The sequence below is a fragment of the Leucobacter sp. WKLB1 genome, from assembly GCF_059696215.1.
Genome location: NZ_AP046115.1, coordinates 676651 through 791993, shown reverse-complemented (window position 1 = coordinate 791993; position 115343 = coordinate 676651). Strand labels below are relative to the sequence as shown.

Here is a 115343-nt window from a genome sequence, read left to right as displayed (position 1 = left end):
TCCGCAGATCACCTCGGCCGACGAGTGGAAGCGCACGTTCGAAGGACGTTGAACTTCAAGCAGTGACGACGCCCGCTGAAACGCAGATGCCCCGGTGCTCCGAAAGGAGCACCGGGGCATCTGCGTTCCCGCAGCGGCGCCTGCGAACGGCTCAGTTGCCCAAGAGCTCTTCGAGCTTGTTGCTGTACATCGACAGCGCCGATCCGATCGCCATGTGCATGTCGAGGTACTGGTAGGTACCGAGGCGACCGCCGAAGAGCACGCGATCTTCCCCCTCGGTCAATCCGCGATATGCGAGCAGCCGCTCACGGTCTTCCGGGGTGTTGACCGGATAGTAGGGCTCGTCTTCGCGGGTAGCGAAGCGTGAGAACTCGCGCATAATGACGGTCTTGTCGTTCGGGTATTCGCGCTCCGGGTGGAAGTGGCGGAACTCATGGATGCGCGTGTAGGGCACATCGGAGCCGGCGTAGTTCATGACGCTCGTGCCCTGGAAGTCGCCGGTGGGCAGTACCTCCTGCTCGAAATCGAGCGTGCGCCAGGCGAGCTCACCCTTTGCATAATCGAAGTAGCGGTCGACCGGTCCGGTGTAGACGACGGGCACGGTGCCGACGACGGCGTTCTTGTTGAGCGGCTGGTTTTCGTCGAAGAAGTCGGTGTTGAGCCGCACCTCAATGTTCGGGTGGTCGGCCATGCGCTCAAGCCACGCCGTGTAGCCGTCAGTCGGCAGGCCCTCGTGCGTGTCATTGAAGTATCGGTTGTCATAGGTGTAGCGCACAGGCAGGCGGCTGATGATCTCGGCGGGCAGCTCCGTCGTGGGCGTCTGCCACTGCTTCGCGGTGTAATCACGAATGAACGCTTCGTAGAGCGGGCGCCCGATCAACGAGATGCCCTTTTCCTCGAGGTTCTGCGCCGACTTCGTATCAAACTCGCCAGCCTGCTCGGCGATGAGATCCCGAGCCGCTTGCGGTCCGTGTGCTGCGCGGAAGAACTGGTTGATGGTGCCGAGATTGATGGGCAGCGGGTATACCTCGCCCTTGAAGTTCGAGTACACCTTGTGCACGTAGTTCGTGAAGGTGGTGAATCGGTTCACGTACTCCCACACGGTCTCGTTCGACGTGTGGAAAAGGTGCGCCCCGTAGCGATGCACTTCGATGCCCGTCTCGGGCTCCGCCTCGGAGTAGGCGTTGCCGCCGATGTGAGCACGGCGATCGATCACGACGACGCGCTTGCCCGCTGATGCGGCGCGCTCGGCAATGGTCAATCCGAAGAAACCTGACCCGACGACAAGAAGATCCATGGCTTCTAGCTTAGATGCTGGGGCGACGAGCCGACGCTAGACTGGTCACACCCGTTCACCCGGTTGCCTATGAAATTAAAGACCACGTCGCAATACCTCGTCATCGAGAAGCTCCCAGAGAGCACCGAATCCGTCGACGTGAGATTTGATGACCAACGCATTTGGTCCATCGATGTTCGAGGCCTCTCTGCGCCGATCGAGATCGGATGGCCGAAACTGCTGCGCTCACGCCTGACCGGGAGAACGCGACTCAGCTTGCACGATTCCGTGAGCGGTGAGCAGCTCAGTTGCCACGAAATCGTGTTCTCAACGGCGGATCACCGCACAGCGGTGCGTGATGACTCGGGCACCGCGCTCGTGGTGAACAAGTGGGGCCGTCTCGGCGTCGCCCTTGACGCCATGGGCGCCGAAGTGCGATCGCGCATCGTCGAGCGTACGGCGGAGCTCATCGCGCTGCTAAATTCGCTCGACCTCCGGCCCTTCATCGTGGGTGGCACCCTGCTTGGCGCGGTCCGCGACGGTGCGTTGCTGCCCCATGATGACGACGCCGACGTCGCGTACCTGTCTCGGCACACGAACCCGGTCGATGTTGCCATAGAGTCCTTCGCGCTCGGTCGCACCCTCGTCGAGCTGGGCTACGAGGTGAAACGACACAGTGCCACGCACGCCCAGCTCATCTTCCGAGCCGATGCAGACGCCGACCACCCCGGCGCGGTCGTGCACTACATCGATGTCTTCTCGGCGTTCTTCACCGCGGACGGGCTCATCAATCAGCCGTTCCACGTGCGCGGCGAGATGCGCGAGGAGCAAATGCTTCCATTCAGTGAGGTGCGCATCGGCGACACCGTGCTCCCGGCACCGGCTGATACCGATCACTGGCTCACCATCAATTACGACGCGAACTGGCGCACCCCGATTCCGGGGTTCGTACTCGAGACCCCGCCTGCGACGAGTCGCCGCTTCGACAGCTGGTTCGGCTCGTTCAATTTTCAGCGCGAGTTCTGGGACGCGCTGTTTTCAATCGAGGCGGAGCAGGATCGCGCATCCGCCGAAGCTGCCTGGAGTGCGGCGCGCTCCTGGCTCGCCGATGCAGCCGCCGCCTTCGACGCCCCGACCCTCATCGACCTCGGTTGCGGCAGCGGCGCACTCACGCGAGCATTGAGTCGCGACGGCCGTCGCGTCATCGGAGTCGACTATTCGACTGACGCGCTGCACCGCGCTACAGCGAGCGGGCCGCCCGCTGGTGCTGCGCCGCCCGAGTACCGGCACCTCAATCTGTACCGGGCGCGATCCCTCGCTCTCACTCGGGAATTCGACATCGGCAGCCCGTTCGACGTGGTGGCCAATCACGTGCTCGACCAGGTCGGGCACCACGGCCGTGCATACGCGTGGCGCCTGATGCGCATGGCGTTGCGCAGCGGCGGCGAGGCGGCTTTCACGTTCCACGCGCGGCACGCGCGCGGCGTGCGATTCGACGATCCGACCAGCTGGCACCTCGACCTCGCCGTTGTCCAAGCCGAGGCCGCCGAGTACGGCCTCCGCGTCGAGTTCGCGAGCGTGCCCGAGCCGCTCCCCGAACTCCCCGAGGGGGTCGCCGACACTCTGCCGCTGGCACGAGCTGAGACCTTCCGCCGAAACTCGCGCCTCCCGACCGGCGCCGTGGTGACCCTAGCCGAAGACACCCATCATGTGTTACCGCACCAGAGCGTTTGCCCCGTACCCGATACCGCCACAGGAGGCCCCGCATGACCGAACGCAATATCGTCCGTCGGGCCGCGGGCCGCGCGCGGCGGACGCTCAACCCGAGCCTCGAACGCATTGCGCACCTGCAAACCGAACTGCAGGTGGAGCGTGAGCGCATTAGTCGCCTTGAGGCCGAGCTCGACGAATTGCGTCGCGACAGTCTGCGCGTCGCCGAGCTCATCGACCTTGCGGAGCAGTCGTTCACTCCGAAGCCATGAGCGGTCCTGCGGGCGCGAACGCTGATACGTATTCCGTTATTGTCAGCGCCCGACCGTGGGCGCTGGGGTTTCTGTGGTTCCTGCCCGTACTCGGGGTGATCATTGCACCCATTGTGCTCTCCGTATTGGCCGTCCGGTTCCGCAATGAGGTCGATCCGCGCATCCGCGAGAATACGCGGTGGGCCGCAAACTGGATGCTGACGGTCACGATGCTGACCTTCTCGGGCGTGTGCTTCGTGGCAATCAATACGACGATTAACCGTGCTTCCTTTGCCCCGGTCTTGCTGCTGTTTGCACTGTGCCAGGCGATCGTGTGGTGCACCCACCTCGGGGTCTCGATCCGCGGGGTGGTCGTCGCTCGACGCCGTGTCTATCGACCCCGAGCCGCGATTCCACTGATCAATTCGACGCACCCATAGAATCGAAGCATCTTCGCACGAGGGAGTGGCCATGTCAGAGACGATCAAGCACGCGCTCGGAATGCTCTTCGCCGGTGTCATTGCCTTCGGCGGCATGGGCGCGGCCGTTGCCCTCAGCCCTGCCTCGGCCACCGATTCCCGTCACGAAGCTTCCGCGAGCGAGCCGGCGACCGCCGCCACACTCGTCGGCCGCTGGCAGGCTCCGGAGCCAGCGAATCAGGATGCCTTCGTCGAGTTCACGCAGTACGGCCTGTGGTTCGCGTCAGACGGCTGCAACGGGCTCGATGGCACCTGGGCGATCGACGGTGCAGGCAAGCTCGAGATTCACGGCTCAAAAGCGATGACGCTCATGTGGTGCGATAACGTCAACATTCCAATGACGGTCGCCGACGCCGCGTCGGCCGAAATCGCGGGCGGCCGCCTCACGCTCACCACCGAAGCAGGCGACGCGATGACGCTGGATCACACACGCTCCGACAGCATCTCGCTCGTCGGGTCGTGGCAGCCGATCGACGCCGTCGCCGGGCCTCAGATTGAATTCACCTCCGACACCGAGCTGATCGCGACCGACGGGTGCAATGGTGCTCCCGGAAGTTGGACGCTTGTTCCGGCCCTCGAATACGGCGAGCCCACATCGGCACCCGATTCGTTGCCCGGCCTTTTCAACGCAGGGTTGCAGGGCTACACGCAGGTAGGCTGCGCCGGGAATGCTGAACGCGATTACATGCGGCTATTCTCCGAAGCCACGCACCTGGCCTTCATGGATGCGGATCGCATCGCAATCGCCAGATCGACCGAATATTCCGATCAAGATGCCGACACCTCGGTGACTCTCGAACGCGTGCCATAACCGCGAGCGGCGGGGTCTGAGACCGTAACGACCGACCCTTCCCGCGCCACTCAGCCCTGCTGCAGCGCCGAGGCGATGATGCGGTGAGCCGGCAGAATGCTGCGTCGCTCCTCGTCGGCATCGATCTTGCCCTCGACGAGATCGACGAAATGATCGAACTGCGCAGCGAGCGGCTCGAGGCCGGAGACTTCGGGGACCTCCATCTCGGTCATCTGTTTGAATCCAGCGCGCCCGTCGGTGCCCTCGATGTTCGCGTGGCGATACTTCGTCACTCCGCGCAGCAGCAGGTCCACCTCGACCATGGATTCGAGCGACTGGATCGTGAGACGGCGCACCTTGCGCTGACCGATGCGGCTGGCCGAAGCCGAGGCGATCCCGTTACCCGGGAACCGCAGGGTGAGATCGATGACATCTTCCGCACCCTCGAGCGACTCGGGGTGGAAGTAGCCGAGTTCGGCGTTGACACGCTCGGGCGTCTGCGATCCGAACATGCGCGAGATGAGGTCGGCGTCGTGCACGAGCACGTCCCAGGCCACACCGGTCTTGATGCGCGACCAGTACGGCGAGTGGCGCTCGGCACGCACGTACACGGGCTCTTCGATGAGCGACTGCGCGGCGATGACACCGGCGTTGAAGCGCTCGAGGAAGCCGCACTGCACGGGCGCGCCGCGCTGCTCGGCCGTCGCCAGAATCTCTTCGGTCTGCTCCAGTGAGGGGCAGATCGGCTTCTCGATGAGCACCGGAAGCCCCGCATCGAGAATCTCGCGCGCGATGTCGTAGTGGTATTCCGTCGAGGCTGCCACGACGACCGCGTCCGCGTGCTTCAGCGCGTCTTCGGCCGCGGCGTACCATTCACCGCCATACTGATCGGTCGCCGCGCGCCCGTTCGCTTCAAACGGGTCAACGATGCCGACAAGGTTCGCACGCGCTGAAGTCGAGATGATGCGCGCGTGATTGCGCCCCATCGTGCCAGCACCGAACAGGACCACATTGGGTTGCGCCACGGAATCATCCTCCAAATCGACTGCGTATTGCGTCGCCTGTGACAAGCGAACCCTCACAGTTTACGTGGACGGCCTCAACATCCTGGGTTTTGGATCCATCGTGAGTCCGAACCATGCATCGCCAATCCCTGGCGGTATGCGCGGGGATCCCGCGCATACCGCCATTTATGATGGAGGACATGCAGTTGCGGCGCGATCGGGATGACGAGTGGTGAACCGCAACCGGTTGCCGCACTGGGTGAACCGGGCGATCGATCGTCTCGCAGATGCGCCGATGAGTCCGCTCGGCCGGATCGCCGCTCGCCGACTCGGTCGGCCCGCGGCACGCGGCAGCGTTCTCGCGACCGAATTCGATCAGAAGCCGATTCGGGTGCTCATCGCCCCGGTGAACTATTCAGCCCAGGGCATCGCATGGGCTCGGGCGCTTGAGCAGGCGAACTCCGACGTTTCAGCGCGAAACATGGCGATCGATGTGCCCGGCGGCTTCTCGTTCGATGCGGATCTCGTCGTGCCGCAGGGCACGTATCACAACGACCCCGACTGGCAGCGGCGCCAATTCGCGGCTGCTACGCAGGCAACCCACGTGCTCATCGAAGCCGAGGAGCCGCCCTTCGGTCGGCTGATGCGTCGCTCGGTGGGCGCGCAGGCGCGCGCGCTCGAGGAGGCCGGGGTGAACGTCGCCTATCTGGCGCACGGTACCGATGCCCGCCTCCCGTCTCGGCACATCGAGCACAATCCCCTGTCGTATTACGCGGACGATGCCGTGTATCTGCCTCGAGCGGAGCAGCTGGCCGCGCGCAACATCGCGCTTGTCGAGTCGAGTGGGTGCCCAGCCTTCGTATCGACCCCTGATCTGCTGGTGGATTTACCGAACGCCGTGTGGTGCCCGGTGACCGTTGACCCGGAGCGTTGGGCCGCTCGGTCCCGAAACGAGCGACGCCCCGGCACCCCTCTCCATGTCGTGCACGCGCCCTCGGTCGCCGCGTACAAGGGCACGCCCCTGATCGTGCCGGTGCTCGAACGACTGCGCGATGCCGGCCTCATCACGTTCGAGCTAATACAGGGCGTCCCGTCGAGTGAGATGCCGGCGAAGTTTGTTGCAGCCGATGTGATGCTCGACCAGTTCCGCGCGGGCTCTTACGGTGTCGCGGCGTGCGAGGCGCTCGCGGCCGGATGCGTCGTCATCGGCCAGGTCTCCGAGCAAGTGCGATCGGCTGTCCGCGACGCGTCCGGAGATGAGCTCCCAATTACCGAGGCGACACCGGCTACCCTTGAGGCGGCGCTTCGGAGCCTCGCCCAAGACCCAGATCTCCGAGCCGCTCGAGCCCGTGGCATCGCATTCGTGCGGCACGTGCACGACGGCGCGTTTGCAGCACGTGCGCTTTTGGACCACTGGATTTCGCTGCCCGACCGAAAGGATGGCCGAGGTGCACCCCGTCGCTGAGCGTCTCTGGAAGTTCACCCCGAAGTTCGCGCAAGACGCCATCGCATCGGCAGTCGATCGCGCGCAGGGCATTATTCCTCCGGAACCCCCGGTGCCCGATATTACTCGGCCCGCCCGGCTGCTCGTAGGTCCAGTCAACTACGCGGGCCAGGGGTATCAGTGGTCGCGCGCTGTCGAGACTACTGGCCGGGTCTCGGCGCGCAATTACGTACACGAAGCAAACAACCCGCTGGGATATGCGGCTGATTACACCGTCTCCTGGCGCACGGCAGAGCACTCGCGCGCCTGGCAGCGAGCGATGATCGAAGCGCTGCGCAAGAATTACACACACGTGCTGATCGAGGCCTGCTTTCCGGTACTCGGCGGGCTGTACGCCGGCGACATGCGCAAGCAGATCTCGCTCATGCACGACGCCGGCCTGAAGGTCGCGTTCGTGGGCCACGGCACCGATGTGCGTCTGCCGTCTCGGCACGCCGAGCTGGAGCAGTGGTCGTTCTTCCGCGACGACGAATGGGTCGCGCCCGAACTCGTGGAAAAGGTCGTCGCTGAGAACCTGCAGCTCATCGACGAACTCTCACTTCCTACTTTCGTGTCGACGGCTGGGCTGCTGCTCGACCTGCCCGCTGCGCACTTCCTCGGTGTCATCATCGACCCTGACAAATGGGCGAATACGTCACCGCTGCTCGAACGCCCGCGCCTCAAGGTGGTGCACGCACCGACGAACCCGATCGTCAAGGGAACGCGATTCATCGAGCCGATCGCGCGCAAACTGCACGACGAGGGCGTCATCGAGTACGTCGAGCTGCGGGGCATTCCGAACGATCAGATGCCGAGCGTGTTCGCCGACGCCGACATCGTGCTCGACCAGTTCCGGGTTGGAGACTACGGGGTCGCTGCCTGCGAGACGATGGCGTCCGGACGCATCGTGCTCGCGCACGTGAGCGATCAGGTCAGGTCCACGGTCGAGGCCGCCGCCGGCATGCCGTTGCCGATTCCCGAGGCCACGATCGAAAACCTGGAGTCGGTCATCCGCGACATCGCCGCTCGTCGCGACCACTACCGCGAGGTCGCAGCCCGAGGCCCGGAGTTCGTACGCCGCTTGCACACCGCAAATTTCTCGCGCGATGTGCTGATGCGCGAGTTCTTGGATCGCGACTGATGCGCTTTACCATCACGAGCCGCATCTACCGCCCCGAGCCCTCTGCAGCGTCGCTGTTTCTGGGCGGGGTCGCAGACTCGCTCACGGCGCAGGGGCACGAAGTCGAAGTATTGACGGCGCGGCCGCTTCCGGGGCAGGGAAGTGGCTCCCGCGGAGAACACGTGCGCACGTTTCCCGTGCTGCGCGATCGCACCGGCTACGTTCGCGGGTATCTGCAGTATCTGAGCTTCGACGCGCCCCTCGCGTTCCGGCTCTTGTTCTCCAGGCGATCCGACGCCGTCTTCGTCGAGCCCCCGCCCACCACGGGAGCGGTCGTCCGCGTCATCTGCGCGCTGCGCCGTATGCCCTACGTGTACGACGCGGCCGACGTGTGGTCTGATGCGGCGTCCGGTGCGACGGGCTCGAGCGCGGTGGTGACGGTGCTGCGCGCGTTCGAGCGATTCACGATGCGCGGTGCCGCGCGCATGGTCACGATCTCCGAAGGAGTCGTGGAACGCGCGCGAGCGCTCGGCGTGCAGACGCCGATGGCGGTGACCGGCTTCGGGGCCGATACCGACTCGTTCGTGTACGAGGAGCGGCCGATCCAGCCGACCTTCGTCTATGCCGGTACGTTCAGCAACTTGCACGGTGCGGTCGTGCTCGTCGACGCGTTCGCGGAGTTCTCGCGCACGCACCCCGGATTCACACTGCGGTTCATCGGCAACGGCACCGAGCGGCAGGCAATTGAGGATCGCGCGCGCGATCTTGGAGTCAGCGTGCAAGTTGAGATGCGCGATTCCGTGCTGCCGGAAGCGCTTCGACCCGAGCTCGCGGCGGCCACCGTCAGCCTGGCGACGCTGCTGCCCGGTGGAGGGTACGAGTACGCGTTCACGTCGAAGATCTACTCGTCCATGGCGACCGGGTGCCCGGTGATCTTCGCCGGCCCAGGCCCCACCGCAGCGTTCCTCGAACGCGCCTCCGACGACGTGGCGGTGGGTCAGGCCGTCGAGTATGACTCCTCGGCGATTGCCGAGGCGATGCGTCGGGCGGCTGATCACCCGGCGACCGCGCTGCAGCGGCGAGATCTCGCCGCGTGGACGGCGGCGCACCACTCGATGCAGGCGGTGACCGATCGCGTGGCGCACGAGATCGTCGCCGTCGCCGCCGAACGGAACGCCTCGTGAGCGGCTGGTTCGCGCGAGCCGCGGGCTGGGCGGTGTCGCACCGCTCGAAGCTCCCCCGCTGGATGCAACGACTCATGGAGTCAGCGGCCCGCAACCCCGACGGCTTCGTGGGCCGTATCGCGGGTCGGCTGCTCGGCGGGGACGGCCCGGCACCCACGACAAGCGTGCCTGACGTGGGCACCCGCGTGTACATTGCACCGACCAACTACGCCGGCCAGGGCTTCCGCTGGGCCCGAGCATTAGAAGAATTCGGCACCGATATTGCCGCGCGCAACGCGGCGATCGAATTGCCGGGCGGGTTCGCGTTCCCGGCCGACACCCTGGTGCCCATCGCCTCGGTCAATGCGTCGGGCGAGTGGGCCGCAGCCGAGTGGGAGGCCGCACGGCAGTTCACGCACGTGCTGGTCGAGGCCGAGCGGCCGATGTTCGGCAAGCGCTTTCAACGCGATCTCGCCGCCGAGATCACGGCACTGGGCGACGCCGGCGTGAGCGTCGCATTCCTGTGCCACGGCACCGACATACGGGACCCCGAGCGGCACGCGGAGCTCACCCCGTGGTCGATGTATCCCGAAGATCCGCGCACCGCGCAGCTCCAAGCCGACGCCCGCGCGAACGCCGCACTCATTGCCGGTTTCGACTTGCCGGTCTTCATCTCGACTCCGGATCTCGTCGCCGACGTGCCAGATGCGTTCTGGTGCCCGGTTGTCGTCGATGTCGAACGATTCCGCGCCCCCGCGTCCCCGAGCTTCTCCGGTCGACCGTTGCGGATCGCCCATGCGCCGAGTGACCCGCTCGTCAAGGGCAGCAACTACATCGAGCCCGCCCTCGCCCCGCTGATCGCCTCGGGCGCGGTCGAGTACTCGCTCATTACCGGCACCCCGTCGGCACTCATGCCTGCGGCGTTCGCGGCCGCCGACGTCGTCATCGACCAGTTCCGTGCTGGGTCGTACGGCGTCGCCGCCTGTGAGGCGATGGCGGCCGGTCGCGTGGTGATCGGGCACGTCATGCCGTTCGCGCGCGAGTACGTGCGCGCGCAGTCCGGGCTGAACCTCCCCATCGTGGAAGCCACCCCCGATACGCTCCTCGCCGTGGTCGAGGAGCTCATCGCCGACCCGGAGCGCGCGCAGCGGATCGCCGCCGATGGACCCGAATTCGTAGAGGCCGTGCATTCGGGGCGTTTGAGCGCCGGAACCCTGATCGAGCACTGGATCACGGGCACCAGCACAGCCAAGTGACGACCGGCTACCAGGTCAGTATGAGCCCGCCCCACGAGAGGCCGACGCCGAACCCGAGCAGCATGACCCGCATGCCCGGGCGCAGCTCCCCCGCTGACACGGCGTGAGCGAGCGCGATGGGGATCGATGACGACACGGTATTGCCGGTCTCCGCGAGCGACACGAAGAATTTCTCCTGAGGCACTTTCAGCTTCTTGCGCAGGTGCTCGAGCATGAACGCGTTGGCCTGGTGGAAGACGAAGAGGTCGATATCGTCGACGCCGGCTTGCGCCTTTGCGAGGACGGCGTCCACGGATTCGGGAACGACGCGCAGGGTGAAGTTGAAGATCTCCGGGCCGTCCATGTAGAGGTCGTACCCGTTACTCTCCAGGCCACGCGCTGCGGCGGTCGACCGGGGCTCGAGATCTGTGCCGCCGCGCAGCCCGCCGTGGGGTACGGTGAGACGCCCAGCGCCGCTGCCGTCCGTGCCGTAGGTAATCGCGGTGATGCGCTCCACGGCCTCGTCGTCCGTGTCAGCCTCGACGAGGGTCGCTGCGGCACCGTCGCCAAAGATCGTGCGCACGCTCTTGTCACGCGGGTTGACGAGCTTTGTGTAGGTGTCGGTAGTGACGAGCAGTACGCGTTCAGCCTGTCCCGACTCGATCAGACCTTTGGCCTGACCCAGACCGTAAATGTAGCCCGAGCAGCCGAGGTTGATGTCGGCAGCGCCCGCCGAGGCGCGGAGCCCGAGCCCCTCGTGCACGATGCAGGCCGTCGTCGGCAGCAGATAGTCGGGCGTCTGCGTGACCACGAGCACGTAGTCGATCGATTCAGGGTCGATGCCGTCGCGTTCGATCAGGCGGCGACCAGCAGCAATCGCGAGATCCGAAGAATACTCGTCGGGCCCGGCAATATGCCGCCGATGAATGCCGGTCTTGGCCGCGATCTTGTCGACGCTCCACTCCGGAAACTCCTCGGCGAGGTCTGCATTGGTGATCACCCGCTCGGGCAGGTGATAGTCAACGGCGGTGATGCGCGCGTGCACTCCAGACTCCGGCCGCAGATCGGGGATTATGCGCGCTGAACGAGGGCGAACAGATCCTCCACCGTCTGAGCGTCTGCCAGCTCATCGGCATTGATCTCGATACCCGCGCGCATGTCGGCTTCCGCGATGAACGACAGGTTCGCCAGCGAGTCCCAGCCCTGATGCTCCAGGTTCTCCGTCTCAGAAACGGCGTCGACCTCGAGGATCTCGGCGACGAGCTGCAGCAGGCTTTCTTTTTCCATGAGAATGAGACTAGCAAGCCGAAAGCGGCCGCCGAACCAGAGCGGATCGCCCCGCGAATCGCCGCTACCATCGACGCATGAGCCACGCCCTCGTCGACGTCATCGTTCCCGTGCACACGCCGACGCGCCCCATCGCGCGCGCGGTCGCCTCGGTGCTCGACCGCACGGCGGTCGAGGTGCGCGTGCTCGTGATCGCGCACAACACCCCGGTCGCGGGCATTCGCGAGGCGCTCGGGGGCGCGGCAGACGACCCTCGCGTCGAACTGCACGAACTCGGTGACGGCGTCGCCTCGCCGTCGGGGCCCCGCAATCACGGTCTCGGTCTGGTGTCGGCTCCGTGGTTCAGCCTGCTCGATTCCGATGACTGGCTCGCACCCGGCGCTCTCGATTCGTGGCTGCGTCTCGCGTCGTCGAGCAGCTCCGACGCGGTACTCGCACGCATCGAGCGCCAGGGCTCAGACACGCCCGACCCGCTGCCGCCGACACGCCCCGGCCGCACCCAACGACTTGATGCAGTGCGGGATCGCTTGCCCTATCGGTCCGAACCCGTAGGGCTGCTCTCCCGCAACCGCTTCGGCGATCTGCGATACACCCCGTCGCTGCGCTCTGGCGAAGACCTCGAGGTATCGGCGCGCATCGCCTACAGCGGGGCATCGCTCGCCTACGATCGCACCGGCCCGGCGTATGTCTTCGGAGCCGACGCCGAAGACCGCGTCACTGCGGAACGGCGCCCGCTCGCCGACGACTTCGCGTTTCTCGAGGCCATTGTCGCGAGCGATTGGTTCCGCGCGCTCTCGCGGCGCCAGCGACTGGTATTCGGGGCGAAGGTGTTTCGCCTGCACCTCTTCGATGCGGTGCTCGCGCGCCTCGACACCGATGGCGGGCTCGCGGCGCACCGCGACGAGTTCGCCGCGCTGGTGACGCGCATCCGACGTATCGCGCCGGGCGCGATCTCGGTGCTCTCGCGCCGCGACCGTGCGGCCATCGATGCCGTGCTCGATCCCTCCGTCGAGGCCTCGACGGTGCGGCACTTGCTGGATCTGCGCTGGGCCGGCGGCCTCGACTCCCAGTTGACCCGCAATCCACTGCTCTCGCTGCACCGTCAGGGCCCGCGGCGCACGCTGCGCGATATGACGGTCTAGCATCGAAGCATGACCGAGCCGCTCGTCGACCTCACCATCGCCGTCCATTCAGCCTCGCGGCCGATCGCCCGGGCTGCGGCCTCGGTACTCGATCACACGCGGGCGGCCGTGCGTGTGAACGTGGTCGCGCACAACATCGATCCCGAGACCATCCGGGCGAACCTAGGCGCGCACGCCGACGATCCTCGACTCCGTCTGCTCGAGCTGCGCGACGGCATCAAGTCGCCCGCTGGGCCGATGAACCACGGCTTCGCGAGTTCAACCGCGCCCTACATCTCGGTGATGGGGTCTGATGACGAACTCGCACCGGGCGCCATCGATTCGTGGCTCGCGATCGCGCAGCGCACGGGCGCCGAAGCGGTGCTCGCCAAGATCCAACTCGACACCGGTCGCACCGATCCGTACCCGCCCGTGCGACTCGGCCGGCGCACCGAGCACCTGCACCCCCGCAAAGATCGCCTCGCCTACCGCAGCGCTCCCCTGGGTCTGATCAGTCGCGCACGGTTCGGCGAGCTGCGTCTCACCGACGGCCTGCCATCGGGTGAGGATCTCACGTACTCGCTCACCGTCTGGTACACCGCCCAGGCCCTCGCGTACGATCTGCACGGCCCGGCCTACGTGATCAATGCCGATGCCGGCGATCGTGTCACCTTCGCACCGCGGCCAGTCGCCCAGGATTTCGCGTTCCTCGACGAACTCGAGTCGCTCCCCTGGTTCGTGAATGCCGCAGCCGCAGATCGGCTCGCGATCGTCGTGAAGCTCGTGCGCATCCACGTGTTCGACGCGATTCTCGCCCGAGCACGCACGATCGAAGATGTGCGGGCCAACCGCGCGCCGCTGCTGTCGCTCATCGATCGACTTCTGGGGCTCGCTCCGGGCGCGTCTGACTACCTGTCATTGGCGGATCGCGCGGTCTTCGACGGCCTCCGCGACCCGGGCGCCACGCCTGAATCGATCGCCGCGCTGCTCGAGGTGCGTCACCGATACCTGTCGGTGCCGACTCTGCTCACGCGCAACCCCCTCCGCGCGCTCCACGCACAGGCGCCGTTCCGCACGCTCTTCGCGGGCTACCGCATCATGCGGGGCTGAGCCCGCTCACGACCGCCTCGGCATCGCCCGCGCCCGCGCCCGCGCCGGGCGAGCGTAGCCCTTCTAGCGAGTGGGCAGCGTCAGTATCTCAGCGCCGTTCTCCGTAATCGCAACGGTGTGCTCGGTGTGCGCGGTGCGACTTCCGGTCGCGCTGCGCAGCGTCCACCCGTCGGCGTCGAACACGAGTTTGTCGGTGTCGGCCATCACCCACGGCTCGATGGCGAGCAGCAGGCCGGGTCGCAGGCGGTACCCGCGACCGGCGCGACCACTGTTCGCGATATGCGGATCCTGGTGCATGGTCGACCCGATGCCGTGACCGCCGAACTCCATGTTCACGGAGTACCCGGCACCCTTCAGCACCTTGCCGATCGCGTTCGAGATGTCGCCGATGCGGGCGTCGGCCTTCGCAGCTGCGATGCCCGCGCGCAGGGCTTCCTCGGTCGCGGCGATCAGGGCCTCGTCAGCAGGGTCGCGTCGCTCGCCGACGATGAAGCTGATCGCCGCATCGGCCGCGATCCCGTCCACGGTCACCGCGAGATCGAAGGTCAGCAGGTCGCCGTCGGCAAGTGCGTAGTCGTGCGGCATGCCGTGCAGCACTGCGTCGTTCACCGCGGTGCACACGTAGTGCCCGAACGGGCCGTTGCCGAACGACGGTGCGTAGTCGAGGTAGCACGAGACTCCGCCGCCCTCACGAATGAGCTCACCGGTGAGCCGGTCGAGCTCGAGCAGGTTTACCCCGACGGAGGCGCGCTCGCGCAGCGCCTGGAGGATGTTGCCGACGAGCGCCCCCGCGCGTCGGGCTCGGCTCAATTGGTCGTCGTTCAGGATCTCAATCATCGGGGTCCATCGTACTCGCCGCCACGCGGCCCACGATCCTGTGATTCGTCCGATGTCGCTAGAGATGCAGCCGTCGCCAGCGATACGGTGAGGGAGTGAATGAATCCGCTCCCCGCCGTCGCGGCGGCCCCGCTCGTGTTCTGACCGTCGACCACACCGAGCGCATCAGCCCGCACCTGGTGCGCGTGCACCTCGGTGGCGACAACTTCGCGGCGTTTCTGGGTGAGGCCGACCCCGAGCGGCTGGCGCAGACCGACAAGTACGTGAAGCTGCTCTTCGCGAAGCCCGAGCTCGGCCTTGAGCCGCCCTACGACCTCGAAGAGCTGCGCGAACGACTCCCGCTCGAGGATCTGCCGGTGCGCCGCACCTACACGATCCGTTCGATCGACGCCGCGACCGACACCCTCGCGATCGACTTCGTCGTGCACGGTGACGAAGGCATCGCCGGCCCATGGGCCGCCTCCGCGCAGCCAGGCGATTTGGTCACCTTCTCAGGCCCGGGCGGGCAATTCGCGCCGTCAATCGACGCCCAGGTGCCGCGCCTCTATCTCGGTGACGAATCCGCTATCCCCGCGATCGCCGCGGCGTTGGAAGAGACCCCGGCGAGCGCCCAGGGACTCGTACTGATCGAGGTCGGAAACACTGACGATGAGATCGAACTCCGCCACCCGTACGGGGTGGAGGTGCGTTGGCTGCACCGCGAGCAGCCTGACGGAACGCACGCGACGCACGGCACTGTGCTCGTCGCGGCCGCACAGGCGTTGCCGGTACCCGAGGTGCTCCCCGAGGTCTTCGCGCACGGCGAGCGCGGGGCAATGAAAGAGCTCCGCGTGCTGCTGCACAACAGTTGGGGTATCGATCGCCGCGCGCTCTCGCTCTCCGCCTACTGGGCGCTGGGCCGCGCGGAAGATGGATTCCAAGCGGAGAAGCGCGAAGCGGTCGGCCAGATCTTCGAGGCTGCCGAGTAGAACACTCGAAGCGTCGAGAGCCGCCCCGAGCTTCACGGGACGGCTCTCGACGCGCACAGCTCAGACGCCGGCGCCTGCGGGTGGTTCTGCGTCGCGCAGCAGCGAGCCGAGCCCCGCGAGCGCGACCTGCTCGCCGAACGGCGGATGGGCTCTCGCAACCTCGGCGAACGTGCCCTGCGCGACAATGATGCCCTCGTCGAGATAGCAGATGCGGTCGTAATCCTTGATCGTTGACAGGCGGTGCGCGACCGAGATCAGCGTCACTTCACCCTGCAGGCTGCGAATCGACTTCGTCACCTCGTCTTCGGTCTTCGTGTCGAGCGAGCTGGTCGCTTCGTCGAGCACGAGCACGAGCGGATCGGTGTACAGCGCGCGGGCGATGCCGAGGCGCTGCTGCTGGCCGCCCGAGAGCGACATACCGCGCTCGCCGATGCGCTCGTCGATACCGCCGGCGCGGTCGGCGATGAGCGACCCGAGCTGCGCGCGCTCCAGCGCGTGGATCACCCGGTCGCGATCGATCTCTTCGCCCCAGGTGAGCGCCACGTTCTGCGCGATGGTGCCATCGAACAGCGCCACGCGCTGCGGCACGTACCCGACCCGGCCGCGCCACTGCCGCAGCACGGACTGCATGGGGTCGCCGTCGATCTCGATCGCACCCTGCGAGGGTTGGCTGAGCCCGAGCAGCAGGTCGATGAGCGTCGATTTGCCGGCACCCGACGGGCCGACGATGCCGACGGAACTGCCGAGCGGCACATCGAGCGACATGCCGCGGATCACATCGGCGTCTGCCGAGGGGTAGCGGAACTGCACGTCGTCGAGGCGCAGCAGGCGCGGGTTCTCGGCGAGCTCGGCGGTGTCGGCCGGAGTCTGCGAGGTCTGCACGTCGCGTTCCGAAGCGATCAGGTCGCCGACCACGTCTCGGGCACCCGGCAGGCTCGCGGTCGCCTGGACGATGCCGCCCTGCAACGCGGTGAGCGCCGGAATCAGTCGGAAGCCCGTCGTGGCGAAGAGCGCGACCGACGAGAGCGCACCCTGCACGCCGCCCTGGAAGAAGTACGCGCTGACGCCGATGAGCGCGATGCCGCCGAGCAGCGCCATCTCGAACGCGAAGCCCGGCAGCACGCCGAGGAACGAGCCGTTTGCACGGGCGCGAGTGCCGTGACGTCGGTTGTCGGTCACGAGGTCGGCGACCTCGTTCAGTCGGTTACGCAGGCTGAGCTCTTTGAGCGCGTCGATCATCTCGGTCATGAGGTTCGCGACGCGGTAGCTGTAGTCGCGGTTCACCTGGCCGGCCTCGAGTGAGCGGTTCGTGACGACGAAGTGCACGAGCAGCATTACGAGCGAGAGGTAGACGAACGCGATGACGGAGGTCGCCGGGTCAGAGACCACGAGCACGCCGAGCACCAGGATGAAGGTGAAGAAGGCGCTCGGCACCCGCATCAGCGGCAGCACGAAGCCGGCCATCGCGTTCGCGATGCCGGCGTCGGCGATACGCGTGATCTCGGCGACCGTGCGCTTCGAACGCTCCTCCCAGCTCGCGCCGATGTAGGCGCGGAACAGGCGGTCGCCCACTTCGAGCTCGTACTTCGCGAAGCGGCGGGTGGCGAACCACTGCAGAATGACGTTGAGCAGCGATTTCAGCATCATGAGCGCGAGCGCGATGAGCACCAGCAGAGGCGCCGACTCGACGCCGATCCTGCCGAGCACGGGCACGGTGATCGCGTTGCCGGCGAGCATCGGGCCGATGGTCACCGCCAGGATCGCCATGCCGATGGCATCGAGCGCCGTGATGAGGCTTGTCGCGACGATGTAGCCGACGAAGTAGCGCTGCGCGCCATCCGGCAGCAGCGGCAGCAGCTGACGGAGAGTAGTCCAGATGTGTTTCATGATGCTGTCGGGCGACCCGCGAACGCGGGCGTACCCGGCTTAGGCTCCGGCTCGCAGTACCGCGGTGACGCCGGCGATGATGCGTTCGAGGTCGCCCTCGGTCAGCGAGGGGTGCACGGGCAGCGAGAGCACCTCGGTGGCGGCGCGCTCGGTCTCGGGCAAGTCGAGCCCCGGGGCGAAGTGCGCGAGCGAGGGCAGGCGGTGGTTCGGAATCGGGTAGTAGACGCCCGATCCCACCTGGTGCTCCTCTTTCAGCGCGTCGCGCAGACGGTCGCGTTCGTCGGCATCGACCCGGATCGTGTACTGGTGGTAGACGTGCACTGCATCGTCGGCGACGATCGGCGTGGTGACGCCGTCGAGGCCCGCAAGACCGGCGTTGAGCGCCGCGGCGTTGGCCTGACGCTGCGCCGTCCAGGCGTCGACCTTGGTCAACTGCACGCGGCCGATCGCGGCGTGCACATCGGTCATGCGCGCGTTGAAGCCGATGACCTCGTTCGCATACTGGGTCTCCATGCCCTGGTTGCGCAGCAGGCGAACGCCGCGGGCGAGCTCCTCGGTGGCGCACGTGACCATGCCACCCTCACCCGAGGTCATGTTCTTCGTCGGGTACAGACTGAACATGGCGAAGTCGCCGATGGTGCCGACCGGGCGCCCCTTCCAGGAGGCGCCGTGGGCTTGCGCGGCGTCTTCGTAGATAGCGAGGCCGTGCTCCTGCGCGATCGCTTCGATCTGATCGACCAGGAACGGGTGACCGTAGAGATGCACCGGCATGATGCCCTTGGTGCGCGGCGAGATCGCGGCTCGCACCGACTCCGGATCGAGCGTGAACGAGTCGGGCTCGATATCGGCGAAGACCGGGGTGGCCCCGGTCAGCGCGACAGAGTTGCCGGTCGCGGCGAAGGTGAATGACGGCACGATGACTTCATCACCCGCACCGACGCCTGCAGCAAGCAGGCCGAGGTGCTGACCGCTCGTGCCAGAATTCACGGCCACTGTGGGACGGCCCTCGGCGAAGTGTGCACCGAATTCCTGCTCGAACGTCGCAACTTCGGGCCCCTGCGCGATCATTCCGGAACGCAGCACCCGATCAACCGCCTCGCGCTCCTCGTCGCCGATGAGAGGCTTGGCAGCAGGAATAAAATCAGACATAGAAGAATCACCTTTCGCGCACGGTTATGCGGATCGTCAGCTGCCAGGATACCGGCACCGCCGCGCTGCGCCCTGTTAGCCTGGTCCGATCGACTCCCAGCACGCACCTCTGCAGACCACCCCGCGACACGATCCCGCCCCGGCAGCGGCCTCGTCGTCGCGGGGAAAACGGCGCGACATCCAGGGTCTCCGCGCACTTGCGGTCGCACTCGTCGTCGCGTTCCATCTCTTTCCAGAACGACTGCCCGGCGGATACATCGGCGTCGACGTCTTCTTCGTGATCAGCGGCTTTCTCATCACGGGGCACCTGCTGCGCGAAGCGGAGCGCACCGGCCGCGTGCGGGTCGTGGAGTTCTGGGCCAGACGAGTGCGGCGGCTGCTGCCCGCGGCGCTCCTAGTGCTCGCGGTCTCAGCGATCCTGACCCTGACCGTGATGCCCTCGATCAGCCGTGCGCAGAACCTGGGCGACATCGGGTTCGCGGCCGGCTACATCGTGAACTGGCACCTCGCGGCCGACGCGGTCGACTACTTGAACGCTGCAAACCCGCCGTCGCTTGCGCAGCACTACTGGTCGCTCTCGGTCGAAGAGCAGTTCTACCTGGTGATGCCGATCCTCATCGCCGTGGCCGCGAGTCTCGCGCTGATCGCGGCGAAGCGCGGCGGCCCGGGCCTGCGCATCATCGTGCTCGCACTCCTGCTCGTCGTATTCATCGCATCGCTCACGTACTCGTTTCTCGAAACCGCACGTTCGCAACAGACGGCCTACTTCTTCACGACAACCCGCGCTTGGGAATTCGTGCTCGGGGGGTTGATCTCAATGGTTCCGGCGTCGCGCTGGGCTCCGGGAATGAAGCTCGCCGGCAGCTGGATCGCGCTCGTCGTCATCGTCGGGTCGGCCGTCGCGTTCGACGCGGCGACCGCCTTTCCCGGATGGATCGCGCTGCTTCCGGTCGGCGCGACGGCCGCGCTGATCTGGCTCGGTGATCGCTCCCCCGGAGACGCGGCGTTCGCCGGGAGCCCGCAGCGCTTCATGCATCTGCGACCCGTGCAGTTCATCGGCGACACGTCGTACGCCATCTACCTCTGGCATTGGCCGTTGATCGTCGCCGTGCCGGCGCTGCTCGGCGACAGCACGGGCGCGATGGCGCACTGGCGCCTCGCCGCCATCGTGCTGCCGATCACCGTCGTGCTCGCGTGGCTCACGCAGCGATTTGTCGAAGAACCGATTCGCCGCGCACCCGGGGTGCTGCGCACGCGCTGGGCGACATTCGGCGGCATGGCAGTCGCGATGCTCGCCATCATCGGGTTCGTGGTCGGGCAGACCGCGGCCATCAATGCTGACGTGGACCACCGGCGCGCGCAGATCCAGGCGCTCATCGAAGGTGAGCCGCTCGGCGGCTCGAGCGCAAGATCATCCAGCTGCGTCGGGGCCTCCGCGTTTCTCGATGACTGCGCGAACCCGCACGAGTACACCGCAGCGATCGACCCGGCATTTGCGGAGCAGGATCGCCCCTGGTTCTGGTTCGGCTCAGGCGTCGGGGCAGAGCACTGCACTGCGACCACCGTCGGCTCCTGGAAGGAGCGCTCATGCGACTTTCCGGCGTCGGATGGCGCATCGAGTGCTCCCGGTGTCGTCATGATCGGCGACTCCCACGCCGAGCACATCTTCGCTCCGATCCAGCGCGTCGCTGCGGCCAATGACTGGTCGTTGCGTCTCGAGAGTCGGGCATCGTGCGGGCTGTTCACCGAACCGAGTGCAGCCGACGACGAGAATGCGGCCCGCTGCGCCGAGTGGGGCGCGGCACTGCGATCCGACATCGCGAATGACCCGACTGTGGACACCGTGCTGGTCAGCCTGCGCACGAACCTCTACGATCTCGGGGACGCGGCTCGGGTCGGGCTGCAGCAACTCGTCGACGCCGGCAAGCAGGTCATCGTGATTCGCGACGTGCCGTCGGTCGGCGCGCGCGACGCGAACGGCGACGCCTTCACCGGCCCGGGCTGCGTGCTCGCGATCCCCGCGGCCGACGACGTCTGTGCGTGGATCGACCCGCAGTTCGCCGACTGGCTCGTCGCCGACGCGAACGACTTGAACGTGCCCGTGGTCGATACGTATACGGTGACCTGCCCCGATGGCACCTGCCACATGATCACTGGCGACCTGATCATGTATACCGACAACAACCACCTCACGGGCATGTATTCGCTCTCGCTGGCCCGCTGGTTCAACGCGCAACTCACCACGCTCATCCCGCCGCCCACCGCGTGAACACGGCGCCGGTCTGTCAGAATGGTCGCATGACGCTCGACCCCGCGCTTTCAGGCGCGACCGCCAACACCGACACGTGGGTCGTCATCCCGCTCTTCAATGAGGCGACGGTGATCGGCGGTGTGGTCTCCGAGCTCATCCCCGTCTTCCCGAACGTCGTCTGCATCGACGACGGCTCGCGCGACGGCTCAGCCGATGTCGCGAGAGCTGCGGGCGCCCGCATCGTCACCCACCCCATCAATCTCGGTCAGGGCGCGGCGCTGCAAACCGGCTTCCGCTATGCCCTTGAACGCGGTGCGCAGTACATCGTGACGTTCGATGCCGACGGCCAGCACCGCGTGGTCGACGCTTCCGCGATGCTGCAGGTGTCGCGCGACGAAGACATGGCGATCGTGTTCGGTTCGCGGTTTCTCGACGACCGCACCAACCCGGGCATTCTCAAGAAGATCGTGCTCAAGACGGCGGTGTGGGTGACGAATGTCACGACCCGCACGCGCCTCACCGACGCCCACAATGGGCTGCGCGTCATTCGCGCCGATGCGGCATCGCGCATCAAGCTGCGGCAGGATCGCATGGCGCACGGCACCGAGATCGTCGTGCAGCTCGGCAAGACCGGATTGCCTTACACCGAGTTTCCCGTCGAGGTCATCTACACCGATTATTCGAAGGCCAAGGGGCAGTCGCTGCTCAACTCCGTGAACATCCTCGTGGACCTCATCATTCGTTAGGCGCCCATGTCTATCTTTCAAGTTCTCCTCATCGCGGTCGTCGTGGTCGCCGCGTCGCTCGCGGTACGGTTTCTGCCGGGCGAACGTTCGCTCGCGCTCAAGCGCATCTTCGCCATCCTCTTCGTGCTGGCCGCCGCCGCCGCGATCCTCTTCCCCGGCGTGCTCACCACCGTCGCAATCTTCTTCGGCATCGGCCGCGGCACCGACCTGCTGCTCTACCTCTTCATCGTCGCCATGCTCATCTTCGCGGCGACCGTCGTGCGCGCAAAGGCGCGCAGCGACGCCCGGGTCACGGAGCTTGCGCGGTCGGTCGCGCTGATGGAGGCGCGGATTCTCGAGGATCAGGCGGCCCGTGACGCCTCTGCTTCGGCATCACCGCGGCCCGGAACGACCGGCACGGACGGGGCACCGCGCGCATGACCGCATGGCTTGCGTTCGCGCTGCCCGTGATCGTCACGATCGCGATCATCGCGGTGCTCGGCCTGCCGTCGGCGTTCGCGCTGAGACTGCGCGGGTTCGCACTCGTGACGGTGGCCGTGCCGGCCGGCTTCGCGGTACTCGCAATCACCAGCATCGTCGCACCGTTCGCGCAACTTCGTTGGGGGCTACTGCCCCCGGTGGTGCTCGCCGTAGCACTCGGCGTGATCCTGTTCCTGCTGCGTCGCTGGTTCGCTATCCCCGCAGATGCACAAGGGACGGGCGGCAACCGTAGCTGGTCAGACCTGTGGGTCGGCCTCGCGGCCGCGGCGGTCGGCGGTCTCGTGCTCGCGATCGCGCTCTTCTCCGCCATAAAGCAGCCTGAGGCTATCTCGCAGACGTTCGATGCGAACTTCCACCTCAACGCGGTGCGATACATCTTGGACGGTGGCTCAGCCTCCCCGTTCTCGATGGATCTGACCTCGCCGGGGTCGCCGGTCTTCTACCCGACGCTCTGGCACGCGTTCGTGGCCTTGGTCGTGCAGCTCAGCGGCGCGAGCATCCCCGTCGCCACCAATGCCGTGCTCTTCACCACCGCATGCGTTGTCTGGCCCATCGGCATCGTCGCGCTCGGTCGCGCGATCGCCGGGCACAGCAGAGCCGTGCTCTGGATATCTGGTGCCGCCGCAGCAGCGTTCCCGAACTTTCCGCTCTTCCTCGCCGGGTACGGGGTGCTCTACCCCAACATCCTCGCGCTGATTCTGCTGCCCTTCGTGCTCGTCGCCGGCCTGCAATTGCTCAATCTCGGGCCCGCCCGCCGCGCGCAACCGATCACCCCCGCAACTCGCTGGCTGCTCTTCGTCGGCGCGCTGGGAGCCGCATCGCTCGCGCACCCGAGCGTGGTGCACGTGCTGCTCGTCTGGGGCGCATTCCCGGTGCTGTTTGCGGCCATTCGCGCGCTTCGCGGTCGGCCGGTGCCGACGGCGGCAGGCATCTCGGTGCTTCCGCGATACGCGCGAGAGGTACGCGGTGTCGGGGCCGTGATCGGTCTCGGCGTCTTCGCAGCGGCGGTCGTCGTCGCCTGGGTCGGGGGCCGCACCACCGACAATGCGTGGCAGGGGTTCTTCGGGCCTCGCAGCGCACTCTTCCAGTTGATCGGCGGCACCCCGCATATTCAAGGACATGCATGGGCTGTCTCTGCCGTCGTGGTACTCGGCGCACTGCTGGCGTGGCGATCGCGCTCGATGCGCTGGGTGATTGGCAGCGCAGCGGCGCTCGCTCTGCTGTACGTCATCGCTGACGGCTTTCCCACATCGGAGTGGCGCACGCTCTTCGTCAGTCCCTGGTATAACGATCCGCGACGTCTCGCGGCGCTGGTGCCGTTCGGCGCGCTCCCGCTCATGGTGCTCGGAGGCCGTGCGATCTGGGCGTGGCTGCGGCCCGGGTTGCGGCGTTCCACCCTCGTTTTCGCATCGCATCCGCGTCGCGCCTTCAGAATCCTCGCCGTGCTCGCGATCGCCGCGCTCGTGGCCATCGGCCAGTCGGGCACGTTCCGCATTCAGCAGATCGTCACCGAGAGCTACGATGCGAAGCAATCACTGCTCGTGAGCGACGACGAACTGCAGTTGCTCGATCGCCTCGATGACGAGGTGCCCGAGGGCGAGGTCATCGCGAACAACCCGCTGAACGGCAGCGCACTCACGTACGCGCTCGCCGACCGGGCTGTCACGTTTCCGCATTCCGGCGGCATCTACGACCCGCGCGACTACGAGTTCGTGAATGCACTCGTACCCGACCCGAAACGCGCGTGCACGCTCTCTCGTGAGCTCGATATCACCTACGTCATCGACTTCGGTCAGAAATTCGTGATCCCCGACCCCGGCCCTCGAGGCATCCCCTTCAAGAACATGCAGCATCTCGATCGTTCTCCCGTGCTCACCGAGGTGGACCGACAGGGTTACGCAGTGCTGTATCGCATTTCGGGCTGTTGACGCCCGCGCAATCAACAGGAGAAGCATGAACGACATCAGTCCACTGGCATTCATCGGCGACGGCGTCACGCTCGGCGCCGACGTGAAGATCGGCCCCGGCGCAGTGCTCCTCGGGCCGTGCACCGTCGAAGATGGAGTGTGGATCGGGCCGGGCGCGCAGATCGGCGCACCACCAGAGATGTCGAGCCTGCCCCAGAACACTGCGTGGAACGGCGACCTGCAGCACGCTGGCGTACGCATCGGCACCGGCGCGGTGATTCGTGAGGGCGCGGTGATTCACCAGGGCACTTATCGAGAGACCACCGTCGGCGCACGGAGCTGGGTGCTCAACCGCGCCTACCTCGCGCACGATGTGCTGCTCGGCGCGGACTCGACGGTGTCGGCCGGGGTCTCCATCGGGGGCCACTGCGTGATCGGCGACCGCGTCAATATCGGCATGAACGCGGTCGTTCATCAGCGCCGCGTCATCGCCCCCGGCGCGATGGTCGGCATGGGCACCCCGGTCACCCGCGATGTGCCCCCGTTCGCCAAGGTGTACGGCACCCCGCCGAGGCTCACCGGCGTCAATGCGATGGGCGTCGAACGTGCCGGGCACGACGCCGCACTCGCCGAGGTGTTGACACGGCACTACAAAGCGGGCGACTTCTTTGTCGGGAGCGAATGGCTGCCCGAAGACCTCGCGACGCTGCGCGGTGCAGTGAATTGGTGGCGCGAGCAGGGGGACCTCGCACCGGTCACCCCGGCCAGCTGAAGCGGCATCTCCACAGACACAGGAAGTAGACTGCACGGTTGTGACTTACCAAGCTGCGCTCACTGACCCGGAGTTCGATACTCCAGGGAAAAGCAAGGGACTCTGGGATGTCTTCGGACATCGATACCTGTTGTCCCTCCTGCTGAAGAAGAGTGTCACGACCCGCTACTACGGTTCGGCGCTCGGATGGATCTGGTCGTACGTGCAGACCGTCGCCCACTTTCTGCTGTATTACATCGTCATCGGCGTTATTTTCGGTCTGCATAAGGATGTCGAGTATTTCCCGGTCTACCTTTTCTGCGGCCTCATCGTGGTCGGACTCTTCAGTGAGGTGCTCCGCAACACCACGAGTGCAATCACCGACAATGCCTCACTCGTCAAGAAGATTTACCTGCCGCGTGAACTCTTTCCCGTTGCGGCAGTCGGCGCAGCTCTGACCCACTTTCTGCCGCAGGTTGCAGTGCTGCTCGCAATATGTCTCGTACTGGGATGGACAGTTACATGGATGCAGATCGTCGCGTTCGTGCTGGCTATCGTGGTAGTGCTCGTCTTCGCTCTCGGTTTGGGGCTCCTCTTCGGCGCCATCAATGTCGCGTACCGCGACGCACACAATGTGGTGTCGCTCATTCTCATGTTTGCAACGTGGGCATCCCCGGTGCTCTATTCAGCGCTCATGATCAAAGAAATCGCGCCCGACTGGGTTTATCAGGTGTACATGCTGAACCCGGTCACTGCGGCTGTAGAGCTCGTGCACAACGTTTTCTGGCTCCCCATCGCGCCTGGCTCCGAACGTCCCACGGGGCTCATGCTGAATGCTTTGATTGCGCTCTTCATCGCGATCGCGACGCTTTGCATCGGCCAAATAACCTTTAGAAAGCTGGAGGGCACCTTTGCGCAGTACCTCTGAATCGGCGAGCCCCAAGCCTTCAATCGTGATCCACGACGTCACGAAAACGTTCAAGTTGCGTCATGCTACCTCCGCGAAAGAGGTCGTTGTGGCAGCATTTCAGGGGAAGAAACTCAGTTCTCGTTTCACGGCGGTGCGTGGCGTCTCCTTCGACGTACCCCAGGGCCAGTCGGTCGCCATCATGGGAAAGAACGGCTCAGGTAAGTCAACGACGCTCAAGATGGTTTCGGGCGTTCTGCGCCCGGATTCCGGCTGGATCCGCACCCGCGGACGCGTTGCGGGTCTGCTCGAAGTCGGAGCAGGCTTCAATCCGAACCTCACCGGCAGAGATAATGTCTTTCTGAATGCGGCCATTCTCGGCATGAGTCGAGCTGAAACTGAAGCAAAGTTTGACGAGATTCTTGAATTCTCGGAGATCGGGGAGTTCATAGATACCGAGGTGAAGTTTTACTCCTCGGGAATGTATGCTCGCTTGGGTTTCTCGGTAGCGGTGCACACTCAGGTGGATGTGCTTCTCGTCGATGAGATCCTTTCTGTCGGCGATGCTGCTTTTCGGGAGAAGTGCAACAGGAAGATGTTGGAGCTTCGCGAATCGGGAACCACCCTATTTGTCGTAAGCCACAGCGTCGGACACGTGCAGAGACTCTGCGATCGCGGGATCGTACTGAGCCAGGGCGAAATCGTCTTCGACGGTGCCATCGACGAAGCTGTCGAGTTCCTGCATCCAAGTTCGACCGATTCCGGCCTTCCTTTTCCCGTCTCTGGGCCCATTCGGGAGAACTACGAGCGCCGCTCGGCGAAGTACGGTCGCCCCCTGGGCCCTGAGACACGAGTCGATACCCCAGGCGGCGGCGGCGTCTTCCAAGAGTTCGAGAAGGGGTACATCACCTCGCTCGACAATGCGCAGGCTTCGGGAGCCACGTTCGGCCTCACGGGCGGGCCGTTTCTAGCCGCATATCGACGCGCTGGTGGACCCCAGGGACCCTGGGGTCTCATTGCAAGCACTATTCATGGTGGAACCGCAACTTTCGACGAAAAACGACTGGAATTCGAGAACGGTGTCGCGACGTACTCATTCGACAACGGTTTCGAGTTTGAGCGCACGACGGCAGTGGGGCGATGACGATGGTCGTTCGAGTTGTAAACTGATTTGATGCGTGTTCAGCATGTCGAGGAGGTCGGCGATGGTATGCGGATCACCCTCGATTCGCAACCACCCCGCCTGCTGGCAAAATCTTCGACGACGGGGGGCATCTTTTCACTGCCCTTCACGTTGAAGGATGGCGGCTGGTACTCTTCCTACGAGCAGCTGCGTGACTCCCTTCCGAGCGTGTCAGACACGTTCTCGGTGGTGTCCGACGATGGTGAACAGCTCACGACCGAGGTGGCACTACTCGAGCAATTGCCCAGGTGGCGAAGGACGTTTCGATCGGAAGACACCGAGTCCGCCATCCAGCCGCACGTCACTCTGACTGAGGATCGGATCCTCATATCGATGGCCAACGCGGCGCTGTTCGACCACGAACTGCGCGGATTCAAGTATTCACACTCGCTCTCCCGCGTCGATATGACTCGAACCGGAATATCTCTCAACTGCCGCCTCGTTCTCAGCGAGGAGGGTTCTTTCGCGATTTCTGGGGTGACGCTTCGCCTACATTCGTCGCACCACTCATCTGTGGTTCGCGCTGAGCGAGTTGTCACCGTTGCTACAGAGAATGGCCTACAACTCAGCTTCCACTTTCCACGCGCGCACCTTTCCGAAATGGTTCCCCTGCGTTATTCCATCTGCGCGACGCTGCAGAATCAAGACTCCGACAACTCCATCGAATTGCGGCTCGATCACCTCGATGAGAGCCTGTACAACCGGCTGCACCAGCAGGTTGTGTCGCCGACGATACGCATCGGCGCTCAGCGCGTCGTCGCACTCGCAGCCACACCAACGACGACATTCTTGGACTTCGTAGTGCGCCCTCGCTCAGCCTACGATCTCCACCCTCGCATTCAAAAGATGTTCGCGCGGATCGCCAGAGCAGAAAACCTCATCCGCCGCGTCCTGCATCGCCAGCTCCCCCCGACGGCCCTCATTTTCGAGAAGAATGCTGATACTGCCCAGGACAACGGACACGCGCTGTTCACAGCGCTCAATGCGCGGAAGCTCTCACCAAGGTTCGACTGGTACTTCGTCATTTCTCATGACAGTGCCCAGCGCGCTCGTGTCGCGCAAAGTTCGCGAACCATTCGGAAGTTCAGCCTCAAACAGTGGCGACTCCTCTATTCGCCTCGCACATTCCTCGTGTCGTCCGACGTCCGTTATCACTTGTCGCATTTACACGCCCAGCCTGGGCTGCTCGACAAACTCCTCTTCCTGAAAAAGAACTACTTTCTCCAGCATGGAGTCGCCGGCCTGAAGCAGGTCGGATTGTTCCGACCTGGCAGCTCGGTATTCCCCGACGTTCTAGTCACATCAACCGAATGGGAGACCAGCGCTCTGACATCTGCCGGCGTGCCCCCCGAGATCATCGATATGACGGGCTTGCCGCGTTGGGACCTGATCCCGCTGGGAGGCTCGCAGTCACCGCTGCGCACACACAGCATTCTCTTCATGCCGACTTGGCGAGAGTGGCTTGAAGATCAGAATGCTTCCGAACTGGAAAACTCCGGTTACGTCCATGCTATCCGCGAGTTTCTCGATTCGACCGAGACCCACGCCTTGCTGGAAGAGCAGGATGCCCACATCATCTTCGTCGCTCATCCGAAACTTCTCGAGCTGGGTCGTGTGCTGGTGCCACGACATCCACGTATCCGAGTGGTGGATCAGAGTGATGTGCCATTCTCTCAGCTGATCAAGGACTCCGACGGGGTGATTACCGATTACTCCAGCATCGTCTGGGACTTCATCCGTTTAGCAAAGCCTGCAATTCTCTACCAGTTCGACGAAAGCGAGTTTCGTCGAAAGACGGGGACATACGAGAGTGCGGTAATGGACGACTTGATCTCCCGCATACCTCGTTGTTCGACTGCAGAAGAACTTCGCCGAGTGCTCAAGGCGACACTTACTCGAAAAACTGATTTCCGGGAGTTGGAACTCGCGCGCGATGCGTTTTCTGTCAGAGACCGCAACAATTCGGCACGGGTGGTCGACCGTATTCACGCCCGACTCGGAAATCTGACAGATCCTCGGCATTTTCCGCGGTACCAGGACGCCGACGCCGCGTGGCGACATCGACAACATCTTCGCATGACATCTCCGGACCTTCACCGCTCAGCAGGCAGAAAGTAGTTTTAGGCGTCACATGAACACGACGAATCACCCGATCTCAGCGCCGCGACGGAGCCGACTTCTCAGCATCTTGAGCCGGCGTCCCCTCACGCGCTTCTTCGCTACAGCTGAACGGCGACTCATCAATCGACAGGCTCGGCAATTCAAAGCATTGCTCGCTCGCGAAAGTGAGATTCGGCTTCATTATCTGGACGAACGAACCTATGCGGCTGCGAAAGTCGTCGGAATGTCCTCGCGCGATGCTCAGCGGCGGAATCTGCGCACCGCCAGCGCAGCTCTCCAGGACGCCGGTATTCCGTATTTTGCCGTACCGGATCAGTCGCGTCGCCATGCCATGTTGGCAGTCGAGGACGAGAATTGGGGACGAGTTCTCACCGCACTCCGGCGGGTATCTGGCGCAGCACCGCTGTATGTCGGCGTTCTGGTAGAAGACGCATCGGGCCGCACCTTCCGCCTCCCTGTAGAGGTGTCCACACCGGAGGCTCTCACTGCGGTGACGCAACAGGCATCGATAGAAGTGCTGAGGTTCTACTCGGAGCACGATAAAGTGCAGCCCTACGGACTCGCGCACTCATGTCGGATTGAACGGTGGTCGAAGTCGGAAGATGGGACGATCGCGAGCCCATTCCGGAACGATCGATCAGCTTCAATCGATATATCGCATCAGCAAGAGACGGTTGTCTCGGTGAATGGTCTATCTCTCCCCTCCTACGAGGTGTTCGACACACGAAACATATTCGAGCCTTCGGGAGAAATTGACGTGGTGTTCATGTGGGTGAACGGTGCGGATCTCAATTGGCTCGAGAGGCGAGCCGAAGTCATTGCGAAGCTCACCGGAACGGTTCCGGAGAACAGCTTCGATGCTTCGCGGTTCCGTGACAATGGTGAACTTCGATACGCGATGCGTTCACTGCTCCAGAACTGTGACTGGGTGCGCAACATCATTCTTGTCACAGATTCGCAGGTACCCGACTGGCTCGACACCTCCCACCCTCGAATTCGAATGGTCAATCACCAGGAGCTTTTCGGCGAGTCGGGCGCACTCCCCACGTATAACTCGCACGCAATCGCAGGGCGTATTCACCACATTCAGGGATTGTCTGATCGTTACCTCATTATGAACGATGACGTTTTCATCGGGCATTCGGTGAGCCAGGAGCGCTTCTTCGCGAGCAACGGAATGTCCAAGTTCTTCCTCTCTAAAAGCTCAATGCCGACCAAGACCAGCTATGAGCTTGCGCATGAAGCTGCTCGAAAGAACGTCTCAGATCTCGTGTTGCGCGAACACGGGGTGCAGCCGACGCGAGCGTTCTGGCATACCCCTGTTCCGCAAATGCGCGGTTATCTCTTTGAACTCGAAGAGCGCTATCCCGAGGTATTCGAACAGACCTGGGGAAATCAGCTGCGCTCGCAGGATGACTATGAAATCAATGGTTGGCTGCACCATTACATGGGATACCAGGAGCGAAGGGCGCTTCCCGCGAGCATTCGCTACGACTACTTCGATCTCAGCGCGGAGAATATTCAGGCGAGGCTCGAAGCCCTTCTCGGCCATCGGGGTCGCGCAGTGTTTTGCATCAACGATAGCCCGGACGCTTCCGCCGAGAATCTTGATTTCTTGGCTCTATGGCTGGAGAGATACTTCCCCATTCCCGCACCGTGGGAGAACGATCGCTAAATCACGACGTGTTGACCCCATGAAAGCGAGATACAACGCCTTGTAATGCTGCGAACCCCTTTGGAAGGACCATACACCGTGAGTCGCCAGTGCGTCGCTACTCTGTCGGACTGATGAAACACTCAAATGCGGCGCTCGTTTCACGGACATACGCTTGCGTATCGAACTCCTGCGCGCGAAGACTGTCGCTCGCGATTGCTTGCCAGCCCCTCGAAACTCCTTCTGCACCAGCGTCCACAAGCATGCCAAGCTTCCCGTCCTTGAGCACTGATCGTGTGCCGGGGATGTCTGCCGCGACGATGGGAGTGTGCAGCACAAGGCTTTCGAGGACCACCATGGGCTGCCCCTCATACTTCGATGTCAGCATCAAGGCGTTCGCTCTTTTGATGGCGGGGAAGGGATTGTCCCGGTGCCCGGCAAAGAATACCGACATCTCAAGGCGGAGGTCGGCCACCAAGGATTCGAGAACTGGCCGATCCGGCCCGTCTCCGACGATCACGTACTTGAGTCGTTCTCCATTCGGGTCGGAGAGTGCCAGTCCTAGGAGCGCGTCCTGAAGATTCTTCTCCGTCGATAGTCGCCCGACGCTGATGACGTGTTGATGATGAGAAGCAAACCACTCGCGCAGGTCGGGATCGATCTCGCGTGACGATGCCTGAGCGATCCCGACGGCATCAATGAAGTTCGGCACGAGGTTCCACCGAGAACTATCGACACCGAATCTGTTGCTCAGTTCGGAACGGTTCTTTGCCAAGACGTCCGGGCTCACAGATCCCAGGCCGTTGAACCTGGGAAGAAGAGCTCCGATGCTTCGCAGATTCGGGAAGCGCGTCGTCATCTCAGCAACGAAATCACTGTGAATGAGCGCAGTGGATCGCACGGACGCAGAAAAGCCCAGCACCGCAAGCGCGGAATTATAGAGCGAGTAGGAATCGAAATCGAGCACGGTGTCGAACGTTGCGCGACCAAAGTGTCGCCTGCGTTCTCGCCGCATCATCGGCTGCACACCTTCGACGAGCTCCGCAGTGCATTCTTCCCGTGCGTTCTCGAACCGGGTCCACAGCAATCGTTCTTGGCGCGTCGCAACCGGGGAACCAACAAATAGGGAAAATTGCGTCCGCTGGCGCAAATCTGTTCTCGCTTCAATTGCTTCAGGATGTTCTACAGCACCCAATCCGATTCCTAACTGCACTGCAGAGCCAGCCGGTCGCCACACATTGATCAGATTTCTCATGGATCGGGTGATTCCGTTGGGCTTCATCCCTCCCGCGAGGAGGAGCAATCGATGCTCGTTTTGCGATGAGGCGCCTGACGATGTGTGCAACATCGCATCCACGGCTCTTGCCGATGCCCGACCATCTTCCATGCCCCACAGTGCAGCTGTCTCTGTTCCCGTCCAGTCGGTGACGACTGGCGAATCGATCAAATCCGAGACACTGCGTGTCAGCTCATCGAGAGAGCTACATGTAACCCCCGGCACCTCATCCAACTCGAAATAGAGCCCGCGCTCTCGCGCGTACTCCTCAGCGTCGTAGACGTACTTCACAATCGGCTTGTTCAGAACTGCGTAATCGAATATCACGCTCGAGTAGTCGGATACGAGTACATCCGAGACAGCCAAAACGGCGTTCGTATCGATGTCCGCGGGAACCCTGAAAACGTTGTCTCCAGGAGGGACACCATCCTCCCCCGAGCCTACGAGATGATGCACTCGAACCAGAATGTTCGCCCGCAGACCACTGAGTGCGCGGACTGTCTTCGCGATCTGCTCAGCTTGCGTCCGCACGTCTCCTGATACACCGCGCCAGGTCGGAGCGAAGAAGACGACTGGCAGCGTCTGATCTAATCGCAATCGATGGAGCACGCTATCGCGCGTGACGTGATCTGTGATCAGCATTGAATCTACTCGCGGCGACCCGATGACCTCGGGTTCTACCGCGCCGAGACCAATGATGTCTTGGGTTCTGTACAGTGCATGGGCCGTGTGTTGGTTGGGGACAAGTACATGAGTGGCCTGCAGCAGGTTGCGGGCGATATTTCCGTATGAGAAGGGCGCCCCGGCGAACTCTTTTCCCAAATGCTTCCATGGAGTTCCATGCCAGGTATTCACGTAGCGCTGGTCCTCACGCGCGATGAAAAAGTCTGGAAACGTCACGTTGCTGACAAGGTATTGAGCGGTGGCAAGATGCCGAATGTAGCCATACGAACCCGCGCGTACGAATCTCACACGCGAATCGGATTTGAGTATCTCCGGGATCGCCTTTGGGTCATGCACCGACCAGACATGCGTGAACTCACCTGAAGTGTCTCGGCGCAACAGCTCGAGACACATCGCCAGTGGGTTACAGGAAACCGAGGCTCCATGAAAGCTCTCGTAGAGGACGACACCATCCTGCACAGGAAGCGTCTCGATGAGCTCCGCGTAGTACTCTCTCTCATCCAGAACTTGCACCGTTGGCGCCAACTCGTCGAGACTCGGCAGCCGCTGCGGTAGCGTGAGCGTCACAGCGGCGCGTGCTTCTGCTGAAAAGCTGGTTCCACGGAGGGCAAGAACGAGTCCGTGCGCGGCAGCTCGGATGTTCTGCGGGGAGGACGCCATGGAGAGGAGCATGCGGAAAGCCTCCGCCATACTCTCGAAATTCTCCTCGGATTGTGCAGCTGTGGCGGCACTCGCCTGGGTAACGAAGCGAGGATCGATCTCCTTGCCGTGTTCGAATTGAGGCGTCTCGAATCCTGAACTGCTTTGAACGACGGTCGCGGCCGCACCGGTCTCCCCTGCATGCAGCAGTGATCGGACGAGCCGCGCAGCGACTCCTGCGTCTCGCTTCGTAAGTGTGCGGTATAACTCGGCCGCTTCTTTCCACCGACCGGCCAGTTCCAGTGACAGTGCGGCAATTTCGTCGAGGTCTCTCGAGGCACGTTGCTGGGGAATCTCCGAGACGGCATCGTCATATCTGCCGTTTTCGAGAAATGCACGTAGTCGTACCGCGACAAGATCTTCTGAAGGATCGCTCGACAATTCTGTCAGCGCCGCACTGGGGTAACCCATTTTCACATGCAGCGCTGCCCTCCGTGCGTCACTGGCGAGGTTCTGCAGCCCAGCACCTGACTCTACTTGGGCCGAATACGACGCGGCTTCCACCTCGAGGCCCAAGCGCTCGCAAGCAACCATCAATAGGTACAGCGTCTCGACGTGGCGCGGGGAAGGGCCGCTGAGAATCGCGTGCTCGCGAGCCTGTACGAAATTTCCCAGGGAGAATTCTCTAGCGGTGAGAAAGCGATGCCATCCGCGTTTCAAGGACGTAGATCGAGCCAATTCCAGTGCTTTCTGGGCGGCCTGACGTGACAGCGCAATGTTTCCGCGCCACAGCTGATTCCTTGCTTCCTCTTCGTGCGCAGGCAAGAAGTCAGGTGCGATATCTTTTGCGCGTGCGAGCGCACGATCCCCTTTGACGAGATCGCCCGCCTCGTACCAAACCTTCGCGCAGCCGAGTGCCGCTTCGGGCGAGCACGTCTCGCCGTTTCGCCATACGCGCTCGACAAGGTCGAGAATCTCCTCGCCGCGTCCCAAACTCGAAAAGTGCACCATCGTGGGGTGCAATGCTGCTGGCTGCTTTTCTGCGAGCATCTTCATGCCCGAGAACGCTCTTTCAGAGCGTATCCCGAAAGCCTCATGGCGGCGAAGCACCAAGAACGGTACGCGCCACCACTCAGCCGGGTTCACCATGACACTAATCCCTTTGTTCAGGGATTCAATCGAAAATCTTCTCACAACTCATGTCTCTCGTCGCGTCGAACGGCACGCATCGACACACAGGCATGCCTGCATGCTGAAAGCCGCCCGTCGAAGCCGTTTAGCGTCTGATCTCCGAACGCAACACCGTAGGCACAGCTCGACGAAATGTCACGATCACCAAGAAGTCAACGGCTGCCGGCGATCGAGGTAGTTTCGTCTTCAGGTTTGACGTTCGATGGTACCTCTCCACTCTGATCGGGGTTCCCACCGTCCAACTCATCACCCGAGGCACCGGGCTCAACCGACTCGTCGGCGGGCGTTTCCGTCGATGAACTCTGCGTGTCATCCGTGGGGTTGGGGCTGTCCTGCGATTGATCCTCGGAATCGTCTTTGTCCGTATTACGTGGAGAGTTTCCGTTCTGAGCTTGCAGCTGCCGCCGGTTGTCCAACTGCACCACGACCTTTCCATCAGGCGAGATACGGATCCTTCCGTGTTCGAACATCTGCTCCTCCTCCCCGCTGGAAAGAAGGGTCTTCGGACTCGTTGGGAAACCCAACTCGCCCTTATGCGAACCCGCCGCCTTATACGCCTGCAACATCGACCCCGACACCACAAACGCCGAACCACCGGGCGCACGATACAACGACCCGCCCTGGAACGCCTGACCCTGCCCCCCACTGGCATACGTCGCAACACCAGACAACGGGAAACCCAACTCGCCCTTATGCGAACCCGCCGCCTTATACGCCTGCAACATCGACCCCGACACCACAAACGCCGAACCACCGGGCGCACGATACAACGACCCGCCCTGGAACGCCTGACCCTGCCCCCCACTGGCATACGTCGCAACACCAGACAACGGGAAACCCAACTCGCCCTTATGCGAACCCGCCGCCTTATACGCCTGCAACATCGACCCCGACACCACAAACGCCGAACCACCGGGCGCACGATACAACGACCCGCCCTGGAACGCCTGACCCTGCCCCCCACTGGCATACGTCGCAACACCAGACAACGGGAAACCCAACTCGCCCTTATGCGAACCCGCCGCCTTATACGCCTGCAACATCGACCCCGACACCACAAACACTGCGCTCGAATTAGCGCCGTACATCGACCCATTCTGGAACGCCTGTCCGACCCCCCCTGAGGCATAGACGGCAGAATTGGCGACGGGGTAGCCGAGTGCGCCCTTGACCGAGCCTTGAGCAATGAACAGGCGCCTGAATGCTCCGCTCACGATCGAAGCGGGGCTGTTCGGGGAATAGTAGATCGACCCTGATTCGAATGCTTGTCCCAGACCGCCTCCCGCATACCTGGACGTCACCCCGACTGGGTAGCCGAGTGGACCGTTACGCGAACCGAAGTTCCAATAGGCATCTCGAATTGGGCTGTCGAGAACCGCAGAAGCGCCCGCAGACGTGGACCAATACATGGTCCCTCGCGCGAAAGTTTGACCGAGGGAGGTGGAGCTGTAGATGACTGGGGTTCCGGTCGCTGCACCCATGTCTACTGCGCTTCCCACCAGAGAGCCGTGCAATTGCTGCAGCTGCTTGTGGATCTCTATTCCGGAGGGTGCGCCAAACCAGGATTTGTAGAAGTTGTAGAAGTTACGATTGCCATAGCTTGAGCAGCTGTCACCGGTGCCCCATCCGGCGTTCAGCGCCGCCTGATTCGGCCGGTAGGGCGTGTAGATGTAGAGCGCAGCAGTGGCGTTATTCTCGATGTACACCTGCGAGGTACCGCATCCGGCGTTGGGATGCCATTGGATCGTGTTCGCGCGGTACGCGCGGTAATTGTAATTTCCCGGGCTCGCTCGGTAGACGTTGAGCTGCCACGCTGCTCGATATACCTGCGCTGGGAACCCACCGGCTCCACTGTTGCAGTTGGCACTGTTGCCCGGACCGGAGTCGGGGCAGTCATAGCCCATGGCGAAGTCGAATTGACGGATGGTCGGCCAGGTATCCGAGATCAGGCTCTGCTCTTTCTCAAGCATTACCAGAAGCACTCGCGGGCTGATGTCACAGGCCTTCGCAACCTTGACGATGACCGCCGCAGAAGATTCGTTCGCACCGCCTGGATACGACTTGCAGTAGGCATTGGCCGGTCGCGATGTCGTCGACCAGATCGCCCCGTTGAGGCAAGACCACGCAAGTGTCGTACTTCCCCACGTCGATCCGGGCGCGCGACCCGAGTCACCGATGGTGCACCGCCCGATCTTCTGATTCAAGAAGCTCTGCACCTGGGAGGTCGACATCGAACCGCCGTTGTAGAAGTTCTCGTCGGAAATGATGTTGCCTGGCTGAAAGCCTTCGACTGGAGCTGCTTCGGCGACGTGCGGGCTGAGAACGCTGGCCCCGATCGCGACGAATGCGACGATCACGAAGGCGAACAGTCGTCGAAACTTCCCATGCCTCACGACAGCGTCTCGCGCTACGTCGTTCGAACGCGTGCGCATTCGGAGCCTCATGACACCCTCATCCCCTGATCGAAAGCTGCATTCAGCTTACGTGGATATTCCGGCGCGGTCGGAGCGACACGGGAGCCGATGCCTCTGATAAACAAGGGCGGACGTGTCGCGTCCGTCAGGTAGAGTTCCATTCGGTAGGAATCCTCCCTTCGAGAACAGGCCATACATTCGGAGATGCAGCCGAACACAGAGTTGAGTGCCGCCGCGCGAGGTGCGGATGCCGTGACATATCGTCAAGATATCGACGGGTTGCGAGCGATCGCGGTGCTCCTCGTCGTCATCTACCACGTGTGGTTGGGGCGCGTGTCGGGTGGGGTCGATGCCTTCCTGATGATCTCGGCGTTTCTGCTGACCGGGTCACTGATGCGTCGGCTCGAGACGCGCTGGCAAGTGGGCGTGCTCTCCCAGTGGGTGCGGAACTTCAAGCGTATGCTTCCAGCCGCTGCATTCACGATAGCTGCCACGGTGCTGGTCGGGCTCGCGCTCCTCCCCGTGTCTACTCACGCAGCACTCTGGAGAAATGCCTGGGCATCAGTACTGTACGTGGAGAACTGGTTACTGGCTACTGAATCAGTCGACTACTACGCGGACACCTCCCTCGCAAGCCCATTGCAGCATTTCTGGTCGCTGTCAGTTCAAGGGCAGGTTTTCGTTCTCTGGCCGCTCCTATTCCTGCTCATCGCTGCGCTCTACCGCGTATTTGGGGGACGACTTCGCCCACGCCGCATCGCCTTCGGCGTTTTCGCTCTGATCTTCTCGGCTTCGCTCGCGTATTCCATTGTGTCGACGGCCTCAGACCAGTCCTTCGCATATTTCGATACCGGAGCGCGGCTCTGGGAGTTCGCAGCCGGATCTTTGCTCGCGCTGATTGTGCCAAAGCTGGAAGTCGGGGTGGTGTTTCGCGCGGTCATCGGCTGGATCGGCATCATTGCGCTCGTGGCGTGCGGCATGGTGCTCGATGTCGAAGGTGGCTTTCCAGGGTACCTGGCACTGTGGCCGGTCCTGAGCGTTGCAGCGGTGATCATTTCGGGCGGCGGATCGGATCGGCGCGGCGGGCCAGCCATGCTTCTGGAGAAGCCTCCCGTGCTTGCCATCGGCAAGAGCTCCTACGCCCTGTACCTCGTGCACTGGCCGATCCTCGTGTTTGTGCTCGTCGTGCGCAACGGCGACCCCTTGAACTTCGTCGAGGGACTGATCATTATCCTGCTATCTCTCGGGCTCGCGATGTTGGTGACGAAACTCGTCGATGCCCCGCTTCGGCGAAATTCCTGGATCAGTGGATCTGCTTGGCGCGGCTTGGGCGTGATCGCGGTGTCGATTGCGCTCGTCGCGGGTGTCGTGACTCCGCTGCAAGTGCGGGCCGAGCAGCAAGCCGCGGCCGAGCTCGCAGCGATCGAAGCGTCGTCGGCAGATGTGTTGGACCTCCGTAATCCGGGCGCCGCAGTGCTTTTCGATGAGGGGGTGTCGAGCGGGAGCTACGCTGATGCGCCGCACCGCCCTCTCCCTTCCGAAGTCTCGACCCAATGGGGAAGTCTGCGTCATGACTGCTCAGATGGCAGTCTCATCGATCTTCCTCGCACTGTCGAGATCTGCTGGGACAACGGCATGGATGCGAATGATGCTCAGAAAACCATTGTGGTCGTTGGGAATTCGCATGCTCAGCAATTGCTCGAGCCGATGCAAGTGATCGCCGACGCGCGAGGTTGGCAGCTCGTATCGTTCCTCTACGCCGCCTGCGCATTCGGGGTGCGCGAGGTTGACGAGGATCGCGGAGTCTTCTACAGCCAGAATTGCCGCGAATGGAACGAGGACGTTCTCGATCTCATCGAAGAGATTCGACCGGCGGCGGTCGTCACGATCGGGAGCGAAACAGTTGCTGCCGATTCCGACAGTTCGACCGACGCCGGTCGCCGTGAGCGCGTGCTTCCTGGCGTCGCACAATCGGTTGAGCAACTCAATAGCGCAGGCATTCCCGTGGTGCTCGTACGCGACAATCCTCGATTCGAATTCAATTCGTACCAGTGCACCGAGCGCGCGGATGACCCTGACCGTGAGTGCTCCACGACTCGATCGCAGGCGCTTGCCCCATCGAATCCGATCGAGACGCTCGTGAGTCGCAGAGCGGCCACGATCGATCTCACCGAGTACTTCTGCCCGGATGATCAGTGTCTGCCCGTGATCGGAAATGTCAATGTCTACATCGATGACAATCACATCAGCCTGGTGTACGCGAAGTCACTCGCACCCGTGCTCGGCGAAGCACTCGACGAGTCGCTCCTCCGGATGCAAGGCGGAATGTAACATCCCGCGTTTGGGCTCAACTATCCGCGCATGTCCCGACGACATTGAAAGGCGGCCTTCTCAACGCTACCGTCAGTCGAGTTCAGTGCCCGCAGTTGATTATTCAATCTCGGCGTCGGGCAAGACGAGATCGGCCCATGCAACCAGCAACTCGCGCGACCGAGCGATGGGAAGTCGGCTCATCGGTGAGTTGCGACGTCTACGGCGCTCCCGAAATCTTGAGGCTCGCGGAATTTCGTGATGCCGAGGCGTAACCCGGAGCAGCGCCTGTCACTGTCACCGCAATGCCATGCGCGACGTCGACGGATTGAATACGATACGTGGCGGCAGTCGCCCCTGCAATACGTTTCCCATCGCGCAACCACTGATATGTGAGCTTCGTCGAAGCCGGCCCCCACGTTCCCGGTGCTGCCTGCAGCGTCGCACCGGGCTTCGGCGTGCCGTTGATCAACGGAGTCACTGCGCGAATCTGCCCCGGAGACACCACGAATGCCGCGGAAGCACGACTCGTGGCGGCGTAGCCGGGCTTCGCACCGGACACACGGAACGACACTTGAGCGCCGACATCCTCCGGTGTCAGCGTGTACGTACGTGCCGTCGCCCCCGAGATCGCTTTCCCGTTCCGAAGCCACTGGAACGTTTGTGGAACAGGACGGGGCTGCCACACCGCCACACTCGCCGTGAGCTTTTCACCCACGCGCACCTGCCCTGAGATCGTCGGCGCCTTGACCGACGAGAGCGATTGCAAACTGACCGAGCGCGGATGTGACTCCACCTTCCAGCCTCCAGCGGAGTACCCCATCGTCGCCGATTGCAGTTGCGATGAGTTGAAGCGGCTGCCCGAGCTGTGCGCCACACGAACGCCTCCGGTGTCGAACGCGACGATGTCGGCTTTCCCGTCGCCGTTGGCGTCGGTCACGATGCGCGGATGGCGATCCGCCCGCCATGTCGATGATGCGAACTCGCTGGACCATCGGGTACCCGCGGAGAACCCCGATCCGGTACTCACCGCCACGGTGACTCCTGCATTATCGAATCCAACAACATCGGCCCTTCCATCGCCGTTGATGTCGGCAACCGCGCGCGGATGCTGCCCAACTTTCCACCCTTTCGAGGTGCCGAAGCCGCCGACCCATCGCTGCATTTGCAGGAATGACGACCCGGTGTTCACCGAAGCGTAGACCCCGTCACCGGCGAATCCGACGATGTCTGGCAGGCCATCACCCGTAACATCAGCGATCATTCGAGGATGACTCTTCGCCGTCCATCCGCCATCGAGCCCGAAGCCAGTACCCCAACGTCTCATCGACGAAAAACCGTTCCCGGTGCTTAAGGACACATAGATTCCGTCTGAGGCAACGCCGACGACATCATCCTTACCATCGCCGTTTACATCTTCAACCCAGCGCGGGTTCTCCGCCGTACTCCATCCAGTGAGTGTTCCGAAGCCAGGGCCCCATCGCGACGGAGTACGAAACCCCGATCCAGTGTTGACCGCCACGTATACGCCGTCGGACGCGAATCCCACGACGTCGGGCAGCCCGTCTCCCGTTACATCGGCCAGTGTGCGCGGATGCGACTGCACGGTCCAGCCCGCGTTCTGGCTCACCCCGGCGAGCCAACGCGTGGCCGTGTTGAACTTCGCGCCGGTGCTCGTCGCGACGTACACGCCGTCGTTCGCGAAGCCCACAACGTCGGCCTTTCCGTCGCCGTTGATGTCGACGAGTGTTCGCGGGTTGGCGCCGGTCGACCACCCCATTGCAGTACCGAAACCGCTCACCCAAGTCTTGGCCGACCCAAAACCCGATTTTGACCCGAGTGCAACCGTGACCCCGTTCGCGCCGAAGCCCACGGCATCGGGAAACCCGTCGCCGTTGACGTCCGAGTTCCAGGGCAGCATCTGCTGCGAGTCGTCGATGCCGTCGCCGTTCGCGTCGCTCATGAGCACGGCCGCCGTTGCGCTCGATACCGCTGATGATGCGCGGTACTTCGACCGGTTGCCCGTCACCTCCACGGTGATCTTCGCTCCCAGATCGGCGAGCGCGGGCTGGTAGGTCTTGCCCGTCGCACCCGCGATTACACTGCCGTTGCGCATCCAACGGTACGTGTAGCTCGTTGGTGCGGGCGACCACCCGGAGCCCGACGCGGTCAGCGTGCCGTTGACCATGGGCGCGCCGCTGATCGTCGCCTTGCCGGTCTTGGAGAACGGTTGCATGATATCGGCGATGTGAATGTAACCCTGAAACTGCGAGCGCGACACGGTTCGCGTGCTGTACGCACCGGCCCAACCGGCGTTGTACTCCTCGATCACGACGCGTCCATCGCTGAGCACATCGGCGACCCAGGCCACGTGACCGAACGCGGAGGCGTCGCCGTAGTACGGGCCGCTCCACGCCACGGCACCGACCTCAGGCGTGGTGTCAACACGAATGCCGAGGCTGCGAGCGGTCGCCGCCCACTGCCCTGCGTCGCCCCAGCGCGTCACGCCGCGGTACTGGTTCGAGAATGGAATACCGTTTGCCGAGTTCAGCCGCCACGAGACGAACGACGTGCACTGACGGTAGGCGAAGTTCCACTCATCCCAGATGTTGTTCGTCTGGTACGGCCACGGCAGGTTCTTGTACTTGGCCGGGTAATTGTCTCCGATGAGCGCGTTCGACGCCGCAGCGAACGCACGCATACCGAGTTGTTCGGTGCCGTCGGGCACCTTCTGGTTCTCGGGTCCCGGCGAGTTGGAAGCCAAGCCGCCATTCGGGCCGCGCGGTGCCCCATCGTCGGGGTCTCTCTGCGCCGCGGCGTCAGTCTCGGCCTCGGCCTCGCTCGGGATCGCCGGGCCCTCACCAGCCGCACCGGCCCCGCTGTCGGCGCGCGCTGATCCCGCACCTGCCACGCCGGCATCAGCGCCGCTCGCCGCATCGCTGCCGGCCGCAGCCGCCAAATCTGCCGCGCCACTGTCAGCTGCGGCCGTGGCGTCAGCACCGCCCGATGACTGCGCGGCGCTCGAAGCGTCGGCCGCCGCGCCGGCGTTCGCGGAGACTCCCCCACTTGCGGTTCCTGAATCGTCAGCAGACGCATCGGCCGTGGGCGTCGTCGGCGTCACCGGGGTCGTCGGGTTGGCGTTCGCGGTCGCGTCGGCCTCGGCGCGCAAGACTCCTGGGCCGACGGCAGCGGCCGGAGTCGCCGGAACCGCGGGAGTCAGCGACGGGAGCGACAGCGCCACAGCCACAGCGACGCCCAGCACGCAGGCGCGACGAAGATGCGCGAAACGTCGCGCACCCCGTGCAGTGTGGCCTGCACTCCCCATCGCCCCTCCTGACGCGAGCGCTCCGTTCAATGAGTCGCTCAGTCGCCGGGCCCCCACCCGGCAGGGCTAATGTAACATCCCAGGATTCCGCGGCGTGCACCGCGCGCCGCGCTACGCCCGGTCGCCCGGCAAGCCGCCGCTGATAAGCCCGCGGAAGAGCACCCGCTTCACGCCGGCCGGCAGCAGCCGGTAGACGCCCTTCACGACGACATTGCGCAGGTACTGACCGCGCGTGATGAACCCCATGCGCAGCAGTTCGCGCTGCAGGCGCCATTCGGTGCGCGCCTCGGTCCAGCCGCCGCGCCGAGCGAATGCGCCCGCGCCGACCCGGTAGCGCAGCAGTGGCTCCGGAATGTTGTCGACCTTCGCCCCCGCGTTGATCAGGCGTACCCCGAGCCAGTAATCTTCCATCTTGCCGAACGCCTGGTAACGGCCGACCCGGTCAAGGGCTTCAACGCGGTACATCATCGTCGGATGGTTGAACGGATTGTGCGTGCGGGCATGCTCGCGAATGCGCTCGCTGCCCACCGGCGGGGTGCGCACGGAGATGGGGCGATCCGGATCGGACTCGAACTCTGCCATGCCCGTCCCCACCAGGTCGAGGCCGGCCTCGATGCGCGCCCACTGCCGTTCGAAGCGCTCGGGAACCGAGACGTCGTCGGCGTCCATGCGCGCCACAACGGGTGTGCTTACGGCGTCGAGCCCCCGGTTCAGTGCCTCGGTGAGGCCACGATTCTCGGGGAGCTGCACGAGCCGCACCGGGATCGGACTCTCGATCACGATCCGGGCGAACTCTGCCGCGAGCGCGTCGGGCACCGGGCCGTCTTGCACGATCACGGCCTCGGTCGGGCGCAGCGTCTGGCGGTCGACCGAGCTCTCGAACGCGGCGCGCAAGAATACGGGATCATCACCCGCGTAGACCGGCAGCAGCAATGAGAATTCGGGGGTCGTCACGGAGCCAGCCTAGCGTTGTGCGTGCACAGCGTGCCCCGTGCGCGAGTTCTCGACGCCTACCCACAGATCACGTCGTTCGGTCTCGCTCGATGCCCTGGCACCCGCAGCATAGGACCATGTCTCGCCCGTTCGCGCCTCTCCCAGCCGCGCTCGGAACAACGTTCACGGCGGCCGAAGCCCGAGCAGCTGGGGTCGGCTCCCGGCGGCTGCAGGCGCCCGACGTGGAGCGGGTGCTGCGCGGGGTGTACCGGCGCGTAGGCGCGCCCTACGCCCCCGCGCGCACGACCCACCCTGCTCAGAGATGGCGTCTCGACCAGGTCGCGCGGGCGCATGCACTGGCTCCGGGGCTCGAGCCAGCGCAGTATTTCAGTCATCGCACCGCAGCGGTGCTTTTGGGACTCCCCGTGCCAATGCCTGCCGACCGCCGCGACGCACTCGACGTAGCGGCGACGCCGCCAGCGCGGGTCTCACGACGCAACGGCATTCGCGGCCATCATCTGCGAGCCGGACTTGCCGACGTGCAGACAGTCAACGGCATTCGCGTTGCATCTGCTGCCAGCGTGTGGGCGATGCTCGCCGGACATCTCACCCTCACCGACCTCGTGGCCCTCGGTGATGCGGTGATCCACCGCGCCCGCATACCCGGCACCCAGCGACTCACACACGCGCCACTCGCTGCTCCCGAAGAGCTCGGAGCACACGTGGCTCGCGGGCAACGGCATGGCATTGCCGCGTTGCGTCGAGCCCTTCCATTGCTTTCCACAGCGAGCGCTTCGGCTCCAGAAAGCCACCTGCGTCTGATGGTGGCCGAGTGGGGCTTTCCCCAGCCGGCGCTTGACTATGACGTGTACGACCACCGTGGCACTCTGCTCGGCGCGAGCGAGATCGCGTTTCCCGAGTATCGAGTAGCGCTCGAATATGAAGGAGACCATCACCGAATCGAACAACGTCAGTGGAACCGCGACATCGCGAAGTACGAAGCGTACGCACGTGCTGGCTGGCATCCAGTCCGCGTTACCGCGTCATTGCTCTACCGGCCGCACTCGCCACTTCGCAGCAACATCGCCACGACGCTGAGCCAGCGCGGCTGGCTCCCAAGCCTGTAACGCAGATTTGGTGGCAGTTTGGTGTCGCAAAATCGCGAATACAACACCAAACTTCCACCAAATCTGGTCGGGCAGAGCTCGCGGGCGCGCGCTACTTGGCCGCTGCGCGCTCGGCGCGGAGGCGCGCAATCTCGTAGAGCGAGACACTCGCCGCGATGCCCGCGTTCAGCGACTCGGTGGCCGACGAGATCGGGATCGACACGACCGCATCACAGGTCTCGGTGACGAGGCGCGAGAGACCCTTGCCCTCGCTGCCGACCACGACGAGCAGCGGGCGATCCGCGAGGTCGAGCCCGGGCAGCGAGACGTCGCCGTCACCGTCGAGACCGACCACGAACACGCCCTGCTTCTTGAACTCCTTGAGCGTGCTCGTCAGGTTCGACGCCATGGCGACGGGGATGCGGGCGGCCGCGCCGGCCGACGTCTTCCAGGCAGCCGAGTTCAAGCCGGCCGAACGACGCTGGGGCACGATGACGGCCTGGCCGCCAAACGCCGCGACCGAGCGAATGATCGCGCCCAAGTTGCGCGGGTCGGTGACGCCGTCGAGGGCCACGATCAGCGGGTTGTCGCCGCGAGCGATGACCTCGTCGAGCACCTCGAGCGGATGCGCGTATTCCATAGGCGGCACCTTGAGCACGATGCCCTGGTGCACGGTGTCGCGCTCGAGCATGCGGTCCATCTCGGGGCGCATGATCTCGAGCACCGGCACGCGACGGTTCGTGGCGAGGCGCAGAATCTCGCGCATGCGATCGTCCATTTCGACGCGCGCCGCGATGTACAGCGTCGTCGCGGGGATCTTCGCACGCAGTGCCTCGAGCACGGCGTTGCGGCCGGTCACCAACTCCGACTCGTCTTTCTTCGCCGGTCGTCCGCCTGCGGGTCGTCCACCAGCCGGGCGACCGCCGGCGGCACCACCCGTGCGCTCGGCGTATCGAGCCTTCGCGGCGTCGTAGCGCTCGCGGGCCTTCTTCTCCTTGTACTTGGCGTGGTACTCACGGTCTTCGGCCTTGGGCGTCGGGCCGCGGCCTTCAAGCGCCTGGCGCCCCTGGCCGCCCGAGCCGACGGCCTTGCCGAGGCCCTTCTTGCGTACGGCGCCGGTGCGGCTCTTCTTGTTCGTCATGTCAGGCTCCAGCGGGGTCCAGTTGGGGTGTCTTCGAGCGCGATGCCGGCTGCCAGCAGTCGGTCGCGGATCGCGTCGCTCGTAGCGAAGTCTTTGTCTGCGCGCGCTTGGGTGCGCTGCGCGAGGAGGTCGTCGACCAGGGAACCGAGCGCCGCATCCGCAGCGCCCGACTCTGCGCCGCTCGCGGCCCAGTGCGGGTCGCGGGGGTTCAGGCCGAGAACGTCAAGCATAGCGATGACTTCACTGGCGTGACGAATGAGCTTCTTGACCTCGCCCGACTCGAGCGCGGCGTTGCCCGCGCGAACGGTGCCGTGCAACACGGCGAGCGCCTGCGGAATCGCGAAGTCGTCATGCATCGACGCCGCGAACTCGTCGGGGATTCCGCCACCGCCTTCGCCGGTGTAGATGTCGTGGTAAGTCGCCGAGTATGAGACTCCGCTCTTCGGCGCACGACCTACAGCGTCAGCGAGAATCCGCTCCCCCGCACGCTCCAAAAACCCTTCGATCCGCGAGAACGCGGCCTCGGCCTCGACGAGCGAGGTCTCGGAGAATTCGAGCACGGAGCGGTAGTGCGCCGAGCCGAGGAAGTAGCGGAGCACGATCGGCCGCGCCTGCGCGAGCAGGTCGTGCGCGAAGAGCGAGTTGCCGAGCGACTTCGACATCTTCTGGCCGCCCGTATTCACGAGGCCGTTGTGGATCCAGTGCCGCGCGAACGGGTGGCCCGCGGCCTGCGACTGCGCCAGCTCGTTCTCGTGGTGCGGAAAGCGCAGGTCGAGACCGCCGCCGTGAATGTCGAACTCGGTGCCGAGGTAACGCGTGGCCATGGCCGAGCACTCGATGTGCCAGCCCGGGCGGCCGAGCCCCCAGGGCGACGGCCAGGCAGCGGTGGCGGGCTCGCCCGTGCGGTGCGCCTTCCAGAGGGCGAAGTCGCGGGGGTCGCGCTTGCCGACCGGCTCGGAATCGGTCGCGTCTTCCATCTGGTCGCGCTGCTGACGCGTCAGTGCGCCGTACTCAGGCCAGCTCGCGGTGTCGAAGTACACGCTCGCCGATCCGTCGGCCGCGGGGTACGCGTGCCCGCGCGAAATGAGCAGTTCGATGAGTTCGACCATTTCGCGAATGTTCGCTGTGGCCCGGGGCTCGTAGGTCGGCGCCTGCACGCCGATCGCGTCGTACGCGGCGGTGAAATCGCGTTCGACCCGGTACGCCAGCGCCCACCACTGCTCGCTCGAGCCAGAGTCCTCGAACGCCTGGCGCGCGTTGTCGAGAATCTTGTCATCGATATCTGTGACATTACGAATGAGGGTGACGTCGAGCCCCGTCGCCTCGAACCAGCGCCGCATCTGGTCGTAGACCAGCGCGCTGCGCAGGTGCCCGATGTGCGGGGCCGACTGCACCGTCGGGCCGCACACGTAGAGGCCGACCTTGCCCGCTTCGAGGGGACGGAAGTCGACGATCTCTTGCGCGCGCGAGTCGTAGATGCGTTGGTTCACGGGCACCAGCCTACCGTCGGCGGGCGGTGGCGGGCTGGTGCGGTGATCCGGCACGAATGCGGGCATGAGCAAGCCGCGCGACGCACGCAGCACAGCGCCCAGCCGGGCGAGAGGCCAGACAGGGCGCTGCGCGCGACCGAAGCCGCACGAGATCAGGGACTAGTCGAGCGAGCCGCTGATGAAGTACTGGATCTGGCGGGCGATGCTCACCGCGTGATCGCCGAAGCGCTCGTGGTAGCGGCTCGCGAGCGTCGAATCGACGACGTTCGCGGGGGTCTCGGCGAGGTTGTCGCTGAGCACCTTCTCGAACACCTTGGCGTGCAGCTCATCGAGATCGTCATCGAGGTCGCGCACCTCGGCGATGATGCGGGGCTCCTGCGTGCGCAGCAGCTCGACGATCTTCTTCGCCATCTCGACATCGAGCGCTCCCATGCGGGCGAACGTCTTGGTGAGCCCGGCCGGAATCGCGCTCTCGGGGTAGCGGTAGCGCGCGAGCTGCGCGATGTGCTGCGCAAGATCGGCCATGCGCTCGAGCGACGCGCTCATGCGCAGCGAACCGACCATCAGGCGCAGGTCGGACGCGACCGGCTGCTGACGGGCCAGGATGTCGATGGTGAGCTGATCCAGCTCTGCGGCCAGCACTTCGATCTCATCGACGCGGTCGATGACCTTCTCCGCGATCGACACATCCGACGTGCCGAATGCGGTCGTCGCCTCGGTGATGGCCTGCTCGACCAACTCGGCGATCAGTACCAACCGATCTTGCACATCGCGAAGCGACTGCTGAAAGACCTCACGCATGGGGTTTCCTCTCCTCTGTCTGCGCCGACGCGCAACCTCAACCAGTTTGGGCGCGGCCAATGAACCGTGTCGCACCAATAGGTAAACAACAGTTGAACTCTGGGGTCCCGAGTGATGGCGCGGCTCTACGATGAGAGACATGGACCCGACTCTGCTCGTTCTCGCAGCGACAGCACTCGGCATACTCATCGGCGTAGGCACCACGATAGCAATCGTCGGGGCCCGCGCGGCAGGGGTGCGCCGCTCGAAAGAGATGCGGCCCGAGCTGCCAGAGGTCGCGACGTCGATTCTCGATGAAGTGGACACCTTTGCCGTGATCCTCGACTCGGCACTCGCCCCGGTCTACGTGAACCCGGTCGCGCGGCATGAGCGCCATCTGAGCGATGAAGAACTGCAAGACACCGATTTTCTCGCCCGCGTGCGCCGCGTGATGTCGTCGGGCATTCCCGATACGCATGAGCCGGATCCTGCCGATCCGACCGACACCGTGCGCATTCACATCGTGCGACTGCAGCAGCGCTTCGTGGTCATTCTGGCGGAGGATCTGGGCGAGGAGCAGCGCGTCAACGCGATGCGCCGCGACTTCATCGCGAACGTCAGCCACGAACTCAAGACACCGATCGCGGCGATCGGCCTGCTCTCAGAGGCCGTGCAGGAGGCCTCCGACGAGCCGCCGCTCGTGCGCGACTTCGCGAAGAGCCTGGTGAAGGAGTCGCGTCGCCTCGGCGAGCTCTCGCGCGACATCATCCAGCTCTCGGAGGCGCAGTCGACGTTGCGGCCGGAGGATCGCGAATCCGTCGATCTGCGCGACCTCGTGCGTGCCGAGGTCGAAACGCACCGCGCCTTCGCCGAACAGCACCACGTCGACCTCGTCGTCACCGCCGACTCGGGGAAGGAACGGGAGACCACGATTCTCGGGCGACCGACCTCCCTGAGCTCTGCCATCGCGAACCTGCTGAGCAACGCCATTCGACACTCTCCCGAGGGCGGCCGCGTCGGTGTCGGCATGCAACGCGAAAAGAACCGCTTCGTCGTCACCGTCACCGATCAGGGCGAGGGCATCGCGCCCGAGCACCTGCCGCGCATCTTCGAGCGCTTCTATCGCGTCGACGGCGCGCGCACACGCGTCGAGGGCGGCACGGGGCTCGGGCTCAGCATCGCCCGCCACACCATGCGCGCCCACGGCGGCGACGTCGATGTGTGGTCGCAGCAGGGCGTCGGTTCGAGCTTCACCCTGACCTTTCCGTTGCAGCTCGAGAAAGACCCAGGCAAGAGCGCCAAACGCGTGAAGAAGGCCAAGCGTGCGGTGCAAGCCGCCGATCGCGCGGCGCGGGCATCGCGCTCGGCGATCACCGCGCCCACAAAACTCCCGACGTCGCAGACGTCGGACCACCAGAAGGGATCCCACTAGTGGCACAGCACATCCTGCTTGTCGAGGACGAGGAATCGATCTCCCGGCCATTGTCGTTCCTGCTCGAGCGCGAAGGCTACCGGGTGACCGTCGTCGACGACGGCGCTGAAGCGGTGACGACCTTCGCCGCCGTGCAACCCGATCTGGTGCTGCTCGATCTCATGCTGCCCAGCCTGCCTGGCACTGAGGTCTGCCGCGCGATTCGCCAGACCTCGCAGATTCCCGTCATCATGCTGACCGCCAAAGACAGCGAGATTGACATCGTAGTGGGCCTCGAACTCGGCGCCGACGACTACATCACGAAGCCCTATTCGACGCGCGAGCTGCTCGCCCGCGTACGCGCCGCGCTGCGCCGTTCGGGGTCGACCGAAGAAGAACGCGTCGACGATTTCGATGCGCTCGTGCTCGACGAGCTCGGGATCCGCCTGGACTCCGAGCGCCATGCCGTCGCCGTCCGCGGCGATGAGATCGCCATGCCGCTGCGCGAATTCGAGCTGCTCGAAATGCTGATGCGTCACGCGGGTCGCGTGCTCACCCGCGGCCAGCTCATCGACCGTGTCTGGGGCAGCAATTACTACGGCGACACCAAGACCCTCGACGTGCACATCAAGCGCATCCGTGCGCGCATCGAGGAGGAGCCGTCGAAGCCGAAGCTCATCTCGACCGTGCGCGGCGTCGGCTACCGCTTCGGGTAGTCCGAGCGTCTGCGCGTCGCGCGCGCCGGCGCCGACAATGGCGCTGCACAACGAAGCCCCCGCGATCCTGATCGGATGCGGGGGCTTCGGCGCAGGCGCCGTGCGGCGGGTGCGTTGCTTACTCGGCGGCCGCCGTCGCTTCGGTATCGGTGACGTCGTCGCCGATCTTCGACTGGTCGGCTGCTTCGTCTTGGGCCGTCGTGGCGTCGCCCGACTTCGAGGTGTCGGCAGACTTGCTGAAGTCGGCGGGCAGCACGTAGTCGCGGTATTCCTTCAGCGTGCCGTCGAGCACCGGAATGCGGTGCGCAACCTCGGATTCGCCGGGCATCTGGAAGTACGCATCGACCGTCGAGCCGACCCGGAGGTTCTCGAGCGTCACGAGCACGGGAGTCTCGTCGCCCTCGGGGTTGCCGAAGAGCGTGTTGCCGGTCGGAATGGTGAAGTCGGCCTCTGCCGACTGCGATTCGGTGCCGGTGAACGAGATCGTCAGATCCTGCTCCGCGCCCGAGCGATTCGCCGCACCGAAAACCACGTTGAAGTTCTCGCCCGACTCGTCAGCCACGAGCATGATGTTGCGCACGTCGATGTTGCCGACGTTCACATCGACGCCGTCGCTGGGAGCGTAAGGCGTCAGCGTGGCCTGCGGAGCGATCAGGGTGCAGCCGGTGGCGCCGAGCGCGAGGGCCGCCGCAAGCGCGACAGACGATGCGATCCGAATCTTCAAGGTGGTCCTCCGAGTCGGTGGGTGATCCGAGAAGCGCGCAGCACCGAAGTGCACGCACATACGTGCCTCCATAATAGCCGCCAGCACAGGGCACTTGCAGCTTAGGCGACCCTAAGTCGGCGCTCGGCGTCGTGGTATTCTGGGAGAGATCGCGAAGGAGTCGCTCGATGCAATTTGAGGTCGGAGAAACAGTCGTCTTTCCCCATCACGGTGCGGCGAAGATCATCGAGGTCAAGCAGCGCAAGATCGGCGGAGCAGAGAAGCTCTTCCTGAAGCTGCACGTCACCGATGGCGACCTCGTCATCGAGGTGCCTGCCGAAAACGTCGACCTCGTCGGAGTGCGTGATGTGATCGGGCACGACGGCCTCGAGCAGGTGTTCGACGTGCTGCGCGCCCCGTTCACCGGGGAGCCGACGAACTGGTCACGGCGCTACAAAGCCAATCTCGAGAAGCTCGCCTCCGGCGACGTCATCAAGGTCTCCGAGGTCGTGCGCGACCTGTGGCGCCGAGACCAAGAGATCAAGTCGTTGTCTGCGGGTGAGAAGCGCATGCTCGCGAAGGCGCGCCAGGTGTTGATCTCAGAACTCGCGCTCGCGGAGCAGACGGACGAGGAACAAGCCGGGTCGCTGCTCGACGGCGTGCTCGCCTCGGACGCACCCCCGTCGGGTGCGGGTAGCCTGACCCCATGAGCGGCTCACCCTTCCTGTCGGGCGCCGTCGACACCGCACCGCACGCCCTCGCCGGTATCGGCGTCGTGCTGGTCGGGGCCGGCCGCGGCGAACGTCTCGGCGCCGACGCCCCAAAGGCCTTCGTCGAGCTGCACGGGCGGCCGCTCATCGAGTTCGGCATCAGCGTCGTCACCTCGCTCCCCCACGCTGGGCATCTGGTGCTCGTCGTCCCCGAGGAGCGCGCGGCGCAGGCGCTCGACATCGTCGATGCCGTCTTGCCCGAGCGGTCGCGCTGGGAGGTGTCCGTAGTGCCTGGCGGGCGCGAACGGCACGAGTCGGTGCGATTCGGGATCGCTGCGCTCCCCGCCTCGATCAACACCGTGCTCATACATGATGCCGCCCGCCCGTTCGCGAGCGCGGAGCTCTTCGAGCGCGTGCTCGCCGAGGTGCATCGCACCGGGGACGGCGTCGTCCCCGCGCTGCGCGTCGCAGACACTTTGAAGCGGGTCGATATCGACGGGCTCGTTCACGAAACCGTCGATCGTGCACCGCTCGTCGGGGTGCAGACCCCGCAGGGGTTTCCCCGTGAGCTGCTGGCCGCCGCCTACGATGACGCGGAGCTCGCCGCCACGCCCCCGACCGACGACGCCGAGGTGGTGCAGCGCGCCGGCGGTCGCGTGCGCACCGTCACCGGCGAGCTGCGCGCCCACAAGCTCACGACACCCGACGACCTGCCGGTGCTCGAGTGCTTTCTCGCGGCGAACGCGGCAGGTTTGGAGGGGGCGCAGTGATCCGCATCGGCACCGGCGTCGACGTGCATGCGTACGCGACTCCCGCGGCGCAGTCCAATGATGCGCGGCTTGAAAACGCGCTGCCAGACCACCCCCTGCGCCTCGCCGGCATCGACTGGCCCGGCGAGCCTGCCCTCTCCGGGCACAGTGACGGCGACGCCGTCTGCCACGCGGTGGTCGATGCGTTGCTCTCGGCGGCCGGTCTGGGCGACATCGGTGAGCTTGTCGGCGTCGACCGCCCCGAGACCGCCGACGCGGCGAGCACCGGATTCGTGCGCGAGGCGCTCGGGCGTCTCGCGGCCGAGGGCTGGGCCCCCGTGAACGTGTCGGTGCAGATCGTGGGCAACCGCCCGCGATTCTCAGCGCGCCGAGACGAGGCTCAGCGGGTGATGTCCGAGCTCGTCGGTGCGCCCGTCTCGCTCGCGGCGACGACCACGGATCACCTCGGTTTTACGGGTCGCGGCGAGGGGCTTGCGGTGATCGCGACCGCACTGATCGAGCGCACCGCGAGCTGAGGGCGTCTGCACGCGCGAGCCGCAGCCCGCACCCGCACGCCCGCCACCCTTAGTTCGCGAATTCGCCGACGAGGCGCACGGCCCCGCCCTGCACACCCTTGGCGCCCTGCTCGAAACCGGTGAAATCTCGAGCGGTCGACTGCACCGCGCCGGCGACCCACGTGTCGAGCCCTTCCGCGGTCAGCGCTGCGGCGACCTGGTGCGCCTGCGCGCCGTCGACCACCGCGAACATACCGACGCCCAGGTTCCAGGCGCCCTCGACCGACTTGAGCGAGTGGCCGCCGAGATCGGCGAGGTGGCGGAATACTGGCAGCGGCGACCAGGTGCTGCGGTCGACCTCGACCCAGGTGCCGACGGGCAGCACGCGGGCGAGGTTCGCGGCGATACCACCGCCGGTGACGTGCGAGAGCGCGTGGATCGCGCCGTCGAGCGCGGGGTCATCGATGACGCGCAGCAGCGGCGAAGTGTAGAGCGCGGTCGGCACGAGCAGTGCCTCGCCGTAGCTCGTGCCGAGATCGGCGCTCGCGTCGGTGTACGAGACACCGGCATCGGCGAGGATGCGGCGCACCAGCGAGAAGCCATTGGAGTGCAGACCCGAGGCGCCCAGCGCGAGCACGACGTCGCCATCGGTGACGCGCTCCGGCCCGAGCACGCGGTCGGCCTCGACCACACCCACCGCGGCACCCGCGACGTCGTAGTCGTCGACGCCGAGCAGACCCGGGTGCTCTGCGGTCTCGCCGCCGACCAGCGCGGTACCGGTGGCCTCACAGGCTTCGGCGATCCCGCGCACGATATCGGCGATGCGCTGGGGCACGACCTTGCCGCAGGCGATGTAGTCGGTCATGGCCAGCGGTTTGGCACCGACCACGACGATGTCGTCGACGATCATCGCGACCAGGTCTTGCCCGATCGTGTGGTGGATGTCCATGGCCTGTGCGATGGCGACCTTGGTGCCCACACCGTCGGTGGCACTCGCGAGCAGCGGACGGCGATACTCCTTGAGCGCCGACACGTCGAACAGCCCGGCGAAGCCCCCGACCCCGCCGACCACCTCGGGGCCGTGCGTCCGCGAGACCGCGGACTTCATCAGTTCGACGGCCAGGTCACCGGCTGCGGTGTCGACTCCGGACTGGGCATAGATCGACGCGTTTTCGCTCACCCGACAAGCGTACCCTGCGCGTGCACGGGCTCGGCCACGCGGTGATCACCACCCGTTCGCGTGTGGGACACTAGACGGTGCGTCCCTCCGACGCACCACCCACCTCGCAGGGAGTATTCACTACAGCATGTGCGGCATCGTCGGTATCGTCTCGTCCGAACCCGTCAACCAGCAGGTCTATGACAGTCTGCTCCTGCTCCAGCACCGTGGTCAGGATTCCACGGGCATCGCCACGCTCGACGGCGACTTCTTCCATATGGTGAAGGCGAAAGGTCAGGTGCGCGAGGCGTACCGCACCCGCGACATGCGCAGCCTCACCGGCAATGTGGGCCTCGGTCATGTGCGATACGCAACCCGCGGGTCGGCAGCCGCCGAAGACGAGGCGCAGCCCTTCTACGTGGGCGCCCCGTACGGCATCATCCTGGTGCACAACGGCAACCTCACGAACACGCGTGAGCTCACCGCCGACCTCTACAACGTCGATCGCCGTCACCTCAACACCCACTCCGACACCGAGCTGCTGCTCAACGTGCTCGCGAACGAGCTGCAGGCCGGCATCACCAGCCTGTCGCTCACGGCCGAGCAGGTCTTCGCCGCCGTCGCCCGGGTGCACGAGCGCGTGGAGGGCTCGTACGCCACCATCGCGATGATCGCCGGGTACGGCCTGCTGGCCTTCCGCGACCCGTTCGGCATCCGTCCGCTCGTGCTCGGTCGTCGCACCAGCGCCGGCGGCAGCGACGAGTGGGTCGTCGCCTCCGAGTCGCTCGTGCTCGAATCGGGCGGCTACGAGTTCGTGCGCGACGTCGAACCGGGCGAAGCGATCCTCATCTCCCCCGACGGCACGATGCAGTCGCAGCAGTGCGCCGCCGAAACCGAGCTCGTGCCCTGCGCGTTCGAGTACATCTACCTGGCCCGCCCCGACTCCGTGCTCAGCGGCATCTCGGTGTACGAGGCCCGTCTGCGCCTCGGCGACGTGCTCGCCGAGCAGGTTCGCGCCGAACTACCCGACGTCGAGATCGACGTCGTCATGCCGATTCCCGATTCGGGCCGCCCGAGCGCCATGCAGCTCGCCCAGAAGCTCGGTGTGCAGTACCGCGAGGGGTTCTTCAAGAACCACTACGTGGGCCGCACGTTCATCATGCCCGGGCAGGCGGTGCGCAAGCGCAGCGTGCGCCAAAAGCTGAACGCGATGAGTTCAGAGTTCAAGGGCAAGAACGTGCTGCTCGTCGATGACTCGATCGTGCGCGGCACGACCTCGCGCGAAATCGTCGAAATGGCCCGTGCCGCCGGCGCGAAGTCGGTGATCTTCGCCTCTGCGGCCCCACCCGTCATCTTCCCGCACGTCTACGGCATCAACATGCCGTCGCGCAAGGAACTCATCGCGCACGGTCGCACCTCCGCCGAAATCGCTGAGGAGCTCGGTGCCGACCATCTCGTCTACATGAGTGTCGACGGCATGAATCGGGCCATTCTCGCGGGGCAGGATCGCGTCACCTCACTTGAGCAGAGCTGCTTCACGGGCGAATACATCGCCGGCAACGTCGACGCAGAGTACCTCTCCTGGGTCGAGGCGACACAGGAGAGCTGAGGATCGGCGGTTCGCCGCCTTCCCCACGCGCATCATGCCGCACACCGCATTCGACCACTACGTCACGCACGCGCTCGCACCAACCGCGCGGGTGGCATCCGTCGTACCCGAAGAGCAGAACAGCGACTACGAAGCCGGGCTCGCCGTGATCGATGGGGAGCGCTGGCACATTCGCACCGCGCGCATCACCCCGACGAAGCCGGGCGCGTTCGTGGCGCTCTGGCGCCGCGACGCGGCCGGCGACACCGTGCCGCTGCCGCACGACGACGACGCGCACGGCGCACTGATCTTCGTCTCGGAGGGCGAGCGCCGTGGGGTCTTCCGCTTCACCGCCGAGCATCTGCACGGTCTCGGCGTCACCTCTTCGGAACGACGACCGGGCAAGCGAGGGTTTCGCGTGTACCCGGCCTGGTGCGACGATCTCAATGCACGGGCCACCGCGAGCCAAACCGCGCAGGCCTCAGCGTTCACCGAGCTCGTCTGAGTCGGTCTCCGCGCCAGTCGACGCACCTCAACTGCACGAAGAAGCCCCCGGGCGCGATGCGCTTCGGGGGCTTCCGCACTGGTGGCTGCTTACGCGCCGGGCTTCTCGCTGGCGCCGGGCTCCTGGGGATCGACCGGGCTCTGCGGCACCGCGGGCGGGGCCTGCGGTGCGGCGGGTTCGTCGGGGTGCACCGGGCTCTGCGGCACCGCGGGTGATGCCGGAGCGGGCGCTGCCGGCTCGGCCGGCGACGCGGGAGCCGCAGGAGCTGCCGGAGGCGTCGCAGGCCGCTCGGGTGTGACCGGGCTCGCCGGCACCGCGGGCGACTGCGGTTCGGCTGCCTGCGACTGCACGGTGTTCGGCGCTGCCTGGGGGGCTGCCGCATCGGAATCGCCGCTGGAGCTCACTTCCTTGCGCAGAATCTTCATCGACTGGCCCAGACTCTTCGCCAAAGCCGGCAGCTTCGGCGCACCGAACAGCAGCAACACGATGAACAGGATGACGATCAGCGTCGGTCCCGAGAGATTTCCGAACATTGGGTGGTGTCTCCGTTCGTTACCGCGAAAGAATCAGGACGCGTCGGGCTTCTGCGGCGCGGGCTGCGGCGCCTCAGTGGTTGCAGCGGGCGTCGTCGCGGCGGGCGTCGTCGCATCCGAGTCGCCGCTGACCTCCTTGCGGAGGATCTTCATCGACTGGCCCAGGCTCTTGGCGAGCGCGGGGAGCTTCGGCGCACCGAACATGAGAAGAATGACGAAGAGGATGGCGATGAGGTGCCAGCCAGTGAGGTTACCGAGCATGACTGCTTCTTTCGAATCGTAGGTGTCTGGATTATCGCACGTCGTGCTGGATGGCGACACCGGTGCCCTGCTGGCGCCTCACGATCAACCCCAGTACCAATGCGACGATGCCGCCGACCGCAGCTCCGAGCGCGGCACCGATGAGCGCCATGAAGCCGACGACCTGGCCCAGGGTGTACTCGGCGCCCTCTTCGATCGGGAAGAAGAAGCATGCGATCATCGCGACGACCGCGCCAATCACGAGACCCGCGATCAGGAGCCGCGTCACGCGCACCGATCGCTGCAGCGTGACCTCTTGCTGCACCTCGTGCACGACCGGCTCGTGCACGGTGGGGTCGGCAGGTGCGGCCGCTGCAGCGGACTCGACGTCTAAGGGTGGAGCGGGTGTCGCAGCAGGGGCGGCGGGTTCGTCGGGCTGCTGTGCGGCAGGCACCGACGACGGATCGGACTGACTCATGCCTCCATTGTCTCAGCCTCGGCTGGGTGCGAGCGCACGAGCGGCAGCAGCCCGTGCAGCGCGGCGCGCGATCCCGATGCGATGACGAGCGCTTCGGCGATCGCGGTCTCCCAGTCGAGGTCGCCGCAGGCGAGGCCGATCCAGGTCTGCGCATCGGTTTCGATGACGTTCGGCGGCGTACCTCGCGTATGCCGCGGGCCGGCGACGCACTGTGTCGCGCCATAGGGGGGCACTCGCACCTCTACCGAGTTTCCGGGTGCCCGCTCAGCAAGTTCTTCGAGGAGGTATCGAACCGTCGTCGCGAGGTCACTGCGTGCCGTGCCGCCCGCGCGCACCGCCGCAAGAGCTGCACGCCCGTCTTCGATCGAGATCTTCCGTTTCGCCACGTCTGCAGCTTATCCGCGCTTCGGTAGTCTGGAGCGCGTGAAGATCCTCGTCTTGGGCCCTGGCGCCCGCGAACACGCCATTGTCCTCGCCCTGCTCACCGAGAGCAGCGCACACGAGATCGTCTGCGCGCCGGGCAATGCGGGCATCGCCGCCAGCGGCGTCGAGACACCCGATCTCACCTACTCCGATCCGGCTGCGGTTGCCGAGTTCGCGCAGCAGCGCGGTTTCGACCTCGTGGTCATCGGCCCCGAGGCCCCGCTCGTTGCGGGCGTCGCCGACCCGCTGCGGGCAGCGGGTGTTCCCGTGTTCGGCCCTGATCAGGCCGCCGCGCAGCTCGAGGGTTCGAAGGCGTTCGCGAAGCGCGTCATGGATGCCGCTGAGGTGCCGACTGGCCGCGCCGCGCGGGTCACGTCGGTGGAAGAGGCCGGCTCGGTGCTCGACGAGTTCGGCGCCCCGTACGTGGTGAAGGCCGACGGGCTCGCCGCCGGCAAGGGGGTGCTCGTCACCGAGGATCGCGACGCTGCGATCGCCCACGTCGCCACCTGGGCTCCGCACGGCGAGGTGCTTGTCGAGGAGTTCTTGGATGGCCAAGAGGTCTCGCTCTTCTTCTTCGCCGACGGGCACGACGTGCTGCCGCTCAGCCCGGCGCAAGACTACAAGCGCATCTTCGATGGAGATGCCGGCCTGAACACGGGCGGCATGGGCGCCTACTCGCCGCTCCCCTGGGTGGCCGACGACTTCGTTGACGAGATCACCCGCACCGTCGCGCTGCCGACCGTGCGCCAGCTCGAATCCGAGGGCACGCCCTTTATCGGGCTGCTCTACTGTGGCCTGATCGTCACGTCGAAGGGCGTGCGAGTCATCGAGTTCAACGCGCGATTCGGCGACCCCGAGACGCAGGTCGTGCTCGCGCGGCTCGAATCACCGCTCAGCCAGTACCTGCTCGCGGCCGCGAACGGCGAACTCGCTGCGCAGCCCGAGCCCGTGTTCTCGCCCGACCCCGCCGTGATCGTGGTCGTGGCGAGCGAGGGGTACCCCGGCGACGTCGTCACGGGCCGTGAGATCACCGGCATCGCCGACGCCGAAGCGCTTGAGGGCGTGCACGTGGTGCACGCGGCAACCGCGCGTACCGAAGACGGCGGGTGGATCGCCACTGGCGGTCGCGTGCTCGGCGTGGTGGCGCGCGGGGGCGACTTCGCCGTGGCCCGCTCACGCGCCTATGCCGGTGTCGCGCAGATCGGTCTCGCCGGCGGGCAGTCGCGCACCGACATCGCCGCACGCGTCGCGGAGTAACTCGACGCCAGTCGTGGCTGCAGCTCCTGCAACTACCACGTCGAACGCCTCTTATCTCGCCGAACGCCGCTCTTCTGCGCGCGCAGATGAGCAGCGTTCGGCGACTTCAGGGGATCTCGAACGTGACCTCCGAGGTGGGTGCCCTGCGCGAGCGACCGCCCCGATCGTGAACGACCGCACGTATTCGCGATCTCAGCGGTCACTCACGATGTGAAGGGTCACTCAGGGTGTGTGGCGATTGGTGAGGGGTAACCCCGCGACTAGTCGCCGCGGATCAGCGCGTCAAAGTCGGGGTCGCCCGTCGAGTCGTCATCGTGCTCGTCATCGTTTTCGGCCGCGTCGTTCGCAGGCGCGTCAACAGCCTCACTCGTGTCAACATCCTTGATGGTGCCAGCGGCCTCGGCTTCTTCCGCTTCGCCCGCGGCGAGCGCCGCATCAAGCTCTGAACGATCGATACGAATCGTCTGGTCGAGATGCACCTCTGCGGTATCCGACGCATCAGACTCGTCGAGCGCGACGTCACCATCCACCGACACCGAATCAGCAACCGCGTCGGCGTCGGCGTCATCTGCCTCACCCTCGTCATCGCTCACGAGTGCGATCGGGCCGGTCTCGAGCTCGGGGTGATCCCCCACCTGTGGTTCGGCCTCGACCTCGATCTCGGCGACCGGCGACGCATCGCTTGCGGCATCGATCTCGCCGTCAATCTCGGGTTCGAGGAGCTCCAGTGCCGCACCGTGCTCACCGGCCTCGCCGTCACCCTCCGCCTCGAGCGCAGCACCAGCACCGCTCCCGGCAACCGCCGCCGCGAAACTCAGCGTCTCTCGCTCGCCGAACGCTCCGGCAGCCTGCGCCGCTTCCAGCGCCACCGTGAGGTCACGCAACAGCACCTGCCAGCCCTCTTGCGAGGCGGCCGCCCGCTCGGCCGGAGCCGGCAGCGCGTCGAAGCCGGTCTCGGTCACGGTGATGCCGGTGTCGAGGCCCTGTGTGCGCAGCGTCACTAGCACGGCGGTGTCGCGCTCGTCGCCGGCTTCGCGCCAGGTGAACCCCACCGCGTGCCCCTCGACCCAGACATCGACCGTGCCCGACGCATCGCGGCTCACCGCGTCGTCGCCTTCGCCCTCGGACCACCGCTCGGCGACTTCACCGCCGACTCGGGCGTCGAGTCGCAGCTCGGGCCACCACTCGGCACGCCGCTCGGGTTCGACGAGATACGACCAGGCTGCAGCTCGGGCGACGCCCACTCGACTTCGCGCCACTACCGGACCCAGCGGGATCATAGCTCTCCTCCGAACTCACGCACCGACCGCCTCGATCGGGCTTCCGTTGCAGCGCGCAGACGCGCGGCATCGGCCTCTTGAGACGAGCGTAACCGGCTCCCCTGACATCCGGGTTCCCAACACGTGGAATTTCGGAGCTTTTCAGGCACGTTGCCCCGCAAGAAGGCCGGCGGCTATGAGCGGCACGGCGATCCCGCACGAAATGCGAGAATAATCTGGTGACCCATCTCCCCGCACCCACGCAGCTCGACGGTTGGACCCACATCTACTCGGGCAAGGTTCGCGACCTGTACACCCCCGCCGACGGCTCGGACGCGACGCTGCTCGTCGTCGCGAGCAACCGGGTGAGCGCGTTCGACCACGTGCTCGAGCCGCCGATCCCGGGCAAGGGGGCGCTGCTGACGGCGCTGTCGAACTGGTGGTTCGAGCGCATCGACCTGCCCAACCATCTCGTCGCCGACGCGAGCACCGCCCCCGAGGTTGCCGCGGAGGTGCGCGACCGGGCGATGCTGACGCGCAAGCTCGAGATGTATCCGATCGAGTGCGTGGTGCGCGGGGCGCTCACCGGCTCGGGATTCGCCGAGTACCAGCGCACGGGTGCCGTGTGCGGCATCGAGCTGCCCGCCGGCCTCAGCGACGGCGACCTGCTCGACGAGCCGATTTACACTCCGGCGTACAAGGCCCCGCTCGGCGAGCATGACGAGAACATCACGTTCGAGCGCAGTGTCGAGCTCGTGGGCCTCGAGATCGCAACCGCCCTGCGCGACGCGTCGCTGCAGATCTTCACCGCCGCGCGTGAGCTCGCCGCCGCCCGCGGCGTGGTGCTCGCCGATACCAAGTTCGAATTCGGCCGCGACCGCGAGACGGGCGAGCTCGTGCTCGCCGACGAGGTGCTCACGAGCGACTCCTCGCGATACTGGGACGCTGCGGTGTACCACGACGAGTCATTGGCCGCACAGGATCGCCTCGCCTCCTTCGACAAGCAGATCGTGCGCAACTGGCTGTCTGCGAACTGGGACAAGACCGGTGAGCCCCCCGTGCTGCCCGAGGAGATCGTCACGCAGACGTACGAGCGCTACCGCGAGCTGTACGTGCGACTCACCGGCGGCGAGCCGCCGTACGCCCCCGTCGCGGTCTGACGGCTGCCGCCTGGCGGCGTGCCGGGCCCCGCACGATCCGTGCGAGAATATTCAGAGCTTCACCACGAGAAATTGGAGACCGGGTGCCCACGATTGTCGTTGATGTCATGCCCAAGGCCGAGCTGCTCGACCCGCAGGGTAAGGCCACCACGGGGGCGCTCGCCCGTCTCGGCCACGAGAAGTTCGAGAACGTGCGCATCGGCAAGCGCTTCGAGTTCCAGGTCGCCGAGGCCACCGCTGAGGTGCTCGACGAGGTGCGTCAGGTCGCCGCCGACATCCTGTCGAACGATGTGATCGAAGACGTCGTCGCAATCAGCGTCGACGGCGCACCCGTCGACGTGCTCGTCGGCGAGGCTCGCTGATGCCGAAGATCGGGGTCGTCACCTTCCCCGGGTCGCTCGACGACCGCGACGCGCAGCGCGCGATTCGCATCGCCGGGGCCGAGCCCGTGGCGCTGTGGCACGCGGATCACGATCTGCAGGGCGTCGACGCGATCGTGCTGCCCGGCGGCTTCAGCTACGGCGACTACCTGCGCCCCGGCGCGATCGCTGCGGTCTCGCCGATCATGACCGAGGTCGTGGCCTCAGCGAACCAAGGGCTGCCCGTGCTCGGCATCTGCAACGGCTTCCAGGTGCTCGTCGAGTCGCACCTGCTGCCCGGCGGGCTCATTCGCAACGCGCACCAGCAGTTCATTCGCCGCGATCAGAAGCTGATCGTCGAGAACGCCGACACCGCGTGGACGCACCGCTTCGAGCCCGGCGAAGAGATTGTCATCCCGTTGAAGAACGGCGACGGCGGCTACATCGCCAACGACGAGACGCTCAAGTACCTCGAGGGCGAAGGGCTCGTCGCGTTCCGCTACGCGGGGGTCAACCCGAACGGTTCGCTCAACGACATCGCCGGCCTCACCAACGAGCGCGGCAACGTGGTCGGCCTGATGCCGCACCCCGAGCACGCGGTCGAGGCCGGGTTCGGCCCGGATACGCCCGAGGCCATGCGCTCGGGCATCGACGGCCTGCGCTTCTTCGAGAGCGCCGTCGAAGCCCTGGTAGCGCGCGCCGCGTAACCGGCACTGCTGCACAGCGGAGTGGCGGGCGACCTTCGGGTCGCCCGCCACTCGTGAGTTCGGGGTGCGGCATTGACTGGGTCAGGCAAAGCGCTGCCGTGCCGGCCGCGCGGACCCGCATGAATGTGAGGGTTATCGACGAGTGTGAGGGTTATCGACGAGTGTGAGGGTTATCGACGAGTGTGAGGGTTATTTCGGCTCACAGTCGCGGTTTACCCTCACACTCGCGGGGAACCCTCGTTCTCACTGCGCCGCGGGCGCGGGCTCCAGGTCGAGGCCGTACGCAAAGATGCGGCGCGACCCCGTGGGGGTCGGAATAGCGAACTCGCGGTCGGGGATGCGCGTGTATCCGAGACGCTCATACAGGCGCTGCGCCGCGCGCATCTGCTCGCCGGTGTGCAGCACGATTCGACCGAGACCTCGCGACCGCGCGATGCCGGCCGAATGCTGCATGATCGCTTCGCCGACGCCGCGACCCCGCGCCGCGTGCGCGACGCCAAGTAGGCGGACGTCGAATTCGCCATCGACGGTGTCGTCCATGAGTGCACGACCGGCGAGCGGAATGGTGATCGTGCCGAGCACGTCACCGGTCGCGCGGTCGGCGGCGACGAGCACCTCGGAGTCGACGTCGCGCGCCGCGACGTCTTCGATCTCGGCGAGGTACTCCGGGCTCAGCGTGTAATCCCCCTCATACGCCGCCCGCACCAGCGCACCCACGGCGGGGTACTCCTCGGGGCGCACGCGACGGATATCGATCGTTTCATGCACCCCGGAAGCCTACTCCTGCCCGGCGCGTGCCCGACAGGCGAGCACTCAACCTGCCGTAACAGCCGCAGCGGCGCGGGCCGCGTCGGGGAGCGCCTCCACAATGCGGGCGAGCGCGGCGTCGTCGTGCGCGGCCGTCACGAACCACGCCTCGAAAGCGCTCGGCGGCAGGTTGACCCCGCGGTCGAGCATCGCGTGGAAGAAAGCGCGGTGCGCCGCGACGTTCTGCTGCTGCACCTCCGCGTACCCGCGCGGCGCCTCGGGGAAATCGCCGAACAGCACACTGAAGAGGGTGCCCGCGCGCTGCACGCGGTGTGCGACTCCGGCATCGGTCAGCGCGGCCGAGACTGCACCCGTGAGCACGTCGGCCGCGTGGCCGAGACGCTCATACGCGGCGGCATCGGCGTGACGCAGCGTGGTGAGCCCCGCCGCAACAGCGAGCGGATTGCCCGACAGCGTGCCGGCCTGGTAGACGGGGCCGAGGGGTGCGAGCAGGTCCATGAGTTCGGCGCGGCCACCCAGTGCCGCGAGCGGCACTCCGCCGCCGACGACCTTGCCGAACGTCAGCAGGTCAGGTGCGACGCCCGCTGAGACGCGCGACTGCTCAATGCCCCAGAACCCTGACGGGCCCGCACGGAACCCGGTGAGCACCTCGTCGAGAATGACGAGCGCTCCGTGACGGTGCGCAATCTCGATGAGCGACTCGGTGAAACCGGGCAGCGGGGGCAGCACGCCCATGTTCGCGGCCGCGGCCTCGGCGATCACCGCGGCGATGCGGTCGCCGTGCTCGGCAAACGCGGCCTCGAGCGCGGCGACGTCGTTGTAGGGCAGCACGAGCGTCTGCCCGGCGGTCTCGGCGGTCACGCCGGCTGACCCCGGCATCGCGAGCGTGGCGAGCCCGGAGCCGGCTTCCGCGAGCAACCCGTCAGAGTGGCCGTGGTAATGGCCGGCGAACTTGATGATCAGCGGGCGCTGAGTGGCGCCGCGGGCGATGCGAATCGCCGTCATCGTTGCCTCGGTGCCGGTCGAGACAAGACGCAGGCGCTCGATGAGCGGCACGCGCGCGATGATCTCTTCGGCGAGCTCGGCCTCCTGCGGCACTGAGGCGCCGAAGCCGAGGCCGCGCGCCGCAGCCTCTTGCACCGCTTCCACGACCGCTGGGTGCGCGTGACCGAGCAGCGCGGGCCCCCAAGATGCGACGAGGTCGACGTACTCGTTGCCGTCGACGTCGGTGACGAGCGGGCCTCGACCCGATACGAGGAAGCGGGGGGTGCCGCCGACGGAGCCGTAGGCGCGCACCGGCGAGTTCACGCCGCCGGGAATCACGCGTGAGGCGCGTTCAGAGAGGGCCGCACTGCCGGCGGCCTCGGGGTGGGGAATCAGCGGTGCGGTCATCGGTTCCATCCTGCGATCTCGGTGGCGAAGTAGGTGAGTACGGCGTCGGCGCCCGCGCGCTTGATGCTGACTACCGACTCTTCGATGGCACGCTCGCGGTCGATCCACCCGTTGCCGGCGGCCGCCTCGATCATCGCAGCCTCCCCCGACACCTGGTAGGCCCAGACCGGCACGGGGCTGACGGAGGCGACGTCGGCGAGCACGTCGAGGTAGCTCATGGCCGGCTTCACCATCACGATGTCGGCGCCCTCGGCGAGGTCGAGTTCGGCCTCGCGCAGCCCCTCGCGGCGGTTCGCCGGATCTTGCTGGTACGTGCGGCGATCGCCGACGAGCTGCGAGTCGACGGCCTCGCGGAACGGCCCGTAGAACGCGGACGCGTACTTCGCGGAGTAGGCGAGGATCGCGGTGTCTTGGAATCCCTCCGCGTCGAGGGCCTCGCGCACGGAGGCGACCTGGCCATCCATCATTCCCGAGAGCCCCAGCAACGCGGAGCCCGCGGAGGCCTGCGCCAACGCCATGGCCCGATACCGCTCAAGCGTCGCGTCGTTGTCGACCACGAGGTCGTCGCTGCGGTCGGCGTTCACGCGGAGTACGCCGCAGTGACCGTGATCGGTGAACTCGTCGAGGCACAGGTCGGTCTGCACGACGAGCGCGTCGCCGACTTCGTCGGCCAGCGCACGCGTCGCGACGTTGAGGATGCCCTGCGGGTCGTCTGCGGCACTGCCAACGGCGTCACGTACCTCGGGTACGCCGAACAGCATCACGCCGCCGATGCCGAGTTCCGCGGCTTCGGTCGCGGCGCGTCGCAGCGAGTCGACGGTGTGCTGGTACACGCCTGGCATCGATGTGATGGCCTGCGGTTCCGAGATGCCCTCGCGCACGAAGAGCGGCAGCACGAGCTCCGCGGGGTGGATGCGGGTTTCGGCGGTCAGCCGGCGCATCGCGGCGCTGGTGCGCAGTCGGCGCGGGCGAACGGTGGGGATCATGCGGGGGAACCTCCGAGGTGGGGCAGGGGGAATTCGCGGGCGTGAGCGACGCGGGCGAGCAGGTTCGATACGGTGTGCGGGTCGGCGACGACGTCTGCGGCGAGCCCGTGCTCAGCGAGGGCGCGTGCGGTTGGCCCTCCAATAGCGGCGATGAGCGGCCGCGGCGCCGTCGCGGAGGGGCCGACGGGATCGGCGAGTTCGGGCACCCGTCGCGCCAGCTCGCGCGCCGCGGCTCCGCTGAGCACCAGCACGACGTCGATTTCGCCGTCGGTGATGAGCTGCGGGATCACCTCGCCAGCAGCGGCGGCAACACTGCGGTACGCCGTCACTCGCGTCACCGAGTGCCCGGCCGCTTCGAGCGCCGACTCGACGGTGCGATCGGCGATCTCTGAGACCGGCAGCAGTACACGTGCGCCAGCGGGTGCCGCAGAGCTGGTGTGCGACTCGGCGGCGATGCGATCGATGACGGCGGCCGCAATGCCGGCTCCGGAGTAGTCGGTCGCCGGGACGAGGGCAGGATCGAGGCCGTGCGCCGCGAGCGCCTCCGCCGTCACGGGGCCGACGGCCGCGATCTGGCCGGCGTTGCTCGACCTCGACGCACCGACCGCCGCGAATGCGTCAGCGGCGTTCGCGCTCGTCACGATCAACCAGTCGTATTCGCCGCGGTTCCAGAGCGTCGCCGCGTTGATCAGCGCCTCGGGGGCAGACGGCGGCGCAATCTCGGTCAGGGGCGCCGCGATCGCCACACCACCGAGCTCCGCGACCTCATTCGCGTCGCGCTCCCCCGCGGCACCGCCGCGAGTCACGAGCACGCGCACGCCCGCGAGCGACCCGTGGTACGCGGGTGCGACCGGCGTGGTCGCGCGGGGGTCAGTGCTACCGGACGCGATCACGTCGGGCTCAGTCGGGTCGGGCTCAGCCGCGTCGCGCTCAATCATGCCAGGCTCCCGAGCGGGGCGAGCCGAGCGGCGCCGCCGGCGAGCAACTCGCCCGCGACCAGGCGCCCGAGCTCCGTCGCGGCGTCGGGGTCGACAACGCTCCACGGCAGTTCCGCCTCCGCCGCGAGCTGCTCGGTGCCATCGACGCGGTAGACGACGGCGCGCAATCGAAGGGTCTCGCCCTCGAGCTCTGCGCACGCGCCGATCGGGGCCGCGCACCCGGCTTCCAGCGTGGCGAGCAGTGCGCGCTCGGCGATGGCCGTGGCCCGCGACTCGGCATGGTCAAGCGCCGCAAGCGCGGCGGTGTAGGGCTCGACGCGCACGTCACCTTCGCGCACTTCGATGGCGAGCGCACCCTGGCCCGGAGCCGCCGGCGCGTCGGTGAGCGGAAAACGCTCGGTGATCGCTTCGGCACGGCCGATGCGATCGAGACCTGCTGCGGCGAGCACGACGGCGTCCAGGTCGACGCCGACCCGGCCGAGGCGGGTGTCGACGTTGCCGCGCAGGTCTTGCACCTCGAGGTCGGGCCGCCGCGATCGAATCTGCGCGGCGCGGCGCGGCGATCCGGTGCCGACACGGGCCCCGGCCGGCAACTCGGCCAGGGTGAGCCCATCGCGCGCGCAGAACGCGTCGCGCGCGTCGGCGCGCACGGGAACGGCGCCCAGGGCGATCCCGGGGCACGCCCCCGTGGGCAGATCTTTGAGCGAGTGCACCGCGAGGTCGCATTCCCCGCCGAGCAGCGCGTCGCGGAGCGCGCTGACAAAAACGCCGGTGCCGCCGAGCTGCGACAGCGGCGCGCGACTCACGTCGCCGTGGGTCGTGATGATGACGAGCGCAACGTCGAGGCCGGTCGCCTCCGCGATCTGCTCGGCGACCGTCGTGGTCTGAGACACGGCCAACGCGCTGCCCCGCGTGCCCACGCGCAGCAGCCCCTGGGCGGCGGCGAGCGGCTCGTCCGAGCGGAAGACTCGGCCGGAGCTGGCGGGAAGGATGGCGTTCATGTCGATGGACCTTTCGGGGTGTTGCGGGTGGAGCTGATGATACGGATGCGGCGGGAGTCGAACGAATGAGGCAATCCCGGGGCTGCGGCGAGCGCCTCGGCAGCTGCCACACGGGCGCCCTGCACGATCGCGGCGAGACCGGTGCCGCTCACCCAGTCGCCGGCGAGGGTGACTCCTGCGGGCGCGTCGAGGGGGCGGGAATCGCGAGACCCGGGCGGGCGACCCATGCGCCAGGTGCACCGGGCCAGGTCGACGATCGCGTCAGCACGCAGATCGATGCCGAAAATGCGTGACGCGTCGTAGCGCGCGATGCTGCGTACCTCGGTGTCATCGAGCCCGACGGTCTCGGGCGCCGAACCCGCTCGGCCGTACGACAGTCTGATGAGATGACGACCCGGGCCGGCCTCGCGGGCGCGCTCCGGCCACTTCGCGGTGACGTGGGTGAGGGCCTTGGCGAGGATCGGCGCCGCACCGGTCTGGGTGGGTACGCGTCGCGATCCCGCGCCGCCGGCACCGCCCGACCCCACCGCGTCGCGCGACACGAGTGCGCCGGTGCCGCGCGGCGCGGCGTCCAAGCGCGCGTCGTCGATCGCGAGGGCGACGACCTCGACGCGGTCGGTCGGGGTGCCCGTGGCGTCATCACCGAGGAGCCGTCGCGCCACACCCTCTGGCACCGCAAGGATGACGCCGTCGACCGGCGCGATCATCTCGCCCTCGGCGTCGAAGATCTGCCATGCGCTGCCAGTGCCCGCTTCGGCGGTGTTTGCGGGGGCGGGAGCGATCCGGCGCACTTTCTCGCCCGTGAGCACCGTGACCCCGAGCCGATCGAGTTCGCGAGCGAGACCCGCGATGAGCGACGTCATGCCGCCGCGCAGCCCGGCGACCGCGCCGCCGGCCGCGGCCTGGCTGTCGCGCAGCTGCCTCGCGGCCGCGATGAGCGAGCCGCGCTCGGCGAGCGCCGCGGCCAGACCGGGGACCGAGGCGACGCCGAGGCGCGCCGGGTCGGCGGAGTGCACGCCCAGTGATACCGGACGCACGAGACGATCGAGCACGCGGGAGCCCAGGCGGCTGCGCACCAGCGCGGCGAGCGAGTCAGCGTCGCGCCCCACTGAGCGCGGCAGCGCGGGCTCGATCGCAGCGCGCACGGCGCCGGAGATGCCGAGGGCGCGAACGGTCGCAGCCGAAAGCGGAGTTGCCGGAATGCCCAGTGTGCCCGCCGCGGGCAGCGGCAGGGCGCGCGGGCCGTCGATCACCCATGAGCCGAGGCCCGACGGGCGCACGATCTCATCGCCCATCCCGATCTCGTGAATCAGGTCGGCGACCGTGCCGCCGCGGGTCGCAAAAGACTCCGCGCCGATATCGATGGTGACGCCACTGAGCTCTGCGCCGCGAATGCGCCCGCCCAGGTGCGCGGCACCCTCGATGACGTCTACGCGGGCGCCGGCGAGCGCGAGTTCGCGTGCCGCCGTCAGCCCCGAGACCCCGCCGCCGACGACCGCGAAGCGCGGCCGCGGGCGATCAGTAGGCATGGGCGAGCGAGACGATGCGGGTGAGCACCTCGGGGTCGGTCTCGGGCGGTACGCCGTGGCCGAGATTGAGCACGTGCGCGGGCGCCTGCCGTCCGCGCTGCAGCACGTCGCGCAGGTGCGCTTCGAGCACCTTGGGCGACGCGCCCAGGTAGGCCGGGTCGAGGTTGCCCTGTAGCGGGATCGCGTCATCGAACCGGCGGCTCGCGTCATCGAGCGGGGTGCGCCAATCGACGCCGAGCGTGTCGATCCCCACGTCGACGAGTGCCTCGAGCAGGTGACCCGACCCGACGGCGAAATGGATGACCGGCACTGAGCGGGTCTCTGACGAGTACCCCTCGCCGACCGTGTAGCTGAGGTTGCGCACGCGCTCGAGCGTGCGTCGCGACGCGGGCGCCACGTGGGCACGATAGTCGGCGACGGAGAGGGATCCGGCCCACGAATCGAAGAGCTGCACGGCACTCGCGCCTGCTTCAACCTGTGCTTCCAGGAAGACGCCGCAGAGGTCCGCGACCCATTCGAGCAGTGCTGCCCACGTCTCGGGGTCCGAGTGCATCAGGGTGCGGGCCCGCAGGTGGTCGCGCGACGGGCCGCCCTCGACCAGGTATGCGGCGAGGGTGAACGGAGCTCCGGTGAACCCGATGAGCGGAGTCGAGCCGAGTGCTTCCGCCGTGAGTCGCACGCCCTCGCGCACGGGGTCGAGTGCGGCGTGCAGACGCTCGGGCGTGAACTCGGCGCGGACTCGCGCCACATCCTCAGCCGTGCGCACGGGGTTCGCGAACACAGGCCCTCGGCCGGCGACGAGATCGACATCGATGCCAACCAGCTTCATCGGCACCACGATGTCACTGAAGAACACCGCCGCGTCGACGCCGTGGCGCCGCACCGGCTGCAGCGTGATCTCGCTCGCGAGCTCGGGGTTCAGGCAGGCGTCGAGCATGCGGTGGTCTGCCCGGATCTCACGGTACTCGGGCAGCGAACGCCCGGCCTGACGCATGAACCAAACAGGCGTAAACTGGGGGCGGTCTCCGCGCAGAGCACGGATGAATGGCGAATCGACCGTTCGACCGTCGATCAGCGGATGCGAAGCTGGGAGGAAGTTCATCGGTCGAGATGCTAGCTTATAGATCTGATGTGACACATCTGATGTGCTCAGGTTCGGGCGAAACCCTGCTCGATTTCTCCACAAAATCCCGATCAGAAAACGTATCGAGAAACTATGCTGCTGTGCCTCTCCTTCGACCACCGAGGGTGTTCTTTCCCACTGCTCGAGCGACTGACCGCTCGCACCACGGAAATCACTGAGGCGTTGACCGAAGATGCAGGTGTTGATGGGGCCGTCGTGCTCTCCACCTGCAACCGATTCGAGGTCTACATTCAGTCGCCGCACGACATCGCCGACGCGGTGATCGCCCAGATTTCAGAAACCGCCGGCGTACCCGTTTCATCGCTCTCGATGGCCGTCGACGTCGAAACCGAGCACCGCGCCGCCGAGCACCTCTTCGCCGTCGCCTCGGGACTCAAGTCAGCCGTGGTCGGTGAAGAGGAGATCGCGGGCCAGGTGCGTCGAGCGCACAGCGACGCCGTCGAACGCGGCACCATCACGAACGACCTCGAACGTCTCTTCCAGACCGCGACCCGCACCTCGCGCACGGTCAAGCACCGCACCGAAATCCACTCGCAGGGGCGCTCGCTCGTGCGTCTCGCGCTGCGCCTCGCCGAACACCGCGTGCCGTCTTGGGAGGGCACCCGCGTGCTCCTCATCGGCACCGGCGCCTATGCGGGCGCGACCGTTGCGGCCCTCCGGTCGCGCGGCGCCGAGCACATCAGCGTCCACTCCCCCTCGGGTCGAGCCGCCGCATACGCCGCGAGCCACGACCTCACCGCGATCGACCCCGCCTCGCTACGCGACGCCCTCGACGCCGCCGACGTCATCATCGCCTGCAGCCGCACGGAAGAGCCGCTGCTCACCGCGGCCGACGTCACCCCGCGTGCGGATGTGGCTCCGCGTGGCCCACGACTGCTCATCGACCTCGGCATGCCGCGCAACATCGACCCCGGGGTCACCCAGATCGACGGCATCGAGCTGCTCGACCTCGAGACCATCGCGAAGCACGCCCCGGTCACCGAACTCGGTGCCGAGCACGAAGCCCTCGAGATCGTGCACGACGCCGCCGTCGAATTCGGCGCGTCCCAGGCCGAGCGAGACACACTGCCGGTGCTGCTCGCGCTGCGCGGTCACGTGAACGCGATCCTCGAAGAGGAGCTCTGCCGCGCGCGCCGCACCGACGGCGAACTCGCGGATGCCGATTCGGTCGCCGATGTCGAGGCCGCGCTGCGTCGCCTCACCGGTCGCCTGCTGCACGCTCCTACCACGCGCATCCGCTCGCTCGGGCGCGAGGGCCGCGCCAACGAGGCCTCGGAGGCGCTGTCAGCGCTCTTCGGGCTCGAATCCGCCGAGCGGGCTGAGGCGGGCCGCCCGAGCTGACTGCACGGGCTGGGCGACGCGTGCGGCTCCCGCGCGCTCGCGCCGTTGCCGCGCTCGTTCAGGCGCCTCCACTGAGCCGCGCGCACCCTAAAGCGCACGCACAAACCATTCAGCGGAGATTCACCAGATCGCGGACCGATTTCGAGGTTTCGGTCCGCGATCTGGTGAATCTCCGCTGATTGGGTGCTGATGAGGTTAGGACCCGACCCTCGCGCGGCGCAGAAACAGCTCTGCCCCGCGACCCTCACGGGAAGCGGGGCAGAGCAGCGATTGAACGGCGTTACTGCTGGTGCGGCGGAAGCGGAGCCCCCGGCACCGAGAAGTCGGGCTGGCCGTCGGCGCCGGCCGGGATCGGCCGCCCGTCAGAGAAGGTCGGCCACGGGAGCAGCGGCGCTTGGCCCGCTGCGGGCGCCGCTGCCGTGAACGGCAGAGCCGGCTGCTGCTGGGGCTGCGACTGCGACTGCGACTGCGGCGCAGGGTGCACGCCGGTCTGCGCCTGCAGCTGCTGCGCGCGCTGCTGCGTCGGCTGAGTCTGGCCGCCCTCAGCACGGTAGGCCGCAGCTGCGGCGTGCTGCTCGAGTCGGCGCGCACGTGCCGCGTCGCGCTCATCGGCACCGTAGAACCAGCGCAGCAGCAGGGTGATCGACAGACCAAGTGCGGTCAAAATGAGGATCGCCGTCGCGATCTTCCAGTACATGTCGGGGATGTGCAGGTCGAAGGCGTCGATGCCCACGGGAGCCGTGAACAGAATGCCCGACAGCACCGCGAGCACGCTCGTCACGAAAGCGAACTTCGTGATCGTGTCGGAGTGGCGGGTGCCGACCTTGAGCAGCAGCTGCGCGCACAGAATGACGAGGCGCGTCACGAGAATCACGAAGATCGACTTCCAGAAGATCTCCCACAGCAGGGAGAAGGAGTCATACGGAGTCATCCAGATCACGATGAGCAGCAGGCCGAGGATGTACGCGTTGGCGATGAGCGCGACCGGCGCGTACCACTCCGACTTCTGCTCGCGACGCGTATCGAGCGCGGTGAAGAGCACGAACACGGCGAAGAGGGCGAACGTCGAGAAGACCCGCTCGAACTTGCCCTCGAAGTCGCCGATGAACAGCAACGAGATCGATGCGATCGTCAGGCCGGCGAGCAGGATGATGCTGACCTTCAAGAAGGTCGACAGCTTGCGCTGCGGTGCGGCGGCGTGCGGCGCCGGCTGCTGCGGCAGGGTCGACGCGGGGGCCGGCACGTGCTGCTGATCCGCCACCGCCCCCGGCACCGATGCAGCAGGGCCGCCGTTGGGCAGTTGCGGATGTGGCGTCGGATCGGCCGGATGCGTATTCGGATCGCTCATGGTTTCAGTCTCCCCTGATCTCCTGACAAACTCCACCCTAGACCGTCACTTCGCGACACCGCCGGGGCCTGAAATCGCGCCGCACAACCGACCCGCAGCACCGGCTTCGAGCACCGCCGCGAACCCGTAGAATGGGCGGGTACGTTCGGCGTCTTTCTGCCGCCGATTCCGATACCGACCCCCGGAGCACATCGAGCGTGACTGATTTCGACGCCACCCAGAGCGGCCCCCGCCCCGACACCGTCGCAGACGCGATTGCGACGCCCGAGAAGGAGCAGCCCTTCGGCGCCCTCGGTCTGAAGCCCGACGAGTACGAGCAGATCCGCGAGATCCTCGGCCGCCGCCCCACCTCGGGCGAGCTGGCGATGTACTCCGTCATGTGGTCGGAGCACTGCTCGTACAAGTCGTCGAAGATCTACCTGCGCCAGTTCGGCAAGAAGGTCAACGACAAGATGAAGGAGCGCCTGCTCGTCGGCATGGGCGAGAACGCGGGCGTCATCGACATCGGCGAGGGCTGGGCCGTGACCTTCAAGGTCGAGAGCCACAACCATCCTTCGTACATCGAGCCGTTCCAGGGAGCCGCGACCGGCGTCGGCGGCATCATCCGCGACATCATCTCGATGGGCGCGCGCCCGGTCGCCGTCATGGACCAGCTGCGCTTCGGCGCGATCGACGACCCCGACACCGCTCGCGTGGTGCACGGCGTCGTCTCGGGCATCTCGTCGTACGCGAACTGCCTGGGCCTACCGAACCTGGGCGGCGAGACCGTGTTCGACGGCGTCTACCAGGCCAACCCGCTCGTCAACGCGCTCGGCGTGGGCGTGCTGCGCCACGAAGACCTCCACCTCGCGAACGCCTCGGGCACCGGCAACAAGGTCGTGCTCTTCGGTGCGCGCACCGGTGGCGACGGCATCGGCGGCGCCTCGATTCTCGCCTCCGACAGCTTCAGCGAGGGCGGCCCCACCAAGCGCCCCGCCGTGCAGGTCGGCGATCCGTTCGCCGAGAAGGTGCTCATCGAGTGCTGCCTCGAACTGTTCCGCGGCGAGCTCGTCGAAGGCATCCAAGACCTCGGTGCGGCCGGCATCTCGTGCGCGACCTCCGAGCTCGCGGCCAACGGCGACGGCGGCATGTTCATCGAGCTCGACAGCGTACTGCTGCGCGACCCCTCGCTGACGGCTGAGGAGATCCTCATGTCTGAGAGCCAGGAGCGCATGATGGCCGTCGTGCACCCCGACAAGCTCGACGCGTTCCTCGCGGTCACCGCGAAATGGGACGTCGAGACGAGCGTGCTCGGCGAGGTCACCGACACCGGTCGTCTCGTCATCAACTGGCGCGGCGAAGAGATCGTCAACGTCGACCCGTCGACCGTGTCCGTCGACGGGCCCGTATACGAGCGCCCCGTCACCTACCCCGCCTGGATCGACGAGCTGCAGGCCTCGGGTGTCAATGCTTCGGGACTCGAGCGCTCGGCAGCCGGCGACGATCTGCGCGCGCAGATGATCGCCGTCGCGGCGTCACCGAACCAGGCCGACGTGTCGTGGGTCACCAACCAGTACGACAAGTACGTGCTCGGCAACACCGCGCTCGCCTTCCCCGACGGCGCCGGCATGATCCGCGTCGACGAAGAGAGCGGCCTCGGCGTCGCCATCGCCACTGATGCGAACGGCCGTTACTGCCAGCTCGATCCGTTCGTCGGATCGCAGCTCGCCCTCGCCGAGGCGTACCGCAACGTGGCGACCTCGGGCGCCGTGCCCACCGCCGTCACCGACTGCCTGAACTTCGGCAGCCCCGAGAACCCCGAGGTCATGTGGCAGTTCTCGCAGGCCGTCGAGGGCCTGTCTGACGCCTGCCTGGCGCTCGAAGTGCCCGTCACCGGCGGCAACGTGTCGCTCTACAACCAGACCGGTGATACCCCCATCTACCCGACCCCGGTGGTCGGCGTGCTCGGCATCATCGACGACGTCGCGCGTCGCGTGCCGAGCGGCTGGCAAGACCAGGGCGAGCACCTCTACCTGCTCGGCACCACTCGCGACGAGCTCGACGGCTCGGCCTGGGCCGAAACCGTGCACGATCACCTCGGCGGTCGCCCGCCGGTGGCCGTGCTCGACGACGAGCGCGCTCTCGCCGAGCTGCTGCACGCCGGCGCACAGGGCGGACTCATCTCGGGCGCCGTCGATCTCTCAGAGGGCGGCCTGGCGCAGGCGCTCACCGACGGTGCGCTGCGCTTCGGTGTCGGTGCACGCGTGTGGATCGAAGAGATCATCTCGCGCGACGGCGTCGACGCGACCGCGGCGCTCTTCTCGGAGTCGCAAGCGCGCGTGCTCGTCGCCGTGCCGCACGAGGAGGAGGTCAAGTTCCGCGGGCTGTGCTCGGGGCGCGACTTCCCGGTGTTGCGCATCGGCGTGACCGATGGTGCGGGTGCCGATGCCACGATCGAGGTGCAGGATCGCTTCACCCTGCCGCTCTCGGAGCTCGGTGCTGCGTCGCGCGCCACGCTCCCCGACCGCTTTGGCGCCGTCATCGGCTAAACGCATCGCGTTTCGCCGGCGACGGCGGCCACACCGGCTTCAGTGGGCAGCTTCTTTTGAGTTCTTCCCACCGAAGCCGTTTTTGTTCCCGAGGGCGCGGCGGCGGCCAGGAACATTAAGAAGCGGTTCGCTCGTCACCGCATGGGATGATCTCCCCATGAGCTTCACTCAAGTGGTCACGGAGCGACTCGTGCTGCGCCGCCCGGTTAACGACGACATCGAGGCGCTGCACACCATCAATGCTGACCCTGAGGGATGGCGGTTCTTCTCCGTGTCGGAATTCACGCTTCGCGCTGAGACCGAGGCACAGTTGGAGCGCTGGGCGGCCAGTTGGGCCACTACCGGGCTCGGAACCTGGGTCGCGGAGACCATCGATGGCGCGGAGGTCATCGGTTACGGCGGCTGCACCCGGCTCCTGGGCGACCCGAGTGGGAACGAATCCCGGAATTATGCGGGCAACGTATGGAGCCTGGGGTACCGTTTTGCAGTCGACCATCGTGGCCGCGGTTTCGCTACCGAGATGTCTCACGCAGCCGTAGCCGCGGCGATCGCTGCTGACCCGACACTTCCGGTTGTGGCGTTTCTCCTGGAGGGAAATCACGCCTCAGCTGCGGTGGCTGAAAAGGTTGGGCTTACGCTGCGTCATCGAGCGCATGATGCGGGCAACCCTGACCCGGATGCGGTGCGTCTGGTGTACGCCGACCGTGTACTGACCTCCGAACAACTCGCGACGACGCTCCGCTGAGCCTCGCGCACCGAACTCCCCCTGGTGCGGCAGTTTCCCACTGACCGCTGCAGCGCAGGACACCGAAACGAGCGGTTACCGAGTCACGAGCGGCGCGAGTCGAGCGATGATCTGCGTATGAATCTCATCGACCGGTTGCGATGCATCGACGATGAGATATCGATGCGGGTCGGCCTTCGCGAGCGCGCGGAATCCGTCGCGCACTGCCGTGTGGAAGTCGATCGCTTCGGCTTCGAGCCGATCGGCTGTTCCCCCACGCGCACGTCGTCGCTCGGCACCGGTCGACGGATCGAGGTCGAGCAGGATCGTCAAGTCGGGCCAGAGCCCACCCGCCGCCCACTCGCTGATGCCGCGAATCTCCGCGACATCGAGTACTCGCCCGGCACCCTGATAGGCGAGCGAGGAATCGATGTACCGATCTTGCACGACCGCCGCATCGCGTTCGAGCGCCGGGCGCACCACCTTGGCGACGTGCTGCGCGCGATCCGCCGCGTAGAGCAGGGTCTCGGCGCGGGCATCGACATCACCGATCTCTTCACCGCCGTGCAGCAGCACGCGTCGCAGCTCGGTACCGAGGCGCGTGCCGCCCGGCTCGCGGGTGCGCACGACCTCGCGCCCGCGCTCCTCGAGCCACTGGCCGAGCAGTTCGGCCTGGGTGCTCTTCCCCGCGCCGTCTCCTCCTTCGAGGGTGATGAAGATTCCGGTCATGCGCTCGTCAACGGTTGGTCGATCGCGATCACTCGCCGGCCTGCGCTGCGGCTTCAGCGGCGGCGCGGTTGGCGGCCCGCGTTGCGGCAGCTTTCTTCGCCGCAGCGGAACGAGCCGGGTCGACAGCGGTTTTCGCCGTCGATGTCTTCGCAGCCGTCTTCTTCGCAGCCGGCTTCTTCGCTGCGGGCTTGCGCGCCGGTGCCTTCTTCTTCGCGGGACCCTTCGCGCGTTTGATCGCGAGCAGTTCGACCGCGCGTTCGAAGTTGATGTCTTCGACCGAGTCTCCGCGAGGAATCGTCGCGTTCGTCTCGCCGTCGGTGACATAGGGCCCGAACCGACCATCTTTCACCTTGATCGGCTTGCCACTCACCGGGTCGGCGTCGAATTCCTTCAAAGCGCTCGACGCGCGCTTGGCACCATACTTGGGCTGCGCAAAGAGTTCTTGCGCCCCTGCGAGGTCGATTGAGAAGATCGCATCCTCACTCGGCAATGAGCGCGTGTCCGTGCCCTTCTTGAGGTACGGACCGTAGCGGCCGTTCTGCGCCGTGATCTCGGCCTCGGATTCGGGATCGATTCCGACGGTGCGCGGCAAGTCGAGGAGTGCAACGGCGGAGTCAAGATCGATGGTCGCCGGATCCATGCTCTTGAAGAGCGAGGCTGTGCGCGGCTTCTGCCCCTTCGGCAGCTCTTCGCCCTCATCGAGCAGCTCGGTGACGTATGGACCGAATCGGCCGTTCTTCGCCACGATGCGCTTGTTCGTCGTCGGGTGGAGCCCGACCACGCGGTCTTCGGCGGGCTCGGCATCGGCGAGTTCATGTGCCCGCGCGGGCGTCAACTCGTCGGGGGCGAGGCCATCGGGGATGTTGACGCTGCGCGGCTTCAGCACGCCGTCTTCGCCGACTTCGCTCTTCTCGTCGAACACTTCGAGGTAGGGCCCGTATTTGCCGTTTCGCAGCGAGATCTGGTCGTCGATCTTGATCGTGTTGATCGCTCGCGCGTCGATCTCGCCGAGGTTGTCGACGACTCCGCGCAGGCCCGGGTGGGTGTCGGTGCCGAAGTAGAACTCGCCGAGCCACTTGCTGCGGTCGGCGTCGCCCGCAGCAATACGGTCGAGATCGTTTTCCATCTCAGCGGTGAAGTCGTAGTCGACAAGCGCCGAGAAGTGTTCTTCGAGCAGGCGCACCACCGAGAAGGCGATCCAACTGGGAACGAGCGCCTGGCCCTTCTTCGTGACGTATCCGCGATCCATGATGGTGCTGATGATCGCCGCGTACGTGGAGGGTCGGCCGATGCCGAGCTCTTCGAGACGCTTCGTCAGGCTGGCCTCGGTGTAGCGCGGGGGCGGGCTGGTCTCGTGCCCCTTGGCTTCGGGCTCTTCAACGGTGAGTGGCTGGCCTGCAGAGAGCTGCGGCAACGCGACATTCTGATCGCCCGACTTATCGCCGCGCTTCTCGTCCTTGCCCTCTTCATAGGCAAGGAGGAAGCCGGGGAACGTGATGACCGTGCCGCTCGTCGTGAATTCTGCCGACGTCGCCTGTGCTGCGCCTGCTTCGTTCACGTGAACGGCGAGGGTCACGGTGTCGGTCGAGCCCTTTGCGTCTGCCATCTGGCTGGCGACCGTGCGCTTCCAGATCAGCTCGTACAGCGCGAACTCACCCTGCGTGAGTTTGCCCTTCAGTGAGGTGGGCCGCTGGAACGTATCGCCAGCCGGACGAATGGCTTCGTGCGCCTCCTGCGCCCCCTTCGCCTTACCCGTGTAGACACGCGGCTTCTCGGGGAGCGTCTGCGCACCGTACAGCTCGGCCGCCTGCGACCGGGCCGCCTGAATCGCCTGCTGCGACAGCGTGGGCGAATCGGTTCGCATATAGGTGATGTAGCCGTTCTCGTACAGCGACTGCGCGAACGACATCGTCTGGCGCGAGCTGTAGCGCAGCTTGCGTGACGCTTCTTGCTGCAACGTCGATGTCGTGAACGGCGCAGCGGGGCGGCGAGTGTGCGGCTTGGTCTCGACCGAGAGCACCTCAGCACGGCTACCCGCTGCGAGAAGCGTCGCCAGCTGCTCGGCGCGCTGCTGGCCCAGCGAGATCACTCCCGCTTTCGACGCGCGTGCGGTGAGCGCGCCGTCGTCACCGAAGTCGCCGCCGGTCGCGATGCGCTGCGCATCCAATCGCACGAGTCGGGCTTCGAACGCCGTGAGGTCGGGAGCACCGGCATCGGGGCGGAATGTGGCTGTCAAGTCCCAGTACTCGGCGGAGTTGAAGGCCTGCCGCTCGCGCTCGCGATCGACGACCAACCGCGTCGCTGCAGACTGCACACGGCCCGCGGAGAGCTTCGGTGCGACCTTGCGCCAGAGCACCGGTGAGATGTCGTAGCCGTAGAGTCGGTCAAGGATGCGACGGGTCTCTTGCGCATCGACTAGCGCGATATCGAGGTCTCGAGTGTTGCGCTTGGCCGCTTCAATGGCTTCTTGCGTGATCTCGTGGAACACCATGCGGTGCACCGGAACCTTCGGCTGCAGAACTTCGAGCAGGTGCCACGCGATGGCTTCACCTTCGCGGTCCTCATCAGTGGCGAGCCACAGCTCGTCCGCTCCCTTGAGTGCCCGCTTGAGCTCGGAAACCGTCTTCCGTTTGTTGTCATTGACAACGTAGTAAGGCTGGAAGTTGTTGTCGACATCGACGGCGAACTTGCCGAACGCGCCCTTCTTGAGATCCGCAGGCAGGGCCGACGGCTCCGCAAGATCGCGCACGTGGCCGACCGACGCGATGACCTCGTAATCGTCGCCGAGGTATCCACCGATCGTCTTCGCCTTGGTCGGTGACTCGACGATCACGAGTTTCTTCGTACCCTTCACGGGTCTCCATTCGTTGCTTCACGCAGTGTGCGGGCCGCCCGCTCGCCTTGACGATGGGCTCTGCTCCGACACGATACACAGTCTCTCGTGGGAATCCACCTCCGGAATTCTCCGCGAGTTCACTTCATATTATGTCTGTCACTCGCGGGAACGTTCGCATCGGACCACGCTCGACCTCGGAAGCTGCGCCGTCACTGCCCGTGTTCTTCGCCTATATAGAGGTATGGATTCACGTCGGGATGCGTGTTCCTGGCTGTTGTCGCGAGTGTGAAATGCGTGTGGGGGCCGGAGGTGCATCCACTCATACCGGCGAGCGCCACGGCTTGCCCCGCGGTGACGCGCACTCCCGGAGCCAGACCGAGCGCTTCCGATGACCCGGGAGCCACGTGGTTGTGCGAGCTGTAGAGCACTGCTCCGCGGTACTCGTGTCGGATGACCACCGCATGATTCGGACCGCGCCACCAGTCAGGCTGCGCTGCACACGTTTCCGGGATCCCACCGCCGTCGGCACCGACTCGAATCACGATGCCCGCGTACGGCGCGTAGAGCGGTGCACCTTCGGTCGACTGCAAATCGATGGCGTACCCGTCGTGAAACCCCTGTGTCACGCCGGACGCCGAACTGGGCCACGCCCAGCCGTTCTCGCCGACGATCCCGCCGGGAAGCATAGAGATCGGCGGCAAGCCGGCGTGCGCTGATGCGATGAGCGCACCGAACGGTCCCGAAACTGCCGCGCTCACTCGCACGTCAGCTCGCCCAGGCTTGAGATCGCATCGCGTCATCGAGCTGTGCGCAGCTTCAACGGTCTGTTGCGCGAGCGCGCACGGCTCCTCCGCTGCAGCCGCGCCCCCGTACCCTGCTGCCACGTCGGCAGCGGCGAGCGCTGCGGCGTCCGCTGCCGCTGCCGCCCGGTGCGCGGCCTCGACATGTGCCGAGGCCGCGATCACCGGCACTCCGAGACAGAGCGCGACCACCGCGCACGCGAACGTTGCCGACGAACTCATGAGGTCGCTCCCATTCCGGTGAGAGCCGCACAGGACCGCGCAGTGATCTGCACGACCGCGAGGGGGCCACGGCCGGGGCGGTCGCGAGCGGTCAGACACAGGATCTGCCCCGACGCGTCACGTTCAATGCGTGCTCGATCACTGAGCTGCGCGAGTACGCCGGCCGCGGCGTCGGTATCGCCGCGAGCTTCCAGTCGTGTCGCATCGGCGACGATCGAAACAAGGGCGATACGGTGCGCAGCGATCGATACTCCACCGATCACGAGACCGAGTACGACGAGCACCGCAGGAATGACGATTGCGAACTCGGCGGTAACCGTGCCGCGATCATCATTCCGCAGCGCCGGACGCATCAGTTCACCGAGCCGAGCGCATTTTGCACCAGCTGCACCAGCATTTCTCGGATCTCGCCGGATCGCATGATCGCGACGAGCAGCCCCGCAAACGCCACCGCCGCCGCCATTATCCAGTTAAAACATACTTAGATAGGATTGCGAAATGACCCTTACCCCGTCGCAAGGATCCCGAGTAGCGATCTACGCTCGTCAAAGCGTCTTGGAAGAACAGGGCATTCAGCAGCAACTTGAGGACTGCCACCAGGAAGCACTCCGGCGCGGCTTGCTTGTAGTGCGAGAATTCGCGGACAACGATACCTCTGGAAGCACTAAGCGTGGCTCCAAAACGGACTGGGCGCAGATGCTGAAATCGTTCGATGAGAACGAATTCGACACGCTTATCGTCACAGAAACTTCGCGACTCACTCGTAGCCTCACAGATGTCCTAGACATCACTCGTCCTCGTCGGAACATCCGTGTCATTGTTATCCGACAGGGAATTGATACTGCCATTGACGACTTCCAGCTCAAATTGCTTGTTCTCGTCGCTGAGAACGAAGTAAAGCTCAAAGCCCAGCGAGCATCCCGTTACGCAGCTGAGCGGCGCAAGGTCGGACACCCCACTCCAGGAAGGACGCCTCACGGCTATCTTTGGGTTCCTGCTTCAGAGCGCGATGAGAAAGGAACTCGTTTTGCGATCGAACCTCGAGAGGCGAAAGACGTCGTCCAAATCTTCAGCGAGTTTCATGCGGGAGCCTCACTTGGGCAAATCGGACGAGATCTAAGTTCATCAGGTCGACTTACCCGAAAAGGGACTCGATGGCACGCCTCAACTGTGCGCCGCATCCTCCTCAACCCGTTTTACGCAGCCTTATTACCACCCGCGCAACCTAGCGGAGAACACAGCATGGCTGCTATCGACCTCGACGCGTGCACACCAGGGGCTTGGGAGCCGCTTGTGACACGGGACGATGTTGTCGCGAGTCGAATGAAACTACTCGCCGCCAAACCCAAGCATGATGGCACTGCACGACGCTGGCTGCTGTCAGGAATCGCCACATGCGCTGTGTGCGGATCACCCGTAAAATCATCCCGCGCGATCAACCATCCGACGCGACGAAAAGACGGAACAGTTGCGCCCGCAACTTCCTACCATGCCTATCGGTGTCACTTTAATCGAAACGGTGACACGATCGATCAATTCGTCTCTGAAGTCTGCATACAACGGCTTTCTCAACTCGATCTCGTAAATCTGTTTCCTTTGCAAAACGATAAGCGCGAGTTGTCAGAGCTCTATGTCAAGCGAGAAGCTCTCCTGGCTGAGCGTGAGAATATCTTTGCGTTAGTCGGAAGTGATAGCTCTCGACTTGCTGCCGCGCGGGCCCAACTTGAGATGCGTGAAGAAGCATTGCGCGAGATCGATGTGCTTATCTCGCGGCGAGCCGCATCCCACCCACTCTCCGATTTGTGGGGCGTGAGCGATGTTCGTGGATGGTGGGAATCACGTACCTTGGCGAGAAGGCGCGCAATCGTCCAGCTCCTGATGACCGTGGCGATCAAACCTGTCGGTCCTGGAAAAAGACCCAAACTGGCGACCGATGTTCTGCAGTCGCTTGAAATAGAGCCGCTGGTATAGCCGAGGACTGCACTTGCATCGAGCGACTTGAGGGTCGCGAAGTAAAGAGCCTCTCAAAGAGCAACTTGTGCTTCGTTTCGTGCCGTGTGCTCCGGATGAGAATGCGGGCACCGTATTCCTGAGTCTCGGCAGAAAGGGTCACAGTCTTGCCCGCTAAAAGCGGGCCGGGGAAACGGTGAGAGCGGCGAGGCACGGTGTAAGTGCGCTGATTCCCTGAGCACGGCTGCCAGTCGCGCCCGCCGACCTCGTTTTCAGGAAGGACAACGATGGTCACCGTCACAAGCGCTTCTGTCCGCATCGATCCCACGGCCTGGGTCGGTTGTCTTGCGTGTTACAACGAAGGGAGGCTCACTGGAGAATGGTTTCCCGCCGTTGACGCAGATTCGGTCACGACCTACGACGTTCACGGAGCCCACACTCGCGCGGATACCCACGATGAGCTATGGATCTTCGACCATGAGAACATTCCGGTTCGCGGAGAAATGAGTCCGCCCGAGGCAACCCAATGGGGAATTGCGCTGACGTCAGTTCGCGATGAAGAACGGCAGGCGCTATACGCATGGGTACTCGACGGAAACTATGTATCTGAGGGCCTTGGCGACCTGCCGAGCATCAGTGACTTCGAGGACCGCTTCTGCGGACAGTGGGATTCGTTCGACGACTACGCTTATAACCTCGCAATTGACATTGGCCTTCTGGCTGATGTCAGCGAGGAGATTGCGAGGTACTTTGACTGGAAAAGTTGGTCGCGAGACCTTGCATACGATTACTCAATCTGCCCAGCTGATTCAGGCGTCTACGTGTTTAGAGCGCTTTAGGCTCCGACTATCCCAATCAAAAGGCCTCAACGGCGCTCGGAAGCCTCGTTCAGCAGCTTCCGCTTGACTGGATTTGCGTCCGAGGGAGCGTCGCGCTGTAGCGGAAGCTCTTCACGAAGTTCCCCGTTCAGTAGCGCGCAGGGATCGACACCAAGTATCTTCGTGAGTTCATCAAGTGTGTCAAGCGTGAGGTTAAATTCCCCGCGTTCAAGCCCCGCGACGTATCTGGTTGTGAAGCCAACGCGATGCGCTAAACGCTCTTGCGAAAGCCCCCAATGCAGTCGCTGAGCTCGGAGCCCTAACCCGACACGAGACTTGAGAGATTCGCCTTTCATATCCCTCAAGAATCATTGCTAGCACACAAGTGTTCCATGATTCGATACGTGCTAGCACTCATAGGTTCTATTACAATGGTTTCAGCGACGAACTCACCAAGTTTCAGTCGCACAGAGTCGGGAACTCCCGCCGAGACACTTCGCCCGTATCCGGTACCTCATTCCCACATCGGCCCGACCTGTTGGCGCTCCTGCACCCTGTATCTGAAGCGAGGACTACCCATGCAGGCTTTCGAAGGACACGCCAAAATCACCGGCCTATTCGCCGTTGGAGTTTTATCGCTCGTGATAGCTGGCTGCTCGAACGACGCTATCCACGGCACGTACTTTGGCACAGATGGCGACACCGTGCTCGTTCTTGAGCAAGGTGGCGACTGCCGGTACACCGATGAATACAGAGTCGACGACGGCGTCCAAATCGACGCTGATGATGAATGCTCGTGGTCACTTTCTGGCACCAGCCTGACGCTAATCGGAGTGAGTCGTCACGGTTCGCTACTCGGGCAGGTGGGGGATGCAGGAGAACTTAGCATCCCAGATCAGCACAAGTGGCGCGGCGAAATCTACACGAAGAAGTAAGAGGAGGCAGGACGTTGGCCACTACCGAAGGTCAGATCCGAAACGCGGCTCGCGAGGCGGAAAAACACGCCGCTCAGGCGGCTCGTTCTGCGGCCTCCTCAGCTAGGAGTAACGCGGCAACGGCCCGCGCGGCTCAGAGTGCGGCGGCCGGCGCCTGGGTTGGTGCCGGGTTCCAAGCGGCCGCGGCATTTCAAACAGCGAGAACCGCTCGAGCCCAAGAAGAGCAACTGCAGTTACAACACGCGATTGCGGAACAAGAAAAACTGCATCAGTTCGCGATGTGGCGTCAAACACCCGACGGCGAGGCCTTTGTGAAGTGGCGGACTCAGGCCGTGCAACTTGCGCAATTTATCCGAGACCGGGACTCAATTTGGTTGGAAAGCTGGGCAAGCGCAATCATCCGTGCTCGGGGTGAGATTTCCGCGATGGAAGTGAAGCAATTCAGCCAGTATCCTCTGCAGCTCAAGCAGCGGGGCTTGTTCATCGTCGCCATCGTACTCACCGCGGTGGTTGGTCTTCTCCTACTTCGCTTGCTACCCGCGGCTGTCGATCTTGCCAGTAGGATGACAGCTCAACTTCTCAACCCGGAGCTATATCTCTCACAGGGCGGTGGTTACGGCTCGACTCCAGAAGAAGTCCGCCTTGGAAGCGCCTTGCTCCTCTTGATTGCGCTCCTTGTGTACGCGGTTCCTATCGGATCGACCACTTTCATTTGGCGCCTATTTCGCAAAAAGCAGCGACGTGCTCGCGAAGACTCGACCGTGCGAGACGCTTCTCGAAAGCGTCTCGCACGATGGGGGTTCGATGCGTTGTCCGTGCAGCCTGGCTACACCGCGTTCCATTGGGCAGAAAGCCGAAGTACGTCGAACTACGCAGATCAGCTCATGAGTATCGCACTCACCGGACACACCTGGTTTCCAACGCGCTCCCAGCTCATTCCTCTCAAAGTCCCGACATCGTGGGCCCCTCACCAGAAACACCCAGATGAGGTGAACCGTGCTCTGGAGACTTTTCAGTATCAGCAGGGACCACTCCACAGCTAGCTCGACAAAAGACGAGTCTCAAAAAACTAGAGCGACAGTCGTCGCTCTCTACAAGCACGCCTTCAGGAGACCTAAAATGCCGAAATTCCGCTCGTCCAAAGTCGCCCGGCGCAGACAACCCGTTCTTCTCATCGGCGTTCTCGCGATTGCCGCTTTCGTTACCGTCGGAGCCACCGTTTGGGGAAAGAACGCGGCCTACGCTGCCGAAGCACGAGAGCTATGCGACGTTACGGTGCAAGAAACCAATGCTGTTGAAGAACTGGCATCTGCGTCACTCGCAAAGGCCTCATCTGCGTTGGACACAGTAGGCGGCCTCGAAGTGCCAGCCAGCAAGGGCGCCGCAGCCGCACTCGAAGAGCATGTGGGTATATACGCGAGAGGGGCGTACTCGCGTGGACACGAGGACGCGGGCACCCGCGGGCCCGAACTCATTGAAGCGGTCATTGAAGGCCGGAACGACGTCGCTATGTACAACATGAATCACTCCTGCAGTAGCCGCGATGACGCTAAAGAGATCCTGGCAGAGGCAGACAAACGACATGCCGCAATTGCCGAACTCGAGCAAACCACAACCTTTCTTCTGGAGGACTTCAACGCCTTCCAGGAGTCCGAGACCCATCGCATCGCAGCTGAAGAAGCGGCTGCGCAAGAGGCGGCCGTACAGCTTGAGGAGCAGTTAGCGACTTCGGAACAGGGCGCGTGGGAGTCGTATCAATACGCCGAGCAGATCCCCGATCAGGAATGGACGCCGACTTACGAATTGCCAGCCGAACTAACGAGCGATTCGAACAGCATCTTGCCCGCGGACGAAGGCAACAGCGGTGGTGGCTTTCAGTTCACGCCGCCCAACAACTCCGACTTGGGCGCCTGTCCTTCTGGAATGGATTGCGCAATCTAGCGCAAGAGTGCGCATCTGAAGCAGACATTCTCATCACATTAGGCGAACTCGGCAGCTACTTGACGATCTCGATCGAAGGGAACTTGATGGAGCGTATCTACGCAGTGAGTGATATTCATGGTCATATCGAAGCGTTGCGGGAGGTCCTGGGCATCGTCGACCTTGCAGGAGACCCGGATGCGATGCTCGTCCTTCTCGGTGACTACATCGATCGCGGTGCCGATAGTTGCGCCGTGCTCGAGTTGGTTCGAGAGAGTCAAGCGCAGTTTGGGGACCGTGTGGTCGCCCTCGCCGGCAACCACGAGCAGTGGTTCATAGAGTGGCTCGACAGCGAGGTCTACGATCCAGTTTCAGTGCCTGCGGACCCCGCCCTACTGACGATCGGATCATTCGTCGGGGATGAATACATCGGCGCGATTCCGCGTGATGCGACCGGAGTAGAGATCGATCAACTTCTGAAGAGTGAAATTCTCACAAAGCACAGCGCACTGATCGAGTGGCTACGGACACTTCCCGTCGTGTTCGAAACAGAGGATCAGATCTTTGTTCATGCGGGCGTGGACGAACTTGCTGGAGCGTACTGGCGAGAAGTGACACCCGACAGTATGTTCACAAATAAGTATCCGGCTGAACTAGGACCGTTCCTCAAGACAGTCATAGCGGGACATGTTCGCACGAGCGAATTGCACCATGACGGTAGCAACACTGTTTTCCACGATGGGTACAGTCACTACTACATCGATGGAGCCGTAGAAGAAACGCACCAATTGAACCTGCTGAAATACGAGACGATCACGGGCGCTTACTCTTGGCAGAGGACCGCCTAGCCTAAAGGCACCACGCTCGAGTCATAAATCGACCCTCACCAGAACCCCTGTCACCCCTCACCGGGTGGCGGGGGTTCTCTTTTTCCAGCTCCGGCAGCTGCCGTCGCGTGTGCCGTCGCACAGACCAGAAGATGCCCACGCCACGCCACGGAGGGGCCCGTCGCGGTCATGCGGCTGGAGCCCGTGCAGTGAACGGGCGGCGGCTGACTGTGTCGTGGTCACTTGTCGCCCATCCCCCGCCCTGTCGGCGGAGCCTCAGAAGCTCGGGCCTTCGAATGGGTCATGATGGCCCTCGCGCGGGCCAAAGTACGGCCGCTCTGCGGCCATTGAGTGCTGATGCTGCTGTCTCCGCGCGGAAGCCGCGCGATTGGCCACGTTGTGGCCAGCCAGTACCCGTTCCTTGCCCGGCTACCGGTCGGTTCCCGCCCGGGGGGCAAGCGTCGCTCCCGCTTTGCTCCCGGATCACGGCCAGGTGTGGCCGCATTGTGGGCTGGCTCTGGCCAGCCAAACGGGAGCTTCTGTCATCTCGGAGTGGCTCCTCGATAGAGTTCACCCATGCCACTGGTGCCGTTTCCGGATCGAGAGAACATGGTGTTCCTCGTGAACCCGGAGCGCATCACGTCGCTGACGCCGGCGATCAGCCGAGGGTCCGCGCCGGTGACTCTGCACGTCCGGATCAAGGCGCTCGGGCTCAGCGAGCTGAACCTCAAGCTTGGCGACTACGAGAGTCACGAGGCCGCCGAAGCGAGGTGGCAAGAGCTCCTCGAGCTGCTCGGCAACGCGGTCATCTGAGCTCCAATCTCTACAGCCCTCGGCACCCACTTCGGGTGTCGGGGGCTTCTTCTTTTCCGCCGCGGCCGCGGCGAAGTGGGCAGCGATGAGAGGGTCATGACTTACCGGGTGAAAGCGTCCTCGGGGCTTCGCCCCGGAACGGCATGGATGCGCGAATACTCCCCGGCTGGACCCAGCCGTGATATCCATCAGGAGACGGCGGACGGGGTGGCGACACCCGCCGTCTCACGCTGATCGGGTCACAGGACTCCAGCCACCTGAGAGGGCAACGATCGCTCAAAGTTAGAACCGCTGCGCGCACTCGATCTACCCTCCGCCTTCGTTCCTACGTCTCTTCGGCTACGGAGTATCTCGTGTGCCTCAGCGCTTCTAACTTCTTCACGCCAGGATCAATACAGGGTCCCGAGCCAGCACCGTTCTGCGGCAGCGAGGCCGTCAAGGTGACGGCGCCATTCCGGGCCGGCGCTGGGACTGGGTGTGGCTGCTGCGACGGTGACCGAGCATGGGTGCCGCAGCGGTTACCGGTGTGGTCACTGAGCTGGTCACAGAGTGTCAGCGAGACCGTCCCGCAGCGCGCCTTCGAGAGAGTCAAAGACGCGCTGATGTAGTTCCCGAGTCCGGTGCCAATTGTGCTTGTTTCGCGTCCGCCGAGGCGGCCGAGTGCTGCTTCCGGAGGCTGCTCGAGCAGCCTCTCAGCGGGTGCCGACAAGCAGCGGCGACGGTGGCTGCAGTGGCTGCCGCAGTGGGACCTGGAGACGGCTTCGCCGTGGCCGCAGAGCGCTGGCGCCAGAGCCATTTTGAGGTTCGCGCGGCTCTGGCACCCCGGTGCCAAGACCCCGAAATCGCCGGTTCCAGCAAACGTGTGAAAAACCGCATGTTTCCGCGGCCTTCGTTGAGCCCTGGTACCAGCGCTCACCGCGGAAGCGTCCTTTTCGGCGCTGGTACCAGAGGTGTCGGTACCAGCGGTTTGCGATTAGGAGCATGCCGTCACCCATCTCAGGGAGCGAAATCGTAATGGGCACAATGTGTCCGGCTCAGCGGCCGCAGAGCGTGTGAGAGACCGAGCAAGCTCGGACGGGGCTAAGCCCCAGACAGGGGCACTCGGCATAGCCGAGCACCGCGTCGCTGAAGAGTGACAACCGCCGTGTGCCCACGGCGGCGACGGGGAGGAGACAGCGCCTATTCGGCACTGTGCGTCGCTTCGCTCCACGGCTGTCACCTCGGTGCCACTGCGTTCTAAACCGAGGTGACAGCCGATCCCCGTCTTTCCAACGAAAAATGATGGTCCTGTCCACTCCACCTGGTGCTGTCACCTATGGTTCGGCGCAGTGGACAGAGGGGTTGTCACCATCATTTTCCCTTGATACATCAACAGAGTTGACCTCATTCCTCCGCTAAAGCTCCGGAAGTGAGGGAGAAAGAGAAAACAGGATAAGAGGAGTTGGCTCCGGGGTGCATTTTCCTTCCGCTGCGCTCCATGAAAACTTCCCCTTCGGTCGGCACAGCCGACAACTCTTCGGAGCCCTCTCCGGTACTCGCTTCGCTCGCCCTCCGTGGTCTCCTCACCCACTCCTCGCTGCGCTCGTCGGGGCACTTACTGCGTCGCTTCGCTCCTTGCCCCTGCGAAGCCCCACTGGGGCTTCTGGGGGTCCTGCCGCCCTCCGCCCGGACCGGGCTCCCACCAACGCTGCCTCGCTTCGCTTCGGTGCGGATGCCGGGAGGTGAACCACCGAGACATGAACGTCGAGAGCGCATGCTCCTGCGATCGAGAAATGGTGCTGGGAACAGACGAGTTCCCGCATAACAGTAAATATGCGGATGCCGTGCCACTCCGAGTGCCTCGCGTTCGTCGCATAGCGCCGAGAAGGCCGCCACCCATCAGCTAGCTTGGTCGGTGCTGCAAGCATTTCTCGGTGGTGAAGGTTAAAGCGACCTCAGCCGATTCCCCCGAGAAGTATTCGTGTTTGAGTAGCATGCAAAGCCATCATCATCCGGTGCAACCACGCCTGCTCGCGGCCTCCGCTGCATCGCTAAACCGCTGATCCGTGAGCTGCGGTGACGTGTGTTTTACGACGCTCCAATTGTTCGTCTCGATCCAGAACGTAATGGCAAGACATTTTCCCCAAACGCCGGATACGTGACCTTGGTGTCATCTCTAAGGAGCCCGATCCCATCGAGTTTGAGCCCGACAGTGCGGTAAGCCTAAACGAGTTCAGCATCCTTTGGGACGAGGCACCGATACGGACTCTCGCTCTTCTCACTCACCGCTGCATACGCCTCGGACTTCACATCATTTGCATCTAGAAGTCCTACTTCGCGCACCCAATCTCACTGGGAATGACGCATCGGGCCGTAGATCCGCCGCGAGGAACGCGGTTGGCCGCTTCACGGTGACCTAACCCTGTTTTTTAAACAGCGCGCAGCGCCGCGGCTGGTGAACGCGCGAAGCGCAGGCGGCCGCCCGACTGCAACCCTCCGGAACGTTTCCGTTACGCTCGCGACGCCATTCCAGAGCACGCGCGGTGCCGGCATATCTCCGCGAGTTAGGCTCTTTTCATGACACGGCTCTCGACACAAGCGCCTCGGCGAGCGCACAAACTCGGTGTCGCGGCTTCAGCCGCAGCTTTCGGAGGATTCGTACCAACAGGGATCGTGCTCGTTCTAGGTTCTACCGTGGACCCGAACTACGGCTGGTTACTCTTCATCACGTTGCCAATCGCGGTCGTCGTCGGCGCCGTGGCTCTTGTCCTTAGCCTCGTCGGACTCGGGTTCGCTTTTTCTGATCGCTGGGGGTATATGTGGCCTATCGTTGGGGTTGTGCTGAGTGCGCTACTACTACTGCCCGCGGCCATATTCCTGATCTAAAGCTGCGGCTGTGCGTGAAGCAAGTACACCGCACTCTGCTGAACCCACGACGAGTCGCGACAGGTCTGCAAACGGAAGATGTCTCCTCGTCGTCTCGCAATAGCGAGTGTCGAGGCGTCATTTGCGATTGTTAGATGAGGTCCGGGTTCTTCTTTACATAGGTTTCGGCATCGTGCTCACTGATCGCGATGAGGCCGCGGGACCCATGCGAGAGCGAAGTGAGAGCTCTGATCCACGCCTTACTCATGTCTGGCTCGCGACTACCGCTGAAGTGGAAAGCGACCGTCACATACGGTGACAACCAAACCGACGTGCGCCCGTCCCCTTCACCGTGTGACTTCTGCCAGCTGAGGAAGAAGCATTCCTGCTTCTTCAACTTTTGTCCAATTACGAACTGCAAATGCGCGAGCAAACGGTCTTCGAACTCGTACTCGCGCGCCCCATGTACTAATTTCCCCATTTACCGATACTGTCACCTGGGCGAGTTCAAAGCTAATGTGTGCGCGTCCGCACAGAAACGATGCGACCACGAGCAATAGCTCTTCGGGCCGAATCGTGGCTCGTTCCGAGTTCGCCGTTCTTCAAAATGCGCCTCTAAGCCGTTCGACGAACGGACACCCCCTGCCTTTTCCGTAACGAACGCGTCACCACGAAAAGCGCGTTTAGCCCGCCCAAATAGGTGCGCGCCGGTGGCCCCTGCATGGTGTGCCCGCGAATAGGGGCGAAATTCCTTAACACGTAGGGTCGGCGCTGTAACACCGCGCATGAGAAATATTCATGGTTTTATGAGACGCCAAGCACAATAAATTCGGCAACCAGCATAGATTGAACACAGCCTGGTGCGAAAGACCTATCTATTTTGGATCCAAAAAAATACCTTTCCCTTGTTGAGCTCTACTACGCCACCAAGGAGGAATCGGGTGTTTCGAGGAAAAATAATTGCCTCTGCTTTAGCGATTACCGTGACAGTGACCCTTCTTTCACCCGTTGGGGATGACACAGCCCAGGCGGTCGAGACGGCAAACTTCGACATTGATGCGCTCCGCGCGGACGCGAATCTCCTGACTCCAGATACCTGGAGTGACCCTGTCGCGGTCGAGCCCTTGAAGACCGAGACGCCAGAGCTTAGCGAAGAGCTTTGGTCCCCCAACGAAGCGTCTCGCGGCGCGGATATTGCCGCGAGAGGAGTTTCGGCGACTGATTCAGCAGTATCTGCACCCGGCCTCGGGGCAATGTCGCACTTCACCTTCATGGATTACAACATTTCGGACAGCGAACAGGCGCGCGTGAACCTCGCCAACGGCAACCTCTTCGTTACTGCCAACGATCTAGCGTTCCCCTCCGACGGGGTGGGGCTAGAGGCTGGCCGCGTTTATAACAGCTTGAGCTCACGTGACGGCACCCTTGGCGGCGGCTGGTCTACCACCCTGGACAAGGACGACGTCGGACTGGTCGTTGATGAAGCATCTGGCACCGCCAGCTACTACACCCAGAACCAATATGTGGCTAAATTCACTCTAAATTCTGATGGGTCCTGGATTGCCGCGCCTGGGGTCAACATGACACTCATCGCCCAGGATAATTCCGATGGCACCCACGATCTCGACGCTTATGAAATCACCGTCAATCGCACCGGAAACAAGATTGTTTTTGATGCAAATGGGGTTCGTCGATCGGAAGTTGATCGCAACGGAATCGGTGTGCGATATTTTAAAGCGGAAGGGGTAAGCCCCATCGAGGGATATTTGCACGACTTTGGGATGAGAAGCATTATCACCACTCCCTACCTGATCAGCGGGGAAGGAGTGCAAGATTCCGCTAACCGTGTAGTGACGTATGAACGTGATGCCGAAGAGCGCCTCCAACACGTCGTGCTCTCAGATGGTCGCAATGTCACATACGCTTACGACACCCAGGACCTACTTGCTTCAATCACGCTAGATTTCGGCTTCGTCACGCAATTCGGATACGACGCTGAAGGCAGGGTCACGTCAGTAAGCGAAGGCAAAGACACCTCGGTGCTCACCACTCACTTCAGCTATGACAGTGGCATCACGACTGTCACTGACGCGAACGGGAACGACACCACTTATGAGATCGATTCTGCTGGCCGAGTCGAGAAAGTAACCGACGCCCTCGGACGCGAACGCTCTACCACTTGGACCCCGAACAGCGACATTGCAACGTCGACCGATGCGTTCGGCGCGAACGGTGGAGCTGCAAACGTCACCAGTTATGCATACGACGAGAACAGCAACCAGACCTCGAAGTCGCTACCCACGGGAGCGTCCGCTTCTGCGATCTTCACGCAAAGTAGCCAATGTGGACAGTCGACGAGTTCTGACCTGTACCTACCAAAATGCATTATCGATGATGCTGGAAATAGCAGGAAGTACGACTACGACGATGCTGGAAACCCAATTTCGGTGTCTGACACGACAGGAAATTCCGGTGCTGTGCAACACGAGTTCAAACGCGAAGGCAGCAATGGCATCACGTGCGGAGCGTTCCCGTCACAAGTCTGCGAGTCGATCGACGGGAACGGGAATAGTACGACCTATGAGTATCAGGTCTTCAGCGATGGCGGACAGGTTACTAAGGTGACACCACCAGCTCCGCTAAACGCGACAACTTATAGTTACAACGCTCTCGGCCAGGTGATCTCCACAATCTCCGGAAACGGTGAGACCACCTCGTTCAGCTACAGCAGTACTGGGAGGCTGCTCAGTCGTACAGCAGCAGACGGAATCACCGAAACCTTCTCTTACGACGCTCGCGGAGTACTTCGCAGTCAAGATCGCACCATGGCATTTGTTCGACTTTCGGCAATCGACGAGTTCGGCCGCGTGAACTTCGTGATCGAAGGGGCTCCGGAACGTGGTCTCCCGTACGGTGCGCATTTTTACACGCTTGATGCAGTCGGCAATACCCTCACCTATCGAATGACGGGTGATCCAAGCAGCGATATCTCCAATGTGGACTACCGCTACGACGCCGCAAACCAGCTGATAGCCCTGTCTCAAACCGGTGAGAATTGCGACCCTTCCACAACCCCAGCATCTGGTTCTGACTGTGTCACATTTGAGTACGACGCCAACGGCAACGAGGTAAAGCGAACATTCCCCGGAGGAGCCTCGCAGACAACGACTCGAGACAACTCGGGTAGAGCGATCCAGATCACTGCAAGAGACGCCGAAGACGAGACCGTGGCAGATATTAGCTACTCGTATACCGTAGGCAATAGCAATGACCCTGCGGACGATCGCGCGAACGTTCAAGAGCGCACGAGTCATCGTGAGCAAGGAATCCCACTCGGGGCCGTGACGGCATACACGTACGATTCCCTCAACCGCGTCTTGACAGCCACGGAATCAGACGATCAAACCGTGACGGCCAGCTGGCAGTACGAATATGATCCAGCTGGAAACCGCACAAAGCAGATTCGCACAGGCGACACGGGAGCCAGCGCAAGCACGATTGACTACACCTACAACGCTGCGAACCAACTCGTTTCGACCACTGACGATGTAAGTACGTGGACCTATGACGGATCAGGAAACCAGCTCACCAACGGCCTCAGTGGATCCTCAACTAGTTATGGTGACCGAGGCAATGTGACACAACTCAATGGTGAAAATGTGCTGTCTGTCGGAGTAAGCAATGCCGAGCAGCTCAAGATCGGCGAGAACCGCTCATTCTTTACCGGCCCCTTTGGGCTCGCAGCAGAGACCACAGAAACAGGCAATATCAACCAGTACACGAGAACTGCAGACGGTACTACTGTGAGCAGCACAGTTGACGGAGAGAGAGCCTATTACGTGAAAGATTCTCTGGGGTCGATCATCGGCCTCTTCGACCAAGACGGAGCATGGCTCGGGGGCTACAGTTATTCACCTTACGGGGAGACTCGATCCGAAGGCGCTGACGCCACGGTCCAAGCGAATCGCCTGAAATACACTGGAGGATACGAGGAATCTGACGGGGTCTATAAGCTCGGAGCCCGCTACTACGACACCGCACAAGCACGCTTCACACAGATGGACCCATCTGGCCAGGAGAACAATCTCTACGCTTACGTTGGTTGCAACCCGATTAACAGCACTGATCCAAGTGGGCTCTATCCAAATTGCTGGGAACAAGCTGCGGGCGTTTTCTACTACCTCGGAGTCGTGATATTCGCAGTCCCGAGTATCTTCGGAATTGTGTACGCATTCGAAGACCTGTATTCGTACATCAGCTCTCAACCCCAGGAAGACGGTTATCTGCTATGCACGATGTAGAGAAAAACGAACCGAATAAGAACCCGTCGCCGTGGTATGAGTGGATCATCGGGAAATGGTGGGCATGGATCGGTGTGCTTTTCATCACAGTTGGAGCGAATGTCCGGCGGGGTTGGAGCTTCGCCCCAGAAGATCTGGGTGGGACACTGTTCTTTCTTTCAGGAACGATCCTCTCAGTAATTATCATCGGCTTTCACTTCCTGCAGCAGGCTCGCGAACGAAGAATACGGGGAAATCAAGATAGCTGAACGCGCCGTCCGCACTTGTTGATCCCAGGTCGAGCATTACCCAGAAGACGCCGTTATAAGTACCGAAGCAAAGGACGACTACATGCAACCCAACCCCTTCTTACCCAGCGTCGACGGTCTGATGATCATTGCAATTGTGCTGTCAATCGTTGGTTCACTCGTTTGGTTCGGGATACTCTGGCTCATCATTCGTTCAGCAGTCGGCTCCGCGTTGCGAAAGCACTCCGCATCGAGTGCACGCACGCAGACGATTCGGCAGAAAAATCAATCAGACCCTGGCGACCCAAGGCAACCCTGAGCGACCGCCGCGACGTAACGTCCTTTCCAGCTACAACTCACTGTCCACTGCCAAACAACCCGACCGCTCGGAGAGGTGGCGAATTGCCGTTGTGCCTTGGTCGAGGATCTGCTGCTGCTCGCCCGCCTGGACTCCGGCCAACCGCTGCGCTCGGAACCCGTCGACCTCGCTCTCATCGCCATCGAGTCCATGACGGACGCGCACGTCACCGCAACCGACCACGAATGGGCGGTCGACGCCGACTCCTCGGTTGAGGTGTCGGGTGACCCGCATCGACTCCGTCAGGTCGTGATCAATCTGCTCGGCAATGCAGCTGCACACACGCCGCCGGGCACTCGTGTCACCGTCTCCATCGCCGAAGCGTCGGATGACGCCGTGCTCACCGTGTCAGATACCGGACCCGGGATCGACGCGGCGCTGCTCCCTCGGCTGTTCGATCGCTTCGCCCGTGGCGACGCCTCTCGAAATCGGAGCTCGGGCGGCTCCGGGCTCGGTCTGTCGATCGCAGCCGCAATCGTTGCCGCTCGCGACGGCACGCTGGAGGTGACCACTGGCCCGGACTCGCGAGACGGGGTGGGCACAACGTTCGTGGCACGACTGCCTAGAAACAGGAACCAGCTGCACACACACAAACCCCACCCTTTCTGATCTAGGGACTGAAGCTAGGACGCCCACGCTCACTGCAGCTGATTCGCCATCTTCAGCGCAGCTCGCGTCACACAAATTTGGGCCCCGCGACCGCATCATTCTCACGAAGACTCACATCAGCCATAACTATTTCCGCTTTGCCCAAAGCCAACTCCCTCCAGTAACTACTGTGAGTAGAGCAAGCGCTAGGAGCAAGGGAAGTTGCGCTGAGACTCCCAGTAAAGATCCGGCGAATACTGTACACAGAGAGCCGGCCGTGATTTTCAGCACGCCGACCCACATGAACACCTGTGCCCGTGATCTTTCTGGCGAGAATTCACTTCGCGCCGCCAACGTGGCCGCAAAGAAATAGGCATTTGCAATGCCCGCGAGAACGAACGCGAACATGGCAACGATGCCGATCTGGGAAAACAGGACCAGCGCGAGACCAGCAACAGCAATCCCAGCGAATCGAATCGTGAGCCTGTCGGAGCTACCTCGCAGTGGACATGCCATGAGCAGTCCGGAACCCGCGAGTTTACCGATTCCGTAACCGGCTACAAGCAGGCCGGCTTCAGCAGCACGACTGATACCGGAATGGATTGCCACAGCATAAACGTGCATCAGACCCTTATGCATAGGTGGCGCGCGCACAGATACGCGAAGCGGCGAGTTGGAGAAACGCGGTACGAACTTTTCGAGGTGCGGTTTTCCCTGCTTGGGGGTAGTTATTATCAGCCGATATTGGTGGAATGCGAAACGGTACGTTCTATTTGGCTCTGTATTCGAACGCGACTGCGTGTGCCTTTGATCGGGTGTTTCGCTCGAGATGGAGGACGATCGTTGTGCACCGGTTCCGAAGCTTGAGAACTGCACCCGGTGGGGTCAACCAAAGCGCCAGGTGATTTCAGGATGGCTCCGACTTGATGCGACTTCCACTAATGAGCGCGGCACTCTACCGCCGCGCGAGTTTCGTGCCTGCATGGGAATGGTCACCCAACTGATAGGAAGCCTTACAGGACCTCGAACCTGAGTAACTGCTGTTCTCGCGTCGACCGCGTTGCTTACGTGCAGATCGTTAGCTTCGGCAACCGTTGCCCAGGCCCCGAGCGTTCATGCGTGGAGAGTTATGGGTTCGGGGTGGCATCGTGCTTGCGGAACCCGGTCGTCTCAGTCGCGGCGTCCCCTTTATCCCGGACCGACCTCGATGCGTACATGCTGTTGTGGCACGTGGTAGATCTACCTCTGCTGATTTCGGCGGAGTGATCCTCGCCGGCAGGGTTCTGGTTCTCGCGCGCTGGCGAATCGACCGGCTCGTTCACCCCATCCTTTTTCCTGTCTCGGGGACCAGCGGTTAGATGCTGCTCGCCACGGCCCTATCCGTCTCGGTGCTGTCATGGGTGGAACTGCCGGCGCACTGCACCCGTCGACGATCTTGGCGACTCCCCAGGCCTATCTAATGGGTTCGCCTCGTAGGAGGGCCGTCATACTGACCCTCCCAGGCCTGGTCGGCGACACGTCGCAGCCGATCGACGTCGCACGGCTTCTCGGAATGTCTCGCGAGTGGTTGTATCAGCGAATGAACGATGGGACCTTCAACGTGGCGAACTTTGGTGACGGAAAGTCGAAACGCCGCATCCCGGCTTCTTCGATCAATTCGTTCATCGACTCAGGATCGTACTTATGAGCGCCTTTCAAAAAGCAGGGAGGGGCTATTGTCCAGGACATGGTGAACAAGCCCCGTAACTTCGAATGGCTCGGCTTTAACAAAGAACAGATCGGGCTTCTTGATTTCATTGACCATTTGGGCAACAACGCCTGGGCTCACAACGAGCAAACCGATGAAGTCATGACGAAGGTGCTAGCTGACTGTTCAAAGCGCAACTCCAAATCGGTCAGATCATCGAGGCCATGCGTTCCATCGGTTACTCCAAAGATGCGCTACACATGCTTGAACGGTGGGAGTCCAAACGCACGACCGGAAAGCTTGGCAAGTAGCTCGCGCAGAATCCTCAACATACGCTGCATGACCGATGATGACCTGATTCCACCGGACGCCCCACCGTGCCCATTCTGCGGTAACCCAGTCATGATCCCATGGAGGACCTGGTGGGAATGCCCGAGATGTGATGCGCGACGAATCTAGCGCTGTAGGAGCAAATTTGGGATTAAGAACACAAGGAAATCTTTGAAGTCGACGGTAGAGAGCGCGCTGATTTCAGATCCTCTTTCGATGCACTGTTTCCCCTGCGGTTACGCGAATCGTCAATCCGATCGACAAAACCACAAGAGCAATGGAAACATGAGGACGACTCATCACGATTTGACCAGGAGAAAGTGACGTTTCTTCACCTGTGACAACTTCTCCCGGGCTGAGCTCGAGCTGAGGTGTGAACGGCACGGGTCAGCGATCGGGCGGCGAGATCCATTCGAGACTGAGCTCGTGGTCGCGTCGATGCGCCTCGCGCCCGATAGGCTCCTCAGCTACGCCGCATGAAACAGCCTGGGCCCCGTACTGTCGTTAGATAGCACGGGGCCCAGCTCATTGTGCAATGCAGCTCAGGCGGTCAAAAAGTGACGTCATCCGGTATTGTGACGGTGCTCTTTTTCACCATCTGCTGCAAATCGTTGTCGCCCATGCCTGGGTACTTCTGTCCGACGAGCACAATTGCTCGCGAGTTGATCTGCTGTAGCGATGGCCACAGCCCGAGCTCGAGAAAATGAGTTTCGGTGAATCCCAGGAATCGCATATTCCGTGTGGGCCTCGCGTGCCCATCTTTGGTGTACATGCGGTAGCCATCGTCATAGGTTTCGTACTTCTTTGCGCCGGCCTGGGCGGACTTTTCTGACAGCGGCACCGCGGCTCGGACCACTTCCGTGATCTCCGCTCTCGGGCATCGCACCCCGACACCAGGGACATGGCCGTAGTCGGGATCCATGCTGACTTTCCCTACCGGGGTCACTCTGTAGACCGCGCCAGGTGTTGTATCGCCGGGCGTCTGGTCTCGTAGCGTGGAATCTTGCAGTGTCGCTGTCCAGGCGTAGGCGACAGCCAAGTCCAAGTCGGTAGTGATGTGCACGAAATCAGAGTGACCGGCAACCTTGTAGTCGTCTCTGATGGAGTCAGCAAGAAATTTGCTGTCCGCAAAATTGCGGCCGGGCTGCAGCACATCGCCGACGTTCAATCCGCCGCGTCCACCGTGGTAATACACCGGCTGCGGTTCCTTCACCCGGTTCTGCTTGTTCCGTGATGCCTTACCCATGATGACCACTCACTTCCAGTACGCGAAGTTCGCGCACCAGGTAGTGAAGACCCAGGTGCAGCCGCCGCCCGGATCGACCGTGTAGCCATGGTTGCGAAGGAGCTTGATCTTGCGATTGCGGTTGTCGACACATTTCGCCTCGGTATCACTAGTTGCGTTCCCATACTGGATGCCGGCAAACGGTGCTACCTGCGCAGCCGTGACGGTGCTCGGGGCGTCTGGCTCGGCCGCCAGCGCGGGGCTTGCCGTGAATGCGCCGAGCGTCAGGGCTGCAGCGGTGGCAACAAGCAGAATTTGTTTCATCTTCATTGAGTTCCTCATCGATCAAATGGGCGCCAGTAGCGCTGGATCTGGGTGACGTGCACCTTCCGATATCAGCTCAGTCGCGTCTGAAGATCTTGCTTTAGACGGGCATACCTCTTCCGTGAGGCATCTGGCTTGAGCCCAAGGGTGGCGCCTGCAGCCGTGATACTGAACCCTTCCCAAGCAACTAGGAGTAAGAGTTCTTGATCCTTTATTCTCAAATTGCCGATCGCGTCTGCGAGGGTCGAATCTTCCGGGATTGACTCATGCTGCTCAGAGGTCTTCAGCTCAGCTTTTAGCTGCTCAGTGATTTCTATGTGCCTGAGCCGGCCTCGTCTGATGCGCGCGAGAACATGGCGTGCTGTTCCAAAAACGTATTGTCGAAATCGCGTTGTGTCAGTGGGGACCTTGCTCGGTGATCGGAGGAGTTCAATGAGTGTGTCTCCAGCTGCATCCGAAGCATCGTCCAGGTTTCCGAGCCGTCTGTTGAAGTAGCCCACGAGCTCGGGGACGACGTCGGCGAGTGCGATCTTGACGGTGTCGATGTGTGACGCGTCTTGGAACGTGGCCCTTTTCACTCGTTTTCTCCTGAGGGGGCGACGAGCTCGCCTGTCAGAATCTCGCCGGTGATTTCGGAGTAGTCCTTGCCGTCAGAGAACTCGCTCCACTCGTAGTATGTTGCGTACCCTTGGGCCGCCTCATAGTTGCCCGAAGCGATGAGGCGCCCCCATTCATGCATTTGCTCCAAATAGGCGCCGCGGGTACTTGCGGCTTCCGCAGGCCAATCAGCTGAACCACTGAGCATCAGTCCGGCCTCTCGCATGGCGTCCTTATCGTTGCGATCGTGCGCGTCAAACCAGGCCGTAAGCCATTCTCGTCTCGCCTGGTTCTCCAGCATGATATCCACGACCAAGCTCTCTGCTGCGACTTGCCCATTTCCTCCGAGGTCATTCGAGGCAACGTATTGATCTTGATCGAACCTCTCGAAGAAATGTGATAGCGCGTCGTCCCAAGTCACACCTTCCGGGAGTGGGATGTCGCGGGGTGCTCGGGACGCAATGTACTTGTCAAGGTCGCTTGCGCCCATTTCGATCCACTCAGCTCCAGGCGACCCCTCTGTGCCGGGATCGAATACGCCTTGACCGCCATCATTGTCCGAATCTTCGTACGGTGCGGGGGCAGGTTGTTGCTCGCTTGCGTTGAAGCGGCCCGTTTGTGCGTTGAAGACGACGTTGGCGACTGCTGCCGTCGGGACGCCAAGAGCCACGACCGTCGCGAATGATGCGATGAGTCCGATTCGGAGTCGTTTCCGCCGGGTTCGGGCCTCAACCTCGGCTCGATTCACCAGCTGTCGGCAAGTACTTTCGTCGATTACGGGTGTCTCTCTCGCTTGTCGCGCGAGTCGAGCATCGAAGGCGAAGTCACCTTGCTTACCGATCATGAGCATCCCTCACATTCTTTCGTTACTACCTACCTGTCCTGACTGGGGCAAAACGGGACAAAAAGTTTCCAAAGTATTTAGATCAAAGACTTAATTGATTGCTCCGAATTGGTTTAAGCTTCGGTTGCAGGTACGAATCACATAGATGGGTATTCAGTGAAGAAACACTTAGTAGCGCCGGCGGCGGCACTTGTGCTCGCAGGCGGATTTTTTGCCGTGAGTGCAGTCTCAGCCGCTTCCGCGCAAAGCACTCCAGAGGAGCCCGCGCAGGCCAGCGCCGAAGGGGCTGTCCCAATGTTCCTGGGCGACGAGCCCGTCTTCTACGATGCTGAGGAAGGAGCTCGGCTCTTTCTCGGTGCTGTGAATGCAGACCCTGCGCTTGCCGAGTTCGACAAGTCAGCAGCGATCGATGGCGCGGTTGCAATGTTCCCCGCAACTACGGACGAGGGAAACCCGATCGAATATGAGGCCGGTTACATCGAGTCCGTCGCAGCGACGGCATCACGGTGTATCCAAATCGCAACGTGGGTTTCAGACCCAGCCATCTCAGTAGAAGAAGCACAGCACCTCGCCGATGAGCAATTCGAAGAGTACTCGAGCGAGCCCGCCATTGCAGAGTTGAGCGACGCTTCCGTGCAGAAGGGCACCATTGAATCGCTCGCTCGCGCTTCACAGGAAGACCCTGTGGAGCTTGAAGCTGAAGAGACCTGCGGCGTGTTTGGTACTAGCGGAGGCAACTCATGAAACGACGACTTGGCAAAGCAGCCGTCCTCTACTCCCTTGCGGCGGCCCTTCTGGCAGGCGGAGTCGTTAATTCGGCACCCAGCACCGCGACATCTTCAGAAGCGGTTCTCTATATCGACCAGCTGGCGGTGAACTCGCCGCGATACACGGCGCAACAGTGGGGGTATAAGAGAACTCTCGGAGCAGGCGGGCGCGTTGCTTCCTATGTTCACAATGGATGGGACGTCGCCAGCGGTATTTACCGATTCTCAATCGGGTTGCGTGGCTCTGGAGGAGACCAGTTCGCGCGAACTGACATTACCGCCCCCACGTGGAATTACGGCACCAACTACACGATCATCAACCAATCAGGTGTGATCGGGACTAGGGCCTTCTATCTCAACACCCTTTGGGATAAGGCCGGAGGTGGCGCACCCGAGAGAAGAACCTTCTACGGCGAACTGCACTGGCAGGGCCCCTAAGTCACCCCTCGCCCCCTGTGCCAGCAATTACTGACGCAGGGGGCTCTCCTAAGCATTTTCACCCCTACTCTGGCGGGTCGGCCCCTCTTTTAGGACCTCATAGTAGGCAATCCTGAGCTTGGGCAGTTCTTCTTCAGTGTTGAACCGTCCAAGCCTGCTGGGGCGGGGGGAGCGCTGATTCGCGCCACTGACAGGACTTCCTTTGCGTGGCGGACCCATGGGTAAGGCACATGCCAATCTGGCTCAATTCTGAGTACTCTTCTTACACTCCGGGTTGCGGGTAGATGAAGATGGTAGAACGGGATCGCCAGCTATCGAGATGCCCATTACCGCAATACAGATCGAAGTGGGTATCACGCGTCTATTGAAGCAACCCATCGAGGTGCGACTCAAGTATTAGAAGGCTCGCAAAGCCCGGGCGTACATAGAGTCGGGAGTAATACGTCGAGATGGATGGGGATTCAATGGGTACTCAACACAGGGGGGCAGCAGGTCGCCGGGCTCGAATAGCACGGTCTCGCCGTCTTGGCCTGGTTCTTCTGTTTGCCAGCGCGCTCGCGTTGTTGACGGTTGTAGCAGTCAGTCTCATTCGCCTGCCGCCCGAAGGCGGCGGAAAGCCAGTGGGCAATTCTTGCGTTGACCCCAGAGGGGTGGCCTGCAGCTCTGACGCCACGGTGATGGATTTCATTGACAAAGAGTTGGCCATAAAGCTGCCAACTAGTGCCACGCTTCAGTTCTCGAGCTCAAATCTGAATTTGTTGCAGACGGCAGGGTTTGGATACGCCGTCCTTTCGATGCCTGCTGCTGATGTAAGTGTCGCTACAGCAGGATTCGAGGAAGTTCCCGTCGAGGATTTCGGGAACAGATGGCCGATTATTCAGAAGTTTGGGGCAGAAAAAGTCGATGCGACCTTTCGAAAGGACAATGCGACTGTGTCTGCTTTATCTACGAAGGATCCCTCGATTAGTTTGATCGTGATTTCCATTCAGTTCTATTACTGAGGAAACGCTGGCGATTTCGAAAAGAATCGCAAACGTCAAACATTATTTGGTTAGCTTACTTATGCATTGCGTTTTTGAGCAAGAGGAGCATGCTAAATGGCGGATCAGTGGGTCCTGAATACTCAACTATGGCTTAACGACACTTACACCGGTGTTCCGGAATGGAACCCCGTCGAGGCCGATGGAAATACCGGCTGGCCGACAATGTACGCACTCACCAGAGCGCTGCAATATGAGCTCGGGCTACCAAACCTCTCCGACAATTTCGGCGCCGGCACACTTAGCGCCGTGGCCGCACTGGGTGACATCGGGAAGGGCTCTGGGGCCCCGAAGAATGTCGTGCGGATCCTGCAAGGCGCCATGTATTGCAAGGGGTACAACGGCGGAAACGGATTCCTCGATGGCGATTTTTCGGATACGACAGCTGCAGGCGTCTCCTCTTTAAGGAGCGATATCGGCTTGACACCAAATCCAGCGACCATCTTCCCCAAGCTCTTTAAAGCACTGCTCACAATGGACGCATATGTCCTTGTAGCTGGCGGAAACGCAACGATTCGTGCCATTCAACGTGACCTGAACGGGAGATACATCCATCGACATGACTACTTCATTACGCCGGCCGACGGTTTCTACTCACGCGACGTTCAACGCGGATTGATGTTCGCGCTGCAATATGAAATTGGGATGTCAGATGGTGTTGCGAATGGCAACTTTGGTCCTGGGACTCAAACTGGGTTGGCCAATTCGGCAAACTTCGGTGCCGGAGATTCCGACACCAGCAGCGGGAAATACTTCATCCATCTATACCAAGCCGCGCTGATTTTTAACGGGTATCCGTCCGCGTACGCCGGTGTCTTCGACCAAGGTACCGTTTCTGCCACAACTTCATTTCAGGCCTTTTGCCTTCTTCAGGTCACCGCTCGAAGTGACTTTAGAACCTGGGCCTCCCTGCTTGTATCCACGGGAGATCCCAGTCGGCCGGGCACAGCAGCTGACACGATTCGTCAGATCACGCCTGCTCGAGCCGCGACCCTCGTCGCACATGGATACGAAACGGTCGGACGCTATCTCACAAATGAGCCATACGATTGGGCACTCGATAAGAACATCAAACCTGGAGAGCTTACCGATATCTTCTCGGCGGGACTGAGCGTTTTTCCCATTTTTCAGGAAGGCGGCACTGGTCTGTCCTATTTCAACTACTGGGCAGGCTTTACGGCTGGGCAAAAAGCGCATGTCGCAGCGCGTGGATATGGGTTCTTGGCGGGAACTACGATCTACTTCGCGGTCGACTTCGACGCAATCGAGAGCCAAGTGCACTCAAACGTGGTTCCATACTTCCAAGGCGTAAGAGATGGATTGGCGTCAAACCAAAGTCAATACATCGCTGGGATTTACGGCTCCCGAAATACCTGCGCTATCGTTTCCGCTGCGAATCTGGCATCCACCAGCTTCGTCAGCGGAATGTCCACGGGATTTAGCGGCAACCTTGGCTATCCGTTGCCCTTTAACTGGGCATTCGACCAGGTGCTCGAGTATGAAATCGGAGCGGGCGACGGTTGGGTGAATATCGACAAAGACATCAAATCAGGAAGAGACGCCGGTCAGAGTCAGGTCTCCATTGATCCAGTCCCACCCGAATCCGATTTCCAGCGAGCGATTCGCTTTTGCTACGAAGCACAAGCAGCGGCCACACGCTATCGAGCTCAGGGCAGCCAGATGTATTCGGTGCCAGAACTTACAACCAGGTACTTGCGCCACCGCTCATACGACGGCCCGCTATGGACCCTTCTTGGGGGTCAAGACACGCCTGATTTTTACGATTATGCTGACGATTCAATTGGGGTTTTTCCCGATGCATTTGACCCTGACGACAGGCACCCTGTTGGTGGATTTGACTGGCCACACATGCTGGCGACCGCCTCTGTTTACACCTACCGTGGGACATCGAACGATCAGTTAGATCCGGAGCTGGGGGACCAGGGCGGTTGGACGGGCGATCTCATCACGCTGGCAAGTGAGTACATCACTACTAGTCACAGTTATTCGTCGGCCTTCGCCTTTATTGAGGCGGCACTCAATGGTGCCTTTGCTTCGAGTTTCGGCAGTGATGATCTTCACGGTGACATCGCAGCATGGGCGGCGGTGTTCGCCTTGGAGGAAGGCGTGGCGCCCTCGTTTGCTAGGGGGCTGGAGTTCGCGGTCACCAACTCCGGATTCACCGGAGAGAATCGCTTCGATGTTTTCATTCGAGGCAGGTGGGGCAACATTCAAAACGGCTTTGATATCACTCGACGGATCTTTACCCTTCCCTCAGACACTCCTGAAAGAGTTGCTTTCATTACGGCCCGTGCGCAACTACTTTGGGAAAGCAACGGTCAGGGGAACCACGCTGTAATCACAGATTTCACCAGTGCTGATTTCAGCGGCATCGCCAAAGCCTTCGTGAATAAGATCGCTAACCTTTCAACTCAGTACTCCCCTCTCCCGTGAGTAGCTGACGCCCGCTCCGCGGGCGGCTCAGCAGGCTACGCCTGCATTCAGTTGCCGGAAAGCAAGCGACAGTGTAGCCACGCTCTACTTCCACACCAGACGGCCGGGCCACTCCTGGCGGAGCGGCCCGTCCGTCGCGCTCTCGCCCGACTGCAGCAGGCTGCAGCCGTGCAGTTTCGCTCCTCCAACCAGTGCTCAGGCACAGCGTCACTGTCGATGATTTTCGCCTCCCAGGCAAAAGTAACGAGGGAAAAGATAGAAAGGCAGACACATGGGAAACCGCGAACTCATCACCCCCGACCGCGCAAGCGTCGACATCTAATTGCACGGGAACGGGGGGGCTCTATCACGGTGTTTCTGCGGTACGCCGAACTCGTCGGTCTCGCCAAGCTCGACCAGTACGGCAGCGGATGCGAGGCACTGGGCGCCGTCATTGTCGACTACTTCGGCTACAGCGGGCTCAGCCTCGACATCATTCCGGTTTGCCCGGGCGAGGAGAACGAGTGCGTATGCTCGTGGAATCCGTGGAGACGGCGTTTGGAGCGCTTTTTCGCTAAGTATCGGCTGTCGACCTGGTTGGTCCAACCCTACAGCTAGCATTGCAGGTTCCGGTTTAATCTCACGAAACCAGCAGACGCGCGGCGGACTTGACCGAGCCCGAGCATGGTCACTGACTCACGACGAGGTGGGTCATAGCGAGGGCAGGAAGGGAGAACGCGAGGAGGAGTACGACGAGACGAACTGTGCGCGCAGTGCTGTTCAGGGCGAAGCGCACGGTTTTCCACCCCTCTTTACTCAATTTGAGAGAAAACACTCGAATCACCTTCCTCTCCTTGCTCATCACCTACTCCTGACGGTTAGCTTTTCTTGACTCGAGGCCGCGAGGGCTTCATCTTGACCTTCACCGCTGTGCTGGCCTTCTTCTCACGTGCCTTCAGCTCGGTCTGCGCCTTCTTTTGCATCGCAATGCGTGAGGGGCGGCTAAACTCACCGGTCAGTGCGTAGTACACCTGCGTCGTCTTGCCTGTTGCAGACAGCGGAGCGCTTATCGTTTCCTCACGGGTGGCGAGCAGCCCGTGCTCCCGGAGCTCTTTGACTCCCGTCTGGACTGTGCGAGCCTTGATGCCGTACCAGGCATCCATTCGGTTGTACGTGAACCAGCATTCATCTCGGTAGCTGGTCTCTTTCGCCACCACAAGGAACACGGCAAGAGCCGGCATGCTGAGCTTCGCAAACCATTCGTCATGCCAGAACGCGTCAGCGATTGTGAAGTACATGTTCAACCGGTCATTGCGGCCACCAGGCGCGGTGTATGCCTCTGCTGCGTCTTCTCGGCGCGGCGAGACTCGGACAAGGCGTTCTTGACGTTCACGCTTCTCGATCAGTCCAAGTTCTTCTAGGTGCTTCCATGCTCGGGAGAGCGTTGAGGGCGACCAAGTCAATCCGCCCGGTGCGGTGAGTGCGCGCGTCCAAGCGCCAGCTGGCAACGGCTCCTCCTTCTTAGACAGCCAGGGCCAGCACGCAACAAGCAGCATGTAAAGCAACAACTCCCGGTGGCGGCGCCCGGTCACCATGCGGCTCAGCGTGCTTGCTCGAGGCATGTCCTCGTCAGGAAGCTGAACGAGGATGTTCCGGAACTGGGAGTACCCACGCCCCGCAAGCTTCGTCATGACCATGCGGGTCTCTCCAGGAGAGGACCCGCCGGAGGTTGCCGCTGACTTAGCGACTGGTGCAGAAGGCTTTGAGTTCATACCGACATCAAAGCACGTTCCACCGATCACAACATTTCACCTAAGATCTGGCCGATTGCGGTTTCGTGCTAGCTCATGCGACGCCACGTTGCGATTCCGCCATGCGACGCCAGGATGCGATGACATGCGATGCCTAGTAGTGCCCTGGAAGCACGGTCTGCGTCCAGGGTGATCGCTGGCGCGTATCCGGCTCGCGAGTTGAAGGTATTTGAGCCACCACGGCTGTGTCAGGCGTGCCGCTGATTCGAAGTTGCATCCTCGACGTGTTGCGCCTAAAGGAGGATTCGGGGGCCTGAGGTCCGAAGGCGCTGGACTTAGCCGGAGTGGGACTGAGCTGCAGCGTCGATGAATTGTGGTGTGAGTTGACCGGCTTCAACGCGAGCGTGCCAGGTATCCAGGATGAATTCTGCGACTGAGACGGTGCTATTCAGAGTGAGTCGTGCGTGGCGGGCGAGGGCAACACTGCGGGTGGACTTGCCATGGCCAATACCGAGTTCGTTGCGCAGTTCTGACAGTGATTGCACAGTGGTGACGAGAGTGCGCAAGATCTGCTGTGAGGTCTTGCTCGCTGGTTTGCTGTCGGGCACCGATTCAGCATTCAGCCTCAGAAGCTCGGCGATCTTTCTGTAGAGCTGCGGAATGTCATCAGATCGTGCATAGTCAACGCTACTGCGTTCTAGGATGATTCGGAACAGGCTCTCGAGAAGGTTCTTGCAGGATGAAATCGCGGCAGGAGGGTCGGCAGAGAGGCTGTCGCGGATGCGAGTGAGATGCTCTTCGAGGACGGAGGGATCGGTGAGGAGTTCACGCTGGTCCAGGCGCAGGTCTGGGGTCGTTCCGTGGAAGCTGTTGCGGGTACGCCAGCTGTACACGGGATGCCCGCTGATCCATTCGGCGGGGTAGAGTTCGTGTCCGTCGCGGGCGAGTGCCTCATTGAAGGTGGCGAGCAAGTCCGCGACTTGTTGTTCGTCGGTGCGAACCACGGGGTGCAGCATCTCTGCGAGGAAGCGGAGCACGGTCTCGTCGTCGCCGCGCTGGAGTCCGAACCTGGGATCGCTGAAAACCCAGTCGTCCTCCCAGTCATGGTTGTTGATCCGGTGCTGGCGAATGTCGCCATCCGCCGTTGAGTATCGGGAATCGGTGCTGGGAAGGCCATCCAGGTCGTAGATCCGGGCCAGGAACTCGGGTTCCTCAAGTCGGCCAGCCCAGGGGAAGCCGGACAGCATGAGCGAATCAAACACCTTGCGGCGAGTGATCTCGGTGATAAGCGGCGCCTGCCCAGACATGATTAAAGGATATCCATCTGCTAGTTGTCCGGCGGAGGCTGCTACCGGTCTGCCAGGGGTGGGCGAGTGGCTGAAATCAGGAGAAGTGAGTGGTGGCGGTGTCGAGTCGTCGGTGGATCATGGAGAACGTGCCGAGCACGTCGAGTGCGTCTTGCTCAGTCAGCGTCCATTCGATGCGCGGCTCGTGATCGGCAGGGTTCCGGAAGGCGCTGAAAAGGATCGGTGCCGTGCTTCAGGCGCTCCGTGGAGATGCTCCGCTGAGCGCTGCCTAGCGGCATCACCGATGAGCACGCTCCAGATCAGAGTCAGGTAACGACTCGTCACCCGTCGGGTAGACCGCTGCCGCTGCTTCCCATTCGACCGCTTCGACCTCCTCGGCGGACAGGAACGTGTCGGAATCACCGTAGATCCGTCCCATTCGATTGCCCCATTCTCTGAGCATAGGAAACCGTCCAGCGTCACCTGCAGGTCATGTTCATCGCGGATGATTGACGCATGGCGCGTATCCCTCTGAACGGCCTGCAGCTGGAGATCCCGTGACGGCACGCCCGATGGTGTTTACGAGGACTATAGGCCCCGCATCGTTGCCCGCGCCCTCCACAATCGCGGCCTTGTCTACGTGTCCGGCCACGGAGCGAATTGGCAGGCAACGCTCACGACGGACGGTGCGTACTGCCTCGAGCACGACTACCCGCCCATTGATGACGATCCGGCGGGTCCGTCCGCACCACGTCCAAGACCGGCCGGTAGGAAGAAGCTGACTGCGGCGGCGAAGGCTGAGCCAAAGCCGCGAAAGCCACTGTGCGTGGGACCGACGGACGCGATGATGAACGCCCTCGCCACCGCGGAGGATCATCGAATCGAGATCGAGTACAACCAGGCACAGCGCTACCGGCAGCTCGCGCTGACCCCGGAGCGGTTTAAGAAGATCCCCGACGGCATGCAAGTCGCCATCAGCAGCGACTACCGCACCCGCACCGCCCACGTCACGCTCGAACCACTGCCGGAGTGGCGCACCCGTGTCTTGGAACCCGTCTCAGTGCCAGGCGTTCTCCGCGACTCCTCCGACGTGATCAAGGCGCTCCGAACCCGCGACGACCTCGGCATCCGAGCAGGGGAGAAGAATCGTGCCTTCCGTCTCGTCGAAGCGCTCGTCGTGGAGGCGCGGCGTCGCGAGTACACCGCCACGGCGACCTCGGCGCTGCGAAAGGACCGTTGGGGGTACGTGCAGCGCACCGAGGTGAACACTGGGCGCATCAAGATCACGCTCCGACCCGACGAGTATCGGTTGAGCATCTACCAACTCACCGAGAAAGTCGAACATGTAACCAGGAAGAGCGAACTCGCCCGCGCCGGCAGGGGATACGCGCTCCCGAAGTGGGGTCACGTCACCACAGGCCGCCTCGGCATCCGCATCGACAGCAGAGGCGGCACATTCTGGGGCGACTCCTGGATCGACCGCGACGACCCGCCCCTCGACTACGCCCTCGCGCAGATCCTCCAGGAGCTTGAACTTCGCCACAAGGCAGCTGTAGATAGGAGACTCGAGGAGGAGCGTCAACACCTCGAACGCAAGAGGCAGTGGGAGGCTGCCCGCGACAACGCCATCCAGCAGCTCACCGACAGTCACAGGGCAGACATCCTCACAGACCAAGTTGCGCGATCAAAGGAAGCTGCCGCGATCCGCCGCTACACCACCCAGCTCCAACAACACGCGGAGAGGGAACTCAAGAGTGATGCTCGTGCAGACGCGCTCGCCTGGGCGCAATGGGCCTAGGAATACGCCGACCGCATCGACCCCTTCCGCGATCGGGTGCGGCTACCGGACCCGCCCGAGCCAACAGCGTCGAACCTCGCTCCGTCCATGGGGCACTGGAACCCCTACGGTCCGTCGTAGCTCGTGCCTTCTGCTGGTACTGGCGGACGAGACAGAGCCTTGAGCTGAAGCGTCCTGTTTTGACGGGTGACTACTTCACCGTCGAGGCCGAGGGCTTATTGTCGGATCGGGCATCGATGAGGATGACCGAGGGATCAGACTCCAGCTTTACGTTCTTAAGGATCTTGCGCGCGCGCACCTCTTCGGCCTCGGTGTAATAGACGATTACCTTCAGGGATTTGGTCGTGTCGTTGGCAGCTTCGTAGACGTCGACCTGGTGCAGGAGGTTCTGCTCGAGCTTGCGGTTGCTGGCGAGTTTGAACTCGATGAGGGACTTGTCTCCGGAACCGTAGCTGACCTTGAAATCGACGGGCCCTCGACCGTTGTTCGGTTCTCGATTGACGTCGAAGTCGGATAGCCCCCAAATCAAGCCGAAGAAGATCTGTACTTCACTTTCGCGGGCAAAACCGGTGCCGCGCCGGTTGATGAGTCGGTAGCCGTCTTGGTCCTCGACGTAGTGTTTGAAGATCAGCACTCGCTCTCGTGCTTCGTCATAGCTGGTCCAGGACCTGTCGTAGAAGTCGGACTTCGCGGCGAGATCCTTGACCGCTTCGCGGACCGTGGTTTCGAAGATCCCGAGGATCTCATCGCGCTTATCCTTGCTGATGGCCGCTGCGCGGTCACCATCGGCTTCCTGGATGGCGATGTATCGATCGATCAGCTCAGGGAAGTTCCGAAGTGTCGCGGCCGCCGCGGCGGCGATGTCCGACTCCTTTGGTTTCTCGCCCAGCCTGCCGCGAAAGTATCGATCCATCCGGTCTCGTGCGACATCGTTGTCGACGGAGTCCGCGATGCGATGGTACTGGCGGACCATGTCCTTGTAATTGATCCAGGTATCGTCATGGGTAAGAAGATCCAACGGCGTAAGCAGAATGAAGTCGTCACGGAGCCTGGGCAGGTAGTAGCTATCGGACTCCCAGCTCTCTGTCGTGTAGTTGAACCTGACCCGATCCACCTGGAACGTGGTGCAGTGCTCGGGGGCGAGATGCTTCTTGGCGAAAGATTCTGTGTAGCGGAGCAAGAACTCCTTGATCAGATTCGTCGTGAAGTCACTGATATTGTCTCGCCCGACACCCGGCTGGATGAGGCTCAATTTTTCAAGATGTGTTCCTCTGGTGATCTCCTCGTCGCCGAAGTTCCTCAGCACAGACCCCAGGGCACCATGCAGTGAGTTGGCGAACTTCGGCCCTAATCCTCGGCCTTCGTTTCCGAACTCGCAGTAGCCGAGCCAGTTCTGTTTCACCTCCCCGAATACGTAGAGATACTTGATCGCTGCTCCGGTCTGATGCTGTTGGGAGAGCTCCCTCAGGTATTTCAGATAGTCAACGATGTTTTCGTGGAGCTCTTGATACTGCTGCTTCTTGCTGTTGAAGAGGAGGAACGGGTCGACGAACAGGGGAAGATCCGTGACGAGGTTCACATCGAAGGCACCGTAGTTATCGAGGATGTCTCGGTCCACGCCGAAGTAGTCGGAGAAGAAGATCTTGGTCTGTGCCACGCTCATGCGCTCCTCGTTTGGTGCAGACCCAAGCGTCCGCAGTATTGATCTTCCCAGAGCACCGCTTCGCTGCCGTGATGCGATGAGCGTCCCGGGCCCACAGCCCGGTCAATCGTGGCCCTCGGCGGGGAGCGCCGTCGCACGGGTGCGCTCGTGTGGTGTCTGGCCGCTGTCGACCCACATCAGCATGGGGACGTTGCCGGCTGCACCGCGGACCCGGCTCCAGGAGAGTTCATAGCCGATCATGCCCAACCTGACGCTGACGGCCTTCACAGCGAGTAGTGCGCTGTCGACGTCGTCGAGAAGCCCGCTAGTGAACAGCGGGTGCGCTGCACCTTCGGCTTCGAGATCATGCAGGAGGCGCATCGCAGTCGCACTCTGATAACGGTCATCACCACGGAGGTCGACGGTAAGAATGTGTGGTCTGCCGATGGACGCGAGGCGGCAGATGCTACCGAGGACGCGATCCCGATCCTGCCAGGCCGCAGTGCGAGCGGTTTGCGCTACCGACGTGTCCGCGCCGGGTCGACGCCCCGCATCCTCGAACTCCTTGTTCGCCGCCTGGCAGGCCTTGTCCTTCTCCGAATACTCGGTCTGCAGGGCGGTGAAGCGCGGAGCATGACACGTCGCCCAGGCTAGTCGCAGCACTTCGAACCGCTGCCAAGCTTCCTCGAGCGGTTCGACACCGAGGGAGAGAACATCAACTAGAAGCGGCGCGACTACCTCGAACAATCGGGTGTTTACGTTTCTCGCCCCCTCGTAGCCGGCTTCGGCGTCGACACTCGCGGCTAGCGACTCAAGTTCACCGTTGTAACGGTGCGGATGCTTGAGCGCGAACAACCGTCCCAGCAAGTCAAATCGTTGCGCGGCTACCGCGGCGACACCGGCGGCGTAGAAAAGGATGGCGCCAGATACCACCCGCAGTGACAGGAGCTTGACGAGGCCGGACCCGTCTGCAGAGGTAGTGAAACGAGAAAGCTCATCGATCCACCATCTGTCGGTGTCATGGTCGCCCCAGTACGTGAGCGCCATCACCAGAGCCGCGGGTAGTCGGGTTGCTTCTTCGACCCGGGCGAGCATCTCTTCGTAATCACCGTCTTTGTGGTGATCAGCGAGGTGAAATTCCGGCAGTCGGTGCAGAGCGTCAAGTTCTCGACGGAGCCGGTCGTGTAGGCCGATCGCGACAGTCTGTCCGGCGAGCTCACGTTTTGCGGTCTCTACGGCCACCGGGATGGTTAAGGGATGACGGGCACGTCGGCTGGCCAAGGCTGCGACGCCGTCGGCGAGGTGCCCGAAACCGGTATCCGCATCTCGGGCGACATGGATGCCTTTCTTGAGCGTTCGCAGAATGGTCGCTTCCTCCGACGGCGCAGCGGGCTCAAACCACGTCAGAGTGAACCTATTAGGGTAGTGGGCCGCGATCGCGTCGCGCAGCGCAGGATCGTACTTGGAGGACCAACCGGCGATGATTAGGCCGTAGTCCTCCAAAATGCGCTGGAGGAGTCGAGAAGTGCTGGGCTCGTAGGCCGCGAGTTCAGTGACGGTGTTGAGCATCGTCGTGGGGTTCAGGTAGTCGCCGTGAAGGTGGACCACGCAGCAGTCGAGCGTGTGAAGCGGCGCCATCCCGTCAATGTCGGCAGGGCTGGCCACGATGGTCGGTTCGACGCCCTCATTCCGCAACGCCTGTTCGATGAGGTGATCGAAATTCAACGTGACGATGACCTTGACCGTCCCGGATCGGACGAGTCTCGCGATCGCGAGGTGCGCCGGGGTCGGGGTCTTCCGGTCCGCGTCGATGTCATCGAGGCTCCGCTCAAAGTACCCACGCAGCAAGCGTTGCCGTTCAATCTGTGTCGGAGCGATCCGTTCAAGGACACCTTCATATGTCGGAAATGCGTCGAACCGCTCCTCGTACCAAGCGATGGGATCACTAGGAGTTGCGCCAACGAGATCGGCTGTGTGCGTAACGAGATCCTCCAGCACACCCCACGCGGTAGGGATACCGCTGGGTGCAGAGACACCAGCACCGAGCAGCAGCGCATACGCGCCAGGGTTGGAATGGAGGGAGAACGCGACGGTCAGCAGTTCGCTCTCGTCTGCGGAGAGATCGGCCATACTCATTACCATATCCGCCAGTGACGACGTCCCAGCAGTAAAGGCTGTCACGCTGATGCTCGGTCCTGTGACTGAAAGTCGCGCGCTGGACCGAGGTGGTTCCAAGACGACGAAGCGGGGAGGAACGCTCGATCATCCTAAGTGATGCGAAGTCCGCACTACGACAACACCCGCCACTGATTCCGGCATCTCGGACGAGAGTTCGGCAGTGTCGATCGTGCCTGATTCAATGTCCAGAACGTAGCCGGGCGGTACATGACGCAGAGGGTCGAGAAGATGCGGGAAGTAATCGACACCGCCGTGCATGGTGTCCTCCGGGAGTTCGCGAAAGATCGGCCCGAGCATGTCGTGCAGGCCTGCTCGTGAGGGCAATGCGCCTGTAGTAGCCGCTGAGAACTGTCCGAAGCGGGCTTGGAGGACGCGATCAATCATCGATCGGGTGACAGCTCTTGTACCGTCCTGCCGTGTGGTGAGGAAATGCGAGAGCTCCGGTGAGAGTTTTTCCTCGACGACCGGGATGAGCGGCGGCTTTCCCGCCGTCGTCCAGAGGTCT

At 63.5% G+C, this 115343-nt stretch carries 98 protein-coding genes and 1 pseudogene (2 of these 99 only partly in view); 52 read left to right on the top strand and 47 right to left on the bottom strand.

The genetic code is table 11. The features are described from left to right. A protein-coding gene (locus ACZF5Y_RS03730) for a glycosyltransferase (protein WP_497534487.1) crosses the window boundary here: on the top strand, positions 1-52 show its final stretch. Its footprint begins 1853 nt before the window's first position; only the last 52 of its 1905 coding nucleotides appear in the window; its start codon lies beyond the left edge, outside the window; it ends in the stop codon at positions 50-52. Between the two features lie 99 nt (positions 53-151). On the opposite strand, the gene glf is transcribed toward ACZF5Y_RS03730, so the two are convergent. Next, positions 152-1297, bottom strand: a complete 1146-nt coding sequence (glf, locus tag ACZF5Y_RS03725; protein ID WP_497534486.1) for a UDP-galactopyranose mutase — start codon at positions 1295-1297, stop codon at positions 152-154. Between the two features lie 69 nt (positions 1298-1366). Between glf and ACZF5Y_RS03720 the strand changes: the two genes are divergently transcribed. The 4 genes from ACZF5Y_RS03720 to ACZF5Y_RS03705 are packed head-to-tail and all read left to right on the top strand — an operon-like array spanning position 1367 to position 4527. After that, positions 1367-3046, top strand: coding sequence for a class I SAM-dependent methyltransferase (locus ACZF5Y_RS03720; protein ID WP_497534485.1), 1680 nt, complete (start codon positions 1367-1369; stop codon positions 3044-3046). Beyond that, positions 3043-3258 carry a hypothetical protein gene (locus ACZF5Y_RS03715; RefSeq protein ID WP_497534484.1) on the top strand — a complete coding sequence of 72 codons (216 nt, stop codon included), beginning with the start codon at positions 3043-3045 and terminating at the stop codon, positions 3256-3258. Before ACZF5Y_RS03720 ends, ACZF5Y_RS03715 begins: the two co-directional genes overlap by 4 nt. Then, complete coding sequence (locus ACZF5Y_RS03710; protein ID WP_497534483.1) at positions 3255-3677, top strand: magnetosome magnetite crystal formation protein family; 423 nt, start codon at positions 3255-3257, stop codon at positions 3675-3677. Before ACZF5Y_RS03715 ends, ACZF5Y_RS03710 begins: the two co-directional genes overlap by 4 nt. A gap of 31 nt (positions 3678-3708) precedes the next feature. Then, positions 3709-4527 (top strand): META domain-containing protein, encoded by an 819-nt coding sequence (locus ACZF5Y_RS03705; RefSeq protein ID WP_497534482.1) that lies wholly within the window; start codon positions 3709-3711, stop codon positions 4525-4527. Positions 4528-4577: 50 nt separating this feature from the next. Here the strand turns inward: ACZF5Y_RS03705 and ACZF5Y_RS03700 are convergent, their stop codons facing one another. After that, positions 4578-5531: a Gfo/Idh/MocA family protein gene (locus ACZF5Y_RS03700; protein WP_497534481.1), complete on the bottom strand. Its 954-nt coding sequence runs from the start codon at positions 5529-5531 to the stop codon at positions 4578-4580. A gap of 208 nt (positions 5532-5739) precedes the next feature. Here ACZF5Y_RS03700 and ACZF5Y_RS03695 point away from each other — a divergent pair, with 208 nt between their 5' ends. From ACZF5Y_RS03695 to ACZF5Y_RS03680, 4 genes are read left to right on the top strand one after another with little or no spacing between them, the layout of a single operon-like run. After that, positions 5740-6975, top strand: a complete 1236-nt coding sequence (locus ACZF5Y_RS03695; RefSeq protein WP_497534480.1) for a glycosyltransferase — start codon at positions 5740-5742, stop codon at positions 6973-6975. Further along, a complete protein-coding gene (locus ACZF5Y_RS03690) occupies positions 6959-8134 on the top strand; it encodes a glycosyltransferase (protein ID WP_497534479.1) in 1176 nt (391 codons plus the stop codon). The genes ACZF5Y_RS03695 and ACZF5Y_RS03690 overlap by 17 nt, the downstream gene beginning before the upstream one ends. Then, entirely contained in the window at positions 8134-9297 is a 1164-nt protein-coding gene (locus tag ACZF5Y_RS03685; protein ID WP_497534478.1) for a glycosyltransferase, read from the top strand. Before ACZF5Y_RS03690 ends, ACZF5Y_RS03685 begins: the two co-directional genes overlap by 1 nt. After that, positions 9294-10532 (top strand): glycosyltransferase, encoded by a 1239-nt coding sequence (locus tag ACZF5Y_RS03680; protein ID WP_497534477.1) that lies wholly within the window; start codon positions 9294-9296, stop codon positions 10530-10532. The genes ACZF5Y_RS03685 and ACZF5Y_RS03680 overlap by 4 nt, the downstream gene beginning before the upstream one ends. 7 nt (positions 10533-10539) lie before the next feature. On the opposite strand, the gene ACZF5Y_RS03675 is transcribed toward ACZF5Y_RS03680, so the two are convergent. Together ACZF5Y_RS03675 and ACZF5Y_RS03670 are read right to left on the bottom strand one after the other, a co-directional pair. After that, positions 10540-11556 (bottom strand): 3-oxoacyl-ACP synthase III family protein, encoded by a 1017-nt coding sequence (locus tag ACZF5Y_RS03675; protein WP_497534476.1) that lies wholly within the window; start codon positions 11554-11556, stop codon positions 10540-10542. A 26-nt stretch (positions 11557-11582) separates the two neighbouring features. Next, on the bottom strand, positions 11583-11798 hold the full coding sequence (locus tag ACZF5Y_RS03670; protein ID WP_497534475.1) for an acyl carrier protein: 216 nt from the start codon (positions 11796-11798) through the stop codon (positions 11583-11585). A gap of 77 nt (positions 11799-11875) precedes the next feature. On the opposite strand from ACZF5Y_RS03670, the gene ACZF5Y_RS03665 reads away from it, so the two are divergent. Together ACZF5Y_RS03665 and ACZF5Y_RS03660 are read left to right on the top strand one after the other, a co-directional pair. Continuing rightward, complete coding sequence (locus tag ACZF5Y_RS03665) at positions 11876-12940, top strand: glycosyltransferase family 2 protein (protein WP_497534474.1); 1065 nt, start codon at positions 11876-11878, stop codon at positions 12938-12940. Between the two features lie 9 nt (positions 12941-12949). Next, positions 12950-14029 (top strand): glycosyltransferase, encoded by a 1080-nt coding sequence (locus ACZF5Y_RS03660; RefSeq protein WP_497534473.1) that lies wholly within the window; start codon positions 12950-12952, stop codon positions 14027-14029. Between the two features lie 63 nt (positions 14030-14092). Here ACZF5Y_RS03660 and map read toward each other — a convergent pair whose 3' ends face one another. Then, a complete protein-coding gene (gene map / locus ACZF5Y_RS03655; protein ID WP_497534472.1) occupies positions 14093-14866 on the bottom strand; it encodes a type I methionyl aminopeptidase in 774 nt (257 codons plus the stop codon). Positions 14867-14961: 95 nt separating this feature from the next. Here map and ACZF5Y_RS03650 point away from each other — a divergent pair, with 95 nt between their 5' ends. After that, positions 14962-15834, top strand: a complete 873-nt coding sequence (locus tag ACZF5Y_RS03650; RefSeq protein WP_497534471.1) for a siderophore-interacting protein — start codon at positions 14962-14964, stop codon at positions 15832-15834. A 60-nt stretch (positions 15835-15894) separates the two neighbouring features. On the opposite strand, the gene ACZF5Y_RS03645 is transcribed toward ACZF5Y_RS03650, so the two are convergent. After that, positions 15895-17721 (bottom strand): ABC transporter ATP-binding protein, encoded by a 1827-nt coding sequence (locus tag ACZF5Y_RS03645; protein ID WP_497534470.1) that lies wholly within the window; start codon positions 17719-17721, stop codon positions 15895-15897. A gap of 39 nt (positions 17722-17760) precedes the next feature. Continuing rightward, entirely contained in the window at positions 17761-18870 is a 1110-nt protein-coding gene (locus ACZF5Y_RS03640; protein WP_497534469.1) for a DegT/DnrJ/EryC1/StrS family aminotransferase, read from the bottom strand. Positions 18871-18958: 88 nt separating this feature from the next. Between ACZF5Y_RS03640 and ACZF5Y_RS03635 the strand changes: the two genes are divergently transcribed. Genes ACZF5Y_RS03635 through ACZF5Y_RS03595 form a run of 9 tightly spaced genes read left to right on the top strand, consistent with a single transcriptional unit; the run spans position 18959 to position 30891 of the window. Then, on the top strand, positions 18959-21139 hold the full coding sequence (locus tag ACZF5Y_RS03635) for an acyltransferase family protein (protein ID WP_497535291.1): 2181 nt from the start codon (positions 18959-18961) through the stop codon (positions 21137-21139). Positions 21140-21168: 29 nt separating this feature from the next. Next, positions 21169-21867 (top strand): glycosyltransferase family 2 protein, encoded by a 699-nt coding sequence (locus ACZF5Y_RS03630; RefSeq protein ID WP_497534468.1) that lies wholly within the window; start codon positions 21169-21171, stop codon positions 21865-21867. A gap of 6 nt (positions 21868-21873) precedes the next feature. After that, entirely contained in the window at positions 21874-22287 is a 414-nt protein-coding gene (locus tag ACZF5Y_RS03625; protein ID WP_497534467.1) for a DUF2304 domain-containing protein, read from the top strand. Next, positions 22284-24275, top strand: coding sequence for a DUF6541 family protein (locus ACZF5Y_RS03620; RefSeq protein ID WP_497534466.1), 1992 nt, complete (start codon positions 22284-22286; stop codon positions 24273-24275). The genes ACZF5Y_RS03625 and ACZF5Y_RS03620 overlap by 4 nt, the downstream gene beginning before the upstream one ends. 25 nt (positions 24276-24300) lie before the next feature. Then, entirely contained in the window at positions 24301-25026 is a 726-nt protein-coding gene (locus ACZF5Y_RS03615) for an acyl-ACP--UDP-N- acetylglucosamine O-acyltransferase (protein WP_497534465.1), read from the top strand. A gap of 40 nt (positions 25027-25066) precedes the next feature. Further along, a complete protein-coding gene (locus ACZF5Y_RS03610; RefSeq protein ID WP_497534464.1) occupies positions 25067-25933 on the top strand; it encodes an ABC transporter permease in 867 nt (288 codons plus the stop codon). Positions 25934-25958: 25 nt separating this feature from the next. Beyond that, a complete protein-coding gene (locus ACZF5Y_RS03605) occupies positions 25959-27056 on the top strand; it encodes an ATP-binding cassette domain-containing protein (RefSeq protein WP_497534463.1) in 1098 nt (365 codons plus the stop codon). Between the two features lie 30 nt (positions 27057-27086). After that, on the top strand, positions 27087-29213 hold the full coding sequence (locus ACZF5Y_RS03600; protein WP_497534462.1) for a CDP-glycerol glycerophosphotransferase family protein: 2127 nt from the start codon (positions 27087-27089) through the stop codon (positions 29211-29213). A 13-nt stretch (positions 29214-29226) separates the two neighbouring features. Then, positions 29227-30891, top strand: coding sequence for a stealth family protein (locus tag ACZF5Y_RS03595; RefSeq protein WP_497534461.1), 1665 nt, complete (start codon positions 29227-29229; stop codon positions 30889-30891). Positions 30892-30988: 97 nt separating this feature from the next. Here ACZF5Y_RS03595 and ACZF5Y_RS03590 read toward each other — a convergent pair whose 3' ends face one another. Then, a complete protein-coding gene (locus ACZF5Y_RS03590; RefSeq protein WP_497534460.1) occupies positions 30989-34618 on the bottom strand; it encodes a CDP-glycerol glycerophosphotransferase family protein in 3630 nt (1209 codons plus the stop codon). A 194-nt stretch (positions 34619-34812) separates the two neighbouring features. Then, complete coding sequence (locus tag ACZF5Y_RS03585) at positions 34813-37017, bottom strand: LGFP repeat-containing protein (RefSeq protein ID WP_497534459.1); 2205 nt, start codon at positions 37015-37017, stop codon at positions 34813-34815. A 261-nt stretch (positions 37018-37278) separates the two neighbouring features. On the opposite strand from ACZF5Y_RS03585, the gene ACZF5Y_RS03580 reads away from it, so the two are divergent. Further along, positions 37279-39405: an acyltransferase family protein gene (locus ACZF5Y_RS03580; protein ID WP_497534458.1), complete on the top strand. Its 2127-nt coding sequence runs from the start codon at positions 37279-37281 to the stop codon at positions 39403-39405. A gap of 199 nt (positions 39406-39604) precedes the next feature. Here ACZF5Y_RS03580 and ACZF5Y_RS03575 read toward each other — a convergent pair whose 3' ends face one another. Together ACZF5Y_RS03575 and ACZF5Y_RS03570 are read right to left on the bottom strand one after the other, a co-directional pair. Continuing rightward, positions 39605-42709, bottom strand: coding sequence for an FG-GAP-like repeat-containing protein (locus tag ACZF5Y_RS03575; RefSeq protein ID WP_497534457.1), 3105 nt, complete (start codon positions 42707-42709; stop codon positions 39605-39607). 111 nt (positions 42710-42820) lie between these two features. Next, positions 42821-43663, bottom strand: coding sequence for a glycosyltransferase (locus ACZF5Y_RS03570; RefSeq protein WP_497534456.1), 843 nt, complete (start codon positions 43661-43663; stop codon positions 42821-42823). Between the two features lie 116 nt (positions 43664-43779). Between ACZF5Y_RS03570 and ACZF5Y_RS03565 the strand changes: the two genes are divergently transcribed. After that, entirely contained in the window at positions 43780-44769 is a 990-nt protein-coding gene (locus tag ACZF5Y_RS03565; protein ID WP_497534455.1) for a hypothetical protein, read from the top strand. Positions 44770-44860: 91 nt separating this feature from the next. Here ACZF5Y_RS03565 and rlmB read toward each other — a convergent pair whose 3' ends face one another. The 3 genes from rlmB to phoU form a co-directional block, all read right to left on the bottom strand. Further along, on the bottom strand, positions 44861-45889 hold the full coding sequence (gene rlmB, locus ACZF5Y_RS03560; protein WP_497534454.1) for a 23S rRNA (guanosine(2251)-2'-O)-methyltransferase RlmB: 1029 nt from the start codon (positions 45887-45889) through the stop codon (positions 44861-44863). Next, entirely contained in the window at positions 45886-47379 is a 1494-nt protein-coding gene (cysS, locus tag ACZF5Y_RS03555; protein WP_497534453.1) for a cysteine--tRNA ligase, read from the bottom strand. Before cysS ends, rlmB begins: the two co-directional genes overlap by 4 nt. Before the next feature lie 159 nt (positions 47380-47538). Beyond that, on the bottom strand, positions 47539-48180 hold the full coding sequence (gene phoU / locus ACZF5Y_RS03550; RefSeq protein ID WP_497534452.1) for a phosphate signaling complex protein PhoU: 642 nt from the start codon (positions 48178-48180) through the stop codon (positions 47539-47541). A gap of 139 nt (positions 48181-48319) precedes the next feature. On the opposite strand from phoU, the gene ACZF5Y_RS03545 reads away from it, so the two are divergent. Together ACZF5Y_RS03545 and ACZF5Y_RS03540 are read left to right on the top strand one after the other, a co-directional pair. After that, positions 48320-49591, top strand: coding sequence for a sensor histidine kinase (locus tag ACZF5Y_RS03545; RefSeq protein ID WP_497534451.1), 1272 nt, complete (start codon positions 48320-48322; stop codon positions 49589-49591). Further along, positions 49591-50286 carry a response regulator gene (locus ACZF5Y_RS03540; RefSeq protein WP_497534450.1) on the top strand — a complete coding sequence of 232 codons (696 nt, stop codon included), beginning with the start codon at positions 49591-49593 and terminating at the stop codon, positions 50284-50286. The genes ACZF5Y_RS03545 and ACZF5Y_RS03540 overlap by 1 nt, the downstream gene beginning before the upstream one ends. A gap of 118 nt (positions 50287-50404) precedes the next feature. Here the strand turns inward: ACZF5Y_RS03540 and ACZF5Y_RS03535 are convergent, their stop codons facing one another. Beyond that, positions 50405-51010, bottom strand: a complete 606-nt coding sequence (locus tag ACZF5Y_RS03535; protein ID WP_497534449.1) for a DNA modification methylase — start codon at positions 51008-51010, stop codon at positions 50405-50407. 167 nt (positions 51011-51177) lie between these two features. On the opposite strand from ACZF5Y_RS03535, the gene ACZF5Y_RS03530 reads away from it, so the two are divergent. Genes ACZF5Y_RS03530 through ispF form a run of 3 tightly spaced genes read left to right on the top strand, consistent with a single transcriptional unit; the run spans position 51178 to position 52984 of the window. Beyond that, positions 51178-51699, top strand: a complete 522-nt coding sequence (locus ACZF5Y_RS03530; RefSeq protein WP_497534448.1) for a CarD family transcriptional regulator — start codon at positions 51178-51180, stop codon at positions 51697-51699. Continuing rightward, positions 51696-52469 carry a 2-C-methyl-D-erythritol 4-phosphate cytidylyltransferase gene (ispD, locus tag ACZF5Y_RS03525; protein WP_497534447.1) on the top strand — a complete coding sequence of 258 codons (774 nt, stop codon included), beginning with the start codon at positions 51696-51698 and terminating at the stop codon, positions 52467-52469. Before ACZF5Y_RS03530 ends, ispD begins: the two co-directional genes overlap by 4 nt. Then, on the top strand, positions 52466-52984 hold the full coding sequence (gene ispF, locus ACZF5Y_RS03520) for a 2-C-methyl-D-erythritol 2,4-cyclodiphosphate synthase (RefSeq protein ID WP_497534446.1): 519 nt from the start codon (positions 52466-52468) through the stop codon (positions 52982-52984). Before ispD ends, ispF begins: the two co-directional genes overlap by 4 nt. A gap of 49 nt (positions 52985-53033) precedes the next feature. Here the strand turns inward: ispF and purM are convergent, their stop codons facing one another. After that, positions 53034-54143: a phosphoribosylformylglycinamidine cyclo-ligase gene (gene purM, locus ACZF5Y_RS03515; RefSeq protein WP_497534445.1), complete on the bottom strand. Its 1110-nt coding sequence runs from the start codon at positions 54141-54143 to the stop codon at positions 53034-53036. 127 nt (positions 54144-54270) lie between these two features. Between purM and purF the strand changes: the two genes are divergently transcribed. Further along, positions 54271-55731 carry an amidophosphoribosyltransferase gene (gene purF / locus ACZF5Y_RS03510; protein ID WP_497534444.1) on the top strand — a complete coding sequence of 487 codons (1461 nt, stop codon included), beginning with the start codon at positions 54271-54273 and terminating at the stop codon, positions 55729-55731. Positions 55732-55765: 34 nt separating this feature from the next. Further along, on the top strand, positions 55766-56215 hold the full coding sequence (locus tag ACZF5Y_RS03505; RefSeq protein ID WP_497534443.1) for a MepB family protein: 450 nt from the start codon (positions 55766-55768) through the stop codon (positions 56213-56215). A gap of 89 nt (positions 56216-56304) precedes the next feature. On the opposite strand, the gene ACZF5Y_RS03500 is transcribed toward ACZF5Y_RS03505, so the two are convergent. From ACZF5Y_RS03500 to ACZF5Y_RS03485, 4 genes are read right to left on the bottom strand one after another with little or no spacing between them, the layout of a single operon-like run. Then, positions 56305-56748, bottom strand: coding sequence for a Sec-independent protein translocase subunit TatA/TatB (locus ACZF5Y_RS03500; RefSeq protein WP_497534442.1), 444 nt, complete (start codon positions 56746-56748; stop codon positions 56305-56307). A gap of 33 nt (positions 56749-56781) precedes the next feature. Continuing rightward, entirely contained in the window at positions 56782-57009 is a 228-nt protein-coding gene (locus ACZF5Y_RS03495) for a twin-arginine translocase TatA/TatE family subunit (RefSeq protein WP_497534441.1), read from the bottom strand. Positions 57010-57040: 31 nt separating this feature from the next. Beyond that, complete coding sequence (locus tag ACZF5Y_RS03490; protein WP_497534440.1) at positions 57041-57466, bottom strand: hypothetical protein; 426 nt, start codon at positions 57464-57466, stop codon at positions 57041-57043. After that, positions 57463-57852 (bottom strand): sterol carrier family protein, encoded by a 390-nt coding sequence (locus ACZF5Y_RS03485; RefSeq protein WP_497534439.1) that lies wholly within the window; start codon positions 57850-57852, stop codon positions 57463-57465. The genes ACZF5Y_RS03490 and ACZF5Y_RS03485 overlap by 4 nt, the downstream gene beginning before the upstream one ends. 37 nt (positions 57853-57889) lie before the next feature. Here ACZF5Y_RS03485 and purD point away from each other — a divergent pair, with 37 nt between their 5' ends. Further along, complete coding sequence (purD, locus tag ACZF5Y_RS03480) at positions 57890-59146, top strand: phosphoribosylamine--glycine ligase (protein WP_497534438.1); 1257 nt, start codon at positions 57890-57892, stop codon at positions 59144-59146. A gap of 260 nt (positions 59147-59406) precedes the next feature. Here purD and ACZF5Y_RS03475 read toward each other — a convergent pair whose 3' ends face one another. Next, on the bottom strand, positions 59407-60426 hold the full coding sequence (locus ACZF5Y_RS03475) for an SRPBCC family protein (RefSeq protein WP_497534437.1): 1020 nt from the start codon (positions 60424-60426) through the stop codon (positions 59407-59409). 218 nt (positions 60427-60644) lie between these two features. Here ACZF5Y_RS03475 and ACZF5Y_RS03470 point away from each other — a divergent pair, with 218 nt between their 5' ends. From ACZF5Y_RS03470 to purQ, 3 genes are all read left to right on the top strand, one after another. Next, on the top strand, positions 60645-61565 hold the full coding sequence (locus ACZF5Y_RS03470; protein ID WP_497534436.1) for a phosphoribosylaminoimidazolesuccinocarboxamide synthase: 921 nt from the start codon (positions 60645-60647) through the stop codon (positions 61563-61565). A gap of 83 nt (positions 61566-61648) precedes the next feature. Then, entirely contained in the window at positions 61649-61927 is a 279-nt protein-coding gene (gene purS / locus ACZF5Y_RS03465) for a phosphoribosylformylglycinamidine synthase subunit PurS (RefSeq protein ID WP_497534434.1), read from the top strand. After that, on the top strand, positions 61924-62631 hold the full coding sequence (gene purQ, locus ACZF5Y_RS03460; RefSeq protein ID WP_497535290.1) for a phosphoribosylformylglycinamidine synthase subunit PurQ: 708 nt from the start codon (positions 61924-61926) through the stop codon (positions 62629-62631). The genes purS and purQ overlap by 4 nt, the downstream gene beginning before the upstream one ends. Positions 62632-62874: 243 nt before the next feature. Here the strand turns inward: purQ and ACZF5Y_RS03455 are convergent, their stop codons facing one another. Genes ACZF5Y_RS03455 through hemE form a run of 7 tightly spaced genes read right to left on the bottom strand, consistent with a single transcriptional unit; the run spans position 62875 to position 70347 of the window. Next, complete coding sequence (locus tag ACZF5Y_RS03455; protein WP_497534433.1) at positions 62875-63399, bottom strand: GNAT family N-acetyltransferase; 525 nt, start codon at positions 63397-63399, stop codon at positions 62875-62877. 45 nt (positions 63400-63444) lie between these two features. Beyond that, the gene (gene hemL, locus ACZF5Y_RS03450; protein ID WP_497534431.1) at positions 63445-64791 is read right to left on the bottom strand and encodes a glutamate-1-semialdehyde 2,1-aminomutase; all 1347 of its coding nucleotides are present in this window, start codon (positions 64789-64791) and stop codon (positions 63445-63447) included. Beyond that, a complete protein-coding gene (gene hemB, locus ACZF5Y_RS03445) occupies positions 64788-65777 on the bottom strand; it encodes a porphobilinogen synthase (protein WP_497534430.1) in 990 nt (329 codons plus the stop codon). Before hemB ends, hemL begins: the two co-directional genes overlap by 4 nt. Continuing rightward, positions 65774-66715: a uroporphyrinogen-III synthase gene (locus ACZF5Y_RS03440; RefSeq protein WP_497534429.1), complete on the bottom strand. Its 942-nt coding sequence runs from the start codon at positions 66713-66715 to the stop codon at positions 65774-65776. The genes hemB and ACZF5Y_RS03440 overlap by 4 nt, the downstream gene beginning before the upstream one ends. Continuing rightward, positions 66712-67716 carry a hydroxymethylbilane synthase gene (gene hemC / locus ACZF5Y_RS03435; RefSeq protein ID WP_497534428.1) on the bottom strand — a complete coding sequence of 335 codons (1005 nt, stop codon included), beginning with the start codon at positions 67714-67716 and terminating at the stop codon, positions 66712-66714. Before hemC ends, ACZF5Y_RS03440 begins: the two co-directional genes overlap by 4 nt. Continuing rightward, on the bottom strand, positions 67713-69245 hold the full coding sequence (locus tag ACZF5Y_RS03430; RefSeq protein WP_497534427.1) for a protoporphyrinogen/coproporphyrinogen oxidase: 1533 nt from the start codon (positions 69243-69245) through the stop codon (positions 67713-67715). Before ACZF5Y_RS03430 ends, hemC begins: the two co-directional genes overlap by 4 nt. Further along, positions 69235-70347: a uroporphyrinogen decarboxylase gene (hemE, locus tag ACZF5Y_RS03425; protein ID WP_497534426.1), complete on the bottom strand. Its 1113-nt coding sequence runs from the start codon at positions 70345-70347 to the stop codon at positions 69235-69237. The genes ACZF5Y_RS03430 and hemE overlap by 11 nt, the downstream gene beginning before the upstream one ends. A gap of 114 nt (positions 70348-70461) precedes the next feature. On the opposite strand from hemE, the gene ACZF5Y_RS03420 reads away from it, so the two are divergent. Continuing rightward, the gene (locus ACZF5Y_RS03420; RefSeq protein WP_497534425.1) at positions 70462-71730 is read left to right on the top strand and encodes a glutamyl-tRNA reductase; all 1269 of its coding nucleotides are present in this window, start codon (positions 70462-70464) and stop codon (positions 71728-71730) included. A 280-nt stretch (positions 71731-72010) separates the two neighbouring features. On the opposite strand, the gene ACZF5Y_RS03415 is transcribed toward ACZF5Y_RS03420, so the two are convergent. Further along, positions 72011-73078: a hypothetical protein gene (locus ACZF5Y_RS03415; protein WP_497534424.1), complete on the bottom strand. Its 1068-nt coding sequence runs from the start codon at positions 73076-73078 to the stop codon at positions 72011-72013. Between the two features lie 197 nt (positions 73079-73275). Between ACZF5Y_RS03415 and purL the strand changes: the two genes are divergently transcribed. Further along, positions 73276-75606, top strand: coding sequence for a phosphoribosylformylglycinamidine synthase subunit PurL (gene purL, locus ACZF5Y_RS03410; RefSeq protein WP_497534423.1), 2331 nt, complete (start codon positions 73276-73278; stop codon positions 75604-75606). 157 nt (positions 75607-75763) lie between these two features. Further along, positions 75764-76351, top strand: coding sequence for a GNAT family N-acetyltransferase (locus tag ACZF5Y_RS03405; RefSeq protein WP_497534421.1), 588 nt, complete (start codon positions 75764-75766; stop codon positions 76349-76351). A 75-nt stretch (positions 76352-76426) separates the two neighbouring features. Here the strand turns inward: ACZF5Y_RS03405 and tmk are convergent, their stop codons facing one another. The 5 genes and pseudogenes from tmk to ACZF5Y_RS03380 form a co-directional block, all read right to left on the bottom strand. Beyond that, positions 76427-77059: a dTMP kinase gene (tmk, locus tag ACZF5Y_RS03400; RefSeq protein WP_497534420.1), complete on the bottom strand. Its 633-nt coding sequence runs from the start codon at positions 77057-77059 to the stop codon at positions 76427-76429. Between the two features lie 28 nt (positions 77060-77087). Next, positions 77088-79913: a type I DNA topoisomerase gene (gene topA / locus ACZF5Y_RS03395; RefSeq protein ID WP_497534419.1), complete on the bottom strand. Its 2826-nt coding sequence runs from the start codon at positions 79911-79913 to the stop codon at positions 77088-77090. 191 nt (positions 79914-80104) lie between these two features. Then, entirely contained in the window at positions 80105-80917 is an 813-nt protein-coding gene (locus ACZF5Y_RS03390; RefSeq protein ID WP_497534418.1) for a M23 family metallopeptidase, read from the bottom strand. Then, a complete protein-coding gene (locus ACZF5Y_RS03385) occupies positions 80914-81270 on the bottom strand; it encodes a TadE/TadG family type IV pilus assembly protein (protein WP_497534417.1) in 357 nt (118 codons plus the stop codon). The genes ACZF5Y_RS03390 and ACZF5Y_RS03385 overlap by 4 nt, the downstream gene beginning before the upstream one ends. Continuing rightward, positions 81270-81374: pseudogene (locus tag ACZF5Y_RS03380) on the bottom strand (DUF4244 domain-containing protein); the annotation flags it as partial. The pseudogene ACZF5Y_RS03380 and the gene ACZF5Y_RS03385, both read right to left, overlap by 1 nt. A gap of 41 nt (positions 81375-81415) precedes the next feature. Between ACZF5Y_RS03380 and ACZF5Y_RS03375 the strand changes: the two are divergent. After that, the gene (locus ACZF5Y_RS03375; protein ID WP_497534416.1) at positions 81416-82888 is read left to right on the top strand and encodes a recombinase family protein; all 1473 of its coding nucleotides are present in this window, start codon (positions 81416-81418) and stop codon (positions 82886-82888) included. A gap of 266 nt (positions 82889-83154) precedes the next feature. Beyond that, complete coding sequence (locus tag ACZF5Y_RS03370) at positions 83155-83706, top strand: antirestriction protein ArdA (RefSeq protein ID WP_497534414.1); 552 nt, start codon at positions 83155-83157, stop codon at positions 83704-83706. A 26-nt stretch (positions 83707-83732) separates the two neighbouring features. On the opposite strand, the gene ACZF5Y_RS03365 is transcribed toward ACZF5Y_RS03370, so the two are convergent. Further along, positions 83733-84041 carry a helix-turn-helix domain-containing protein gene (locus ACZF5Y_RS03365; protein WP_497534413.1) on the bottom strand — a complete coding sequence of 103 codons (309 nt, stop codon included), beginning with the start codon at positions 84039-84041 and terminating at the stop codon, positions 83733-83735. Positions 84042-84263: 222 nt separating this feature from the next. On the opposite strand from ACZF5Y_RS03365, the gene ACZF5Y_RS03360 reads away from it, so the two are divergent. The 5 genes from ACZF5Y_RS03360 (at position 84264) to ACZF5Y_RS03340 (ending at position 88180) form a co-directional block, all read left to right on the top strand. After that, entirely contained in the window at positions 84264-84620 is a 357-nt protein-coding gene (locus ACZF5Y_RS03360; protein ID WP_497534412.1) for a hypothetical protein, read from the top strand. A 14-nt stretch (positions 84621-84634) separates the two neighbouring features. Next, a complete protein-coding gene (locus ACZF5Y_RS03355) occupies positions 84635-85663 on the top strand; it encodes a hypothetical protein (RefSeq protein ID WP_497534411.1) in 1029 nt (342 codons plus the stop codon). 76 nt (positions 85664-85739) lie between these two features. Beyond that, a complete protein-coding gene (locus tag ACZF5Y_RS03350) occupies positions 85740-86561 on the top strand; it encodes a hypothetical protein (RefSeq protein ID WP_497534410.1) in 822 nt (273 codons plus the stop codon). 86 nt (positions 86562-86647) lie between these two features. After that, positions 86648-87388 (top strand): metallophosphoesterase, encoded by a 741-nt coding sequence (locus ACZF5Y_RS03345; RefSeq protein WP_497534409.1) that lies wholly within the window; start codon positions 86648-86650, stop codon positions 87386-87388. A gap of 555 nt (positions 87389-87943) precedes the next feature. Next, a complete protein-coding gene (locus ACZF5Y_RS03340) occupies positions 87944-88180 on the top strand; it encodes a hypothetical protein (protein WP_497534408.1) in 237 nt (78 codons plus the stop codon). Between the two features lie 2995 nt (positions 88181-91175). Here ACZF5Y_RS03340 and ACZF5Y_RS03335 read toward each other — a convergent pair. Further along, complete coding sequence (locus tag ACZF5Y_RS03335) at positions 91176-91505, bottom strand: DUF7882 family protein (RefSeq protein WP_497534407.1); 330 nt, start codon at positions 91503-91505, stop codon at positions 91176-91178. A 379-nt stretch (positions 91506-91884) separates the two neighbouring features. Here ACZF5Y_RS03335 and ACZF5Y_RS03330 point away from each other — a divergent pair, with 379 nt between their 5' ends. The 3 genes from ACZF5Y_RS03330 (at position 91885) to ACZF5Y_RS03320 (ending at position 96519) form a co-directional block, all read left to right on the top strand. Beyond that, entirely contained in the window at positions 91885-95325 is a 3441-nt protein-coding gene (locus ACZF5Y_RS03330; protein WP_497534405.1) for an RHS repeat-associated core domain-containing protein, read from the top strand. Continuing rightward, on the top strand, positions 95313-95573 hold the full coding sequence (locus ACZF5Y_RS03325) for a hypothetical protein (protein WP_497534404.1): 261 nt from the start codon (positions 95313-95315) through the stop codon (positions 95571-95573). Before ACZF5Y_RS03330 ends, ACZF5Y_RS03325 begins: the two co-directional genes overlap by 13 nt. Before the next feature lie 394 nt (positions 95574-95967). Next, the gene (locus ACZF5Y_RS03320; protein ID WP_497534402.1) at positions 95968-96519 is read left to right on the top strand and encodes a sensor histidine kinase; all 552 of its coding nucleotides are present in this window, start codon (positions 95968-95970) and stop codon (positions 96517-96519) included. 126 nt (positions 96520-96645) lie between these two features. Here ACZF5Y_RS03320 and ACZF5Y_RS03315 read toward each other — a convergent pair whose 3' ends face one another. From ACZF5Y_RS03315 to ACZF5Y_RS03295, 5 genes are all read right to left on the bottom strand, one after another. Beyond that, positions 96646-97122: an MFS transporter gene (locus tag ACZF5Y_RS03315; protein ID WP_497534401.1), complete on the bottom strand. Its 477-nt coding sequence runs from the start codon at positions 97120-97122 to the stop codon at positions 96646-96648. A gap of 1943 nt (positions 97123-99065) precedes the next feature. Next, positions 99066-99761: a hypothetical protein gene (locus ACZF5Y_RS03310; protein ID WP_497534400.1), complete on the bottom strand. Its 696-nt coding sequence runs from the start codon at positions 99759-99761 to the stop codon at positions 99066-99068. A gap of 9 nt (positions 99762-99770) precedes the next feature. After that, complete coding sequence (locus ACZF5Y_RS03305; RefSeq protein ID WP_497534399.1) at positions 99771-100070, bottom strand: hypothetical protein; 300 nt, start codon at positions 100068-100070, stop codon at positions 99771-99773. 65 nt (positions 100071-100135) lie between these two features. Continuing rightward, positions 100136-100642, bottom strand: coding sequence for an RNA polymerase sigma factor (locus ACZF5Y_RS03300; RefSeq protein ID WP_497534398.1), 507 nt, complete (start codon positions 100640-100642; stop codon positions 100136-100138). Next, the gene (locus tag ACZF5Y_RS03295; protein ID WP_497534397.1) at positions 100639-101505 is read right to left on the bottom strand and encodes a hypothetical protein; all 867 of its coding nucleotides are present in this window, start codon (positions 101503-101505) and stop codon (positions 100639-100641) included. The genes ACZF5Y_RS03300 and ACZF5Y_RS03295 overlap by 4 nt, the downstream gene beginning before the upstream one ends. A gap of 294 nt (positions 101506-101799) precedes the next feature. On the opposite strand from ACZF5Y_RS03295, the gene ACZF5Y_RS03290 reads away from it, so the two are divergent. The 4 genes from ACZF5Y_RS03290 (at position 101800) to ACZF5Y_RS03275 (ending at position 106204) form a co-directional block, all read left to right on the top strand. Next, complete coding sequence (locus ACZF5Y_RS03290; protein WP_497534396.1) at positions 101800-102249, top strand: hypothetical protein; 450 nt, start codon at positions 101800-101802, stop codon at positions 102247-102249. Continuing rightward, entirely contained in the window at positions 102246-102710 is a 465-nt protein-coding gene (locus ACZF5Y_RS03285; protein ID WP_497534395.1) for a hypothetical protein, read from the top strand. The genes ACZF5Y_RS03290 and ACZF5Y_RS03285 overlap by 4 nt, the downstream gene beginning before the upstream one ends. Positions 102711-103174: 464 nt before the next feature. After that, positions 103175-103711: a hypothetical protein gene (locus tag ACZF5Y_RS03280; RefSeq protein WP_497534394.1), complete on the top strand. Its 537-nt coding sequence runs from the start codon at positions 103175-103177 to the stop codon at positions 103709-103711. Between the two features lie 96 nt (positions 103712-103807). Continuing rightward, positions 103808-106204 (top strand): glycoside hydrolase domain-containing protein, encoded by a 2397-nt coding sequence (locus ACZF5Y_RS03275; RefSeq protein ID WP_497534393.1) that lies wholly within the window; start codon positions 103808-103810, stop codon positions 106202-106204. 857 nt (positions 106205-107061) lie between these two features. Here ACZF5Y_RS03275 and ACZF5Y_RS03270 read toward each other — a convergent pair. The 3 genes from ACZF5Y_RS03270 to ACZF5Y_RS03260 form a co-directional block, all read right to left on the bottom strand. After that, positions 107062-107880, bottom strand: a complete 819-nt coding sequence (locus ACZF5Y_RS03270; protein WP_497534392.1) for a helix-turn-helix domain-containing protein — start codon at positions 107878-107880, stop codon at positions 107062-107064. Positions 107881-108269: 389 nt separating this feature from the next. Beyond that, complete coding sequence (locus tag ACZF5Y_RS03265) at positions 108270-109241, bottom strand: abortive infection family protein (protein ID WP_497534391.1); 972 nt, start codon at positions 109239-109241, stop codon at positions 108270-108272. A gap of 76 nt (positions 109242-109317) precedes the next feature. Beyond that, positions 109318-109461, bottom strand: coding sequence for a TIGR02391 family protein (locus tag ACZF5Y_RS03260; RefSeq protein WP_497535289.1), 144 nt, complete (start codon positions 109459-109461; stop codon positions 109318-109320). 585 nt (positions 109462-110046) lie between these two features. Between ACZF5Y_RS03260 and ACZF5Y_RS03255 the strand changes: the two genes are divergently transcribed. Beyond that, positions 110047-111018: a hypothetical protein gene (locus tag ACZF5Y_RS03255; protein WP_497534390.1), complete on the top strand. Its 972-nt coding sequence runs from the start codon at positions 110047-110049 to the stop codon at positions 111016-111018. A gap of 190 nt (positions 111019-111208) precedes the next feature. Here the strand turns inward: ACZF5Y_RS03255 and ACZF5Y_RS03250 are convergent, their stop codons facing one another. From ACZF5Y_RS03250 to ACZF5Y_RS03240, 3 genes are all read right to left on the bottom strand, one after another. Continuing rightward, positions 111209-112675: a DUF8370 family protein gene (locus tag ACZF5Y_RS03250; RefSeq protein WP_497534389.1), complete on the bottom strand. Its 1467-nt coding sequence runs from the start codon at positions 112673-112675 to the stop codon at positions 111209-111211. A 108-nt stretch (positions 112676-112783) separates the two neighbouring features. Next, positions 112784-114790, bottom strand: coding sequence for an SIR2 family protein (locus tag ACZF5Y_RS03245; protein WP_497534388.1), 2007 nt, complete (start codon positions 114788-114790; stop codon positions 112784-112786). Positions 114791-114922: 132 nt separating this feature from the next. Then, on the bottom strand, positions 114923-115343 hold the 3' end of the coding sequence (locus ACZF5Y_RS03240; RefSeq protein ID WP_497534387.1) for a DUF6615 family protein. The gene runs 545 nt beyond the window's last position; 421 of the gene's 966 nt are visible here — the last part of the coding sequence; its start codon lies beyond the right edge, outside the window; it ends in the stop codon at positions 114923-114925.

What these genes read in the sequence shown, in the direction of transcription:
- glf (WP_497534486.1), bottom strand. Translation starts at nt 1,297, where the DNA reads ATGGATCTTCTTGTCGTCGGGTCAGGTTTCTTCGGATTGACCATTGCC.
- ACZF5Y_RS03720 (WP_497534485.1), top strand. Translation starts at nt 1,367, where the DNA reads ATGAAATTAAAGACCACGTCGCAATACCTCGTCATCGAGAAGCTCCCA.
- ACZF5Y_RS03715 (WP_497534484.1), top strand. Translation starts at nt 3,043, where the DNA reads ATGACCGAACGCAATATCGTCCGTCGGGCCGCGGGCCGCGCGCGGCGG.
- ACZF5Y_RS03710 (WP_497534483.1), top strand. Translation starts at nt 3,255, where the DNA reads ATGAGCGGTCCTGCGGGCGCGAACGCTGATACGTATTCCGTTATTGTC.
- ACZF5Y_RS03705 (WP_497534482.1), top strand. Translation starts at nt 3,709, where the DNA reads ATGTCAGAGACGATCAAGCACGCGCTCGGAATGCTCTTCGCCGGTGTC.
- ACZF5Y_RS03685 (WP_497534478.1), top strand. Translation starts at nt 8,134, where the DNA reads ATGCGCTTTACCATCACGAGCCGCATCTACCGCCCCGAGCCCTCTGCA.
- ACZF5Y_RS03670 (WP_497534475.1), bottom strand. Translation starts at nt 11,798, where the DNA reads ATGGAAAAAGAAAGCCTGCTGCAGCTCGTCGCCGAGATCCTCGAGGTC.
- ACZF5Y_RS03665 (WP_497534474.1), top strand. Translation starts at nt 11,876, where the DNA reads ATGAGCCACGCCCTCGTCGACGTCATCGTTCCCGTGCACACGCCGACG.
- ACZF5Y_RS03660 (WP_497534473.1), top strand. Translation starts at nt 12,950, where the DNA reads ATGACCGAGCCGCTCGTCGACCTCACCATCGCCGTCCATTCAGCCTCG.
- map (WP_497534472.1), bottom strand. Translation starts at nt 14,866, where the DNA reads ATGATTGAGATCCTGAACGACGACCAATTGAGCCGAGCCCGACGCGCG.
- ACZF5Y_RS03645 (WP_497534470.1), bottom strand. Translation starts at nt 17,721, where the DNA reads ATGAAACACATCTGGACTACTCTCCGTCAGCTGCTGCCGCTGCTGCCG.
- ACZF5Y_RS03640 (WP_497534469.1), bottom strand. Translation starts at nt 18,870, where the DNA reads ATGTCTGATTTTATTCCTGCTGCCAAGCCTCTCATCGGCGACGAGGAG.
- ACZF5Y_RS03630 (WP_497534468.1), top strand. Translation starts at nt 21,169, where the DNA reads ATGACGCTCGACCCCGCGCTTTCAGGCGCGACCGCCAACACCGACACG.
- ACZF5Y_RS03625 (WP_497534467.1), top strand. Translation starts at nt 21,874, where the DNA reads ATGTCTATCTTTCAAGTTCTCCTCATCGCGGTCGTCGTGGTCGCCGCG.
- ACZF5Y_RS03620 (WP_497534466.1), top strand. Translation starts at nt 22,284, where the DNA reads ATGACCGCATGGCTTGCGTTCGCGCTGCCCGTGATCGTCACGATCGCG.
- ACZF5Y_RS03615 (WP_497534465.1), top strand. Translation starts at nt 24,301, where the DNA reads ATGAACGACATCAGTCCACTGGCATTCATCGGCGACGGCGTCACGCTC.
- ACZF5Y_RS03600 (WP_497534462.1), top strand. Translation starts at nt 27,087, where the DNA reads ATGCGTGTTCAGCATGTCGAGGAGGTCGGCGATGGTATGCGGATCACC.
- ACZF5Y_RS03595 (WP_497534461.1), top strand. Translation starts at nt 29,227, where the DNA reads ATGAACACGACGAATCACCCGATCTCAGCGCCGCGACGGAGCCGACTT.
- ACZF5Y_RS03590 (WP_497534460.1), bottom strand. Translation starts at nt 34,618, where the DNA reads ATGGTGAACCCGGCTGAGTGGTGGCGCGTACCGTTCTTGGTGCTTCGC.
- ACZF5Y_RS03580 (WP_497534458.1), top strand. Translation starts at nt 37,279, where the DNA reads ATGCAGCCGAACACAGAGTTGAGTGCCGCCGCGCGAGGTGCGGATGCC.
- ACZF5Y_RS03575 (WP_497534457.1), bottom strand. Translation starts at nt 42,709, where the DNA reads ATGGGGAGTGCAGGCCACACTGCACGGGGTGCGCGACGTTTCGCGCAT.
- ACZF5Y_RS03565 (WP_497534455.1), top strand. Translation starts at nt 43,780, where the DNA reads ATGTCTCGCCCGTTCGCGCCTCTCCCAGCCGCGCTCGGAACAACGTTC.
- rlmB (WP_497534454.1), bottom strand. Translation starts at nt 45,889, where the DNA reads ATGACGAACAAGAAGAGCCGCACCGGCGCCGTACGCAAGAAGGGCCTC.
- phoU (WP_497534452.1), bottom strand. Translation starts at nt 48,180, where the DNA reads ATGCGTGAGGTCTTTCAGCAGTCGCTTCGCGATGTGCAAGATCGGTTG.
- ACZF5Y_RS03545 (WP_497534451.1), top strand. Translation starts at nt 48,320, where the DNA reads ATGGACCCGACTCTGCTCGTTCTCGCAGCGACAGCACTCGGCATACTC.
- ACZF5Y_RS03530 (WP_497534448.1), top strand. Translation starts at nt 51,178, where the DNA reads ATGCAATTTGAGGTCGGAGAAACAGTCGTCTTTCCCCATCACGGTGCG.
- ispD (WP_497534447.1), top strand. Translation starts at nt 51,696, where the DNA reads ATGAGCGGCTCACCCTTCCTGTCGGGCGCCGTCGACACCGCACCGCAC.
- purF (WP_497534444.1), top strand. Translation starts at nt 54,271, where the DNA reads ATGTGCGGCATCGTCGGTATCGTCTCGTCCGAACCCGTCAACCAGCAG.
- ACZF5Y_RS03505 (WP_497534443.1), top strand. Translation starts at nt 55,766, where the DNA reads ATGCCGCACACCGCATTCGACCACTACGTCACGCACGCGCTCGCACCA.
- ACZF5Y_RS03500 (WP_497534442.1), bottom strand. Translation starts at nt 56,748, where the DNA reads ATGTTCGGAAATCTCTCGGGACCGACGCTGATCGTCATCCTGTTCATC.
- ACZF5Y_RS03495 (WP_497534441.1), bottom strand. Translation starts at nt 57,009, where the DNA reads ATGCTCGGTAACCTCACTGGCTGGCACCTCATCGCCATCCTCTTCGTC.
- ACZF5Y_RS03490 (WP_497534440.1), bottom strand. Translation starts at nt 57,466, where the DNA reads ATGAGTCAGTCCGATCCGTCGTCGGTGCCTGCCGCACAGCAGCCCGAC.
- ACZF5Y_RS03475 (WP_497534437.1), bottom strand. Translation starts at nt 60,426, where the DNA reads ATGATCCCGCTGGGTCCGGTAGTGGCGCGAAGTCGAGTGGGCGTCGCC.
- hemL (WP_497534431.1), bottom strand. Translation starts at nt 64,791, where the DNA reads ATGACCGCACCGCTGATTCCCCACCCCGAGGCCGCCGGCAGTGCGGCC.
- hemB (WP_497534430.1), bottom strand. Translation starts at nt 65,777, where the DNA reads ATGATCCCCACCGTTCGCCCGCGCCGACTGCGCACCAGCGCCGCGATG.
- ACZF5Y_RS03440 (WP_497534429.1), bottom strand. Translation starts at nt 66,715, where the DNA reads ATGATTGAGCGCGACGCGGCTGAGCCCGACCCGACTGAGCCCGACGTG.
- hemC (WP_497534428.1), bottom strand. Translation starts at nt 67,716, where the DNA reads ATGAACGCCATCCTTCCCGCCAGCTCCGGCCGAGTCTTCCGCTCGGAC.
- ACZF5Y_RS03430 (WP_497534427.1), bottom strand. Translation starts at nt 69,245, where the DNA reads ATGCCTACTGATCGCCCGCGGCCGCGCTTCGCGGTCGTCGGCGGCGGG.
- hemE (WP_497534426.1), bottom strand. Translation starts at nt 70,347, where the DNA reads ATGAACTTCCTCCCAGCTTCGCATCCGCTGATCGACGGTCGAACGGTC.
- ACZF5Y_RS03420 (WP_497534425.1), top strand. Translation starts at nt 70,462, where the DNA reads ATGCTGCTGTGCCTCTCCTTCGACCACCGAGGGTGTTCTTTCCCACTG.
- ACZF5Y_RS03415 (WP_497534424.1), bottom strand. Translation starts at nt 73,078, where the DNA reads ATGAGCGATCCGAATACGCATCCGGCCGATCCGACGCCACATCCGCAA.
- ACZF5Y_RS03405 (WP_497534421.1), top strand. Translation starts at nt 75,764, where the DNA reads ATGAGCTTCACTCAAGTGGTCACGGAGCGACTCGTGCTGCGCCGCCCG.
- tmk (WP_497534420.1), bottom strand. Translation starts at nt 77,059, where the DNA reads ATGACCGGAATCTTCATCACCCTCGAAGGAGGAGACGGCGCGGGGAAG.
- ACZF5Y_RS03390 (WP_497534418.1), bottom strand. Translation starts at nt 80,917, where the DNA reads ATGAGTTCGTCGGCAACGTTCGCGTGCGCGGTGGTCGCGCTCTGTCTC.
- ACZF5Y_RS03385 (WP_497534417.1), bottom strand. Translation starts at nt 81,270, where the DNA reads ATGCGTCCGGCGCTGCGGAATGATGATCGCGGCACGGTTACCGCCGAG.
- ACZF5Y_RS03375 (WP_497534416.1), top strand. Translation starts at nt 81,416, where the DNA reads ATGACCCTTACCCCGTCGCAAGGATCCCGAGTAGCGATCTACGCTCGT.
- ACZF5Y_RS03370 (WP_497534414.1), top strand. Translation starts at nt 83,155, where the DNA reads ATGGTCACCGTCACAAGCGCTTCTGTCCGCATCGATCCCACGGCCTGG.
- ACZF5Y_RS03365 (WP_497534413.1), bottom strand. Translation starts at nt 84,041, where the DNA reads ATGAAAGGCGAATCTCTCAAGTCTCGTGTCGGGTTAGGGCTCCGAGCT.
- ACZF5Y_RS03360 (WP_497534412.1), top strand. Translation starts at nt 84,264, where the DNA reads ATGCAGGCTTTCGAAGGACACGCCAAAATCACCGGCCTATTCGCCGTT.
- ACZF5Y_RS03350 (WP_497534410.1), top strand. Translation starts at nt 85,740, where the DNA reads ATGCCGAAATTCCGCTCGTCCAAAGTCGCCCGGCGCAGACAACCCGTT.
- ACZF5Y_RS03345 (WP_497534409.1), top strand. Translation starts at nt 86,648, where the DNA reads ATGGAGCGTATCTACGCAGTGAGTGATATTCATGGTCATATCGAAGCG.
- ACZF5Y_RS03340 (WP_497534408.1), top strand. Translation starts at nt 87,944, where the DNA reads ATGCCACTGGTGCCGTTTCCGGATCGAGAGAACATGGTGTTCCTCGTG.
- ACZF5Y_RS03335 (WP_497534407.1), bottom strand. Translation starts at nt 91,505, where the DNA reads ATGGGGAAATTAGTACATGGGGCGCGCGAGTACGAGTTCGAAGACCGT.
- ACZF5Y_RS03325 (WP_497534404.1), top strand. Translation starts at nt 95,313, where the DNA reads ATGCACGATGTAGAGAAAAACGAACCGAATAAGAACCCGTCGCCGTGG.
- ACZF5Y_RS03315 (WP_497534401.1), bottom strand. Translation starts at nt 97,122, where the DNA reads ATGCACGTTTATGCTGTGGCAATCCATTCCGGTATCAGTCGTGCTGCT.
- ACZF5Y_RS03310 (WP_497534400.1), bottom strand. Translation starts at nt 99,761, where the DNA reads ATGGGTAAGGCATCACGGAACAAGCAGAACCGGGTGAAGGAACCGCAG.
- ACZF5Y_RS03305 (WP_497534399.1), bottom strand. Translation starts at nt 100,070, where the DNA reads ATGAAGATGAAACAAATTCTGCTTGTTGCCACCGCTGCAGCCCTGACG.
- ACZF5Y_RS03295 (WP_497534397.1), bottom strand. Translation starts at nt 101,505, where the DNA reads ATGATCGGTAAGCAAGGTGACTTCGCCTTCGATGCTCGACTCGCGCGA.
- ACZF5Y_RS03290 (WP_497534396.1), top strand. Translation starts at nt 101,800, where the DNA reads ATGTTCCTGGGCGACGAGCCCGTCTTCTACGATGCTGAGGAAGGAGCT.
- ACZF5Y_RS03285 (WP_497534395.1), top strand. Translation starts at nt 102,246, where the DNA reads ATGAAACGACGACTTGGCAAAGCAGCCGTCCTCTACTCCCTTGCGGCG.
- ACZF5Y_RS03280 (WP_497534394.1), top strand. Translation starts at nt 103,175, where the DNA reads ATGGGTACTCAACACAGGGGGGCAGCAGGTCGCCGGGCTCGAATAGCA.
- ACZF5Y_RS03275 (WP_497534393.1), top strand. Translation starts at nt 103,808, where the DNA reads ATGGCGGATCAGTGGGTCCTGAATACTCAACTATGGCTTAACGACACT.
- ACZF5Y_RS03270 (WP_497534392.1), bottom strand. Translation starts at nt 107,880, where the DNA reads ATGGTCATGACGAAGCTTGCGGGGCGTGGGTACTCCCAGTTCCGGAAC.
- ACZF5Y_RS03265 (WP_497534391.1), bottom strand. Translation starts at nt 109,241, where the DNA reads ATGTCTGGGCAGGCGCCGCTTATCACCGAGATCACTCGCCGCAAGGTG.
- ACZF5Y_RS03245 (WP_497534388.1), bottom strand. Translation starts at nt 114,790, where the DNA reads ATGGCCGATCTCTCCGCAGACGAGAGCGAACTGCTGACCGTCGCGTTC.